This window comes from Rhodopseudomonas sp. AAP120 (genome assembly GCF_001295845.1).
GTDB lineage: Bacteria > Pseudomonadota > Alphaproteobacteria > Rhizobiales > Xanthobacteraceae > Rhodopseudomonas.
The window spans coordinates 1-110,567 of sequence record NZ_LJIC01000059.1; the positions used below are offsets into that span (position 1 = coordinate 1).

At 65.4% G+C, this 110,567-nt stretch carries 113 protein-coding genes, 1 pseudogene and 1 riboswitch; of the genes and pseudogenes, 61 read left to right on the forward strand and 53 right to left on the reverse strand.

Annotated features, from left to right (window positions below):
* A partial coding sequence (locus IP86_RS09945; RefSeq protein WP_502693995.1) for a tetratricopeptide repeat protein occupies positions 1-2,535 on the forward strand: 2,535 nt, incomplete at its 5' end.
* Between the two features lie 217 nt (positions 2,536-2,752).
* On the opposite strand, the gene fliP is transcribed toward IP86_RS09945, so the two are convergent.
* Together fliP and IP86_RS09955 are read right to left on the reverse strand one after the other, a co-directional pair.
* Entirely contained in the window at positions 2,753-3,520 is a 768-nt protein-coding gene (gene fliP / locus IP86_RS09950) for a flagellar type III secretion system pore protein FliP (protein WP_082363914.1), read from the reverse strand.
* A complete protein-coding gene (locus tag IP86_RS09955; protein ID WP_054162368.1) occupies positions 3,517-4,527 on the reverse strand; it encodes a flagellar biosynthetic protein FliO in 1,011 nt (336 codons plus the stop codon). Before IP86_RS09955 ends, fliP begins: the two co-directional genes overlap by 4 nt.
* Before the next feature lie 332 nt (positions 4,528-4,859).
* On the opposite strand from IP86_RS09955, the gene flgB reads away from it, so the two are divergent.
* The 6 genes from flgB (at position 4,860) to flhB (ending at position 8,444) form a co-directional block, all read left to right on the forward strand.
* Positions 4,860-5,270 (forward strand): flagellar basal body rod protein FlgB, encoded by a 411-nt coding sequence (gene flgB / locus IP86_RS09960; protein WP_054162456.1) that lies wholly within the window; start codon positions 4,860-4,862, stop codon positions 5,268-5,270.
* A gap of 22 nt (positions 5,271-5,292) precedes the next feature.
* Complete coding sequence (gene flgC / locus IP86_RS09965) at positions 5,293-5,718, forward strand: flagellar basal body rod protein FlgC (protein ID WP_054162369.1); 426 nt, start codon at positions 5,293-5,295, stop codon at positions 5,716-5,718.
* Between the two features lie 34 nt (positions 5,719-5,752).
* Positions 5,753-6,058, forward strand: a complete 306-nt coding sequence (gene fliE / locus IP86_RS09970; protein ID WP_054162370.1) for a flagellar hook-basal body complex protein FliE — start codon at positions 5,753-5,755, stop codon at positions 6,056-6,058.
* A gap of 139 nt (positions 6,059-6,197) precedes the next feature.
* Positions 6,198-6,461 (forward strand): flagellar biosynthesis protein FliQ, encoded by a 264-nt coding sequence (fliQ, locus tag IP86_RS09975; protein WP_054162371.1) that lies wholly within the window; start codon positions 6,198-6,200, stop codon positions 6,459-6,461.
* Between the two features lie 112 nt (positions 6,462-6,573).
* Positions 6,574-7,341 carry a flagellar biosynthetic protein FliR gene (fliR, locus tag IP86_RS09980; protein ID WP_054162372.1) on the forward strand — a complete coding sequence of 256 codons (768 nt, stop codon included), beginning with the start codon at positions 6,574-6,576 and terminating at the stop codon, positions 7,339-7,341.
* A gap of 26 nt (positions 7,342-7,367) precedes the next feature.
* Positions 7,368-8,444 carry a flagellar biosynthesis protein FlhB gene (gene flhB / locus IP86_RS09985; protein ID WP_054162373.1) on the forward strand — a complete coding sequence of 359 codons (1,077 nt, stop codon included), beginning with the start codon at positions 7,368-7,370 and terminating at the stop codon, positions 8,442-8,444.
* A gap of 51 nt (positions 8,445-8,495) precedes the next feature.
* Here the strand turns inward: flhB and IP86_RS09990 are convergent, their stop codons facing one another.
* Positions 8,496-9,743, reverse strand: coding sequence for an acyl-CoA dehydrogenase family protein (locus tag IP86_RS09990; protein WP_054162374.1), 1,248 nt, complete (start codon positions 9,741-9,743; stop codon positions 8,496-8,498).
* A gap of 245 nt (positions 9,744-9,988) precedes the next feature.
* On the opposite strand from IP86_RS09990, the pseudogene IP86_RS28010 reads away from it, so the two are divergent.
* From IP86_RS28010 to IP86_RS10010, 5 genes and pseudogenes are all read left to right on the forward strand, one after another.
* Positions 9,989-10,500 (forward strand): annotated as a pseudogene (locus IP86_RS28010) (AraC-like ligand-binding domain-containing protein); the annotation flags it as partial.
* Between the two features lie 36 nt (positions 10,501-10,536).
* Positions 10,537-10,941 carry a helix-turn-helix transcriptional regulator gene (locus IP86_RS29590; protein ID WP_283804776.1) on the forward strand — a complete coding sequence of 135 codons (405 nt, stop codon included), beginning with the start codon at positions 10,537-10,539 and terminating at the stop codon, positions 10,939-10,941.
* 292 nt (positions 10,942-11,233) lie between these two features.
* Entirely contained in the window at positions 11,234-13,777 is a 2,544-nt protein-coding gene (gene cckA / locus IP86_RS10000) for a cell cycle histidine kinase CckA (protein WP_156332461.1), read from the forward strand.
* Positions 13,778-14,198: 421 nt separating this feature from the next.
* Positions 14,199-15,188: a Tim44 domain-containing protein gene (locus IP86_RS10005; RefSeq protein WP_054162376.1), complete on the forward strand. Its 990-nt coding sequence runs from the start codon at positions 14,199-14,201 to the stop codon at positions 15,186-15,188.
* Between the two features lie 178 nt (positions 15,189-15,366).
* Entirely contained in the window at positions 15,367-16,077 is a 711-nt protein-coding gene (locus IP86_RS10010; protein ID WP_054162458.1) for a glutathione S-transferase, read from the forward strand.
* 292 nt (positions 16,078-16,369) lie between these two features.
* Here the strand turns inward: IP86_RS10010 and IP86_RS10015 are convergent, their stop codons facing one another.
* The 4 genes from IP86_RS10015 to IP86_RS10025 form a co-directional block, all read right to left on the reverse strand.
* Positions 16,370-16,729, reverse strand: coding sequence for a GFA family protein (locus IP86_RS10015; RefSeq protein WP_054162377.1), 360 nt, complete (start codon positions 16,727-16,729; stop codon positions 16,370-16,372).
* Between the two features lie 151 nt (positions 16,730-16,880).
* The gene (locus IP86_RS29050; protein ID WP_197279742.1) at positions 16,881-17,051 is read right to left on the reverse strand and encodes a hypothetical protein; all 171 of its coding nucleotides are present in this window, start codon (positions 17,049-17,051) and stop codon (positions 16,881-16,883) included.
* A gap of 220 nt (positions 17,052-17,271) precedes the next feature.
* Positions 17,272-17,778 (reverse strand): hypothetical protein, encoded by a 507-nt coding sequence (locus IP86_RS10020; RefSeq protein WP_054162378.1) that lies wholly within the window; start codon positions 17,776-17,778, stop codon positions 17,272-17,274.
* A gap of 212 nt (positions 17,779-17,990) precedes the next feature.
* The gene (locus tag IP86_RS10025) at positions 17,991-18,311 is read right to left on the reverse strand and encodes a Kazal-type serine protease inhibitor family protein (protein WP_054162379.1); all 321 of its coding nucleotides are present in this window, start codon (positions 18,309-18,311) and stop codon (positions 17,991-17,993) included.
* Between the two features lie 215 nt (positions 18,312-18,526).
* Here IP86_RS10025 and IP86_RS10030 point away from each other — a divergent pair, with 215 nt between their 5' ends.
* Positions 18,527-20,182, forward strand: coding sequence for a fumarate hydratase (locus tag IP86_RS10030; RefSeq protein WP_054162380.1), 1,656 nt, complete (start codon positions 18,527-18,529; stop codon positions 20,180-20,182).
* A gap of 280 nt (positions 20,183-20,462) precedes the next feature.
* Here the strand turns inward: IP86_RS10030 and IP86_RS10035 are convergent, their stop codons facing one another.
* Both IP86_RS10035 and IP86_RS10040 read right to left on the reverse strand, forming a co-directional pair.
* Positions 20,463-21,509 (reverse strand): DUF3616 domain-containing protein, encoded by a 1,047-nt coding sequence (locus IP86_RS10035; protein ID WP_082363917.1) that lies wholly within the window; start codon positions 21,507-21,509, stop codon positions 20,463-20,465.
* Between the two features lie 239 nt (positions 21,510-21,748).
* On the reverse strand, positions 21,749-22,045 hold the full coding sequence (locus IP86_RS10040; protein ID WP_054162382.1) for a hypothetical protein: 297 nt from the start codon (positions 22,043-22,045) through the stop codon (positions 21,749-21,751).
* Positions 22,046-22,348: 303 nt separating this feature from the next.
* Between IP86_RS10040 and IP86_RS10045 the strand changes: the two genes are divergently transcribed.
* The gene (locus tag IP86_RS10045) at positions 22,349-23,056 is read left to right on the forward strand and encodes an Ig-like domain-containing protein (RefSeq protein ID WP_054162383.1); all 708 of its coding nucleotides are present in this window, start codon (positions 22,349-22,351) and stop codon (positions 23,054-23,056) included.
* Positions 23,057-23,068: 12 nt separating this feature from the next.
* Here IP86_RS10045 and IP86_RS10050 read toward each other — a convergent pair whose 3' ends face one another.
* Positions 23,069-23,641 (reverse strand): inner membrane-spanning protein YciB, encoded by a 573-nt coding sequence (locus tag IP86_RS10050; RefSeq protein WP_054162384.1) that lies wholly within the window; start codon positions 23,639-23,641, stop codon positions 23,069-23,071.
* A gap of 453 nt (positions 23,642-24,094) precedes the next feature.
* Between IP86_RS10050 and IP86_RS10055 the strand changes: the two genes are divergently transcribed.
* The gene (locus IP86_RS10055; RefSeq protein ID WP_054162459.1) at positions 24,095-24,781 is read left to right on the forward strand and encodes an SET domain-containing protein; all 687 of its coding nucleotides are present in this window, start codon (positions 24,095-24,097) and stop codon (positions 24,779-24,781) included.
* Positions 24,782-25,014: 233 nt separating this feature from the next.
* On the opposite strand, the gene IP86_RS10060 is transcribed toward IP86_RS10055, so the two are convergent.
* Entirely contained in the window at positions 25,015-25,413 is a 399-nt protein-coding gene (locus tag IP86_RS10060; protein WP_054162385.1) for a hypothetical protein, read from the reverse strand.
* A 114-nt stretch (positions 25,414-25,527) separates the two neighbouring features.
* Between IP86_RS10060 and IP86_RS10065 the strand changes: the two genes are divergently transcribed.
* Positions 25,528-26,349 carry a helix-turn-helix transcriptional regulator gene (locus tag IP86_RS10065; protein ID WP_054162386.1) on the forward strand — a complete coding sequence of 274 codons (822 nt, stop codon included), beginning with the start codon at positions 25,528-25,530 and terminating at the stop codon, positions 26,347-26,349.
* Positions 26,350-26,421: 72 nt separating this feature from the next.
* Positions 26,422-27,087: a DsbA family oxidoreductase gene (locus tag IP86_RS10070; RefSeq protein WP_054162387.1), complete on the forward strand. Its 666-nt coding sequence runs from the start codon at positions 26,422-26,424 to the stop codon at positions 27,085-27,087.
* Here IP86_RS10070 and IP86_RS10075 read toward each other — a convergent pair whose 3' ends face one another.
* Entirely contained in the window at positions 27,088-28,257 is a 1,170-nt protein-coding gene (locus IP86_RS10075) for a GNAT family N-acetyltransferase (protein WP_082363919.1), read from the reverse strand. It lies immediately after the preceding gene.
* A 231-nt stretch (positions 28,258-28,488) separates the two neighbouring features.
* Here IP86_RS10075 and IP86_RS10080 point away from each other — a divergent pair, with 231 nt between their 5' ends.
* On the forward strand, positions 28,489-29,964 hold the full coding sequence (locus tag IP86_RS10080) for a caspase family protein (protein WP_054162388.1): 1,476 nt from the start codon (positions 28,489-28,491) through the stop codon (positions 29,962-29,964).
* A 32-nt stretch (positions 29,965-29,996) separates the two neighbouring features.
* Here the strand turns inward: IP86_RS10080 and IP86_RS10085 are convergent, their stop codons facing one another.
* Positions 29,997-30,236, reverse strand: coding sequence for a PilZ domain-containing protein (locus IP86_RS10085; protein ID WP_054162389.1), 240 nt, complete (start codon positions 30,234-30,236; stop codon positions 29,997-29,999).
* 282 nt (positions 30,237-30,518) lie between these two features.
* Positions 30,519-30,983, reverse strand: a complete 465-nt coding sequence (locus tag IP86_RS10090) for a PaaI family thioesterase (protein WP_054162390.1) — start codon at positions 30,981-30,983, stop codon at positions 30,519-30,521.
* A 317-nt stretch (positions 30,984-31,300) separates the two neighbouring features.
* Between IP86_RS10090 and IP86_RS10095 the strand changes: the two genes are divergently transcribed.
* Positions 31,301-31,582 (forward strand): hypothetical protein, encoded by a 282-nt coding sequence (locus IP86_RS10095; RefSeq protein ID WP_054162391.1) that lies wholly within the window; start codon positions 31,301-31,303, stop codon positions 31,580-31,582.
* 159 nt (positions 31,583-31,741) lie between these two features.
* Complete coding sequence (locus IP86_RS10100; RefSeq protein ID WP_054162392.1) at positions 31,742-32,428, forward strand: Crp/Fnr family transcriptional regulator; 687 nt, start codon at positions 31,742-31,744, stop codon at positions 32,426-32,428.
* A gap of 182 nt (positions 32,429-32,610) precedes the next feature.
* On the opposite strand, the gene IP86_RS29055 is transcribed toward IP86_RS10100, so the two are convergent.
* The 4 genes from IP86_RS29055 to IP86_RS10110 form a co-directional block, all read right to left on the reverse strand.
* Positions 32,611-32,748, reverse strand: a complete 138-nt coding sequence (locus IP86_RS29055; protein WP_197279750.1) for a hypothetical protein — start codon at positions 32,746-32,748, stop codon at positions 32,611-32,613.
* Positions 32,749-32,984: 236 nt separating this feature from the next.
* Positions 32,985-33,344, reverse strand: coding sequence for a hypothetical protein (locus IP86_RS28020; protein ID WP_082363921.1), 360 nt, complete (start codon positions 33,342-33,344; stop codon positions 32,985-32,987).
* Between the two features lie 503 nt (positions 33,345-33,847).
* Positions 33,848-33,991, reverse strand: a complete 144-nt coding sequence (locus tag IP86_RS29060) for a hypothetical protein (protein ID WP_197279744.1) — start codon at positions 33,989-33,991, stop codon at positions 33,848-33,850.
* 201 nt (positions 33,992-34,192) lie between these two features.
* Complete coding sequence (locus IP86_RS10110; RefSeq protein WP_082363923.1) at positions 34,193-34,591, reverse strand: response regulator; 399 nt, start codon at positions 34,589-34,591, stop codon at positions 34,193-34,195.
* Between the two features lie 171 nt (positions 34,592-34,762).
* On the opposite strand from IP86_RS10110, the gene IP86_RS10115 reads away from it, so the two are divergent.
* Positions 34,763-34,945: a hypothetical protein gene (locus IP86_RS10115; protein WP_054162394.1), complete on the forward strand. Its 183-nt coding sequence runs from the start codon at positions 34,763-34,765 to the stop codon at positions 34,943-34,945.
* A 25-nt stretch (positions 34,946-34,970) separates the two neighbouring features.
* Here the strand turns inward: IP86_RS10115 and IP86_RS10120 are convergent, their stop codons facing one another.
* From IP86_RS10120 to IP86_RS28625, 3 genes are all read right to left on the reverse strand, one after another.
* Complete coding sequence (locus IP86_RS10120; RefSeq protein ID WP_245290584.1) at positions 34,971-35,252, reverse strand: hypothetical protein; 282 nt, start codon at positions 35,250-35,252, stop codon at positions 34,971-34,973.
* 19 nt (positions 35,253-35,271) lie between these two features.
* Positions 35,272-35,520: a hypothetical protein gene (locus tag IP86_RS10125; RefSeq protein ID WP_054162396.1), complete on the reverse strand. Its 249-nt coding sequence runs from the start codon at positions 35,518-35,520 to the stop codon at positions 35,272-35,274.
* A gap of 277 nt (positions 35,521-35,797) precedes the next feature.
* The gene (locus IP86_RS28625; protein ID WP_156332456.1) at positions 35,798-36,121 is read right to left on the reverse strand and encodes a PIN domain-containing protein; all 324 of its coding nucleotides are present in this window, start codon (positions 36,119-36,121) and stop codon (positions 35,798-35,800) included.
* Positions 36,122-36,158: 37 nt separating this feature from the next.
* Here IP86_RS28625 and IP86_RS10130 point away from each other — a divergent pair, with 37 nt between their 5' ends.
* Positions 36,159-37,208 carry a P63C domain-containing protein gene (locus IP86_RS10130; protein ID WP_156332457.1) on the forward strand — a complete coding sequence of 350 codons (1,050 nt, stop codon included), beginning with the start codon at positions 36,159-36,161 and terminating at the stop codon, positions 37,206-37,208.
* A gap of 38 nt (positions 37,209-37,246) precedes the next feature.
* On the opposite strand, the gene IP86_RS29595 is transcribed toward IP86_RS10130, so the two are convergent.
* Complete coding sequence (locus tag IP86_RS29595) at positions 37,247-37,381, reverse strand: hypothetical protein (protein ID WP_283804775.1); 135 nt, start codon at positions 37,379-37,381, stop codon at positions 37,247-37,249.
* Positions 37,382-37,644: 263 nt separating this feature from the next.
* Here IP86_RS29595 and recA point away from each other — a divergent pair, with 263 nt between their 5' ends.
* The gene (gene recA, locus IP86_RS10135) at positions 37,645-38,739 is read left to right on the forward strand and encodes a recombinase RecA (RefSeq protein WP_054162398.1); all 1,095 of its coding nucleotides are present in this window, start codon (positions 37,645-37,647) and stop codon (positions 38,737-38,739) included.
* Positions 38,740-39,085: 346 nt separating this feature from the next.
* Here recA and gcvP read toward each other — a convergent pair whose 3' ends face one another.
* The 3 genes from gcvP to gcvT form a co-directional block, all read right to left on the reverse strand.
* Positions 39,086-41,980, reverse strand: coding sequence for an aminomethyl-transferring glycine dehydrogenase (gene gcvP / locus IP86_RS10140; RefSeq protein ID WP_054162399.1), 2,895 nt, complete (start codon positions 41,978-41,980; stop codon positions 39,086-39,088).
* A 137-nt stretch (positions 41,981-42,117) separates the two neighbouring features.
* Complete coding sequence (gene gcvH / locus IP86_RS10145) at positions 42,118-42,483, reverse strand: glycine cleavage system protein GcvH (RefSeq protein ID WP_054162400.1); 366 nt, start codon at positions 42,481-42,483, stop codon at positions 42,118-42,120.
* Between the two features lie 9 nt (positions 42,484-42,492).
* Positions 42,493-43,641, reverse strand: coding sequence for a glycine cleavage system aminomethyltransferase GcvT (gene gcvT / locus IP86_RS10150; protein WP_054162401.1), 1,149 nt, complete (start codon positions 43,639-43,641; stop codon positions 42,493-42,495).
* A gap of 134 nt (positions 43,642-43,775) precedes the next feature.
* Positions 43,776-43,882: riboswitch (glycine riboswitch) on the reverse strand.
* A 250-nt stretch (positions 43,883-44,132) separates the two neighbouring features.
* Here gcvT and alaS point away from each other — a divergent pair.
* Together alaS and IP86_RS10160 are read left to right on the forward strand one after the other, a co-directional pair.
* Positions 44,133-46,802 carry an alanine--tRNA ligase gene (gene alaS / locus IP86_RS10155; RefSeq protein WP_054162402.1) on the forward strand — a complete coding sequence of 890 codons (2,670 nt, stop codon included), beginning with the start codon at positions 44,133-44,135 and terminating at the stop codon, positions 46,800-46,802.
* A gap of 1 nt (position 46,803) precedes the next feature.
* Positions 46,804-47,634: a GNAT family N-acetyltransferase gene (locus tag IP86_RS10160; protein WP_054162403.1), complete on the forward strand. Its 831-nt coding sequence runs from the start codon at positions 46,804-46,806 to the stop codon at positions 47,632-47,634.
* A 174-nt stretch (positions 47,635-47,808) separates the two neighbouring features.
* Here the strand turns inward: IP86_RS10160 and IP86_RS10165 are convergent, their stop codons facing one another.
* Positions 47,809-49,770 (reverse strand): AI-2E family transporter, encoded by a 1,962-nt coding sequence (locus IP86_RS10165; RefSeq protein WP_054162404.1) that lies wholly within the window; start codon positions 49,768-49,770, stop codon positions 47,809-47,811.
* Between the two features lie 698 nt (positions 49,771-50,468).
* Between IP86_RS10165 and IP86_RS10170 the strand changes: the two genes are divergently transcribed.
* From IP86_RS10170 to IP86_RS10180, 3 genes are read left to right on the forward strand one after another with little or no spacing between them, the layout of a single operon-like run.
* Positions 50,469-52,571: a TonB-dependent siderophore receptor gene (locus IP86_RS10170; RefSeq protein WP_245290585.1), complete on the forward strand. Its 2,103-nt coding sequence runs from the start codon at positions 50,469-50,471 to the stop codon at positions 52,569-52,571.
* A 22-nt stretch (positions 52,572-52,593) separates the two neighbouring features.
* Positions 52,594-53,790, forward strand: a complete 1,197-nt coding sequence (locus IP86_RS10175; protein WP_245290586.1) for a PepSY-associated TM helix domain-containing protein — start codon at positions 52,594-52,596, stop codon at positions 53,788-53,790.
* Positions 53,787-53,978: a hypothetical protein gene (locus IP86_RS10180; protein WP_054162405.1), complete on the forward strand. Its 192-nt coding sequence runs from the start codon at positions 53,787-53,789 to the stop codon at positions 53,976-53,978. The genes IP86_RS10175 and IP86_RS10180 overlap by 4 nt, the downstream gene beginning before the upstream one ends.
* On the opposite strand, the gene IP86_RS10185 is transcribed toward IP86_RS10180, so the two are convergent.
* The 3 genes from IP86_RS10185 to IP86_RS10195 all read right to left on the reverse strand — a co-directional run bounded on the left by IP86_RS10185 (position 53,975) and on the right by IP86_RS10195 (position 58,578).
* Positions 53,975-55,753: a monovalent cation:proton antiporter-2 (CPA2) family protein gene (locus tag IP86_RS10185; protein ID WP_054162406.1), complete on the reverse strand. Its 1,779-nt coding sequence runs from the start codon at positions 55,751-55,753 to the stop codon at positions 53,975-53,977. The genes IP86_RS10180 and IP86_RS10185 overlap by 4 nt on opposite strands.
* A gap of 354 nt (positions 55,754-56,107) precedes the next feature.
* On the reverse strand, positions 56,108-56,638 hold the full coding sequence (locus IP86_RS10190) for a hypothetical protein (RefSeq protein ID WP_054162407.1): 531 nt from the start codon (positions 56,636-56,638) through the stop codon (positions 56,108-56,110).
* Between the two features lie 20 nt (positions 56,639-56,658).
* Positions 56,659-58,578: a TonB-dependent siderophore receptor gene (locus tag IP86_RS10195; RefSeq protein ID WP_245290587.1), complete on the reverse strand. Its 1,920-nt coding sequence runs from the start codon at positions 58,576-58,578 to the stop codon at positions 56,659-56,661.
* Between IP86_RS10195 and IP86_RS29340 the strand changes: the two genes are divergently transcribed.
* Positions 58,571-59,038 (forward strand): hypothetical protein, encoded by a 468-nt coding sequence (locus IP86_RS29340; protein WP_245290588.1) that lies wholly within the window; start codon positions 58,571-58,573, stop codon positions 59,036-59,038. The genes IP86_RS10195 and IP86_RS29340 overlap by 8 nt on opposite strands.
* Positions 59,039-59,108: 70 nt before the next feature.
* Here IP86_RS29340 and IP86_RS10200 read toward each other — a convergent pair whose 3' ends face one another.
* The 3 genes from IP86_RS10200 to IP86_RS10210 form a co-directional block, all read right to left on the reverse strand.
* Entirely contained in the window at positions 59,109-59,942 is an 834-nt protein-coding gene (locus IP86_RS10200; protein ID WP_054162409.1) for a helix-turn-helix transcriptional regulator, read from the reverse strand.
* Positions 59,943-60,186: 244 nt separating this feature from the next.
* Entirely contained in the window at positions 60,187-60,519 is a 333-nt protein-coding gene (locus IP86_RS10205) for a YnfA family protein (protein WP_054162410.1), read from the reverse strand.
* A gap of 131 nt (positions 60,520-60,650) precedes the next feature.
* On the reverse strand, positions 60,651-61,877 hold the full coding sequence (locus IP86_RS10210; RefSeq protein ID WP_054162411.1) for an NADP-dependent isocitrate dehydrogenase: 1,227 nt from the start codon (positions 61,875-61,877) through the stop codon (positions 60,651-60,653).
* 403 nt (positions 61,878-62,280) lie between these two features.
* Between IP86_RS10210 and IP86_RS10215 the strand changes: the two genes are divergently transcribed.
* The 4 genes from IP86_RS10215 to greA all read left to right on the forward strand — a co-directional run bounded on the left by IP86_RS10215 (position 62,281) and on the right by greA (position 64,673).
* Positions 62,281-63,477: a TrmJ/YjtD family RNA methyltransferase gene (locus IP86_RS10215; RefSeq protein ID WP_054162412.1), complete on the forward strand. Its 1,197-nt coding sequence runs from the start codon at positions 62,281-62,283 to the stop codon at positions 63,475-63,477.
* Positions 63,478-63,569: 92 nt separating this feature from the next.
* Positions 63,570-63,971 carry a DUF2147 domain-containing protein gene (locus IP86_RS10220; RefSeq protein WP_054162413.1) on the forward strand — a complete coding sequence of 134 codons (402 nt, stop codon included), beginning with the start codon at positions 63,570-63,572 and terminating at the stop codon, positions 63,969-63,971.
* 21 nt (positions 63,972-63,992) lie between these two features.
* On the forward strand, positions 63,993-64,181 hold the full coding sequence (locus IP86_RS28630; RefSeq protein ID WP_156332458.1) for a hypothetical protein: 189 nt from the start codon (positions 63,993-63,995) through the stop codon (positions 64,179-64,181).
* Between the two features lie 9 nt (positions 64,182-64,190).
* On the forward strand, positions 64,191-64,673 hold the full coding sequence (gene greA / locus IP86_RS10225) for a transcription elongation factor GreA (RefSeq protein ID WP_054162414.1): 483 nt from the start codon (positions 64,191-64,193) through the stop codon (positions 64,671-64,673).
* 43 nt (positions 64,674-64,716) lie between these two features.
* On the opposite strand, the gene IP86_RS29345 is transcribed toward greA, so the two are convergent.
* Positions 64,717-65,127 (reverse strand): Fic family protein, encoded by a 411-nt coding sequence (locus IP86_RS29345; RefSeq protein ID WP_245290589.1) that lies wholly within the window; start codon positions 65,125-65,127, stop codon positions 64,717-64,719.
* A gap of 312 nt (positions 65,128-65,439) precedes the next feature.
* Positions 65,440-65,682 (reverse strand): hypothetical protein, encoded by a 243-nt coding sequence (locus IP86_RS10235; RefSeq protein WP_054162464.1) that lies wholly within the window; start codon positions 65,680-65,682, stop codon positions 65,440-65,442.
* Between the two features lie 214 nt (positions 65,683-65,896).
* Between IP86_RS10235 and IP86_RS10240 the strand changes: the two genes are divergently transcribed.
* Both IP86_RS10240 and IP86_RS10245 read left to right on the forward strand, forming a co-directional pair.
* A complete protein-coding gene (locus IP86_RS10240; RefSeq protein ID WP_054162415.1) occupies positions 65,897-66,280 on the forward strand; it encodes a hypothetical protein in 384 nt (127 codons plus the stop codon).
* A gap of 624 nt (positions 66,281-66,904) precedes the next feature.
* A complete protein-coding gene (locus IP86_RS10245) occupies positions 66,905-67,732 on the forward strand; it encodes an isocitrate lyase/PEP mutase family protein (protein ID WP_054162416.1) in 828 nt (275 codons plus the stop codon).
* Positions 67,733-68,103: 371 nt separating this feature from the next.
* On the opposite strand, the gene IP86_RS10250 is transcribed toward IP86_RS10245, so the two are convergent.
* Positions 68,104-68,427, reverse strand: a complete 324-nt coding sequence (locus IP86_RS10250) for a DUF1476 domain-containing protein (RefSeq protein ID WP_054162417.1) — start codon at positions 68,425-68,427, stop codon at positions 68,104-68,106.
* Between the two features lie 302 nt (positions 68,428-68,729).
* Between IP86_RS10250 and purC the strand changes: the two genes are divergently transcribed.
* From purC to IP86_RS10280, 7 genes are all read left to right on the forward strand, one after another.
* A complete protein-coding gene (gene purC / locus IP86_RS10255; RefSeq protein ID WP_182915243.1) occupies positions 68,730-69,497 on the forward strand; it encodes a phosphoribosylaminoimidazolesuccinocarboxamide synthase in 768 nt (255 codons plus the stop codon).
* A gap of 304 nt (positions 69,498-69,801) precedes the next feature.
* Positions 69,802-70,047 carry a phosphoribosylformylglycinamidine synthase subunit PurS gene (gene purS / locus IP86_RS10260; protein WP_054162419.1) on the forward strand — a complete coding sequence of 82 codons (246 nt, stop codon included), beginning with the start codon at positions 69,802-69,804 and terminating at the stop codon, positions 70,045-70,047.
* Between the two features lie 72 nt (positions 70,048-70,119).
* Complete coding sequence (locus tag IP86_RS10265; RefSeq protein WP_054162420.1) at positions 70,120-70,374, forward strand: hypothetical protein; 255 nt, start codon at positions 70,120-70,122, stop codon at positions 70,372-70,374.
* Positions 70,371-71,069, forward strand: a complete 699-nt coding sequence (purQ, locus tag IP86_RS10270) for a phosphoribosylformylglycinamidine synthase subunit PurQ (protein WP_054162421.1) — start codon at positions 70,371-70,373, stop codon at positions 71,067-71,069. The genes IP86_RS10265 and purQ overlap by 4 nt, the downstream gene beginning before the upstream one ends.
* Positions 71,070-71,445: 376 nt before the next feature.
* On the forward strand, positions 71,446-71,532 hold the full coding sequence (locus IP86_RS28025) for a DUF2256 domain-containing protein (RefSeq protein ID WP_502693996.1): 87 nt from the start codon (positions 71,446-71,448) through the stop codon (positions 71,530-71,532).
* A 69-nt stretch (positions 71,533-71,601) separates the two neighbouring features.
* The gene (locus IP86_RS10275) at positions 71,602-71,958 is read left to right on the forward strand and encodes a hypothetical protein (RefSeq protein ID WP_054162422.1); all 357 of its coding nucleotides are present in this window, start codon (positions 71,602-71,604) and stop codon (positions 71,956-71,958) included.
* A gap of 44 nt (positions 71,959-72,002) precedes the next feature.
* Positions 72,003-72,740, forward strand: a complete 738-nt coding sequence (locus IP86_RS10280) for a tetratricopeptide repeat protein (protein WP_054162423.1) — start codon at positions 72,003-72,005, stop codon at positions 72,738-72,740.
* Positions 72,741-72,839: 99 nt separating this feature from the next.
* Here IP86_RS10280 and IP86_RS10285 read toward each other — a convergent pair whose 3' ends face one another.
* Positions 72,840-73,355 carry a PaaI family thioesterase gene (locus IP86_RS10285; protein WP_054162424.1) on the reverse strand — a complete coding sequence of 172 codons (516 nt, stop codon included), beginning with the start codon at positions 73,353-73,355 and terminating at the stop codon, positions 72,840-72,842.
* A 131-nt stretch (positions 73,356-73,486) separates the two neighbouring features.
* Here IP86_RS10285 and IP86_RS10290 point away from each other — a divergent pair, with 131 nt between their 5' ends.
* Complete coding sequence (locus IP86_RS10290) at positions 73,487-74,851, forward strand: TrpB-like pyridoxal phosphate-dependent enzyme (RefSeq protein ID WP_054162425.1); 1,365 nt, start codon at positions 73,487-73,489, stop codon at positions 74,849-74,851.
* 504 nt (positions 74,852-75,355) lie between these two features.
* Entirely contained in the window at positions 75,356-77,566 is a 2,211-nt protein-coding gene (gene purL, locus IP86_RS10295; RefSeq protein WP_054162426.1) for a phosphoribosylformylglycinamidine synthase subunit PurL, read from the forward strand.
* A gap of 464 nt (positions 77,567-78,030) precedes the next feature.
* Here the strand turns inward: purL and IP86_RS10300 are convergent, their stop codons facing one another.
* Positions 78,031-79,218, reverse strand: a complete 1,188-nt coding sequence (locus IP86_RS10300) for an acyltransferase family protein (protein ID WP_054162465.1) — start codon at positions 79,216-79,218, stop codon at positions 78,031-78,033.
* 84 nt (positions 79,219-79,302) lie between these two features.
* On the reverse strand, positions 79,303-79,665 hold the full coding sequence (locus tag IP86_RS10305) for a DUF427 domain-containing protein (protein ID WP_054162427.1): 363 nt from the start codon (positions 79,663-79,665) through the stop codon (positions 79,303-79,305).
* 176 nt (positions 79,666-79,841) lie between these two features.
* On the opposite strand from IP86_RS10305, the gene IP86_RS10310 reads away from it, so the two are divergent.
* Positions 79,842-80,078, forward strand: a complete 237-nt coding sequence (locus tag IP86_RS10310) for a BolA family protein (protein ID WP_054162428.1) — start codon at positions 79,842-79,844, stop codon at positions 80,076-80,078.
* A 166-nt stretch (positions 80,079-80,244) separates the two neighbouring features.
* The gene (locus tag IP86_RS10315) at positions 80,245-80,979 is read left to right on the forward strand and encodes a hypothetical protein (RefSeq protein WP_054162429.1); all 735 of its coding nucleotides are present in this window, start codon (positions 80,245-80,247) and stop codon (positions 80,977-80,979) included.
* A 344-nt stretch (positions 80,980-81,323) separates the two neighbouring features.
* Here IP86_RS10315 and egtD read toward each other — a convergent pair whose 3' ends face one another.
* Together egtD and egtB are read right to left on the reverse strand one after the other, a co-directional pair.
* Entirely contained in the window at positions 81,324-82,292 is a 969-nt protein-coding gene (egtD, locus tag IP86_RS10320; RefSeq protein ID WP_054162430.1) for an L-histidine N(alpha)-methyltransferase, read from the reverse strand.
* A 44-nt stretch (positions 82,293-82,336) separates the two neighbouring features.
* The gene (gene egtB / locus IP86_RS10325; RefSeq protein ID WP_054162431.1) at positions 82,337-83,590 is read right to left on the reverse strand and encodes an ergothioneine biosynthesis protein EgtB; all 1,254 of its coding nucleotides are present in this window, start codon (positions 83,588-83,590) and stop codon (positions 82,337-82,339) included.
* Positions 83,591-83,879: 289 nt separating this feature from the next.
* Here egtB and grxD point away from each other — a divergent pair, with 289 nt between their 5' ends.
* The 4 genes from grxD (at position 83,880) to IP86_RS10345 (ending at position 86,800) form a co-directional block, all read left to right on the forward strand.
* Entirely contained in the window at positions 83,880-84,206 is a 327-nt protein-coding gene (grxD, locus tag IP86_RS10330; RefSeq protein WP_054162432.1) for a Grx4 family monothiol glutaredoxin, read from the forward strand.
* Complete coding sequence (locus tag IP86_RS10335) at positions 84,203-84,745, forward strand: O-acetyl-ADP-ribose deacetylase (protein ID WP_054162433.1); 543 nt, start codon at positions 84,203-84,205, stop codon at positions 84,743-84,745. The genes grxD and IP86_RS10335 overlap by 4 nt, the downstream gene beginning before the upstream one ends.
* 47 nt (positions 84,746-84,792) lie before the next feature.
* Positions 84,793-86,073: a serine hydrolase domain-containing protein gene (locus tag IP86_RS10340; protein ID WP_197279745.1), complete on the forward strand. Its 1,281-nt coding sequence runs from the start codon at positions 84,793-84,795 to the stop codon at positions 86,071-86,073.
* Positions 86,074-86,503: 430 nt separating this feature from the next.
* Positions 86,504-86,800 carry a hypothetical protein gene (locus IP86_RS10345; RefSeq protein ID WP_054162434.1) on the forward strand — a complete coding sequence of 99 codons (297 nt, stop codon included), beginning with the start codon at positions 86,504-86,506 and terminating at the stop codon, positions 86,798-86,800.
* An 84-nt stretch (positions 86,801-86,884) separates the two neighbouring features.
* Here IP86_RS10345 and IP86_RS10350 read toward each other — a convergent pair whose 3' ends face one another.
* Together IP86_RS10350 and IP86_RS10355 are read right to left on the reverse strand one after the other, a co-directional pair.
* Positions 86,885-87,952 (reverse strand): threonine aldolase family protein, encoded by a 1,068-nt coding sequence (locus IP86_RS10350; RefSeq protein WP_054162435.1) that lies wholly within the window; start codon positions 87,950-87,952, stop codon positions 86,885-86,887.
* 58 nt (positions 87,953-88,010) lie between these two features.
* A complete protein-coding gene (locus tag IP86_RS10355) occupies positions 88,011-88,547 on the reverse strand; it encodes a TetR/AcrR family transcriptional regulator (protein WP_502693997.1) in 537 nt (178 codons plus the stop codon).
* Between the two features lie 151 nt (positions 88,548-88,698).
* Between IP86_RS10355 and IP86_RS10360 the strand changes: the two genes are divergently transcribed.
* Positions 88,699-89,703 (forward strand): saccharopine dehydrogenase, encoded by a 1,005-nt coding sequence (locus tag IP86_RS10360; protein WP_054162437.1) that lies wholly within the window; start codon positions 88,699-88,701, stop codon positions 89,701-89,703.
* Positions 89,704-89,968: 265 nt separating this feature from the next.
* Here IP86_RS10360 and rpsD read toward each other — a convergent pair whose 3' ends face one another.
* The 4 genes from rpsD to purB all read right to left on the reverse strand — a co-directional run bounded on the left by rpsD (position 89,969) and on the right by purB (position 94,157).
* Positions 89,969-90,586, reverse strand: coding sequence for a 30S ribosomal protein S4 (rpsD, locus tag IP86_RS10365; protein ID WP_054162438.1), 618 nt, complete (start codon positions 90,584-90,586; stop codon positions 89,969-89,971).
* Between the two features lie 245 nt (positions 90,587-90,831).
* A complete protein-coding gene (locus IP86_RS10370) occupies positions 90,832-91,614 on the reverse strand; it encodes a hypothetical protein (RefSeq protein ID WP_054162439.1) in 783 nt (260 codons plus the stop codon).
* A 173-nt stretch (positions 91,615-91,787) separates the two neighbouring features.
* Positions 91,788-92,585, reverse strand: a complete 798-nt coding sequence (murI, locus tag IP86_RS10375; RefSeq protein WP_054162440.1) for a glutamate racemase — start codon at positions 92,583-92,585, stop codon at positions 91,788-91,790.
* Positions 92,586-92,849: 264 nt separating this feature from the next.
* Complete coding sequence (gene purB / locus IP86_RS10380) at positions 92,850-94,157, reverse strand: adenylosuccinate lyase (RefSeq protein WP_054162441.1); 1,308 nt, start codon at positions 94,155-94,157, stop codon at positions 92,850-92,852.
* A gap of 159 nt (positions 94,158-94,316) precedes the next feature.
* On the opposite strand from purB, the gene IP86_RS10385 reads away from it, so the two are divergent.
* Both IP86_RS10385 and IP86_RS10390 read left to right on the forward strand, forming a co-directional pair.
* The gene (locus tag IP86_RS10385; protein ID WP_054162442.1) at positions 94,317-94,901 is read left to right on the forward strand and encodes a hypothetical protein; all 585 of its coding nucleotides are present in this window, start codon (positions 94,317-94,319) and stop codon (positions 94,899-94,901) included.
* 6 nt (positions 94,902-94,907) lie between these two features.
* Positions 94,908-95,309, forward strand: coding sequence for a hypothetical protein (locus IP86_RS10390; protein ID WP_156332460.1), 402 nt, complete (start codon positions 94,908-94,910; stop codon positions 95,307-95,309).
* A 1,318-nt stretch (positions 95,310-96,627) separates the two neighbouring features.
* Here the strand turns inward: IP86_RS10390 and rpe are convergent.
* The gene (gene rpe, locus IP86_RS10395) at positions 96,628-97,326 is read right to left on the reverse strand and encodes a ribulose-phosphate 3-epimerase (RefSeq protein ID WP_054162444.1); all 699 of its coding nucleotides are present in this window, start codon (positions 97,324-97,326) and stop codon (positions 96,628-96,630) included.
* Positions 97,327-97,628: 302 nt separating this feature from the next.
* Here rpe and IP86_RS10400 point away from each other — a divergent pair, with 302 nt between their 5' ends.
* Positions 97,629-98,405, forward strand: a complete 777-nt coding sequence (locus tag IP86_RS10400; protein ID WP_054162467.1) for an EF-hand domain-containing protein — start codon at positions 97,629-97,631, stop codon at positions 98,403-98,405.
* A gap of 170 nt (positions 98,406-98,575) precedes the next feature.
* Here the strand turns inward: IP86_RS10400 and IP86_RS10405 are convergent, their stop codons facing one another.
* The gene (locus IP86_RS10405; protein WP_054162445.1) at positions 98,576-99,577 is read right to left on the reverse strand and encodes a P1 family peptidase; all 1,002 of its coding nucleotides are present in this window, start codon (positions 99,575-99,577) and stop codon (positions 98,576-98,578) included.
* A gap of 143 nt (positions 99,578-99,720) precedes the next feature.
* On the opposite strand from IP86_RS10405, the gene IP86_RS10410 reads away from it, so the two are divergent.
* Positions 99,721-100,455, forward strand: a complete 735-nt coding sequence (locus IP86_RS10410; RefSeq protein WP_054162446.1) for a cytochrome c biogenesis CcdA family protein — start codon at positions 99,721-99,723, stop codon at positions 100,453-100,455.
* Positions 100,456-100,730: 275 nt separating this feature from the next.
* On the opposite strand, the gene IP86_RS10415 is transcribed toward IP86_RS10410, so the two are convergent.
* The 5 genes from IP86_RS10415 to IP86_RS10435 all read right to left on the reverse strand — a co-directional run bounded on the left by IP86_RS10415 (position 100,731) and on the right by IP86_RS10435 (position 105,974).
* A complete protein-coding gene (locus tag IP86_RS10415) occupies positions 100,731-101,843 on the reverse strand; it encodes a branched-chain amino acid ABC transporter substrate-binding protein (protein ID WP_054162447.1) in 1,113 nt (370 codons plus the stop codon).
* 161 nt (positions 101,844-102,004) lie between these two features.
* Positions 102,005-102,751, reverse strand: a complete 747-nt coding sequence (locus tag IP86_RS10420) for an ABC transporter ATP-binding protein (protein ID WP_054162448.1) — start codon at positions 102,749-102,751, stop codon at positions 102,005-102,007.
* Positions 102,752-102,887: 136 nt separating this feature from the next.
* On the reverse strand, positions 102,888-103,724 hold the full coding sequence (locus IP86_RS10425) for an ABC transporter ATP-binding protein (RefSeq protein WP_054162449.1): 837 nt from the start codon (positions 103,722-103,724) through the stop codon (positions 102,888-102,890).
* Positions 103,721-105,046, reverse strand: coding sequence for a high-affinity branched-chain amino acid ABC transporter permease LivM (gene livM / locus IP86_RS10430; RefSeq protein ID WP_054162450.1), 1,326 nt, complete (start codon positions 105,044-105,046; stop codon positions 103,721-103,723). Before livM ends, IP86_RS10425 begins: the two co-directional genes overlap by 4 nt.
* 10 nt (positions 105,047-105,056) lie before the next feature.
* The gene (locus IP86_RS10435) at positions 105,057-105,974 is read right to left on the reverse strand and encodes an ABC transporter permease subunit (RefSeq protein WP_054162451.1); all 918 of its coding nucleotides are present in this window, start codon (positions 105,972-105,974) and stop codon (positions 105,057-105,059) included.
* 369 nt (positions 105,975-106,343) lie between these two features.
* Between IP86_RS10435 and IP86_RS29065 the strand changes: the two genes are divergently transcribed.
* The 6 genes from IP86_RS29065 (at position 106,344) to IP86_RS10460 (ending at position 110,420) form a co-directional block, all read left to right on the forward strand.
* Positions 106,344-106,493, forward strand: a complete 150-nt coding sequence (locus tag IP86_RS29065; protein ID WP_197279748.1) for a hypothetical protein — start codon at positions 106,344-106,346, stop codon at positions 106,491-106,493.
* Positions 106,494-106,767: 274 nt separating this feature from the next.
* Positions 106,768-107,295 carry a hypothetical protein gene (locus IP86_RS10440; RefSeq protein ID WP_054162468.1) on the forward strand — a complete coding sequence of 176 codons (528 nt, stop codon included), beginning with the start codon at positions 106,768-106,770 and terminating at the stop codon, positions 107,293-107,295.
* Between the two features lie 173 nt (positions 107,296-107,468).
* Positions 107,469-107,933, forward strand: coding sequence for an SRPBCC family protein (locus IP86_RS10445; RefSeq protein ID WP_054162452.1), 465 nt, complete (start codon positions 107,469-107,471; stop codon positions 107,931-107,933).
* 199 nt (positions 107,934-108,132) lie between these two features.
* Complete coding sequence (locus IP86_RS10450; RefSeq protein WP_054162453.1) at positions 108,133-108,618, forward strand: (2Fe-2S)-binding protein; 486 nt, start codon at positions 108,133-108,135, stop codon at positions 108,616-108,618.
* Positions 108,619-108,671: 53 nt separating this feature from the next.
* Complete coding sequence (locus tag IP86_RS10455; RefSeq protein ID WP_054162454.1) at positions 108,672-109,478, forward strand: FAD binding domain-containing protein; 807 nt, start codon at positions 108,672-108,674, stop codon at positions 109,476-109,478.
* 33 nt (positions 109,479-109,511) lie between these two features.
* On the forward strand, positions 109,512-110,420 hold the full coding sequence (locus IP86_RS10460; protein WP_054162455.1) for an AAA family ATPase: 909 nt from the start codon (positions 109,512-109,514) through the stop codon (positions 110,418-110,420).
* Positions 110,421-110,567 lie beyond the last annotated feature (147 nt).

The window sequence follows — 110,567 nt, forward strand, 5'->3', positions numbered from 1 at the left end:
CCTGCGGCTGCGGCGATGGTGGCGGCAGCGGCCGCGCCCGTTGCCGCCGACAAGCCGAGTGCCGAGCCGCCCGCGGCGGCGCCCAATCCGGCGCTGTCCGGCGCGGCCCGCCCGGTCGAAGGGCGTCGTACCTCCGACGGGCTGCAGCTCGATTTCGCTTTTGCGGCGCCGACGCCGGCCGCACTGTTCAGGCGCGGCGAGGTGCTGTGGCTGGTGCTCGACAACACCGTGCCGTTCGATCTCGCCGCCATCCGCCGCGAAGGTGGCGGCATTGTCAGCGACGCCAGCCGCGTGCCGTTGCCGAACGGGCAGGCGATCCGCATCCGGCTCGACCGCCCGCAACTCGCCACGCTGAGCGACGAAGACGGCACCGGCAAATCATGGTCGATCACGCTGGCCGATTCCGGCCGCTCCGCGTCGCGGCCGCTGACCGCGGTGCGCAACATCGCCGATCCCAACCGCGCGACCGTCAGCATCGCGTTGAGCGGCCTCGGCCAGATGCATCGCCTGATCGACCCGGAAGCCGGTGACGCGCTGACGGTGGTGACCGCGCTGCCGCCGCCGCGCGGCTTCATCAAGCGGCAGACCTTCGTCGAATTCAATCTGCTGGAATCGCTGCACGGCGTGGTGATCGAACTGAAGTCCGACGACGTGACGGTCGAGACCGCAGTCGACGCGGTGGTGCTGACCCGGCCGGGCGGGCTGACGCTGTCGTCCGCCGAGCCGGCGGGGCAGGCGGGCACGCCGGCCGAGCGGCCGTTCTTCGACGTCACGCGATGGTCGAAGGATCAGGACGGGCGCTACCTGTCTGCGCTCGACGCACGGATCAACGCGCTCTCGACCGCGACCGGCGACGATGTTCTGCCGGCCCGGCTCGATCTGGCGCGGTTCTATATGGCCCGCGGCATGTATCAGGAGGCCAAGGGCGCGCTCGACCTGGCGTTGCTCGGAATGAAGTCGGGGCAGGAAGACGCCGCGACGATGATCGGTCACGCCGCCGCCACCGCGCTGATGGAGCGGCCCGAACAGACGTTGAAGGACATCGCCAATCCGGCGATCGCGTCGACCTACGACGCGCAGATGTGGAAGGGCGTCGCGCTGGCGCGACAGGGCAAATGGGCCGAGGCGCGCGAGAAACTGAAGTCGGTGCAGTTCGCCATCACGGCGCTGCCGCTCGACATCCAGCGCGAGGTTCTCGAGACCGCGATGCGCGCCTCGCTCGAAGTGCGCGATTACTCCGGCGCCGCCAAGATCAGCAGTGACTTCGATCTGGTCGGCGTGCCGCCGGCGATGGCGCCACAGGTGACGATGATGCGCGGCTGGCTCGACGAGGCGCTCGGCCGCGATCAGGACGCGCTGCGGCGTTACAAGGAGGCGATGGCTTCGCCGGACCGGCAGGCCGCCAGCGAAGCCAAGTTCCGCGATATCGTGTTGCGCAGCAAGCGTAACGAGCTGACGCCGGAAGAAGCCCTGCCGGAGCTCGAGCGGCTGTCGATGACGTGGCGCGGCGACGATCTCGAAGTCCGCACCCAGCAATTGCTGTCGAAGCTCTACGCCAACGCCGGCCGCTATCGTGAATCGCTTGCGGCCGCCCGTACCGCGACGCAGCTTGCGCCGAACTCCGAATATGCCCGCCAGGCCCAGGATGACAGCCGTGCGCTGTTCGCCCAGATGTATATCGGCAACAAGGGCGACGACATCCCGCCGATCGAGGCGCTGGCGACGTTCTACGAATTTCGCGAGCTGACGCCGATCGGCCGCCGTGGCGACGAGATGATCCGCCGGCTCGCCGATCGCCTCGTCGCGGTGGACCTGCTCGATCAGGCCAGCGAGCTGTTACAGTATCAGGTCGACAAGCGGCTCGAAGGCGCGGCCCGGGCGCAGGTCGCGGCGCGGCTGGCGATGGTCTATCTGATGAACCGCAAGCCGGACCGCGCGATCGCGGCGCTGCATTCGTCGCGCATCGCCGATCTCGCCGGCGAGCTGCGTCAGCAGCGGTTGCTGATCGAGGCGCGGGCGCAAAGCGATATCGGCCGCCACGATCTCGCGCTCGACATCATCACCAATATCGGCGGCCGCGAGGCGATCCGGCTGCGCTCCGACATCTATTGGGCTGCGCGACGCTGGCGCGAATCGTCGGAGCAGATTGAGCTCTATCTCGGCGATCGCTGGAAGGATTTCACGCCGCTGTCCGCCGACGAGAAGAGCGACGTGATCCGCGCCGTGGTCGGCTACGCGCTGGCCGAGGATGCGCTCGGGCTCGGCCGCTTCCGCGAGAAGTTCGCGCCGCTGATGACCGACGCGGCGGATCAGGCCGCCTTCGACATCGCCAGCAAGCCGACCTCCGGCGACAGCGCCGCCTTCGCGGCGATCGCCAAGATGGCGGCGAGCGTCGACACGCTGGAAGGCTTCCTGCGCGAGATGAAGCAGCGCTTCCCCGACGCCAGCGCTAGGGCCACGCCGCCCGGGGCCGACATGACATCGACCGGCTCGATCCCCGCCGAGAAGGTACGCGTCATCAAGATGGCGCGATAAATCTCGCCACGCCGGCCGCGGCGACTTCCGTGTCTGCAGTGCCTTCGTTCGTCATTCCGGGGCGCTAGCAAAGCGAGCGAACCCGGAGTCGCGAAGTTGCTGGCGGGGCCGAGATTCCGGGTTCGCTCCGCTTTGCTACGCGCCTCGGGATGACTCGCGGAGAGCGCAGAGCAAAAACGAGCGGCGCCAGCGATCCGATCTACCTGCCGCCGCCGAGCTACCCGCCGCCGCCGTAACTCTGCACCAGGCTTCCCGCAACCATCGACCAGCCGTCGACCAGCACGAAGAAGATCAGCTTGAACGGCAGTGACACCGTGACCGGCGGCAGCATCATCATGCCCATCGACATCAGTACCGAGGCGACGACGAGGTCGATGATCAGGAACGGCAGGAACAGCAGGAAGCCGATCTCGAAGGCGCGCTTCAATTCCGAGATCATGAAGGCCGGCATCAGGATGCGCAGCGACAGATCCTCCGGCGTCGCCGGCGGCTGTTCGCCGGAAAGGTCGAGGAACAGCTTGAGATCCTTTTCGCGCACGTTCTTCTGCATGAAGATGCGCAGCGGCCCGGAGGCACGGACCAGCGCGTCCTCGACGCTCATCTCGTTGGCGATCAACGGCTTGATGCCGTCGTCGTAGGATTTCTGCAGCGTCGGTCCCATCACGAAGGCGGTCAGAAACAGCGCCAGCGCGATGATCACCGCGTTGGGCGGCGCGGTCGCAGTGCCGAGCGCGGTGCGCAGCAGCGACAGCACCACGACGATACGCGTGAACGACGTCATCATGATCAGGATCGACGGCGCGATCGACAGCACCGTCAGCAGCGCGATCAGCTGGATGGCGCGTTCGGTGACGCCTGTGCCGCCGCCGGCGCCGAGATTGATGCTGACGTCCTGCGCGTGCGCCGGCATCGCCAGCGCAACAACGCTGGGGATCAGGACGGTGAGAAACTGAAAAACTCTACGCGGATGGTTCGGCCGGCTCACGAAGGCGTCTTCGGACGGCCCAGCAGCGACGCCATCTCGTCTTCGAGGCTTTCGAAACCGGACTTGGTCGCAGGAGCGGACGCAGCCGGAGGCTCAGGGCGCGGCTCGGGCGCCCGCGGCGCCGGACGGGCCGGCTCGGGAGCGGCGGCTTCGGGTTTGGCGTCCGGCGGGCGGCGCAGCGCGGCTTCGAGCCGGTTGGCCATCTCGGCGAGGTTCTGGTCGGCGGCCGACAGTGCAGCAGCGGACGAAGGCCCGGCTGCGGCCGGAGGAGCAGCGGGAGCAGGTGTGCTGGGCAGCGGCGGCGCGGCCGGCGGAGCAATCGGCGGGATGGGCCGCTCGGAGCGGACCGGCGCCTTGGGAAGTTCGGGCCGCGGCGCCCGCGGCATCACGGGATCCTGACGCGGGCGCGGGGAGGGCTCAATCCGCGGCTCGGGCCGGGCCTCGGCGCGGGGCTCGGGGCGCGGCTCCGGCCGGCCGATCGGCGGCAGCTCCGGGCGGACGATCGGCTCGGGGACAAGGCCGGCGAACGGATCGCTGGGCGGGAATTCGCTGGTCCGGCGCGGCGGCATGGGGGCCGGACCTGGGCGCCGGGGCTCGTCGGCAAAGGATGGCCGAGCCGGGCGCGGCGGCAAGTCGGGCAGCACCGGCTCCGGCGCTTCCTGCGCACCGTCCGCCTCCCAATCCGCCGGCCCGAGCCGGGGCTCGACGCTCGGCCCCGGGCGCGACGCTTCGCGGGCCGGGTTGGCGCGGACGATACTGGTCTCGATCACGATGTCGCTGGGGCCGCCGATCATCAGCAGATGCTCGACATTGTCGCGGCGGACCAGCACCAGCCGGCGCCGGCCGTCGACCGCGGCGGCATCGATCACGGCGAGGCGGGGCATCCGGCCGCTCTTGGTATGCGTGCCGAGGCGGTTGCCGGCGAAGCGGCGGACCAGCCAGGCGGCGGCGCCGATCATCGCCAGAACCGCCAGAAACGCAAAAAAGAACATCAATGGCTGCTGCATGCTCGATCCCCGGAGAAGCGCGTCGGTCTTGCCTCGATCGGTAGCGGCCCGGAACGGGTCGAGGCCCGGCGACGCGCGGCGCGCTCCTTAACCCCTTCTTAATAACCGCCGGCCGGAACTGCCATCCGATTTTTCTCATACGCCACGAATCATGGGGACCAAACCGTGCGATCGGCCGCATCCCGGCTCCTGCGCGGCCAGCGGCAACGCTTTCGTAACGAAGCGGCAAGCCTTTCGTAACCAATCTTAACCGGCCGTTAACCATCCACTCGGCAAATTCTGCCTACTCCCGGCGGACGCGCGACGCATCCGCGACCGGGATGGAGGCGGCGATGGCGATCAACGATCTTCCGATGCTGGCGGCGCTGCGCACCAAGATGCAATGGCATCAGGAGCGGCAGAAGGTGTTGGCCGAGAACGTCTCGAATTCGGACACCCCGAATTTCCGGCCGCGCGACCTGGTCGAGCCGAAATTCGATTCGGCCGGCCAGCTGACTGGCCCGACCGCGGGCGGGTCGCTGCCGATGATGATGACCAGTGCCTCGCATCTCAAGCCACCCGGCGGCACCACCACCTTCTCGGAGGATCGCCGGGTCGGATTCCAGACGCGGCCGGCCGGCAATGCGGTCAATCTCGAAGACCAGATGATGAAGGTCTCGGCCAACCAGATGGACTATGCGGCCGCGACCTCGCTCTACAGCCGCAGTCTCGGTCTGCTGAAGACCGCGATCGGCAAGCGCTGACACCAACCGGGGAGCCTGAGCCATGGCAGACGACGCTGGCGATTTCGCAAGGTCGATGGGCATCGCGACCTCCGGGCTGCGTGCGCAGGCCGGGCGGATGCGGGTGATCTCGGAAAACATCGCCAACGCCGATTCGACCGCGCAGACGCCGGGCGGCGATCCGTATCGCCGCAAAGTGCCGACCTTCACCTCGACGCTCGATCGCGCGCTCGACGCGCGCACCGTCGCGCTCGGCCGGGTCAAGCCCGACACATCGGCGTTCCAGCTCAAATACGAGCCGACCAATCCGGCCGCGGATGCGACCGGCAACGTCAAATACCCCAACGTCAATTCGGTGATCGAAATGACCGACATGCGCGCCGCGCAGCGGTCCTACGAAGCCAACCTCAACGTCATCAGCGCCACGCGCCGGATGATTCAGCGCACCCTCGACATCCTCAAGGCCTGACCGGACCTGAGCCAGCCTCTCCAGGAGACCACCGATGGCATCCCCGATTTCCGCAGCGAACGCCTATGCGAGCCTCGCCCGCCTCGCCAATCCGGCCGGCGCCGGCAAGCCGACCGACAGCGGCCCGTCGTTCGGCGCGCTGGTCAAGGACGCGATGAACAGCGTGCTCGATGCCGGCCGCAAGTCGGACGCGCAGACGGTGGCGATGGCCAACGGCAAGTCGAACATCATGGACGTGGTGACCGCGGTGGCCGAGACCGACGTCGCGGTGTCGACGCTGGTCTCGGTCCGCGACCGCGTCATCCAGTCCTACGAAGACATCCTGAAGATGCCGATCTGAGTCTCCAGGGGCGGCTCGAAGATTAGAAAACGCTCGTCATTGCGAGCGAAGCGAAGCAATCCAGGCGCAGTGCGCGGCGCTGGATTGCTTCGTCGCTCCGCTCCTCGCAATGACGAGGTGGCTACATGAAGGAAATCCCATGACCGGTCCCGAAACCCTCGACGTCGCCCGCGATGCGATCTGGACGATCGTCATCGTCTCGGGGCCGCTGATGGTGGTCGGCCTCGTGGTCGGCGTTGCGGTGTCGCTGGTGCAGGCGCTGACGCAGATCCAGGAGCAGACGCTGGTGTTCGTGCCGAAGATCATCGCGATCTTCATCACCTTGGTGCTGACGCTGCCGTTCATGGCCGACCAGATGCACGTCGAGATGCTGCGGATCTCGTCGCGAATCACCGGCGGTTGACGCATGATCCGGACCCGCGCCTCCGGCCGGTGCACCGCGTTCGCGGCGAGGTTCGTCGCGCCCGACGCGGGTGTCGCCCCGGAGGCGGATCGTCCCGACGCAGAACCCGGCCATGCGCATCGACGTCTCGTTCCTGCCCGCGCTCGGCGCCGCCTTCATGCTGGTGTTTGCCCGCGTCGGCGCGATGGTGATGCTGTTTCCGACGCTAGGCGAGACCAACATTCCCACCCGCGTCAAGCTGTCGATCGCGCTCGGCCTGACGCTGATCATCCTGCCGCTGCATCGCAACGCGTATCAGGTGGATATGTCGTCGCTGACACCGCTGCTGGTGCTGATGATCCAGGAGATCATCATCGGCATCGTGCTCGGCGCCACCGCGCGGGTGACGCTGGCGGCGCTGCAGGTGGCCGGCTCGGTGATCGCGCAGCAACTCGGTCTCGGCTTCGTCACCGCGATCGATCCGACGCAGGGCCAGCAAGGCCTGCTGATCGGCAATTTCCTCACCATTCTCGGCGTGACGATGCTGTTCGCCACCGACTCGCACCATCTGGTGATCGAGGCGCTCAGCGACAGCTACCGGATCTTCGCGCCCGGCGAATTGCTCAACAGCGGCGACGTCGCGGCGCTGGCGACGCGCGCATTTGCCGCGTCGTTCAAGATCGGCGTGCAGCTCGCGGCGCCGTTCCTGGTGTTTGGGCTGGTGTTCAACATCGGGCTCGGCATCCTCGCCCGGCTGATGCCGCAGATGCAGGTTTATTTCGTCGGCGTGCCGCTCTCGATCATGATCGGCTTCGTCATTCTCGCAGCGGTGCTCACCACCATGATGGGCACCTTCATCGGCTATTTCGGCGGCGTCATGCAGGACATGACGCTGCGCTGAGCCTTACCCTCGGGGAAGGCTGAGCGATGGCCGACGATAACGACGAAGAGAAACAACAAGAACCAACACAGAAGCGTCTCGACGACGCTCTCCAACGCGGCGATGTCGCCAAGAGCCAGGAGGTCAACACCTGGTTCGTGATCGCCGGCGGCACGCTGCTGCTGTCCAGCTTCTCGGGTTCGATCGGCGCCGGCGTCACCGGGCCGATGAAGACCGTGATCGAGAAATCGTGGATGCTCAAGGTCGACGGCGCCGGCCTGCTGGCGCTGACCAAGAGCCTGATGTACATGATGATCTCGGTGCTCGGCGTGCCGCTGTTTCTGCTGGCGCTGGTGGCGATCGGCAGCAATCTGATCCAGCATCGGCTGGTGTTCTCGACCGAAGGTCTGAAACCGAAGTTCAGCAAGCTGTCGCCGCTCGAGGGGGCCAAGCGGCTGTTCGGCAAGCAGGCGCTCGCCAACTTCCTCAAGGGGCTGTTCAAGGTGATCACGCTCGGCGTGATCATGGTGGCGGTGCTGTATCCGGAGCGCGATCGTCTCGACGCGCTGCTGCAGATGGACCCCGCGGCGCTGCTCGGCGTCACCGTGTCGCTGACGCTGAAATTGATGGGCGCCGTCGCCGCGGCGCTCGCCTTCGTCGCGGCCGGCGATTATTTCTTCCAGTATCGCACCTGGCACGAGCGGCAGAAGATGTCGCTGCAGGAGGTCAAGGAAGAGTTCAAGCAGTCGGAAGGCGACCCGCACATCAAGGGCCGCATCCGCCAGATCCGCTATCAGCGGATGAAGAAGCGGATGATGGCGGCGGTGCCGGGCGCCTCGGTGGTGATCACCAACCCGACCCACTTCTCGGTCGCGCTGAAATACGAGCGCGGCATGCAGGCGCCGATCTGCGTCGCCAAGGGCGTCGACGCGGTCGCGTTCAAGATCAGGGAAGTGGCCAAGGCGAACAACGTCCCGATCGTCGAGAACGTGCCGCTGGCGCGCGCGCTCTACGCCAGCGTCGAGGTCGACGCCGAAATTCCCGTCGAGCACTACAAGGCGGTCGCCGAAGTGATCGGCTATGTGATGAACCTGAAGCGCAATCTGTTCGGGCGACGGACCTGAGCCGGCCGGCTATCCGGAGGCGAGCTTTCCGGATAGCTGTTATGTCCGGCTCTAGTGAGCGCCGTAGGCCGCGAAGTGGGGGGCGTAGGACCCGTCCTTGATCAGGCGGTGCAGGTGGCGGCGCCGCGCCCCCATATTGCCGCCGTCGTACAGCGGGAAGCACATCGCGTCGTTCATCAATTCCGCCAGCGGATGCATGTCCGTGTAGCTGTCGACGCCAACCACCCGCATCGCATCGTAGACGACGCTGACGCAGGTTTCCGAGCAGAATACTTTGGTCATCACCGCGAGTTCCTGCTCCTGTCCGTGCGAGCGATCGAACTGCTGGCAGGCCTTCCAGGTGAGATAGCGACAGGCTTCGATCTTCATCTTCATGTCGGCCAGCATGTATCCGACGGTCGGATAGTCGATGATCGGGCACGGCCCGGAGCGGGCGTCCGCCTTGGCGAAAGCGAGCGTATGGTCGAAGGCGGCTCGCATCACGCCGACGCAGGCCGCGCCGATCAGCGCGGCCGTCCAGGCGAAGTTGGTGGAGACGATCTTGATGCCGTCGCCCGGCTTGCCGATGATATTGCTCGCCGGCACGCGAACATTCTCGAACTTCATCCGCGGTGAAACCGTGGCGCGATGTCCTGCGGTGTCCAGCAGACCGACGACCGAGACGCCGGCCGTGGTCCCGGGCACCATGATGACGGCGAGAGACTCCTGGGCGTTCTGCTGCGGATCGGTGCGGCACACCACGGCGTAGAGGTGGCAGTTCTTGCCGTCCCAGCCGGTTCCGTTGGTGGTGTAGTGCTTCTCGCCGTTGATGACCCATTCGTCGCCTTCGCGGATGGCGAAGGTCTTGACGCCGAAGCGCGGGTCGGCCGCATCGTAGTTGGCGCCTCCCGTCACCTCGGTGAATGCCAGCGCGGCCAGCCGCGTGCCGTCTTCGATAAAGTCCGGCAAGAACCGCTTTTTCTGCTCGTCGTTTCCGAAGAAGATGATCGGCTTCACGCCGAGGCCGATCCCCAACATCGCGCTGGGAACGTTGACGTCCACGGCGCAGAGCTCTTCGGCCGTCAGCGCGAAGTCGAGCGTCGGAACGTCGGTGCCGCCGACGTCCTTGGGAAACAGTCCTTTGACGAAGCCGGCCTCGGCCACCTTCTCGTGGAACGGCCGCAGCGAGTAGAACCGCTCATCCGGCTTTTGATAGTTGCGGATGGTGGGTCTCACGTCCTTCAGCACGGTGTTGGCGAAGGCCCGCGCGCCCTCCCGCAGTGCGATCTGCTGCTCACTCAGTCCGAATTCAATGCTCATATGACGCTCCGCAAGGTGATTAGCACCTCGCCAGCGAACATCCCGATGACCAGAGTGTCTTGGACGGCAGAGACAATTCGCTTGTCGGCCAGTGACAGACAACGTGTTTGTTGCGGTGCAATGGACGGTCCGCTGCTTCGTCTGCCTGCTCGCGTGGCAGATACTTCTCATTTTTTGCGCTTGATCGGGAAAATCGACGGACCTAGCCTTTTGTCGCGGACTTCGACGCAGAGGCGGAGTAGTGCATGCCTTTTTGGACAACCGCGGAGCTTCCTGCAGATCAGCAGTTCGGCTTCTGGCGCGAAGTGCTCTGCGAGGCCTATGTCGCGCTCAACCCAGTGCGGCCGCGCCGGGGTGGATTCTCCGGCAGCGTCTCCGCCACGATGGTCGCGGACATCAATGTCACGCGCCTGCTGACCGAGCAGCATATCGTTGATCGCGGACCGGCCGAGATCAGAAGGACGCCGCTCGAATACTACTTCGTCAACATGCAGGTCCAGGGTGAAGCCTTGGCCCGGCAGCGGGGCGCGAAGTCATCGTGCGGCCGCACGAATTCTACATCGTGGATTCGACCGAGCCCTACCATCTCGATCTTCGCGCGGCGCCCGAAATCTTCTCGTACCGGATACCCAAGCGCATCCTCGATCCGCTGTTGAAGAGTCCCGTCGATGCGACGGCGATCCGCGTCTCGCGCGAGACCCCGATGGGAGCCGTGGCAGTCGATTTTCTGCAGTCGGTGACGCAGCAGGCTTCGACGCTTCCTGTGTCCGGACACGAGGCCATGGCACGGATGATGGCCGAGCTGGTCGCTTTGTCGCTGGGCCGAAGCGCTACGGCTGAAGAGAGTGCAGGGGCGACGACACAGCGGGCGGTGTTTCTCTCGGTGCGCAGGTACATCGACGACAATCTGCACGATCCGGCTCTGTCGATCGCCAGCGTCTGCCGCCGGTTCAGGATCTCGCCGCGTAATCTGCATCGCGCATTCGAGGCGTCGGAGATGACGTTCGGTGAATTGGTTCGGGCCAAGCGTCTCGACCGCTCGGCGCGGGAGCTGTCACAGTTCCCGGAGCGTGCGGTGTCCAGCGTCGCCTTCAGCTGCGGCTTCAATGACGTCTCGTACTTCAATCGCTCGTTCCGGAAGCGGTTCGAAACGTCGCCGACCGAGTACCGCCGCCACAGCCGTCGCGCTCCTGATTAAGGGCGGCGTGGCGACATGAGATGGAGGTGAGTCGGCGCCTGCGCTGTCGCCGAGCAGCCCGCCGCCAAGGTCGGTCCCTCAGCTCGCCGGAGCGATCTGCACCGCCGCCGTGCTCGACACGACGGGCCGTTGCGCCTGGACCAATCCCGAGGGCGTTTTGCGCCGTTTTGCCGGCCTTGAAGCCGACTCGGACGTGTTTATCGACGGGATTCCCTTGCGCTTTCGCCTCCGATTCAGGCAGGTGAAAGCTGGCCGCCGCTGCGCCGGCAGCCAAGGGATCGGTTCGGTGACAATGACCATCAACGACCAGCAGCCTTCCTCCGCCGCGGAGCCGGCGCGCCGTAGCGGCAGCATCGCGCTGGTGCTGCTGGTGGCCGGCGCCATCATCGCCGCCGCGGTCGCTTTCATGACGCTCGGCCGCGCCGAGGCGCAGCCCTACATCCTCGGCCTGCTGGCGCTGCTGGCGATGGTCGGCCTGTTCATGCTGTTCGCCTTCGCGGCCGGCATTGCCGGCTTCGCCGATCACGCCGCCGCCGACCCGGTGCTGCGGGCGATTTCCGAGAGCGCGTTCGACGGCATCGCCGTGACCGACCCGCGCGGCCACGTCGTCTATGCCAATCCGGCGTATCTGGCGCTCACCGGTGCGACCTCGATGCAGGACGTCCGCCCGGTCGAGCGGGTGTTCATCGGCAATCCGGATGTCTCCGAGGCGGTATTCCGGCTGCTGAAGGCGTCGCGTGAGGGCAAGCGGCTGCAGGAGGAGGTTCGGGTCGCGGGGGCCGACGGCGCGGCAGGGCGCTGGATGCGGCTGCGCGTCCGCCCGCTGGGGACCGGCAAGCGCGAGGCGAAGCAGACGGTGTGGTCGATCGCCGACATCACGCGCGATCGCGAGCATCAGGAGGACGTGTTCCAGGAACTGCAGCACGCCATCGAATACCTCGACCACGCGCCCTGCGGCTTCTTCTCGGTCGATGCCGGCGGCAACCTCGTCTACGTCAACGCCACGCTGGCGAACTGGCTCGACCACGATCTCGCCGAGATCGGCTCGGGCGGCCTCAAGCTCGGCGACATCGTGTCGGGCGACGGCTCGGCGCTGCTCACCTCGATCGTGCCAGAACCCGGCGAAGTGAAGACCGAAGTCTTCGACATCGATCTAAAGATGCGTAGCGGCAAGACCATGCCGGTGCGGCTGTATCACAAGCTCGCCTTCGGCGCCGATGGCGTGCCGGGTGCGTCGCGCACGCTGGTGATCAGCCGCGCACGCGACGAGCGGCTGGATCCGCAGCGCGCCGCCGAGATCCGCTTCATGCGGTTCTTCGACCATACGCCGATGGCGATCGCGACGGTCGACAAGTCGGGCGCGGTGGTGCGCGCCAATGCCCGCTTCGCCAAGTTGGCGCAGAGCCTCGATCCGTCCGGCGGCGCCGCTAAATCGATCCTCGCGGCGGTCTCGACCCGCGACCGCGCCACGCTGGGCGCGGCGATCGAACAGGCTGCGCAGGGCCAGGCCGATATCGCGCCGGTCGAAGTGATGCTCCACGGCGCCAAGGAGCGCTGGGGCCAGTTCTTCGTCACCGCGGTCGCCGATGACGGCGACGCCGAAGCGGCGATCGTGTATCTGCTCGAAACCACCGAGCGGCGAGCGCTGGAGAACCAGGTCAACCAGGCGCAGAAGATGGATACCATCGGCCAACTCGCCGGCGGCATCGCGCACGATTTCAACAACGTGCTGTCCGCCATCATGATGGCCAACGATTTCCTGCTGAATGCCCACAAGCCGACCGACCCGTCGTTCCAGGACATCATGCAGATCAAGCAGAACGCCACCCGCGCCGCGACGCTGGTGCGGCAGCTGCTGGCGTTCTCGCGCAAACAAACCTTGCGCCCGCAGGTGCTCGATCTCGGCGAGGCGCTGACCGATATCGACCGATTGCTGAAGCGGCTGATCGGCGAGCGGATCACGCTGGAAATGCAGCACGGCCGCGACCTGTGGCGCACCAAGGCGGACGTCTCGCAGTTCGAGCAGGTGATCGTCAATCTCGCGGTCAACGCCCGCGACGCGATGCCGGACGGCGGCAAGCTGACGATCCGAACCTCGAACGTCGCTGCCGCCGACGTGGCGCAGCTCGCCCACAAGGGCATGCCGGCGGCCGACTACGTCCGGATCGAAGTCAGCGACACCGGCACGGGGATTCCGGCCGACATCGTCGACAAGATCTTCGAGCCGTTCTTCTCGACCAAGGAGGTCGGCAAGGGGACTGGCCTCGGCCTGTCGACCGTCTACGGCATCATCAAGCAGACCGGCGGCTTCGTCTATGTCGACAGCGAGGTCGGCAAGGGCACCACCTTCCACATCTTCCTGCCGCGCCATGAAGCCGTGGCGGAGCCGCAGGTGGCCGCGAGCGGCAGCGTCGCCGAGGTGGCAGCGGCGGCTGCAGCCGCCAAGCCGCGCGGCGACATGACCGGGCAGGGCACTATCCTGCTGGTCGAGGACGAGGAGGGGCTGCGCTCGCTCAATGCCCGCGGCCTGCGGTCGCGCGGCTACGAGGTGATCGAAGCCTCCAACGGCATCGAGGCGCTGGAGGAATTCGACGCCGTCAATGGCGCGGTCGACCTCGTGGTGTCCGACGTGGTGATGCCCGAGATGGACGGCCCGACGCTGCTGAAGGCGATGCGCGGACGCAACGCGGATCTGAAGATCATCTTCGTGTCCGGCTACGCCGAAGACGCGTTCGAAAAGAGCCTTCCCGAGAACGAGCAGTTCGCCTTCCTGGCCAAGCCATTCGCGCTGAGCGCACTGGTGGCGAAGGTGAAGGAAACGATGGCGCCGAACTAGACGGTGGCCGCGCGGTTCATTCGCGCGCACAAGCGCGGCCCGGCCCAGGCCAGAAAGCTCAGCCCTTCAGCGGCAGCGGGGTCGACGGCGTATCCATGAGACTCACGGGCAACTGACCTGAGGAGCGGTGCCGTCGTTGCGATCGGGTTGGTTCGCGAGTTGATGCATCGGTTCGCAAGCCGCTCCATTGCGGCTTGGTACTACGCCAGGCCGCATTCTCCGACTGCGGAGCGCGCCGTCGTTTGTGGTTGTTCGACTTCCTCGGAACGAATCGCAGCGCCGGTTCGACGGCTGGCCCCGCTCTCCCGCGACCGAGGGCCGCAGGGTTGCGACGGGGGCTGCGGCGTTGCGCATCCTTCACTTTTTCCCGCCGCTGCCCATTTTGGGGGAGCTTCCCCCTGACGGGGATAAAGGGAAACCAATGAACTTTTTGCATCGCACGCGTGGCGCCGTTGCCGCTCTGGCCGTGACCCTGTCGCTGGCCATGCCGCTGGCGCTCGCGCTGTCGTCGGCCGCGGAAGCGCGCATTGGCGGCGGCGGTAATTCCGGCTCGCGCGGCTCGCGCAGCTTCATGGCGCCGAAGTCGACGCCGACGGCGCCCGGCACCGCGCAGCCGTTCAACCGCACCATGAGCCAGCCGGGCAGCCCCGGCATGACCGCGCCGGCCGCCGGTGCCGCCGCCAAGGGTGGCTTCTTCAACCGGCCCGGCATGGGCATGCTCGGCGGTCTTGCCGCCGGCTTCCTCGGCGCCGGTCTGCTGGGCATGCTGTTCGGCGGCGGCTTCATGTCCGGCCTCGGCGGCTTCGCTTCGATCATCGGCCTGATCCTGCAGATCGCGCTGGTGGTGATCGTGGCGCGGCTGGCCTGGTCGTGGTGGCAGCGCCGCAACAATCCGCAGCCCGCGCAGGCCTATGCGTCGAACGCCGGTCCGACCGTCGGCCCGGGTCCGGAGCCGAGCTATCGCACCGGCTTCGGCTTCGGCGGCGGCAGCGCGCCGAACCAGCCGCCGCTCGAGATCAAGCCCGAGGACTACGAGGCGTTCGAGCGTCTGCTGAGCGACATTCAGGCGGCCTGGTCGAACGAAGACGTCGAGCGTCTCAACAAGCTGACGACGCCGGAAATGGCTTCGTACTTCGCCAAGGATCTGGAGGAGAACAAGGCCAACAACGACATCAACAAGGTGTCGGACGTCAAGCTGCTGCAGGGCGATCTCGCCGAGGCGTGGCGCGAAGGCGAGACCGATTACGCCACCGTGGCGATGCGGTTCTCGCTGGTCGACAAGACGCTGGAGCGTGGCACGAACCGGCTGGTCGCCGGCAGCGAAACGCCGATCGAGGTCACCGAAGTCTGGACCTTTGCGCGACGGTCCGGCTCCGACTGGGAGCTGTCGGCGATCCAGCAGACCAACTGAGTTCGTTTCCATCACGATGATCGGGCGCCGCGGATTTCCGCGGCGCTTTTCGTTTGGGCAGCGTGTTCCTGTGCTTGAACCGGAGCCGCACTGGCGCATTGGTCCGCTGGAGCAGATGATTGACGGCGACTGGCCGGCGCCGCAACGCTGTCGCCGTCTGCCGGAGCGAGGATCGCCGATGCGCTACGAGTTGTATTACTGGCCGACCATTCAGGGCCGCGGTGAGTTCGTCCGTCTGGCGTTGGAGGAAGCCGGCGCGACCTATGTCGATGTCGCCCGGCAGAGCAAGTCCGGCGTTTCCACGATGATGAAGATGATGCAGGCCAAGACCGGCACGCCGTCTTTCGCGCCGCCTTTCCTCAAGGCCGGCTCGCTGGTGATCGGACAAACCGCTAACATCCTGCTGTTCCTCGGCAGCCGCCACGGCCTCGCGCCGAAGACCGAGGCCGGTCGGCTGTGGGTCCACGAGCTGCAGCTCACCATTGCGGATCTCGTCCAGGAAGTGCACGACACGCACCATCCGATCGGCACCTCGCTCTACTACGAAGACCAGAAGAGCGCGGCGAAGCAGCGCGCCGCGGAATTTCGCAAGGAGCGCATCTCGAAATATTGCGGCTATTTCGAGCGGCTGATCGCCGGCAGCGGCGGCCCGTTCGTCACCGGCCGTAAGCTGACTTACGTGGACCTGTCGCTGTTCCAGATCGTTGAGGGCCTGCGCTACGCGTTTCCGAACCACATGAAGAAATTCCAGCGCAAGATTCCGGAGCTGATCGCGCTGCACGACCGCGTCGCAGCGCGCCCCAACGTCGCCGCCTATCTCGCTGGCGATCGCCGCATCCCGTTCAACGAAGACGGCATCTTCCGGCACTACAAGGCATTGGATAAGTAATCCACCGCATCGTTCCGCGGCCGCCATCAGACAGGCGAGAGCGCGCAGACCCGCTCTCTACGTGTCCCGGACAAGGAGCGACGCACCGCGGCGCTCCGCCGATCCGGGACCCCGGTGATATTGCGGCACTGCGGCGCTTGTAAGCGCGACAAACCGGCGCCCCGGATCTACGGCGCCTCACGCCGAGGGCGGCGTGAGGCGCCTTGTCCGGGGCACGATGACGCTGGCGATGGACGACAAGGTGCGCTCGCGCTCCGCAATGACGACCGCGCGGAGGGAACTCACATCGTCGCTACCTGCTCCTGCCATCCACCGGAGTCATCTTCAGGGCGGCGAGGTCGATGCCGTCGATGCAGGCGACGTTGAGGGCGATGACTTCGCTGCCGTCGGGCTTGCTACCGCGCGCGAATACTTCGACGCCGCACTCGGCGCAGAGCTGATGGCTGATCGCTCGCTGGTTGAACAGATACTCCTTCAGGCTGTCCTGCCCGGCGCGGAGCTGAAAACTGTGCGGCGGGAGGAAGGTGAAATGCAGGCCCCGCTTGGTGCAGATCGAGCAGTTGCAGGCCGTGACCATCGCCAGGTCGGTGGTGCATTCGAACCGCACCAGGCCGCAATGGCAGCCGCCGGTGCAGACTTTCAGTCCGCTCATGGTGTCGTCCCGCCTGTCGATTGTTTGCGTGGACCGTTCTACCAGAACGACGGCCGCTGGTGATAGCGGACGAATCGGGGGAACCAAGTTGCGGATATGAAAAGCCCCGCGCAAGGCGGGGCTGGTCATCGGCATTCGGAGGCGACCAGGCTCAGGCGAGCTGATCGACCCGTGTGCCTTGGCCGGGCGGCAGCGCCGCCTTGACCGGCTGCGTCGTCGTCGAATCGTCCTTGTCCTTCGGCGGGGGCGGCGGAGGCGGTGGGCTGGCCTCGACGGTCGGCTTCGAGACGGGCGTCGACGACACGCTCGAAATGCTACTCATCATCGATCCTCGTAGGTTTGCGAGTGTCACCGACAACTCCCGGCGAGATCGTGCGCCAGTTACAAATGGCTTCGATCGTGCCCGTCATCGGATGACGGCAGCATCGCGCCAGCCGGTGAACTTTGCGCGCAGCGGCGAGGTCGGATTTGCTTCAAATGCCGCGCTTGGGAGGCGGCGTTCGGCTCCTCCGCGGGCGGCGCGCAGACCGCGCCGCGCGTGCCTATTCGCTCTTGTCGCGCGACACCGCGATCGACGACTCGGTCTTGCCGCGGATGCAGCGCATGTCCAGCCGACGGTAGCGCGATTTGACGTCGTTGCCGCGCAGCAGGCCGACGCGGCCGAAGCAGCGTTTCACGCCGCGCAGCGTATCGGCCTTGGGGATCGTGAACACGATCGCCGACGCGCTCGCGATCAGCTCCTGAAATTCCGCCGATGGCTTGCGCGTCGAGGCGATGCCGAACACCTCGTTCTTCACCGTCCGACTTGGGCAGCCCAGCCGGAGCGATTTTGCCGCCGGATGCGACAGGTAGATCACGTTCGCCACGGTCTTGCCGATGCCGATCCCGTCGATCTGTGACTTGAGCTGTTGCGCGAGGTCGTCGCAGCGATCGGCGCGGGCGGGGGAGGCGGCGAGAAGAACCCCGAGAGCAACAGCCCCGGCAAAGCTACCCGTCTGGACAAGGCGGCCGCACGTTCGGCGCAACGAAGGATCCGACAGGGCAAGCATCGATGTTCCTCCGCACGGGCCGCGACCAGAGGACCTCATAGTGAAGCGCGCCTCGAATGCAAGCGGCGGTTTTCCGCCAGAAGGCACGCCGACCTCTGTCCTGATCGCCGTCTCGTTCGGGGGTCGATGGCCCGCACTGCCGCGGCAGGGCAGCAACGGTAGCCGCCCGCGCCCAGCCTGAACAAACGCCGCCCAGGCTGGGCCTGCGGTCGTTACTGCGGGACTAGGCGGCAGCGGCCGTTATGGGCCTTGGACACCATCGCGGCTTGGCGGAGGCAGTCGTTGGCGTACGTCTTGCCGTCGCAGCCGCACACTGGACGCAGAATACGCGGGCATACCTGGGGCACTCTCGCGCAGTGCCCCGTCGCCCCGATGAGACCGCAGGTTCCGACGTGGTGGTCGCAGAAGTGGCCAGGACCACAGAAGCCGCCCAGGAAGGGGCCGCAAAGCTGCGGAGCTGCCGCCTGGGCCGCGGCGGACGGCAGCGCCAGGATTGCAAGGGCAGCGAGTACGAAAAGCGATTTCGACTTCATCTGTGCCTCCTAGATGGACCGGCACGCACCGGGCTGGCTACGCACCGGTAGAAAAACACAACCATAGGTTACATCAATACGGGAACTTTTGCAATGTATGGCCGCAACGCGGAAGCATGTCTTTGCCAAATCCATCGCCGGTCCCGCACTTCCCATCGCGCAAAAACCGCTTAGAACGTTTCCATCGCTGCGCCGTCCGCAACACGAGAGCTCTCATGAACGCACCCACCCCCGTCCCGTCCGCCGCCACCCCCGTTCCGCCCTATAAGCACACGCCGCTGTTTCCGCTGGGGACGGACACCACGCCGTATCGCAAGATCAGCAGCGACGGCGTGCGGGTGGAGAAGGTGCTCGGCCGGGACATGCTGGTGGTCGAGCGCGAGGCGCTGCGGGCGCTGTCCGAGGCCGCGTTCGGCGACATCAATCATTATCTGCGTCCGGGCCATCTCGCGCAGCTGCGCAAGATCCTCGACGACAACGAGGCCAGCCCGAACGATAAGTTCGTGGCGCTCGATTTCCTGAAGAACGCCAACATCGCCGCCGGCGGGGTGTTGCCGATGTGCCAGGACACCGGCACGGCGATCATCATGGGCAAGAAGGGCTGCAACGTCATCACCGCGGGTGACGACGAGGCGGCGTTGAGCGAAGGCGCGCGCGACGCTTATCTGCGCCGCAACCTGCGCTATTCGCAGGTCGCGCCGCTGACCATGTATGAAGAGAAGAACACCGCCAACAACATGCCGGCGCAGTGCGAGATCTACGCCGAGGGCGATGACGCCTACAAGTTCCTGTTCATGGCCAAGGGCGGCGGCTCGGCCAACAAGAGCTTCCTGTTCCAGGCGACGCCGTCGGTGCTCACCAAGGATCGGCTGCTCGCCTTCTTGAAGGAAAAGGTGCTGACACTCGGCACCGCGGCGTGCCCGCCCTATCACCTTGCCATCGTGATCGGCGGCACCTCGGCCGAGCTGTGCATGAAGACGGTGAAGCTCGCCTCCGCGCGCTATCTCGACGCGCTGCCAACGCAGGGCTCGGCGGATGGCAATGCCTTCCGCGACCTGGAGATGGAGCAGGAAATCCACAAGATGACGCAAAGCCTGGGAGTGGGTGCGCAGTTCGGCGGCAAGTATTTCTGCCACGACGTCCGCGTCATCCGTCTGCCGCGCCACGGCGCGTCGCTGCCGATCGGACTCGGCGTGTCGTGCTCGGCCGACCGCCAGGTGCTCGGCAAGATCACCAAGGACGGCGTGTATCTCGAGGAACTCGAGCACAATCCGGCGCAGTATCTGCCGGAGGTCGAGCAGACGCTCGGTGGCGAGGTGGTGAAGATCGACCTCAACCAGCCGATGAAGGATGTCCTCGCGAAGCTGACGCAATATCCGACCAAGACCCGGCTGTCGCTGACCGGCACCATGATCGTGGCGCGCGACGCTGCTCATGCCAAGCTGCGCGAGCGCCTCGACAAGGGCGAGCCGCTGCCGGACTACTTCAAGAACCATCCGGTGTACTACGCCGGCCCGGCCAAGACCCCGGACGGATACGCCTCGGGTGCGTTCGGCCCGACGACCGCTGGGCGCATGGACTCGTTCGTCGATCAGTTCCAGGCGGCCGGCGGCTCGATGGTGATGGTCGCCAAGGGCAACCGCGCGCCGGCGGTGCGCGAAGCCTGCAAGAAATACGGCGGCTTCTATCTCGGCTCGATCGGCGGCGCGGCGGCGAACCTTGCCGAGCACTGCATCAAGAAGGTCGAAGTGCTGGAGTATCCCGAGCTCGGCATGGAGGCGATCTGGAAGATCGACGTGGTTGACTTCCCGGCCTTCATCATCGTCGACGACAAGGGCAACGACTTCTTCAAGGAGTTGAATTTGGGCTGAGGGTTCTCGACGCGAGCCGGTGGCGCGCACCGTTTCTGCGCGCCGGCCCGCACTCCGTCATTCCGGGGCGCTCACGAAGTGAGCGAACCCGGAACCCCGAGATTGGGGCGGACGGGTGGACAGCCTCATGGTGAGGAGGCGCGTAGCGCCGTCTCGAACCATGAGCCGCAGGCACTTGTGGCTCTCATCCTTCGAGACGCCCGGCTTCGCCGTGCTCCTCAGGTTGAGGACTCAGTACCTTTGGGCTGCTCGAATTGTTTCAATCAGACGATGAACCGCTCTAGCGCTTCAACACGTATTCCAGCGGGGAGCCGTTCTCCGGCCCGTCGAACATCACCAGCACCCGCAACGGACCGCTGTCGTCGTCCTGCAGCACCAGTAAGGTCTCGGCCTTCGCACCTTTGCCCGCGCTCGAGATGTCCAACTCGGCAAGCTTCTGTAGTTCGCCGTCATCGCCCCACAAGGAAATCGCGGGCTTGACCGCCTGGTCGTTGACGGGGCCGGACAGCACCAGCAGTCCGTTACGCACCTTGGCGAGATCGCGGATGCCGGTGTGCTTGCCGAGCTTGAGATGGTGCGACCTGGCGTGCAGCGGCTTGTCGTCGGTGAAGATCGCATCGCGGTCTACCGAGATGACGAAGGCGCGTTTGTCCAGGGACGGACCGCGCAGGCCGAAATAGATCCGGCCGTTGCGTACCGCCAGGCCTTCGATGTTGATGCCGCCTTCCTCGAGCGGCTTGTCGTATTTGCCGGCCGTCGGCGGCAGGGTCTTCAACACGCCGCGCAGCCGGCTCGTCGTTTCGAGACCTTTGACGTCTTCCTCGGAGACGAAGTCCGGCTGACGCGTGTGCTCGTCGACGGGATAGCGGAACAGCGTGTAACTCGCCGGGTTCTCGGCCTCCGGGTGATGACGCGGCCGGCCGTGCGAGCCGGTGACGTAGAAGTAGCCGTCATCGTACGCCGCGGCTTCGGCGTCCGGATCGCCGTCGATGTCTTCCGGCATCAGCCGGACCACGCGGGCAGGCCGCAGCGTGGTGCCGTCGATGGTGAAGGTCTGGGCGTATTTCTTGTCGTCATTGACGATCACGCAGGAGCTCAGCGGCGGCGAGGTCGGGGCGCATGCGGCGCCGCTGAGATTGATCCTGGCTTTTTTGGTCTTGGCGAAGTCCTCGCTGACGGTCCATTTCGGCTCCGGCTGCAACAAGTCGCGGGCCGCGGCCGGCTGGAAGGGACCGAGGAAAGCAATTCCGGCCAGGCCAAGCGTGGCCGAAGCGATCAGAGCGAGACGGGATCGGTCAAACATTCTGGGCGAAATAAGCGTGCTCATCACTGCCTCTCCGGAAGCTGAGCCGTCAAATCAGTCGATCAAATCGTCGGTTCGAAGTGATCGGCGCCTTGCTGCCGATCGCCGTCGCGGAATGAAGCAGGACGCGTAGTCAAATATGCGGAGCGAGCGTCAGTCTGTGAGTTGCGTCCGGCCTCTGTCAATAAAAACCACGCGACCGCGTCTGGCGCGCTCGCGTGGCGATAACGTTGCGCCTGCATCCGCGGGCGCCAAAGCCTTGATTAGGCCCGCTTTCCCGTGAACGGGAAGGAGCCCATCGGGCCGATGCCCATTTCGCCCGAGATGTCGTCGCCGCTCACCTTGCCGGTGTAGGTCAGCGTCAGCGGCATCGGGTTAGTGATGTCGAGCTTCCAAGTCACATCGTCGCCGTTCACGGTGCCGTCGAAGATCTCGCCCGAATCACCATCGGCGGATTGCGTGCCGGTCAGCGTGGCGCCGTCGGCTTTCAGCGTCAGGTCGGCCTGCCGCTCACCCATCGGCGTGCTCATGGTGATCTTCCAGTTTCCGTCGACTGCCATCTGTTTCTCCCTTGAGCCGGCCATGGGACACGGCCGGCGAACCTGCTTTAAAGCGTTTTCGCGCGAAGTGGAATTCGGCCCCGCCGAAGATAACGCGCGCCTTCAGAAAAATACCAACCCGCTTTCAGGATAATTCAGAACCGCGATCCCGCCAGTAGGGCAGGATGGCGCAGCATGATCCGCCGCCGCTCTGAACCCTCCGCGCTTCTACGGATACAGATACCAGTGGTGCAGGGTCGATCAGGTGATAGGATGTTGCTCGGAGGACGCCCCGAGGTTCACCGCAAATGGTGGAGACTCGACATGCGGATGTCATTCTGGCGAGCCCTGATCGGGGCTGCCGTGCTGGCCCTGGTTGCGCTACCGGGCGCGGCGCTCGCTCAATACGAAGTGCTCACCGAGCAGACCACGACTGTCCTGACGGCGACGGCGGACCCGGCCGTTCCGGGGCGCGTGAGTTTGCGCGCGGAGATCGGCACGGCTTTCGGCAGCGGTGTGCCTGAAGGCCGCATCACCTTCCTCGACATGGGCACGCTGCGGGTGCTGGGCTGGAGCAGCGTCGCGCAGCCGCAGATCACCATCGAGGGGCTGGCTCCGGGGAGGCACGTCCTCCGAGCGGATTACAGCGGCAGCGCCGTGCATCTGCCGCTGATCGTGTTGCCGAGCCATTCGGTCGAAGTTCCGATCGACATCCTGATGCAACCGCAACTGGTCTTGTCCTCGTCGAACGACCTGATTGCGCCGGGCGATGTCGTGACGCTCGCGGTGACAGTGAACGGCCCCGCCGGGGTGCCGACCGGGAGCGTGACGTTTCGCGATGGCGACGAGGTGATCGCCGCGCATGTGCGGCTCGATCACGCCGGCGCCGCGGCCTTCACAACCTCGGCGCTGCCGCCTGGCTACCGCAGCATCGTCGCCGCCTATGAGGGGGACGGGCGCTATGCGGCGGCGGCGACGCGGATCGAGCAGCGGGTGACGTCGCCCGTCGCATTCATCACGCCCCAGCTATGAGCGAAGCTTGGCCTATTCGGCCATCGAGACGGCCGCAGCCGCCTCGCCGCGGCGCCGGCTGCGGATCGCCAGCCGAAACACGAGATACTGCGTGGCGACCGCCGCCACTTTGACGGCGGGGGCAATGACCATCACGTAGAAGGTCCAGGTCTTGATATCGCCGGTCATCGCCGCGGCGATCACGCCGGCACCGAGCGCAATCATCAAGATGGCCCAGAAATATCCCGACACTCGTACGTAGTCCGGGATCGTCGTCGCCACCACGGGTGGCACGTAGCGCAGCATCCAATCCCGCCGCAGCATGATGGCGCCGACCGCGATGTGGCCGATGCTGGGCTTGATCAGAACGAACCGCGGGTCGTTGGTCAGCAGCGTCGCGCCGCCGAGCACGATCACCATCGCCAGGCTGGCATAAGCCATGACATCGAGCCGAAAGCCCTTGATGCGCGCGTAGGCGAACTGGCCGACGGCGCCGATCACCGCCACCACGGTGGCGAGGGCGACGTTGCCGGTCGAAAAATACAGCACCACGAAGATGATGGTGGAGAAGAAGTCGTTGCCGAGCTTGGAGAACACGGCCTTCATCGGATTTCCTCTCGGCCCTAGCCGCGCCACCGGCTGCGTTATGCCCGTGACCACGGCGAAATACTGCGCGCTGCGCTGGGTGAAGTAAACCGCGCGCGAGCGCGGGGAAGGTGCGCAACGCCTTCCGTCCGGCGGAAGTTCCATGGGCATTGCGGCGCTGCCGGGGCGGCCGGTGGCTGCCGGGGTGAGGCTAGAGCGATTCTCGGACCGGCGCCGCGCAAAATCGTTTCCATCTGTTTCGTCTGTCCCGCCGGGCGGCGCGCGGAACGGCTTTGGCGAGCTTCGCGGGGGGAGAAGCCCGCCGACATTCCCGGCACCGGCTTCGGCCAGAATTCTCCCGCTGACGGCGCCAAGCTGGGGAAGGCTGGTCCTTGGGGCAGGAAACCTCTGCCCATCGGGGCAGAAACGATCTAGAAGGCCCGCTTACATCCCTTTTTGCCAGTGCCGAACACCATGCCGAATCTGTCGAATAAGCCCTATCGCATCGGCCGCTCCAAGACGGGCCTCGGCCTGTTCGCCACCCAGCCGATCAAGAAGGGCAGCAAGATCATCCGCTATTTCGGGCCGATGCTCGACTGCAACAAGAAGAAGGACGACGCAGTCGAGAACAAGTATCTGTTCCAGATCAGCAAGCGCTGGACCGTGGACGGCTCGGTGCGCAAGAACGTCGCGCGCTACATCAACCACTCCTGCAAGCCGAACGCGGAGTCGGACGTCAGCGTCAAGAAGCGCAAGATCATCATCCGGGCGATCAAGAACATCGAGCCGGGCGAGGAGATCAACTACGACTACGGCACCGAGTACTTCAAAGAATATCTGAAGCCGATCGGCTGCAAATGCGACGCCTGCGAGAAGAAGCGCCAGAAGAAGGCCGCGGAGGCCCGCGCTGACAAGGCCAAGCAGAAGGCTGGCGGGAAGGCCGACAAGGCAAAGACCAAGGACAAAGCCAAGTCCAACGTTAAGGCCGCTCCGAAGGCCGCCAAGACGAAGGCAAGCAAGGTGAGCGCTGCCAAGGCCGCGACAAAGTCCAAGACTGCCAAGTCGGCAAAGGCCGGGGGCAAAGTCTCGAAGGCGAAGACAAAAGCGGCCAAGGCGAAATCCAAGACCGGCAAGACCAAGACCGGCAAGAACGCCGCGTAGTTCGGCCGGTCCACGCTCGAGACCTCTCAGCCAAAAAATCCTCCGTCATGCCCGGGATCGTCCTGGGCATCCACGCCTTACGCAGTTGCGACGTCAAAAAAATCGGATGGCCGGGTCAAGTCTCTCCCCGTCATTGCGAGGAGCGAAGCGACGAAGCAATCCAGCGTGGTAATTGACGCATGGATTGCTTCGCTTCGCTCGCAATGACGGAGCCGTTTGGCTCGCAATGATGGTTACGCCATCACCGCCGCCTCGCTCCGCCGCAGCCCGACGTACTGTAACTCCGCGAACACGCCGACCGTAATCGCCTGGATGGCCACGAACGCGATCCCGAGCGCATTCGGAGCGACCGCGCCGCTGAGCAGCAGGGCAACACTGGCGAGCGTCCACAGAGCGTTGCCGATGATCACCAGCAGCACCAGCGAGCGCTGCAGCGCGCCGCGGCTGCCGAGCCAGCCGACGAAGGCCGCGTAGGCGATCAGGAACAGGCCGGTTTCCAGCAGCAGCGCCTGCGGCAGCGCCAGCAGTGGCGCCAGCGCGCTCGCGCCGGTGACGAGCAGCAGCGCCATGGCGCCGCTGACCAGCGCGTCGGCCTGGAGCGCACGGCGGAGCAGCAAGGACGGATGGATCATGGTGGTCTCCTTCGGTTCGATGGGCGATGACCGGACGGTGCACGGGCCCGCTGCCGAAATCGATTACCTCGCAGGTCATGGAAGCGGTTCAGGCTGCGTGCTAGCTTTTCGGCCATGAACACGACGATTTCCTCGGCTCAGGCTTCGGCCGGCGCGCAGCCGGTCCGCATCGGTGATTACTTGCGGCAATGGCGGCAGCGCCGCCGGCTCAGCCAACTCGATCTCGCGCTCGACGCGGAGATTTCCGCACGGCACCTGTCCTTCCTCGAGACCGGCCGCGCAGCGCCGTCACGCGACATGGTGATGCGGCTCGCCGAGCGGCTCGACGTGCCGCTGCGCGAACGCAACGTGCTGCTGGTCGCCGCGGGCTTCGCACCGGCGTTTCCGCAGCGGACGCTGGACGATCCGGCGCTCGCCGCCGCGCGCGTCGCGGTCGATCAGGTTCTGAAAGCGCACGAGCCCAATCCGGCGCTGGCGGTCGACCGGCACTGGAACGTGGTTGCCGCCAACCGCATGGTGACGCCGATGCTCGACGGCGTCGCGCCGTGGCTGCTGGCGCCGCCGCTCAACGTGCTGCGGCTGTCGTTCCACCCGGACGGCCTTGCGGCGCGCACCGCCAATCTCGGCGAATGGTGTGCGCATCTGCTGGAGCGGCTGCACCGGCAATGCGAGGCGACGGCCGATCCCAAGCTGCTCGAACTGTATCAGGAGCTGAAAACCTATCCGGTGCCGGCGCGCACGGCGCCGATCGCGCCCGACGCGGTGGCGGTGCCGTTCCGGCTGCGGCTGGGCGACGACACGCTCAGCTTCATCTCGACCACCATGGTGTTCGGCACGCCGGTCGACGTCACGCTGTCCGAGATCGCGATCGAGACGTTTTTCCCCGCGGACGATGCCACCACGGCCAGGCTGCGCCGCATCGCTGCAGCCCTGTAGTGCCTTGCGGCTGCTTGCCGCACGCCCATCTGTATGGGAGGCTCGGGCAGGGAACAACACAAGGAGGCGCCGATGAGCGCGCTGAAGCCGCTGAAGATCGATGTCGTCTCCGACGTGGTTTGCCCGTGGTGCTATATCGGCAAGAAGCGGATCGAGCAGGCACTGGCGCTCGCGCCCGACGTGCCGGTCGACCTCACCTTCCGGCCGTTCTTCCTGAACCCGTCGGTGCCGCGCGAAGGCATCGAGCGCGATGAGTATCTGACACAGAAATTCGGCTCGCCGGAGCGCTATAAAGAGCTCGCCAGCCGTGTCGTCGATGCCGCCGCGCAGGAGGGGCTGGAGTATCATCCAGATCTCGTGAAGCGGCAGCCCAACACGATCGACTGCCACCGCCTGATCCACTGGGCCGACGCCATTGGCCAAGGCCCGGCGATGAAGCAGCGGCTGATGGAATTGTACTTCCGCGACGGGGGTGATCTCACCGATATCAATGTACTGGTAAAGGCCGCGGCCGAGATCGGACTCGATGCCGATGACGTGCGCGCCAAGCTGGCCACCGATGTCGATGTCGACCTGATCGCCGGTCAGGCCAACGAGGCGGCCGAAAAGGGCATCTCCGGCGTACCGACCTTCGTGTTCGCGCAGAAATACGCGGTGTCGGGCGCGCAGGATCCGGCGCAGCTCGCCAAGGCGATCCGTCACATTTCGGCAGAGATCAACGCGCAGGCGGCGGAATAATCAACGCTTCAACAGCTGCTTCGCCCGCTGGCGCAGCGCTTCGCGGCCGCGCAGCGCCAGCGTGATCGGCCCGAACAGCGGATCGCGCGGACGGAGTGGGATCAGCACGTCGCCGACCGCAAATCGGCCGCGCCAGATCGGGTCGATCATCGGGTGATCGGGCGCGGCGGTGGAGTCGACCAGCTTGATCGCCGGGTCGGCGCACAGATGCCGCGTCAGCTCCAGCGTCAGCAGCACGCCGGGCGATAAGCGCGCGTGTTGTTCGGCGATGCCGAGTTTGAAGAAGTAAGCGCGGTCGCCATGCCGCAGCACGATGCCGGCGGCGATCGCCTCGTCGCCCGCTCGGAGCTGTACGATCTCGCAGGCGCCGCGTGCGGCGAGGGCGACGGCCGCCTCGCGCAGCCGCGCCGCCAGCTCCGGCCGGTGCAGCAGCGCGGTGCCGCGGCGGCCCTTCCAGCCGCTGGCCTCCAGCGCCAGAAACACATCGTAGGCCCGGGCGACATCCTCCGGCGTCTGCGCCAGGCTGAAGCGCACCTCGCCATGATCGCCGAGCCGGCGCATCAGCCGGCGATACTCCTTGAGCCGCTTGCCGCCGAGCGCATCGCGCAGCAGCTCCTCGCTGTCGCGGGTCGCGTCGAGGCACGCGCGCGACCAGCCGCGTAGCAGCACCGGCTTCAGCCCTTCGGCCTGCGCAGCGCGGGACAGCATCTGCATCGCCTCGCCGTCGCGCGCGACGTCGCGCAGCAGCAGCGCCCGGGCGCCGGTTGCGCGCGCCTGCGCCAGCAATGACGTGGCGGCTTGCAGCCCATCCTCGCGGTCGAGCAGCGGCGTATCCAGCGAACGGAACGGATCGGCGGAGACCAGCACCGGCAGCGGCAGCCGGAAGGCATGCCAGCAGGACAGCACCGGCAGCAGGCCGGTGAGCTGGCCACTCGAATCGTATGCCATCAGCGCGTGCGTGACGCTGCGGCCGCGGTCGTCGCCATTCGCCGCCAGCGTCCATTCCGGCAGGTAGTAGCCGTTGGGCTCCACCACACGGCCGGCAAGGTCGCGCCAGGCCTGCGCATCGAGTGCGGTGATCGACGGCAGGAGATGGGGCACCGCGTTGTGCGACGCGCTGCGTGGTACCGGCGTTCCCTGTGAAATATCCACCACGTCGGCTTCCTGCATGTTCTGACGGCTTTGGCGGAGCCGCCGTGTCGCGCGGAAGGTACCGGACACAGTGTTCGATCGCGTAAGCGGCGGTTCTGATTTGCCCGATAATGTTAACCCAGTCTTACCCGCGCTGGTTGTTGGCGGCGCCGCGCACTGCTTGGGGCGTGGCGTCCAATTGCCACGGGCGTGAACCGCTTGGATGACCCGGCAGACCAAGCAGCGGGACGTCGAGCGGAAGGAGAGCCGATGGTGAGGGCGATGCTGTGGAACGCGGCTTTGGCTGCGGCGCTGATGCTGGGCGCGGAGGCCGCATGGGCCGAGAGCCGCGTTGCGCTGGTGGTCGGGCAATCGGCCTATCGGGCGGTGCCGGCGCTGCCCAATCCCGCCAACGATGCGAAAGCGGTCGAGAAGCTGCTCGGTGAAGCGGGCTTCGAGGTGACCGCCGCCAACGACCTGACCCAGACCGAGCTGCGCCAGTTGGTCGGCGACTTCGCCGCCAAGATCGCCGCCAAGGGGCCGGACACCGTGGCGCTGGTGTTTTACGCCGGCCACGGCATCCAGGTCGACGGCGAGAACTATCTGATCCCGGTCGATATCGACCCCAAGCGCGAAACCGATATTCCGCTGCAGGCGGTGCGACTAGACGACGTGCTCAACACGCTGACCTCGGTGCCTACCCGAAGCCGCATCATCATGCTGGATGCCTGCCGCAACAATCCGTTCCCCGAGATCCGCAAGACCACCGGCCAGGGGCTGGCACTGGTCGATACCAAGACCGGCTCGCCCGGCACTTTCGTATCGTTCTCGACGTCGCCCGGTGCCGAAGCCGAGGACGGCGGTGGTGCCAACAGCCCCTACACGACGGCGCTGCTGAAAGCCGGGCGGGAAAGCGGGCTGCAGATCGAGGACACCTTCAAGCGCGTGCGGCTGGCGGTCAACAAGGCCACCGAGGGCCGGCAGACGCCGTGGGACTCCTCGTCACTGGTCGACGATTTTCGCTTCTTCGGAGCGATAGAGGCTGCCGCGCAGCCCGCTGCGCAGCCCGAGAAGAAGCGCACGGTCGAGGAATGGCGCAGCCTGCTGAAAGGCAAGAAGGTCGAGGAAGCCAACGAACTGATCGTCGCGGACGGCTCGGTCGACGCCTATGAGGCGTTCGTCTCGCTGTTCGCCGAACCGCCGCTCGGCACCCAGGCGAAGCGCTGGCTGGATCGGCACAAGCGGATGCTGGCGTGGAACAAGGCCGTGCTGGCCAATACGGCGTCCGCCTACAAGGCGTTTCTCGATCAGTATCCCGACAGCGATCTGACCGTCACCGCCAGAAAGCTGGAGCTGCGGCTGCGCAACAAGCCGGAGGTCGCGGTCGCCGTTCCCGTGGCGACGTCGCTTAGTCCGACGCCCGTCGCGGCGCTGACGCCGGCCTCCGGCGCGACCTGTCCCTGCGGCACGCCGCCGGCGATCGAGAAGAAAGCCGAGAAAAAATCCGAGAAGCCGAAGCGTGCCGAGCGCGAGGAGACGCCGAAGCGGGCGGCATCCAAACCGTCGCGCGGGCGGGTGTACTACGAGGACGATGTCGACGACGTGGTGGTCGTGCGGCGTCCGCCCGATTACTACGATGCGCCGCGCGGCCCGACGATCTCGATCGGCGGCGGCTATCGCGGCGGCGGCATCGGGCCGCGCGGGCCGATCGGAGGAAATATCGGCGGGCGGGGCAGCCGTTACTAATCGGGCGTCCGCTGAGACGACCAGCCGATCGATTACTCGAAGGCGACACCGACGCGCTGGGCGCTACTCCAGATCGGCCGGCAGCGATGCATCACCCGGTCGCTCTCGATCACGAGCATGAAGTGCTCGGGCAAGCGCACCGGCCCCTCGACGTCGATCCGCGCGCCGCCGTCTGACAGGTTGCGCACCGTGCAGTCGAAGCCGCCGCCGTTGAAGGCAATCGTGCCGCGTTTGTAGACCCGCTGGCGGGGCGATCCTCGTCGCTCGATCATCGTTGTCTTCCATGGCCCCTGTGAGCCAGACCAGTTTCCCACAGGGAACTTAGGAAAAGTTTGATGCGATTGCGGGCGAAAAGCGGCGCCTATTCAGCTGATGTTTACCAACTCCGCAATCGTCGTTGCGATCGATTTTCAATCGCAGCAGCCTGTCCGCATCGTGAAATTGAGTTCCATTCGGAGATCAAAGGGTGAGGCGGAATGCGCGCTTATTGCGGTGCAAACCCGGACGTCGGCGTCGTCACGGCGGCAGAGACGACTCTCGCGAAGTAGTCGGCGTCACAGCATCGCGAACGCGCTCGCGACCATTGCCACCGGCTTGCGGTCGGTGGCGCTGAGCAGCGTCACGCGGCCGAAACTCATGGTGCGGCCGAGCCGGACCACGCGGGCCTCGGCGAGCACGTCGCTGGACGCCACGGCTTTGAGGAAATGGGTGGTTTGATCGACCGTAGTCATCGGCCGGAAGCCGCGGTTGGCCGCAAGGATCGCGAACACCATCGCGGTGTCGGCGAGGGCCATCAACGCCTGGCCGCAGACGATGCCGCCGCTGCGGCACAGTTTCTCGGAAAACCCCATCCGCAGCGTCGCGCCTGGCTGCCAATCCGCCGCAGCGCCGGGCGGCGGGTCGGTTTCGATCGCCTCGACCGACAGCCCGAGATCGAGCACCCACGGCGCAAACACTTCGCCGAGCGTGCGCCGCGCCTGGTCGAGGTCGAATTCAACCGCCTGCGAGTTTTCCGCCATGTCGTCTCTCCCTGTTCGCGTTTCCGGACGTTGCCGGCCGTGTCGATCGCACGGATCGCGTGTGATTTGCCGCATCGGAGCCGATTCTGTGCGGCTTGAAAACGCCACGGTCGATCCCTTAAGGTTCGGCCGGTTTGGTAGGGTGGCGTATGGGCAAGCGTTCGATACTCGTGTTCGGTGTCGTCGCCGCGGCGATTCTTCTCAATGGTTGTACCCGCTGCGGTCCGATCTGGGAGGATTGGATGCAGTCGCCAAAGTCTTGCAGGTCCGATCGCCTGTGACGGCGGCGTCAGCCTGCCGTAACAAGGGGAAGTGACATGAAGGTACTGCTTGGCGCAGCGGTGTTGGTTTGTTTGATGGGGCCGGTGGCGGCGATTGCCCAAGAGGCGCCGCACGTCAATCTTGTTCCCGAAATCCAGCACAAATCGCCTGAGGAAAAGGCCCAGGATGCGATCCGCGAAAAAGCTTATCGCGACTCGCTACGCAAGATTCCGGACGCGAAGGCCCCGAACGATCCTTGGGGCGATGTGCGTAGCAGTGAAACGACTCCGAAGACTGCGACTACGAAGTCGAAGAAGTCCGGACAGGCCACGAACTAATTTCAGCGGGTAACTGCGGCCAGCTTCGAATAGCGTGGTCAAAACGGCACAGATTTTTCTTGGAAATTGATGTTGATGGACCGTCGCGGCGAATGTTTCGCCGCGCGACTATCGACGCCTTGTGGGCGGAGGTCGTGTTTCGCGATTGCAGGATAACACGTGAATTCTCTCGATGTGGCGTTCGATCCAACGGCGTTTCTGAGCAGCGCGGGACCGGGCCGAACAATCCAGCAATTCCGCAAGCACCAGAGCATCTTTGCGCAAGGCGACAAAGCCGACAGCGTGCTTTACTTGCAGCAAGGTCGCATCAAGCTCGTGGTGATGTCGGAGCAGGGCAAGGAAGGCGTCGTCGCGATCCTCGACGCCGGACAGTTCTTCGGCGAGAGCGCGCTGATCGGACGGCGACGGTTATCGACCGCCGTCGCGCTCGAGGACTGCATCGTCACCACGCTGACCGGTCCGATGCTGATTACCACCATGCAGCGCGAACCCGGCATGTGCGAGTTCTTCATGACGCACCTGCTCAAGCGCAACTGCCGGGTGGAAGAGGATCTGATCGATCAGCTGTTCAATTCCAGCGAGAAGCGCTTGGCGCGGCTGTTACTTCTGCTCGCTGATTTCGGCGAAGGTGATACCGCGAAGTCGCTGCCGGTCGATATCAGTCAGGAGACGCTGGCCGAGATGATCGGGACGACGCGGTCGCGCGTCAGTCACTTCATGAACAAATTCCGCAAGCTCGGCTTCATCAACTACAACGGCCACATCGAAGTCTATCCGTCGCTGCGTAGTACCGTTTTGCCGGACAAGGCGCGGGTGCCGGAGGGCGACGTCCGCCGCTCCGACTAGCGCCGTCGCATTGTCGCCGGCCGGGGCTGTGATCCGGAATTAGCGCCGGTGGCGCGGAGCATGGCCGCGCTCAAACCGAACAGGCGTGCCAAGAGGCTCGAACGAGATCGCACGAGCGGAGAGGTCAGCGCCTGCCGGCCGCGTCCGCAATTTCCCCGGGCGCGAGGACAGCACGGCGAGCCTCAGCTCTTGTCGCCCAGCAGCTTGCCGTCGACGCGATTGACGAAGTGGACTTGGGTGCAAGCCGGACAGCGGATCAGTTCGAACGTGGTCGCTGTCGGAGGGGTGATTTCCTCAGCAACCCAGGCCTGAACCTTCATGGCAGTTCGCGGGCATTTGTAAATCACATGAGGCATCAGGGCCGGAGCTCTCCGGGAATTTTCTGGACCATTGCCGGCCCGACCCCTTCGCCTTTTGATCTAGATCAACAGTAGTAATATTCTACCCAAGAACTCTCGCGAATTCCATGGTCTTCTTAATCTGGTACATACGCACGGTAGCTGAATGCAGTGCGATGCCGCCTGCACGTTGCGGCGGCATCGCCAGATCGAGGGCCCTATTGCCGGGCGCAGCTGACGACGATGCTGCTGGAGGTCGGACCGCAACGAGCCGTCAGCACTCCGCGCTCGACCGTGATGGTGTCGCTGAAGCGGGCCGAGGAACTGCCGACGCACAGCGCCGACACCAGCGTTTCTCCGCTGTCGCAACTGGTCGGGCAGCCGTTGGAGACGCAACTCGTCGACGTCACGGTGCGGATGCTGGAGGCCGAGACGCCGTCCTTGCCGGGCGGGCCGGGAGGTCCGGCCGGGCCTTCGGGACCCTGCTCGCCGCGCGGGCCCGGGGACCCCTGACCCAGGTCGCATCCCCCCATCGCGACGGCCGCGGCCATCAGCACGATCAAAGTCCCGAGACGCATATGTCCACTCCCCTCTGACGATTGGCCCGCGCCCCCGCGAGAGCGGGGCGCACAACATCCGCTGTCCGACGGCGCCCGCACAGGTCGCCTCGGGCGAAGCAACGCTCCGGCGCTCGGGATCGTAGGTCGCAACCGGGACGCAAACGTTGCGATGGCGCAAGAGTATGGGCGAGGCGGGAAGCACGACCTTGGGACCACGCCCTCGTCATCTCGGTGGCGCTACCTTCAGCGCGCCTGTCGCCCGGAATCAAAGAGCCCCGAACGAGGCCATGTTCGGGGCTCCCGTCAGCGTCGGAACTCCCCACCTCTAGAAAGCTCGGCATTGACGGCGCGTAAGCTATCGAGCGAGCTCGGGGCCGCATTGCGTAGAATCAAATACCGCCATGTCTGCAGAGGGATACGAGCAATAGTGGTACCCGGCGCAAGGGCCGGCCGACTCCAGCGTTGCGAGCTGCGCGTCAGCGTTGCGACTACGCCTCGACGCGCAACGTGCTCGCCGCCGGCTAAGCCCCGCTGCGGTTGGTACGGTCGCGCTCACTCAGGTTGGCGATCAACTGCATCAGCACCCGCCGCCGCTCCTCGTCGTGGGTTTCCGACAGCAGCCGGCGATACAGTTTGAGATTTTCCTCGCGAACAAACTTGTCCAATGATGTCCCCGTTCGTTTCAGGCACTGACTCACGCCGCCGCCGGCATGAAACGACTGCGATGAAACCGAATGGTGGAAAAATACAGCGTCTGAGAATGGCTGTCGATCCGAGAGCCTCATAACGAAGTGCACGTGAATCAACGGACGTTGTAAGGAGAAGCCTTACATATTGAGGTTCACCGAGTGGATCGGTCGCCGTTCTCAAGCGCCGGGCGTTGCGCCTGGGGCGGCATTGTTCAGCAGCTGCGCGATCGCCGCCACCACCTGCGAAGGCGCGAACGGCTTGGTGATCAGCAGGCTGTTGGGGACGCCGCGAGACGCCCATTCGGCAGCGCTGTCGCCCGTCATGTAGACCACCGGAAAGCTCGGATCGGTCTCGCGGGCGATCCGGCCGACGTCCCATCCGTCCATGCGGTCGCGGCCGAGATTGATGTCGGTCAGCACAGCGCGGAATCGCTGCGGCTCCGCGAGCAGCTTCTGGGCTTGCTCGCCCGAAGAGGCCACTTCGACTTCGAAACCACCTTCTTCGAGGGCTTCTTGTACGACGCTCTGGATCATAGGTTCGTCTTCGACGACCAGGATCACGATCGAATTTTCCAAGACGAACCCCTGCCACAGGCGTCTACCAAAACAACAAGTCGCATGGGCTGTGAAAGTTCCATTTTGCGGCTGCGCAAGGGGCGTCCGCGCCGGTTGTGATTCCTAAGGCGGGGATGGTCCGCTCGCGCCGACGCGCTAAGCAGGGCCCGAGAAAAGCGCGGAGTTGTCGCTATGACGTGGTACGTGGACGCCATCCTGGTCGGGATCATTCTGCCTTGGATCATCGTGACCTATCGGCTGATCGCGGCCTTTCGCGCCGGTGTCGCAGAAGGGCTGATCGCCTGGGCGAAATGGGCGGTGCCGTGTATTCCGGCGATGCTGCTGGTGATGTGGGGCATCCAAAGTCTGCGCTAGCGAGCTCGCAGCGCCGCCCGCGAGCTCAGCTCGTCGCGTCGCCCCGATGAATCGACAGCATCATGCCGTTCTTGATCCGCCGGGCTTCGGTGAAAGCCCGCTGCACGCCGGGGTCGGCGGAGTCGGTCGAGAAGGTGATCAGCTTGTTGCAGTTCGGGCACTGCACCTGGACGCCTTCGCGGACGTTCCTGATCTTCTCGCGGAACGGCACGCGGCACTTGGTACACAGCACCCGGATCTTGTCCGGCGGCTTGGTCGGAGCGAGCTGCATGGTCATCCCGTAGTTCTGCGCGGCGACGGTTGACAAACGGTGAACAGCTCCGCGCTCAAGGCTCGGGGTGAGGGGTTGCCGCCGAACCGCCGATGTCGGGGAGCGGAGCGCTGCCGAGCCGGGAGGGGGCCTCCGAGATCCGCCAATGCGTCGGCCGCCGCGGCACGAACTCGTGGGTCTCGCAATGCACCCATCCGCCGATCACCCGGCGACACGGTTCCATCCGCCATTCCACGCGGCCGTCGACGATCACGGCCAACTCCAGCCGCACATCGAAATTCTCTGTGCCGATCGGATGCCACATTCGACTAAAGGTGCACTGTCCCAGACTCCCGGCATTGTCCCCGATCAATTACGAGCCGATTCGCCCCGGGTTTCACGCATTAATCGCGGCTTGCCGTGGGCAGGGCAGACATCGCGAGGTCGGCCACAAAGGATGTCGCCCGGTGCTGTCCTAGTTAGGACACGCGCAAAGGGAACTTAGGACAATTAAGTAGGAGGAACCCACCCCGGCGGGGGGGCATAGCTCTGCGGTCTAGTCGCAAGTGTCTTGCCGCTCGCATCCATGATGGTGGCGGGCATCAGATGCCGAGCAAGCCGACCTGCGGTAATGTTTGTCCCGGATTACAGACGTTTAAGAGCTCTCGTGCGTGTCCTCGGCGGCCTGAAGGCGTTCCTGCGAAGATTTGTTTAGCTGGAAGCCGGAAGCGAACCCGGCGGACGGCCGGAACGTGATCGCTGTCGGCGCTGATGCTGATCGCGCGATCGAAAAGGTTGTCGATCGCATCCTGCTTCCGCACACAAAAACGCCCCGCCAGCCGAAAGGCCGGAGGGGCGTTGTTGTTTCTGTGTGTCGATGACCATGCTTGCAGAATTAAGATTAATGCTTGCACATTTTTGTGCAAGCATTAATCTTAATTCTGCAAGCATAGGAGCCCCCCCGTGGCAAAGAAATCTGCTGATAAAGTCAAGGCCGCTCTCGCGCGAGCACAGATTTTGCCGCCAGAACGACGTGCCGAGATTGCGCGGCAAGCGGCAAAAGCTCGCTGGGGAGAGGGGAAGCAACCTCTGCTCGCAAAATATGGGGCGGCAGACCGCCCCCTAAAAATAGGCAGCATTGAAATCCCTTGTTACGTGCTGGCTGACGGTACGCGCGTCTTGGCACTCCGGGGGCTGTATGCCGGCATTGGCCTCTCACCCGGTGGTGGTAGGAGCGGCGAGCGCAAAATCGTTGATTTGATGGTCAGTTTAGCAATAAAGGGTATAGATATCAGGGGCTTAATCGCGCGCGTGGATTCGCCAATTCGGTTTACTCCGCCGCATGGTGGCCCGCCTGCTGATGGCTTCGAAGCAACGATCTTGCCCGATATCTGCGCGGTGCTGATAGATGCCCATCAGAAAGGAAAGCTCGGCAAGTATCGAGAGCATCTTGCTACGCGCGCGGCGATCCTCCAGCACGGTTTTGCGACTGTTGGAATCATCGCGCTCGTCGATGAAGCAACAGGCTATCAAGATTTTCGTCAGCGAGATGCGCTCGCAAAGATTCTGGAAAAGTTTGTTGCAAAGGAGTTGAGACCGTGGGTCAAGACATTCCCGGCGGAGTTCTACAAACAGATATATCGGCTCAATGGTTGGTCCTACACCGAGAATGCCGGTCGGCCGGGCGTGATAGGGCATTGGACAAATAACATCATTTACAAAAGGCTCGCACCCGGGGTCTGGGAAGAATTGAAACGCCTCACCCCCAAGACCCCAAGCGGCTCATACAAAAACAAGCTATTCCAGCGCTTAACCGAGGATGTTGGGCATCCGAAACTTCGTGAACACATGAGCGCGGTTTTGATGCTGATGAAATACTCTCCGCATTGGAAAGTGTTCATGGATCGGCTTGATCGAGAGTTTCCGCAGTGGGGTAAGAATTTCTTGCTGCCGTTCCCGGAGGATTACGCGCCTCCTGGTCTTCCGCCGCCGCCCAACTTCGTGGACAATTGAAAAGAAAGAGGCCGCCAACTAAGGCGGCCTCTTTCAGATCACGGTTTGCGCTTGCGTAGAATTTTATCCAGGGTGCGCTCCAGATCGATCCTGCGAATACGCGCGGCTTCGGCCTGTGACGGTAAGCCAAAAGTGTTCGCCATTCGCAGCCAGAATTCCTCGTCGGTCTCCATTCTGCGCTCCTATCATCCGGACTTAGGGACGAAGCTTCTAATACCCGATTCTTGCTTACACTCGGTGAGCCAATTTTGGAGGGACCCCAGTAAATAGGACACGCCACAATCCATCTTAGGACACTCTGGGTCAAATACGGACAGTGCCTGTCGCCCAAAAAGAACATATTGCGAACAGAGAACAAATAGCGTACATTGCATCTATCGATCATCGGACCTCGCGGTTTGTCCCCCCGGCGAATCCCGTTCATAAGGAGCATCACATGGCTTCCGCCCCCACTGCCCTGCGTATCGTCGAAGGTTCTTCCATGGACAAATCCAAGGCGCTGTCCGCCGCGCTGTCTCAGATCGAGCGCCAGTTCGGCAAGGGCTCGGTGATGAAGCTCGGCAAGAACGATCGCTCGATGGACATCGAGACGATCTCGTCCGGCTCGCTGGGGCTGGATATCGCGCTCGGCGTCGGCGGCCTGCCGAAAGGGCGCATCGTCGAGATCTACGGGCCGGAATCCTCGGGTAAGACCACGCTGGCGCTGCATTGCGTCGCCGAGGCGCAGAAGAAGGGCGGCATCTGCGCCTTCGTCGACGCCGAGCACGCGCTCGACCCGGTGTATGCCCGCAAGCTCGGCGTCAATGTCGACGAACTGCTGATTTCCCAGCCGGACCATGGCGAGCAGGCGCTCGAGATCGCCGATACGCTGGTGCGCTCCGGTGCCATCGACGTGCTGATCATCGACTCGGTGGCGGCGCTGGTGCCGCGCGCCGAGCTCGAAGGCGAGATGGGCGACGCGCTGCCCGGCCTGCAGGCCCGGCTGATGAGCCAGGCGCTGCGCAAGCTCACCGCCTCGATCAACAAGTCGAACACCATGGTGATCTTCATCAACCAGATCCGCATGAAGATCGGTGTGATGTACGGCTCGCCGGAAACCACCACGGGCGGCAATGCGCTGAAGTTCTACGCCTCCGTCCGCCTCGACATCCGCCGCATCGGTCAGATCAAGGAGCGCGACGAGGTCGTCGGCAACCAGACCCGCGTCAAGGTGGTGAAGAACAAGCTGGCGCCGCCGTTCAAGCAGGTCGAATTCGACATCATGTACGGCGAGGGCGTGTCCAAGATGGGCGAAATTCTCGACCTCGGCGTCAAGGCCGGCATCGTCGAGAAGTCCGGTGCGTGGTTCTCGCACGACAGCCAGCGGCTCGGTCAGGGGCGTGAGAACGCCAAGGCGTTCCTCAAGGCCAATCCGGATCTCACCGCCAAGATCGAAGCGGCGATCCGGCAGAATTCCGGCCTGATCGCCGAACAGATCCTCGCCGGCTCGCCCGAAAACGACGCCGAGGGCGAGGAGCCGGTCGACGAATAAAACGAGGCTGCGCCCCGACACGTGGCCATGATCGCCCGCGCAAGCGGGCGATGTCGTTTCCAGCGTGCGAGTTGGTGTGCATGCCGTGCCTTAACCGACGGCCGTCATCGCCCGCGAAAGCGGGCGACCCAGTATTCCAGCGCGCTCACTGCTTTATCACGCGACGCAGACGCGCGTTGACGTTACGCGTCACGTTAAGCGCTCTGCGATACTGGATCACCAGCATGCGCGGGTGATGACCACCTTGGTTGCGTCCCGCCAAAGCTACTCCGCTGGCGGCTGTTTGATGATCTCATGGCCTTTCCGCACGCGGCCACTGCGCCGTTCGACGGCCGCTTGTCCCCGTTTACTCCGCCGCCCGCGCGTAGTCCGCCGCCAGGGCGTAGTCTTCGATCGGTGGGCAGGAGCACACCAGGTTGCGGTCACCATAGACGTTGTCGACGCGGCCGACCGGGCTCCAGTATTTGTCGGTCCGCGAATGCGGCGCCGGGAAGCAGCCTTCGGTCCGCGGATAGGGCCGGGTCCACTCCGCCGAGGTGACGTCGTGCACGGTATGCGGCGCATGGCGCAGCGGCGATTGTTCGATCTTGAAACGGCCTTCCTCGACCTGCGCGATCTCGCGGCGGATCGCGATCATGGCGTCGCAGAACCGGTCGATCTCGGCCTTGGATTCCGATTCGGTCGGCTCGATCATCAGCGTGCCGGGGACCGGGAAGCTCATGGTCGGGGCGTGGAAGCCGTAGTCGATCAGCCGCTTGGCGATGTCGTCGACGGTGACGCCGCTGGTCGTCTTCAGCGGCCGCGGATCGACGATGCATTCGTGCGCGACGCGGCCGCGCAGGTTGCGATACAGCACCGGGAAGTGCGGCTGCAGCCGGTCGGCGATGTAGTTGGCGTTGAGGATCGCGATCTCGGTGGCGCGCTGCAGCCCGGCGCCGCCCATCATCAGGATGTAGATGTAGGAGATCGTCAGGATCGACGCCGAGCCGTACGGCGCGGCGGACACCGTGCCGCCGCCGTGCAGCACGCCGCTCGTCGGCTCGCCTTCGGCCGGATGACCGGGCAGGAACGGCGCCAGATGCGCCTTGACGCCGATCGGCCCCATGCCCGGGCCGCCGCCGCCGTGCGGAATGCAGAAGGTCTTGTGCAGATTGAGGTGGCTGACGTCGGCGCCATAGGCGCCGGGCCGGGCGAGGCCGACCTGGGCGTTGAGATTGGCGCCGTCGAGATACACCTGGCCGCCATGCTGGTGGACGATGTCGCAGATCTCGCGGATGTGCTCCTCGAACACGCCATGCGTCGACGGGTAGGTGATCATCACTGCGGCGAGATTGGCCGAATGAGCTTCGGCCTTGGCGCGCAGGTCCTCGACGTCGACGTCGCCGTGGCTGTTGCAGGCGACCACCACCACATCCATCCCGACCATTGCGGCCGACGCCGGATTGGTGCCGTGCGCCGAGGAGGGGATCAGGCAGATCTTGCGATGCGGCTCACCGCGCGACAAATGATAGCCGCGGATCGCCAGCAGCCCGGCATATTCGCCCTGCGCGCCAGAATTCGGCTGCAGCGACACCGCGTCATAGCCGGTGATCTCGGCCAGCCAGGCTTCGAGCCGCGCGAACATCGCGTGATAGCCTTCCGCCTGCGCGCGCGGCACGAACGGATGCAGGCTGCCGAATGCCGGCCAGGTCAGCGGCATCATCTCGGTGGTGGCGTTGAGCTTCATGGTGCAGGAGCCGAGCGGGATCATCGCGCGGTCGAGCGCGAGATCGCGGTCGCTCAGCTTGCGCATGTAGCGCAACAGCTCGGTCTCCGAGCGATAGTCCTGGAACGCGGCCTGCGTCATGAAATCGCTGGTGCGCTTCAGCGCTTCCGGCAGCGTATCGGACGCGTCACGCTCGATGTCCGCATAGCCGAGCGAGCCGCCGAACGCGCGCCACAGCGCCTCGATAGTCGCCGGCGTCGTGGTCTCATCAAGCGCGATGCCGAGCGACGTCGGGTTGATCCGCAGGTTGATCCTCTCGGCCTCGGCGCGCGCCACGATGGCGTCGCGCTGGTCGCCGACCTCGATGGTCAGCGTGTCGAAATAGGTGTCGTTCGCCGGCGCAAAGCCGAGCTGTTTCAGGCCGGCTGCCAGCGTCGCGGTGCGGCGGTGGACGCGTCGGGCGATCGCGGCGAGCCCGTCGGGACCGTGATACACCGCGTACATCGCGGCGATCACCGCCAGCAGCACCTGCGCGGTGCAGATGTTGGAGGTCGCCTTCTCGCGGCGGATGTGCTGCTCGCGGGTCTGCAGCGCCAGCCGATAAGCGGGCTGGCCGTGGCTGTCGATCGACAGGCCGACGATGCGCCCGGGCAGGCTGCGTTTCAGGCTGTCGCGGGCCGACATGTAGGCGGCGTGGGGGCCGCCATAGCCCATCGGCACGCCGAACCGCTGCGCCGAGCCGATTGCGATATCGGCGCCAAGTTCGCCCGGCGGCGTAATCAGGGTCAGCGCCAAGAGATCGGCGGCCATCACGGCGAGCGCACCCTTTTCGTGCAGCCTGGCGATGACGGCGCGAGGATCGCGCAGCGCGCCAGAGGAGCCCGGATATTGCAGCAGCGCACCGAATACTTCGGCGGCGTCCAGATCGGTCTCCGGATCGCCGACCAGGATGGTCCAGCCGAGCGGCTCGGCGCGGGTTCGCAGCACCGCCAGCGTCTGCGGATGGGTGTCGCGATCGACGAAGAAGGTTTTCGACTTCGCTGCCGAAGCGCGCTCCGCCAGCGCCATCGCTTCGGCAGCGGCGGTGGCCTCGTCGAGCAGCGAGGCGTTGGCGACGTCGAGCCCGGTGAGATCGCAGATCATGGTCTGGAAGTTGAACAGCGCTTCCAGCCGGCCCTGGCTGATCTCCGGCTGATACGGCGTGTAGGCCGTGTACCAGGCGGGATTCTCCAGGATATTGCGCTGGATCACGGTCGGCAGGATCGTGCCCGAATAGCCTTGGCCGATCAGTGAGGTGAATACTTGGTTCTGCGCCGCCAGCTCGCTCATATGCGCCAGCGCCTCGGTCTCCGACAGCGGTGCGCCGAGCGCCAGCGGCTCCTTGTTGCGGATCGCAAACGGCAGCGTCTCGGCCATCAGCTGCTCGAGGCTACCGGCGCCGACCGTGGACAGCATCTCGCCGATATCCTGCGGCGAGGGCCCGATATGCCGGCGCACGAAGTCATTGGCGGCGTCGATCGGTCGGCGATGCGGCATGCGAGGCTCCTGATCCAAAAAAGATGCTCACGCCGTCATTGCGAGGAGCGAAGCGACGAAGCAATCCAGAGGCGCAATGCTCGGGTCGCTGGATTGCTTCGCTTCGCTCGCAATGACGAGGAATAGTCAGCAACAACTCAGGCCGTGTGGGCCTTGTAGGCGGCGGCGTCCATCAGGCCGTCGAGTTCGCTCTTGTCGGCGATCTTCAGCTTGAAGAACCACGCGGCGCCGTCGGCGTCCGAATTCACCAATGCCGGCTCGGTGCCGAGCGTCTCGTTGACCTCGAGCACTTCGCCGGAGATCGGCGCGTAGACGTCCGAGGCCGCCTTGACCGACTCGACCACCGCGGCGGCCTCCGCTTTCTTGACGCTGCGGCCGACCTTCGGCAGTTCGACGAACACCACGTCGCCGAGCTGTTCCTGCGCGTAGTTGGTGATGCCGATGGTAGCGACGTCGCCTTCGATCTTCAGCCATTCGTGATCGGAGGTGTAGAGCGTGGTCATGCGGGGTCCTCAGCGCTTGTAGGTGTTCGGAACGAACGGCATGGCGGCGACGCGCAGCGGCAGGCGCTGGCCGCGCACCTCGGCGAAAACCTGGGTGTCGAGGCCGGCGTGCGGTCGCGTCAGGTAGCCCATCGCCACCGGGGCGTTCAGGCTCGGGCCGAAGCCGCCGGAGGTGACGCTGCCGATCGGTTCGGCCGAGTCGGCGCTGGCGAACAGCGGCGCACCTTCGCGCACCGGGGCGCGGCCCTCGGGCCGCAGGCCGACGCGGGTGCGCGACGTGCCGCCGTCGAGCTGCTGCAGGATCACCGAATCACCGAAGAAGCCGCCCGGGCGGGCGCCGCCGCTGCGCCGGCTTTTCTGGATCGACCAGATCAGCGCGCCTTCGACCGGCGTCGTCGCAGTGTCGATGTCGTGGCCGTAGAGGCAGAGCCCGGCTTCGAGCCGCAGGCTGTCGCGGGCGCCGAGCCCGATCGGCAGCACGTCCGGATCGGCCAGCAGCTGCTCGGCGAACCCTTCGGCGCCGTCCGCCGGCACCGAGATCTCAAACCCGTCCTCGCCGGTGTAGCCGGAGCGCGACACGATGCAAGGCAGGCCGGCCACAGTCAGCTCCGCCACATCCATAAACTTCAGCTTGGCGACATCTGCACAGAATTTCGCCAGCACGCTCTCGGCCTTCGGGCCCTGCAGCGCCAGCAGCGCGCGCTCGGGGAGGGCGGTGATGTCGCAAACGTCCGACAGATGCGCCCGCAGATGCGCCTCGTCCTCGGTCTTGCAAGCGGCGTTGACCACCAGGAACAGCCGGTCGCCCAGATTGGTGACCATCAGATCGTCGAGGATGCCGCCGGATTCATTGGTGAACTGCGCGTAGCGCTGGCGGCCGGGGGCGAGCGCCGCAATGTCCTGCGGCACCAGTCTTTCCAGCGCGTGCGCGGCGTCTTGGAGCTGGCCGGACTTCGCCCGCAGCTCGATCTGCCCCATATGCGAGACGTCGAACAGGCCGGCGGCGGCGCGGGTGTGGAGATGTTCTTTGAGGACGCCGGGCGCGTATTGCACCGGCATGTCGTAGCCGGCGAACGGCACCATCTTTCCGCCGCGCGCCAGATGCAGCGCGTGCAGCGGGGTTCGTTTCAAGGCAGCCGTATCTTCACGGGCCAGCATTTCCAGGCTCCCACGGTTCCCGAGACCGATTTCTCGTCACCATTCGAGCCCCATCTGTCGCTGTGCCTGAGAGCATTATCCCGTCGGCGGACCCGCCCCGGGGTGTACCCGGCAAGGTCTCTTTCCAGATGTCATCAAGTCGCGCGGTCCGTTTGCCTGAGAGTTTCCGGGGCGGTTGCTCCTTCGGCGCCGGCCCTCCCTTCACTGAAGGATTGGGCCGATCTCTCCCGACGCGACTTAGTCTCAACAGGTAGGACACAAACACGGCCGCAGCAAGGCTGTCAACGCAGTGCAGCGAGCTATCAACGGCTGTTCGCAACCGCCCCAGGTGGCACCGAGGTCAGTCCGCAGGTCAGTCCCCGGGGCGGGTGGCAAACAATTGAATCAGTGCCCACTTTCTGGACAGAGGGCGGCCCCGCGTCTAAAAGGCTGAACTCCGGAACGGTGGGTCCGGCGGGCATTTCGCGGGTATTCCGGGTGATTGGACGAACATGAGCGGCGTTAACGAAATCAGGTCTGCGTTTCTGAACTACTTCGCCAAGAACGGCCACGAGGCCGTCTCGTCGTCGCCGCTGGTGCCGCGCAACGACCCGACGCTCATGTTCACCAATGCGGGCATGGTGCAGTTCAAGAACGTCTTCACCGGTCTGGAGAAGCGCCCGTATCAGCGCGCCACCACCTCGCAGAAATGCGTCCGCGCCGGCGGCAAGCACAACGACCTCGACAATGTCGGCTACACCGCCCGGCACCTGACCTTCTTCGAAATGCTCGGCAACTTCTCGTTCGGCGATTACTTCAAGGAACGCGCGATCGAGCTCGCTTGGAATCTGATCACCAAGGATTTCGGCCTGAAGAAGGACAAGCTGCTCGTTACCGTGTACCACACCGACGACGAGGCGGCGGGTTACTGGAAGAAGATCGCCGGCTTCTCCGACGATCGCATCATCCGCATCCCGACGAGTGATAATTTCTGGGCGATGGGCGACACCGGTCCGTGCGGCCCGTGCTCGGAGATCTTCATCGATCGCGGCGAGCATATTTTCGGCGGCCCGCCCGGCTCGCCGGACGAGGACGGCGACCGCTTCCTCGAATTCTGGAACCTGGTGTTCATGCAGTACGACCAGGTGACGAAGGACGAGCGCGTGCCGCTGCCGCGTCCGTCGATCGACACCGGCATGGGCCTCGAGCGCATGGCGTCGATCCTGCAGGGGGTCGACAGCGTGTTCGAGACCGACCTGTTCCGCAATCTGATCGATGCGACGTCGTCGGCGCTCGGCCGCGGTCCGAGCGGCGACGATGCGGCGTCGTTCCGCGTCATCGCCGATCATCTGCGCTCGTCGTCGTTCCTGATCGCGGACGGCGTGCTGCCGTCGAACGAAGGCCGCGGCTACGTGCTGCGCCGGATCATGCGCCGCGCGATGCGCCACGCCCAGCTGCTCGGCGCCAAGGAGCCGCTGATGTGGCGGCTCGTGTGGGCGCTGGTGCGCGAGATGGGCCAGGCCTATCCCGAGCTGGTGCGCGCCGAGGCGATGATCGAAGAGACGATGCGGCTCGAAGAAACGCGCTTCCGCAAGACGCTGGAGCGCGGCCTGTCGATCCTCGACGAAAAGAGCGCGACCCTGAAGAAGGGTGACATGTTCGACGGCGAGACCGCGTTCACGCTGTACGACACCTATGGCTTCCCGCTCGACCTGACCCAGGATGCGCTGCGCAACCGCGGCATCAATGTCGATATCGCGTCCTTCACAGACGCGATGGACCGTCAGCGCGCCAAGGCGCGCGCGTCGTGGGCGGGCAGCGGCGAGGCGGCGACCGAGGCGGTGTGGTTCGGCCTGCGCGACAAGCACGGCGCCACCGAATTCCTCGGCTACGATACCGAGACGGCCGAGGGCGTCGTCACCGCACTGGTCAAGGACGGCAACGAGGTCGACGCGCTCAAGGCCGGTGATCAGGGAGCAATCGTGCTCAACCAGACGCCGTTCTACGCCGAGTCCGGCGGCCAGGTCGGTGACACCGGCGTGCTGATCGCCGATGGCGTGCGCTTCGTCGTCACCGATACGCTGAAGAAGGCCGGCGATCTGTTCGTGCATTTCGGCACGGTCGAGCAGGGCGCGATTGCGCTCGGCGACGCTCTGGCGCTCGAGGTCGATCACGCCCGCCGTTCGGCGATCCGCGCCAATCACTCGGCGACGCATCTGCTGCACGAGGCGCTGCGGCAGGTGCTCGGCGATCACATCGCGCAGAAGGGCTCGATGGTGGCGCCCGACCGGCTGCGCTTCGACTTCGTGCACCAGAAGCCGATCACGCCGGACGAGCTGCGCCAGGTCGAGGACATCGCCAACGACATCGTGCTGGAGAACGACGAAGTCGTGACCCGGCTGATGGCGGTCGACGACGCCCGCGAGGCCGGCGCCCGCGCGCTGTTCGGCGAGAAATACGGCGACGAGGTCCGTGTCGTGTCGATGGGCAAGGCTGCGCGCGAGCATGGGAGCAACGCGCTCGGCTGGTCGGTCGAACTCTGCGGCGGCACCCATGTGAAGCGCACCGGCGATATCGGGTTGGTGTCGATCACCGGCGAAAGCGCGGTCGCCTCCGGCGTCCGCCGCATCGAGGCGCTGACCGGCAAGCAGGCGCGGCAGGCGCTGAACAATCTGCGCAACGATCTGCGCGTCGTCTCGGCCGAGCTGAATGCCTCGCTGGGCGACGTCACCTCGCGCGCCAGCGCGATCGTGCAGGAGCGCAAGAAGCTCGAGCGCGAACTTGCCGAGGCGCGCAAGAAGCTGGCGATGGGCGGCGGCGCTGCGGCCGGTGGCGGCGGCAGCGACGTGCGCGACATCGGCGGCGTCAAGCTGATGGCGCGCTCGGTCGAGGGCATCGAGATCAAGGATCTCAAGAGCCTGGTCGATCAGGGCAAGAAGCAGATCGGCTCCGGCGTGATCGCGCTGATCGCCAAGAGCGAGGACGGCAAAGGCTCGGTCGTGGTCGGCGTCACGCCCGACCTGGTCGCGCGGTTCTCCGCGGTCGATCTGGTGCGCAAGGCGTCCGAAGTGCTCGGCGGCAAGGGCGGCGGCGGCAAGCCCGACATGGCGCAGGCCGGCGGCCCCGACGGCAGCAAGGCCGACGCCGCGCTGGAAGCGATCGCCGCCGCGATCGGCGGATAGCATGAACGACACAGTGGCGTGGCGGGTCGAACAGGCCTGCCTCGATGCCTGGCCGGCGCTGCGGAGCGCGATGCGCGGCGACTGGCTGCTGCGATTCGGAGAGGGCGTCTCCCGCCGCGCCAACTCGGTCAACCCGCTGCACGACCGCGCCACGTCGATTGCCGAGCACCTTGATAGTTTCGCGGCGCTGTATCGACACCACGGCCAGCCGCTGATCGTGCGCGTGCCGACGCTGCTCGCCGGCGCCGCGCAGATCGAGCGCGAACTCGATCAGCACGGTTTCGGCCGCGAAGGCGAGACCTGCACGCTGCTGCGGGATTTCGGCGGCGAGCGGTTCGTCGAGCATGCGTCCGCGGCGGCTGCGCGCGCCGTCGATGCGTCTGATCGAGGTAAGCCTGCAGCTGATCCATCCGTTGCCGCGCCCGACATCACCATCGTCCCGCGCGCCGATGCTGACTGGCTCGCCGCGATCGCGCGGCTGCAGGCACAGACGCCGTCGCATGCGGCGGTGTATGCCCGGGTGGTCGCCGCGATTGCCTTGCCGACCGGCTTCGCCGCGCTTCGCAAAGACGGCCGCATCGTCGCCACCGCCTATGGCGTGCTGCACGGCGACCTGCTGGTGATCGAGTCGGTCGTGGTCGACGAAGCGTTGCGCGGGCAAGGTCTCGGCCGCCGCCTGATGCATGCACTGTTCGCTTGGGCCGTTAGCCACGGCGCCAAAGCCTCCTGCCTGCAAGTCGTCGCCGACAACACCGCCGGCCGCGCCCTCTACGCCAGCCTCGGCTTCGACCAGGAACTCTACCGCTACCACTACCGCCGCGCTTCCAACTAACAACCTCTCCCCGGGTCATTCCGGGGCACGCAGCGAAGCTGCGTGAACCCGGAATCTCGAGGTTGTGACGAAGACCTGCTCAACACCTGCGAGATTCCGGATCGCCGCTGCGCGGCGTCCGGAATGACGGTGCTTGGGGCGAGCGAGCTGACGACGCGGACGGGCTGCGCCGCCTCACACCGCCACGCTGGACAGCGGCTGCTCAACTGTCTGCGGCGGCGGGGCGGCGGTGGCTTCGTCGAGGCAGTAGGCGACGGCATCGCGTAGGCTGGTGACGATCGTGTCTGCCTGAACGGAGCCCTGGCCGTCGGGGGTCGTCGCGCCCGTCGCCGATAGCAGCGCCACCATGATCTTCGCCCGCGGCGCCTTGCGGCGCAGGCGGCGTACCGCGTAGCGGATATGCGTGCTGTTCGGGACTTCCAGATACGTCAGGCACACCAGCGCGACGTCCGAGGTGTCGAGGCCGAAGATGTTCTTGGTCGCCAGCGCGCCGGGCGGCTCGGCCCGGGCGCCGAGGCCGTGCACGCGGCACAGATGCGACAGCATCAACGCCGCGGCTTCGTCGAGCTCGCTGCGGCCGCCGATACACAGCACCGGCGCTGCGCTCTGCCAGTGCGGCTCCAACTCGGCCGGAGTCAGCGTCGGCAGCCCATCATGAGCATGCGCCGTGGGCGTTTCGTCCACAGCCGCGGCTGCTTCGGCGTCTTCGGTAGTCTCTTCGCCGTCCGCCTCCTGCTCGACCTCGTCGGTGAGATCCTCTGTGAACTCCAGCACCGTGTCCTTGATCCGCGCCAGCCGCACCGCGTCGAGCGCACCGCGTTCGAGATCCGCCTGAGCCAGCTGCAGGCCCTTCATCGCGACGTCGTCGTAGTAGGACGACAGCGAGCGCTCCTTCAGAAATTGCTCGGCCTTCTCGGCGGCCTCGGTCGGGTCGCCGGCCAGCATCCGCTGATAGAAGATCTCCGGCGGCGACAGCGCCGGCCGGTCGCCGAACATCACGTCGAGAAACGCCAGCCGCTCGACGTGGCGGCCGAGCACGACCAGGCACACCGTCAGCGGCGTCGCCAGCACCAGGCCGATCGGTCCCCACAGCGCGGTCCAGAACGTCGCCGAAATCACCACCGCCACCGGCGACAGGCCGGTGGTGCGGCCGTACACCCAGGGTTCGACCACATGGGCGATCGCCGGCTCGATGACGAAGAACAACACGGCCGTCCAGATCAGCATCGACCAGCCCGGATCCACCGCCACCGCCAGCGTCAGCGGAAACGCCGCCGCGATGATCGAGCCGATATACGGCACGAAGCGCAGCACCGCGGCGAGGATGCCCCACAGCGCGGGGCTCGGCACGCCGATGATCCACAGGCCGGCGCCGATCAGCACACCAAAGAAGGAATTGAGCAGCAACTGATTGAGGAACAGCCGGCTCAGCCGGCCCGCCGCATCGTCCAGCGCCGCGGTGGTGCGCTGCAGATCGTGTGTGCCGGCGAGGCGGATCAGCCGATTCCGCAGATCTTCCTTCTGCAGCAGAATGAAGATCACGAAGATCACGATGATGCCGGTCATCGCCAGCGGCGAGATCAGCGGCGCGATCAGCGAGCGCAGATTGGCCAGCGTCCCCGGATCGGGCTGCAACACCTCGACCGGGACGGGCGCAACCGGACGGCCGGATGAGGTCGTCGGCGATGCATTGTTCAGCGACGGCGCCGCGTTGTTCGGCCTGTTCAGTTCCTTGCTGAGATCCTGCAGCATGCCCTCGGCGCGCTCCAGCGTCGAGGAGCCGCCGGTGACGCCGCGCAGCGAGGTGATCTTGCCCTGGATCGTGGACTGATACTGCGGCAGGTCGCTGGCGAGCCGCGACAGCTGCGTGGCGATCAGGCTGCCCAGCGCGAAGATCACCGCAAACGCGAGCAGCACCGAGACGATCGCCGCCACGGCCCGCGGCACCCGGATCGCCTGCAGCAGATTGACCGGCCGCGCCAGCACGAAGCTGAGCAGGATCGCCAGCGCCACCGGCACGAATACCTCGCGCCCGACATACAGCGCCGAAATGATGATCACCGCCAGGATCGTGACGGCGCAGGCGCCGACCAGGCCGGCGACGTCTTCCAGGCTTTGAGCTTTCCCCAGCTTCATCCGTTCGACGCCTTCGATGACGTTGATGATCGGACGATGCGCCGACCCCGCAGCCAGCCGCCTCGAACCAGACAGCAGGCCGCACCGATCGATAAGTAAGCTCGTGAAACTCAGTTCCGTGCCTCGCCCGCGCCCGGGCGATGCCGCTGCCTCTCCGCGAGTCATTCCGGGCGCGCAGCGCAATTGCGTGAACCGGAATACCGGAATTGTTACGAGGACCGTGCCGCCGATAGCGAAATTGCCGGGGCCGATAGCACGCCTCCGGTCATTCCGGTGCGCTCGCGCGGCCCGCGAAGCCGCACTCCGTTCGCCGCTAAATCAATGACTTCCGCACCGATTCAAACGCCGTCGATGGCTTGCTCGTTCGGGTTGTTAGATCCGATCTAAGTCTGAAGGTAGAGGTATTCCATTCCCACTCGGGTTCCGGGCATACGGAACTCTGGATATACCCCGTTGAGTAGGTCGACACGTCGACCTGGTGGGGGCGGCCTATGACAACAACACGCCATGCGATGACGCGTGCTGCGATTTCCTGTGCCGCAGGCACGATGATTGTCGTCCTGATGGACGTCTCTCCCGCCTTGCCACAAGGCACCGCAACGCCGCTTCCATCCGTCACCGTTGACGCGCCGCAGCAGGCACGTCGAGCGACGTCCGCCTCGCGCGGTCGTAGCAGTTCGTCGACGTTGCGGCGCATCGTGCGCGCACGCCAGCCGTCCAACCAGCTGCCGCAAGCTACGCGCGCGGCGACTGCTGCGCGCGAGACTGCCTGGGGACATGTCGACGGCATTGTCGCGACCCGCAGCGGCACCGGCACCAAGACCGATACGCCGTTGATCGAGACGCCGCAGTCGATATCCGTCGTGACGCAGGATCAGATCCAGGCGCAGGCGTTCCAGAGCGCGGGGCAGGCGGTCCGGTATCTGCCGGGAGTGCGCAGCGAAGTCACCGGCGCCGATGCTCGCTTCGATGCGGTATATATTAGAGGCTTCCTCGGTGATCAGTATCTCGACGGCTTGCGGCTGCTGAATTTCGGGATCTACAACTACACCATCGTCGAGCCGTTCAATCTGGAGCGGATCGAAGTGTTGCGCGGTCCAGCCTCGATTCTGTACGGGCAGGCGTCACCCGGCGGCATCGTCAATATGGTCAGCAAACGACCGAGCTTCGAGCCCTATCACGAGATGTTCGTGTCGACCGGCACGCGCGGCCGGATTCAGAGTGGCGTCGATCTCAGCGGCCCGCTGGACAGTAACAAGGAGCTTGCCTATCGGCTGACCGCGTCCGGCTTCGATGTCGGCAGCCAGGTCGACTACCAGGGCTATCAGCGCGTCTCGATCGCACCGTCCTTGACCTGGCGGCCGACCAACGACACCACGCTCACCGTCCTCGGCACCTATCAGCGCGATCCGAAGGCCGGCTTCTACAACCAGATTTCGCCCTACGGCATCGGCACGATCTTCCCCTATAAGGGGCAGACGATCCCGACCAGCTTCTTCTCCGGTGAACCCGGTTTCGATCACACCTCGCGCAGCTACGGTTCGATCGGCTATTTGCTGGAGCACAATGTCGGAGCGGGACTGACGCTGCGCCAGAACCTGCGCTACATGGACAGCGACACCGACGTTGCGGTGACATCGCCGAATTTTTCGACCGATCCGACCAAGCTGACGCGCGGTGCCTATACCACGCAGGAGTACATCAAGTCGTTCTCCGTCGATACGCAGGCCGAGGGCAGATTCCGGATCGGATCTTTCGAGCACACCACGCTGTTCGGCATCGATTATCGCAACGCCTCCGATAAGGCTTACAACGGCACCGGAACGGCGACGACGATCAATGCCTTCGCGCCCGTCTACGGCACCATTCCGGTCGTCAACCCGGTCTCCGCGAACGGCCAGAACGTCCAACAGCTCGGCGTCTACGCGCAGGATCAGATCAAGTTCGACAACTGGGTTGCACTGCTCGGCATTCGCCGCGATCAGGCGGACTCGCAGACAAAGAATCTGTTCACCGGCATCCAGACCAGCGATAAGTCCGACGCCGCCATCACTAAGCGCGGCGCGTTGCTTTACAAATTCGACAACGGCGTATCGCCCTATGTGCAATATACCGAGTCGTTCCAACCCACGGTCGGAACCGACTTCTTCGGCAATTCCTTCGTCCCCACCCGGGGGCAGCAATACGAAGGCGGCATCAAATATCAGCCGAATCCGAAGGCGCTCTACACGCTGGCCTATTTCGATCTGACCCAGCAGAATGTGCTGACGTCTGATCCTGACCCGACGCATGTCGGCAAGAACGTGCAGACCGGCGAGATCCGCTCGCGCGGCGTCGAGGTCGAGGCCAAGGCCGAAGTGAACGCCAACCTCACCGCGCTGGCGTCCTACACCTATCTGGATCTCACCGTCACCAAGTCCAACAATGCGGCGCAGCTCGGCAAGCGTCCGATTGGCATGCCCACCCATTCCGCGAGCGCCTGGGCGGACTATACCTTCCACAGCGGCCCGCTGGACGGCTTCGGCGTCGCGGGCGGCGTGCGCTACATCGGAGAGAGCGCCGGCACCATCTCGAACTATCTGCCGAACTCCACGACGCCGTTCAACGTGCCGGCGGTGACGCTGGTCGACGCGGCGATCCACTACGACCTGAGCGCGCTCGGCAAGCAGTTCACCGGGATGAAGCTGTCGGTCAACGCCACCAATCTGTTCGACAAAGTCTATGTCGGCATCTGCCAGGATTTCGGCTGCTATTACGGCCTGCGTCGCGAAGTGATCGCGACCCTGCGCTATCGGTGGTGAACCAGGCGTGAGGACCGGAGCGGTGAGGCGGGCTACCCTGCTGAAATGGCTGTGGATACACAAATGGAGCAGCCTGATCTGCACCGTGTTTCTGCTGCTGATCTGCGTCACCGGGCTGCCGCTGGTCTTTGAAGACGAAATCGCCGATCTGTTCGACGACGCGCTCCCTTACGCTGCCATGCCGTCGGACGCGGCCCGCGTCGATCTCGATCGGCTGATCGCGAAAAGCCGGGCCGCCTATCCGGACCAGACTGTGATGTTCGCGGTCGTCGGCGACGACGAGCCGAAAGTCGTGGTGTCGCTGGCGCCGTCGTGGGCGGCGTTTCAGGCCGACCGGCGGTCCATGCGTCAGATCCGGTTCGACGCGCGCACGGGAGACGTGCTCAAGAACGGGGCGCCCCTCGATGGGCGAGCAGCGTCGGTCATGAACGTGGTGCGGCAGCTCCACGTGGATCTGTTCGCGGGACTGCCGGGAGAACTGTTTCTGGGCGCGATGGGGCTGCTGTTCGTCGTCGCGATCGTCTCAGGCGCGGTGGTCTACGGCCCCTTCATGCGGCGACTGGAGTTCGCCACGATCCGGTCGGGGCGCTCGCGTCGGCTGAAATGGCTCGATCTGCACAATCTGCTCGGTGTCGTTCCGCTGGTGTGGCTGCTGGTGGTCGGTGTCACCGGCGTGATCAACGAACTGTCGAAGCCGATGTTCTCGTTGTGGCAAATGACGGAGGTGCGGGCCATGCTTGCTTCGTTCGCGGGATCGCCGATCCCGGCACAGCCGTCATCGCCCCGCGCCGCGCTCGAGGTCGCAGAAGCCGCAACGCCGGGGATGACTCCGGTCAGTGTCACATTTCCAGGATCGCCGTTCGGTTCGCCCTATCACTACATCGTCTGGACCAAGGGGCACGACCCGCTGACCTCACGGTTGTTCAAGCCGGTGCTGGTCGATGCGCGTAACGGCAAGCTGGCGGCGGTCGTGCAGATGCCGTGGTATCTGACCGCGCTACAGGTCTCGCGCCCATTGCATTTTGGTGATTACGGCGGGATGCCGCTGAAGATCATCTGGGCGCTGCTCGATTGCGTCACCATCGTGATACTCGGCAGCGGCTTGTATCTCTGGTGGGCGCGTCGCGGCGACTTCGCCGGCGCGGCCGGGATTGGTCCCGCCGCCGGCACAGCGGCCGCCGGCAGAGCGAATGTGCTGTCGCCGGGGCCCACCGAATGAGAGCGCAAACGCTGTTACGGATTTGGCGCTGGCCGCTCGCGCTCGCGGCTCTGATCGCGGCGGGGCTCGCGGCTGCGTTTCTCGGCAACGATGCGATCTGGCGGTCGTTGTCCTGGGCGGCGCTTGCCGTCCCGCTGATCACTATCGTGATCGCGCTGTCGCGTGGCGGCTTCGGCCGCGCCCGTTAATCCACTGCCGCCACACCCTCACGCACCTGCTTCTTCCGGGTATCGCGTTCGTCGTGGATGATGGCGATCACCTTGCCGACCGGGGTGCCGAGGGTCTGCAGCACCGTGGAGGCGATTTCGAAGCTGGCTTCGAGGACTTCGCGGACGACGTCGGTAGCCCCGAGCTTGAACAGCCGGCGGGCGTGGTCGGCGTCACGGGCGCGGACGATCACCGGCAGATCCGGGCGCTCGGCGCGGGCGGCGGCGACGACGTGCTCGGCCGCGACCGCGTCGTGCATCGTCACCACCAGCGCCGGCGCTTCGGCGAGACCGCATTTGCGCAGGAAGGCGCGCTGCGTGGCGTCGCCATAGACCAGATTTTGGCCGGCGCGCCGCGCTCGCGCCACCGCCTCGGGATCGATCTCGATGCCGATGAACGGCTTGTCCTGCTTCTTCAGGATGTCGCCGAGAATGCGGCCGACGCGGCCGTAGCCGACGATGATGATGCGGCCCTCTTCGGCCGGGCCGGGGTCGGCATGGCCGTCGGCCAGGGCGGTGGCATTGCGCACCCGCGAGCTGGCTTTGCGGGACAGCCGCGCCAGATATGGCGTCAGCATCATCGTGCCGGACGATACCAGCAGCATGAACTGCTCGACCTCGTGAGTGACGAGCCCGCTCGAACTGGCGAGGCCGAGCACCAGGAAGGCGAATTCGCCGCCGCCGGCGAGCAGCAGGCTGGCCTCCGCCACCACCGGCCGGGACAGGCCGAAGGCGCGCGTCAGGCCGGCGATCAGCACGGCTTTCAGCGCCACCATGCCGAACACCGAAGCTGCCACCATGGCCGGATAGCGCGCGACTTCGGCGACATCGATCCGCATCCCGACCGAGATGAAGAACAGGCCGAGCAGCATGCCCTTGAACGGCTCGATATCGACCTCGACCTGGCGGCGGAATTCGGTTTCGGCCAGCACCAGGCCGGCGAGGAACGCGCCGAGCGCCATCGACAGGCCGGCGACGTGAGTAAGCAGCGAGGTGCCGACGACGACGAACAGGATGGTGGCCATGAACAGTTCGCGGTTGCGGGTATGCGCCACCAGCCGGAACAGCCGGCGCAGCACGAGCCGGCCGAAGCCGACGATCAGCAGGATCGCCGCGACCGCCTGGATCAGCGCCATCGCCAGGCCGAACCACACCGAGGTCGTCGCGCCGGCCGCCTGCGCGGCGTCGCCGTGCGTCTGGCCCAGCACCACGATCAGAAACAGGATCGGCACCACGGCGAGATCCTGCGCCAGCAGCACCGCGAAGATGGCGCGGCCGGTCTGCGTCGCCAGCCGCTTCTGCTCGGCGAGCAGCTGCAGCACGATCGCGGTCGACGACAGCGCCAGGCAGGCGCCGATCACCAGGCTGGCCTCGACCGTGTTGCCGAACCCGATGGCGATGCCGGCGATCGCCGCAGTGGTCAGCACCACCTGCAGCATGCCGAGCCCGAACACCAGCCGGCGCATCGTCCACAGCCGGTCGAACGACAATTCGAGCCCGATGGTGAACAGCAGGAAGGCGACGCCGAGTTCGGCGAGCCGGTCGACCGCATCCTGCGACGTAATCGTGATCGCCTGCAGCCAGGGTACGCCGTCGCCGATGCGGCCGAGGCTGTAGGGGCCGAGCACGAGGCCGGCGACCAGGAAGCCGAGCACCGGGCTGATGCGCAGCCGCGCCATCAGCGGAATCACCACGCCGGCGGTCCCGAGAAACACCAGGGCTTCACGGTAGACGCCGATATCGCTTGCAGTTGTCATTTTGATTCCAGATCACGCGTCCGGCAGCCCCGCGCGGGTCTCGATCAAACTCCGGCCCGGCTGCGTCAAAACACCGCAATGCCCCGTCCCGCGTCGGCGGCCGGATCTTGCTCGGCGCGGAGCCCGCACGCGACGCGGCGATGAGTCGAAGCGCGGGTGGCACCTCGCGTCGTCATGTCGAAGATCGGTCGATATGGAACATAGCACGCCGCTGATTTCGACCATCGTCGAAGGCCTGGTGCTGGCGTTTATTTTCGACGGTGTGGCACAGCGGCTCCGCGTTCGATGCCGCGTGCGAGGGAGCGGCATCCCGAGTTGAAGCAAGGCGCTACGCGGGGCGATACGCGCGCGTCATCACCGTGACAGCAGCTTCAACGTGCCGTTACGATAGATCGGCCCCTGTGCCTTGCCGCCGGTGACCACGTTGGTCTGATATTGCTGGCTGACGCCGTCGAGGGCCGTCGACAGTTCGGCACGAAAGGTCGCGAAGCCGGCCGAATCGATCTGCTTCGGCACTTCACCTTTCGCGAACAGCCGCTGCTTGGCCTCGTCGGGAGCCTGCGCGCGGACCCCGCCGCTCACCGTGAGGTCGACGATCAAGCGGTCGCCCCGCCACCGGGCGGAGCCGCTGGCTCCAAGTTCGGCGTCGTCGAGCAGCAGCGATCCGGCGACCAGATAGTCGCCGCTCGGCACCGCGGTGAAGCCGAGGCGCAAGGTGCCGGTCTCGCCGTCCTCCGACTGCCACGCCCAGCGATGCTCGCCGCGATAGGTGACGGCGGTCTGCGTCAGCTCGGGCCGCAGCTCTTGCGCCGAAGCGGGGCAGGGCGTCGTTGCCGCCCAAACCGCAACGATCGCGGCGCGGGCCACATAGGTCATGAAGCGCATCGTGTCGTCTCCTGAAAGGCTCACCAGCGGTAGCGAAGGCTGGCGATGACCGAGCGGTCGAAGCCGGCGTTGCAACTCGTGGCCGAGCAGCTCACGTAGTACTGCTTGTTGGTGAGGTTGGTGGCGTTGACGGCGAGCCGCATTCCCTTGAGGTCGCGGTGAAGCTGGCCGAGATCGTAGTGAAGCCGGGCATCGAACAGCACGTAGGACGGCACGCCGATGGTATTGGCAGAATCCGCGAAGCTCTCGCCCACGTAGCGCGTGCCGAGGCCGGCGCCGAAGCCGGCCAGCGGGCCGCTCTGGAACGTGTAGTCGCCCCACAGCGACGCGGTGTCGGCCGGCAGCCCGGTCGGACGATTGCCGAGCTCGGCGGCACTGTTGCTCTTGGTTACGGTCAGTTCAGCGTGGGTGTAGGAGGCCACCAGATTGAGGCCGGCGATCGGGTTGGCCACGCCCTGAAGCTCGAAGCCGCGCGAGCGCACCTCGCCGATCTGAAGACGGTTGAGCGAATTGTTCGCATCGATCGTCTGCACGTTCTCTTGATAGAGATCGAACACCGACATGGTGACGAAGCTGGTCGCTCCGGACGGCTGGAACTTGACGCCGATTTCCGCCTGTCGCCCGGTCGTCGGCTTGTAGGGCTGGCCGTAGAAATCGGTCCCGAGCACCGGGCTGAACGAGGTCGAGTAGCCGATATAGGGCGCGAGGCCGATGTCGCTGAGATAGACGAGCCCGGCCCGATAGGTGGATGCCTTGTCGTCCTGCGTGGCGGTCGAGCCCTTCAGCCGATTGTCCGTGGCGGTGTTCGACCGGTCCTGCCGCCCGCCGAAGCTCAGCACCCAATGGCGATCGAATTTGATCTGCTGCTGGCCGTAGATTCCGACCTGGTCGGAGGTCTGCCAGGTCGAGGCCATCGGCGTGGTCGCCGCGCCGATCGGCTGATTGTAGACCGGGTTGAAGATATCGATCGACGGAGCGCGGCCGCTGTTGAGGTAGTAATCCTCGGTCGAACGACGGTAGTCGACGCCGGCCAGCGACACGAACTGCGCCGAGCCCATCCACCAGTCGGCTTGAATCTGATTGTCGGACGCGTAGGTGTCGCCGACGATGCGGAATTGATACAGCGCGCGATTGAGCGTCCGCTGGTCGGCCGCGAGACTCATGCCCGACGCGGTGTTGGTCAAAAGGTCGACATGGCCGTAGCGGAAATTGGACCGCATCGTGAAGGTGTCGTCGAGACGATGTTCGAACAGATATCCGGCTGAATACTGCGTGCGATCGTTGTCGAGGCCGGGCTGGTCGAGGAACTGGTTACGCGGCAGCTGCCCGTTCCTGTTGGGAAGCAGCGTGCCCTGGATCGGGATGTAGGGGCGCGGCGGCCCGAATTTTTCGTGGCTGTAGTCGGTCAGGATCGTCAGCGTCGTGTCGATGTTCGGCCGCCAGGTGAGCGCCGGTGCGATGAACACCTTGTCGTCCGGGACCGCCTTGAACTGGGTGTTGCTGTCGCGCGCTAGTCCGGTCAGCCGGTAGAGAAACTGGCCGTCCTTGTCGATCGGCCCGCTGAGATCGAACTGCCCCTGCAGCCGGTCGAAGCTGCCGCCTTGCAGCATCACTTCGTGGAAAGGCTTGTCGAGCGGACGCTTGGTGATGAGATTGACTAGGCCGCCTGGCGAGTTCTGGCCGTACAGCACCGAGCTCGGCCCGCGCAGAACCTCGACGCGTTCGAGACCGTAAGGTTCGGTCTTCGGCCATGCCTGGGCGGTGGTGCCGCGCAGGCCGTCGCGCAGGATTCCGCTGCTGCTGGCATCGAAGCCGCGAATGCTGAACGTGTCGAAACGCTGCGAGATCGCTGGTGTGGTCGCCACGACACCCGCGGAGTAGCGCAAGGCGTCGGTCACCGACTGAACGTTCTGCGCGTCCATCTGCTGACGATTGATCACCGAGATCGACTGCGGCGTTTCGATCAGCGGTGTGTTGGTCTTGGTCCCCGTCGTGCTGGCCCGGGCGACGAAGCCGGACGCATCCGCGCCACGTGCGGAGGTCGCCCGCGAGGTCGGGCGGGGGAGCGCTGCGGGAGCGGCGGTCACGGTCGGCCGGGTGGCCCTCCGCTTCGGCCTGCTCTGCTTCGGGGCGCTGACGACCACGGCAGGCAGCGCGTTCACGGCCGGGGAGGCGGGCGCAACTGCCGCCGCCTGGGCCCGTGCATCGTCGGTCGCCGCGCCGATCAGCAGCAATGCACTCATCGGCAGCGACGCGGCGTATCTGCGGTTGCGCCGCGCCGCTCGCTGGCGTGAAGCAATTAGTTCGGCAGGACGCGGCTGTGTGGTCATCGTGATATTCCTCCAGGACGCGGCACAGAAGCGTCACTGCGAGGAATGCGACAAGCCGTCGGACTTTTGATTTCCGGACGAATTCTTACGATTACAAACGTTCTACGTCGTCGGCGGGGTGAGGCGGTCGCGGAGTGGAATTACAGCAGATCGCGCGGAGAAATTCCGAAGCGCTTTCGGAACACCGCCGAGAAGTAAGCGGGTGTGTAGCCGACGCGATGCGCGGCCTCCGATACGTTGGTGGCGCCGCTCGACAGCAGCCGATACGCTTCGTTCAAACGTGCGTCCTGCAGGAAGTCGTTCACGGTGGTGCCGAATGCCGCCTGGAATCCATCCGTCAGCTTGCGGGTGTTCAGTCCCACCGCCGCCGCCAGGGCCGGCAAATTCGGCGGAGCCCCGAGCCGTTCCAGGAGGATGGCGCGGGCTTTCTTCAAGCGCTCGACATCGCCGAGCGAGGGCCGCAGTGTCTCGATCGCCGAGTTGGCGTCGACCGCGTCGTAGGCCAAAGCGAGGATCTCGATCGCCTTTGCGGACAGGAACAGATCCCGCGCCGCGCCCACGAAGGGGCACACCTCGAGCTGTGAGCACAGCGCCTGCAGCGCACGCGGCGCCTCGATGTGGTGAAGGCTCGGGCGATCGGTGCAGAACAGCGGCGTCAGCGGATCGCGTTCGGCCTCGCCGCCCGGTGAAAAGGCGGCCTTGACCATCACGTAGTGCAACGGCTCGTCGGCCGTCACCATCTGGCGACCGGAGGCATCGGCCGGCGAACGGATCACGCACACCGTGGGACCGGCGATGCTGAACTCACTGACGCAGCCATCGATCCGCGCCCGCATCGCGCCGCGTAGGATGACCACCACCTTGGTGCCGTGATGCAGCTGTTCGTCGACCCAATCGCCATCGGGCTGCTGCAGAACGCCGCTGGCCAGATCGAGCTGCGAGATCGCGCCCGTCCACCTGTGCTCCAATGTCATGCTTCCGCCGTCGAACACCGCTGGTGACAAGGAGCAACACTATGTCACCGAAGCCTGGCAACGGCACCGGGGCGACGCGAGGCGAAGTCGAGAAAAGCTCGAAGGTGGCCGAGGCGAAATGGCGCTGGTGGCATTTGCCGTTCACGCCGACGCGCGCGTCACGGCCGATCATCGCTTCGGCAGCCTTGCGAACGCGGGATGCGACCGGCGCCGCGAGCCTCCGCAGCTGTTCAGCCGGATCGGCTTACGCCGGCAGCGAGCGCGGCGCGAACAGGATCACGCTCATGCCGACCAGGCAGATCGCGGCGCCGATCATGTCCCAACTGTCCGGCCGATGCCCCTCCATCGCCCAGCCCCACAGCAGCGCGCTGGCGATGTAGATGCCGCCATAGGCCGCGTAGGCGCGCCCGGCCAGCGGACTGTCGACCAGCGTCAGCAGATAGGCGAACAGAGCCAGCGCCATCATGCCCGGGATCAGCCACAACGCCGACTTGTCCAGCCGCAGCCACGCCCAGAACGCAAAACACCCGGCGATCTCCATCACCGCGGCGGCACAAAAGGTGAGGAGGGAGGTCATGGGGAGCCTTCGAACGATGGGGCGAAGTGTTGCGCAGCATAAGGCGCGAAGCGCCGAGAGAGCAGCCAAGCCGGCAAAGAAAAAGGCGCGGAGGGCATCCGCGCCTTTCCGATTCTACGATGTCGGCCCTATCAGGCGGCCTTGGTCTCGCTCATCGCCTTGTTGAGGTTCTGCGCGACCTTGTCGAGGAAGCCTTCGGTCGACAGCCAGCGCTGGTCGGCGCCGACCAGGAGCGCAAGGTCCTTGGTCATCGCACCGGCTTCGACGGTCTCGACGCAGACCTTCTCGAGCAGGTCGGCGAAGCGGGCCAGCTCTTCGTTGCTGTCGAGCTTGGCGCGATGCGCGAGGCCGCGGGTCCAGGCGAAGATCGAGGCGATCGAATTGGTCGAGGTCGCCTTGCCCTTCTGGTGCTCGCGATAGTGGCGGGTGACAGTGCCGTGGGCGGCTTCGGCTTCCACCGTCTTGCCGTCCGGCGTCATCAGCACCGAGGTCATCAGGCCGAGCGAGCCGTAGCCCTGCGCCACGGTGTCGGACTGCACGTCGCCGTCGTAGTTCTTACAGGCCCAGACATAGCCGCCCGACCACTTCAGCGCGGAGGCGACCATGTCGTCGATCAGGCGGTGCTCGTAGGTCAGGCCCTTGGCGTCGTATTCGGTCTTGAACTCGGCGTCGAAGATCTCCTGGAAGATGTCCTTGAAGCGACCATCATAGACTTTCATGATGGTGTTCTTGGTCGACAGGTAGACCGGGTAGTTCCGCATCAGGCCGTAGTTCAGCGACGCGCGGGCGAAGTCCTTGATCGACTCGTCGAGGTTGTACATCGACATCGCGACGCCGGCGCCGGGTGCCTTGAACACTTCGCGCTCGATCACCTGGCCGTCCTCGCCGACGAACTTCATCGTCAGCGTGCCCGGGCCGGGGAACTTGATGTCGGTCGCGCGATACTGGTCGCCGTAAGCGTGGCGGCCGATCACGATCGGCTTGGTCCAGCCCGGCACCAGCCGCGGCACGTTCTTGCAGATGATCGGTTCGCGGAAGATCACGCCGCCGAGGATGTTGCGGATCGTGCCGTTCGGCGACTTCCACATGTTCTTGAGGCCGAACTCCTTCACCCGCGCTTCGTCCGGGGTGATGGTGGCGCACTTCACGCCGACGCCGACCTGCTTGATGGCGTTCGCCGCATCGATGGTGACCTGGTCGTCGGTCGCGTCGCGGTGCTCCATTCCAAGGTCGAAATACATCAGTTCCACGTCGAGGAACGGCGTGATCAGCTTGTCCTTGATCATCTGCCAAATGATGCGGGTCATCTCGTCGCCGTCGAGTTCGACGACGGGATTTTTCACCTTGATTTTCGCCATGCGGGATCGGGCCTTCTTTGCGACAGCTGGGGCGGGATTGGGCTTGAGCCGCGCCCGCTATAGCACTGCGCGGCGCGCGCTGGAAAGCCGAATGGGCGGGCAATTGCGCACGATTCGCAACGTTCCGGCGCATGGCGGGGACGCGCGCGCGCCGACTGTCCGCCGGGCCACATTGCGGCCCTTGCTCATGCGACGGATGAGCCGGAACCTCATGTTCTTAACGAATCGTCAAAACTCTTGGTAAACGTATTATTTCGCTTGAGAAAACGCGCCAGCCTTGGCACCAGCAGGGGCGCGAAACGGCGCCTGCGCGGTCGCCTTGTTCAAGCTCCGCTATAATCTCAACGCAGCTCTGGCCGCCGACCTCGTGCGACACCGGGGCGCTATTCCGAAAGCTCGTCCGATGGCCGGTTCAGGCACCGACAAATCCAAGCCCGCAACGGACCTCGCCGGACCTGTTGTCATTCTGGTTGAACCGCAGCTCGGCGAGAACATCGGGATGTGCGCGCGGGCGATGGGTAATTTCGGCCTGAAGCGTTTACGTCTGGTAAAGCCGCGCGACGGCTGGCCCAACATCGCAGCGACGCGCGCCTCGGCCGGCGCCGACCACATCCTGAATGCGGTGGAACTGTTCGACAGCGTCGAGGCCGCGGTGGCCGATTGCGCGCTGCTGTTCGCCACCACCGCACGCGCCCATGACCAGGCCAAGCCGGTGCGCGCGCCCGAGGCGGCCGCGCAGGAGATCGTCGCCGCGACCGCGTCCGGCGTCACCGCCGGCATCCTGTTCGGCCGCGAGCGTCACGGCCTCGAGAACCACGAGGTCGCGCTCGCCAACCGCATCGTCACTTTCCCGGTCAACCCGGCCTTCGCCTCGCTGAACCTGGCGCAGGCGGTGCTGCTGATGGGCTATGAATGGTTCAAGCACGCCACCGGCGGCGCATTGCCGTTCGACATGCCCGAGCGCTCCGAGCCGGCGTCGCAGCACCAGATGCAGGCGTTCTTCGACAATCTGGTCGCCGAGCTCGACCGCGTCGAGTTCCTCCGCCCGCCGGAGAAGCGCGACACCATGCTGGTCAATCTGCGCAACATCTTCACCCGCATGGATCCGACCAAGCAGGACATCCACACACTGCACGGCGCCATCATGGCGATCGCCGAGGGCCGCAAGGGCCCAGCCAAGGGCGGCGTGCTCGACGGCGAGCAGGCCACACGGTTGCGCGCGCTCTTGGCCGAGCGCGCGGCCGGCGCCGCTGATCCCGACGGCGGCTCGCTGCGCGGCCTGGCGCGGCTGCTCCGCCGCAACCCGACCGACGCCGAGCGCCTCTTATGGGAGAAGCTGCGCAGCGACCGCCGCTTCGCCGGCAACTTCAAGCGCCAGACCCCGGTCGGCCGCCACATCCCGGATTTCGTCTCCTTCACCCGCCGCCTGGTGATCGAGCTGATCCACCCGGACGAAGGCGACGCCGTCGCGGCGGACAGGGCCGCGCGCAAAACCTGGCTGGAAGAGCGCGACTACCGCGTGGTGTGGGTGACGGCCGACGAGGTGAATGCAGACATCGGCGCGGTGCTGGGGCGGATCGAGGCGGTGCTGGCGGGGTAGGGCGGCCGCGCGCGGCGCCGATTGACTTGGCCGGCGCTGCGCGATGGACTGCGACCTAGCGGCGAAACGGCCGCAGCTGACGGAGGAGATTTATGCGACATTCCACTCCACGCCGCATCGCCAGCGGCTTCGCCGCGCTCGCGGCCGTGCTCGTCGCCGGATCGATCGGAAGTGCCCGCGCCGACGAAGTCGCCGGCACCTGGCTGCGCGACACCGGCGCGTCGAAGGTGAAGTTCGCGCCCTGCGGTGGCGCGCTGTGCGGCACGCTGGTGTGGATCAAGCCGGGCGTCGAGACGCCGGCGAAGGTCGGCCAGAAGGTGTTCTTCGACATGAAGCCGACCGGCGCCAACGCCTGGAGCGGCAGCGCCTTCAATCCGGAAGACGGCAAGACCTACAGCGGCAAGATGAGCCTCGCCGGCGGCACCCTGACCACCCAGGGCTGCGCGATGGGTGGCATGATCTGCAAATCGTCGACCTGGACTCGGAGCAACTGAGCGGCGCTTGGAGCGACCGATATGAAAAGCAGAGCAATTGACGCAGCGGCGAACCGTTCGCGTGAAGCCGCGTTGCAGCTTGAGCTGCTCGAGAAGGACATCCGGCGCGGCGTGTCCGCGCTGGAGCGAGGGGATTTTGTCGAAATCGATGACGAAGGCCTCGATACTCTGCTCGATGAGTTGGTGTCTCTGCCCGCGCCTAAAAGATAGAGTGTTGAATTGAGCGTCGCCTTCACCAAGGAAGACAGTGCCGCGACCGCATCGGAAACGATGCTGCCCGACCGGCCGATTTCGGAGCATCCCAATCTCGTCACCGCCGCCGGCCTCGCCGCGCTGGAAGCGCAGCTCGCCGAGGCGCGCGCCGGCGTCGAGGCCGCCGCCGCCATCGCCGACGTCAACGAACGCCGCCAGGCCGAAGCGATCCCGGCGCGCGACCTGCGCTACTTCGACATCCGCGTCCGCAGCGCGCAGCTGATGCCCGAGCCGGACAGTAACGACGTCGTTGCATTCGGCAGCACCGTCACCTTCCGCCGCCCCGACGGCCGCGTCCAAACCTACCGCATCGTCGGCGAAGACGAAGCCGACCCCAAGCAGGGCACGATCTCATTCGCATCGCCGGTGGCAAGGCTGCTGATGGGGAAGGAAGTCGGCGACGTGGTGGGGAAGGGCGCGCAGGAGCTGGAGGTGGTGGAGATTGCTTAGTCCAGGCTGCGAGCCCGTCGATCCGCTGTGGGTGGCTTGAAGTTCAAGTCGCGCCGCGCGAGATCTTTTGTTGCTGATAACGCGCTTGTACCTCGGGCTGGGAAGTCTTGCCAAGAACGACGTTGGCGTCCTTCAAACCACCTGCGAGACCGGGAACTTCGATCACCGTATCTGCCATCCTCTCGTAGGCGACCGGTTCAACTACGAAGGGCTTTAAATAGTCGTCGAGCAGCCCCTTGCCCGGCTTCGCCAATTCTTTGGTCAGGGCGAGAAGATAGGCGGACTTGTCGGTTTTGGCCCAGTCGATGCTGAACCCCGCGCGTTGGGCGAGAACTGCGTGAACCACCATGATGGTCCGGCCATTGCCGTCCAGGAAAGGATGGCCGTATGCGAGATATCCCATCACTTCGACGGGCTTCGCCGCCATGAAGGCACGATCCTGTCCGTGGCTCAATGCGTAGTCGACTGCGGGTCGAATGTCGTGAGGGTGAGCGAACAGAACGCCCCCCCTTGCTCACCGCAATCTCGGGCGCTGTGTTGGTGCGGTCGTGCCCCGCCCAAGGATAGATAGCCTCGAACAGGATGCGATGGATATCGAGTACGTCCTGATAGTTGATATATTCGATCGCCGAGAGCCGGGCAAAAGCTTCGGAAAGCCCACTGGTGAAAGAGGAATGTTCGAGCCGACGAACGATCGCGAGATCCTTCTCTTTTTCGAAGTTGCGGAGGTAGCCTTCCGCTTCGAAATCGCCGAAAGGATCGAACGTCACTTTTTGGATTCGCTCAGATAACGCGCCTGCAACTGCACGAGGTCTCTGCGACTCAAATGCCCGGCCCGCTGCAGAGCCAGCAGAGTCTGCTCGATGTCGTCGAAAACGATGTCGTCGCCGGCGAGCCGGGTGATGTGATGCGCGAGTTCGTCTGACGCTGTGCCCAAGTAGCGTACCTGGTGTTGCCTGGCCATCTCATCGATCAGAGCGGCGGTTGCGCGTCGAGGGCGGGACAGCATGATCTCCTCGCCCGCCAATATAGCTGCCAACCGATTGAAAATCTATGGACAGAGGCCGCTTCGCTGGCCTGCAGGCTACGGGCATCAACGGGGTGCGCGGCCGATCCGTGGTGAATCCATCCTTCTAAGACGTCTGCATCTTCGCGCAGGACATTTCATCCTGGCTCAATTCGGCGCTGCTACGCTCGCGCCTTTGTGGGTGCGAGGATGTGTCATGTTGTTAGCGAAGTATTGTTGGTTTGCCGCCGTGGCGGCTGTGTTGATGACGGCACCGGCTGCGGCGCAGACGGCGCCCGGAGGCGCGGACGGGCAGGGCGCGCCGGTGCGGGTTCAGACCTCGATCTCCTTCTTCGTAGCCGGCAGCGGCACGGAGGACGAGCTGCCGCAGAAACTCGATCAGGCGCGCAAGACCGTCTATCTCCTGGCGACGCGGGAGTGCGAGCTGCTGCGCAGCACGATCGCCAAGGACTGCAGGCTGGAGTCGGTCAACAGCAACGTCCGCCAGGCCGAAGGCCGGTCGCCGCAGCTGCAGCAGCCGAGCGGCTACAGCGTCAGCGGGACGATCGGATCGGTGATCACTCTGAAGGCGTTGCCCTAACGGGCGCGGCGCGGGCCGCGCTTCGTTAACGTTTCGCATGTTGGGCTGCCGGCCCCAGCGGACACGCTTCCCAGCTGTTGTGGTGGTCGCGGCATCGTCGCGCGACATCCAGACACGCGCGCGGGGAGCATCCCGATTCGCTGCGATTCGTCGCCGCTTTGTTCCGCCTGCGTTCGGAACGTTAACGTCGGCGGAGGGAGCTGTCGCAGGACGGGACGCTGCGGACGAAGGCGACGCGGCTCGCGCCGCAGCGTCAGACTGCGCCGGCCGGGCGTCTCGTCGGGTCGTCCATTAACGTCTGGCCGGTTGTGACATTGTCGGGCGCGAATGCGCGCGCCCAGAGCTTGTGGCCATCGCGGCGACGGCCCCCGAGATGCAGTCCCTGCCGTCCTGCAGATCCCGATTCGCGGTGATTCGTCGGTGGTTTGTTCCGCCCGCGTTCTGAACGTTAACGTGGGCACGACGCAGCGTCACAAGCTGGCACAGAACGCCGCGTCGCAGGCCGGCCACGGTCACTGACCTGGGCGATGTCACGTTGGCCCGCTACCGATCGTCCTGCTCGCAGGGCGGATGCGGCATCGCCCGGCCATGCTAGCCTGAGCAAAAATCAGGGAGAGACCGCCGATGACCACCACCGCGCAGAAGCGCGCCGCGTTTCGCCAGCTGCATCAATCGGGCTGCTTCGTGCTGCCCAACCCGTGGGACATCGGCTCGGCGCGGATGCTGCAGCATCTCGGCTTCAAGGCGCTGGCCTCGACCAGCTCCGGCTTCGCCTGGTCGATCGGCCGCGCCGATAATCAGGTCGCCTGTGACGACGTGCTGGCGCATCTGACGGCGCTGTGCGCCACCACCGATCTGCCGGTCAACGCCGATTTCGAGAGCGGCTTTGCCGACGATCCGGACGGCGTCGCCGCCAATGTCACCCGCGCGGTGGCGACCGGCATCGCCGGCCTGTCGATCGAGAACGCCACCGGCGACAAAGCGCGCCCGCTCTACGACGACGCGCTCGGCGTCGCCCGCATCAAGGCGGCCCGCGCCGCGATCGACGCCACCGGCGAAGACGTGCTGCTGGTCGCGCGCTGCGAAGGTTTTCTGTGGGGCGAGCGCGATCTGTCGAAGACGGCCGCGCGGCTGGTGGCATTCGCCGGCGCCGGCGCCGACTGCCTTTACGCGCCGGGCATCTCGACCGAGGCGGAGATCACCACGCTGGTCCAGGCCGTCGCGCCGAAGCCGCTCAACGTGCTGACCGTGCAGCCGGCCACAATGACCGTCGCCAAACTCGCCGCCCTCGGCGTCCGCCGCATCAGCGTCGGCGGCGCACTCGCCCGCGCCGCGTGGGGCGGCTTCCTGAATGCCGCGCGCGAGATCGCCGAGCAGGGGACGTTCACGGCGCTGGCGGGGGCGGCGAAGGGCGCGGAGTTGAATGGGGTGTTTGGGGAAAGAAGTGACTAGAGCCTTTTGAGAAGGCGCGTTTAGAGCCGAATTAGCACCTCCGACATGACTCCCTGCCTATTGATTTCCCAGATATCACGGATGCGCGGTCAAGCTGCACATAATCTCCGACGCCGGAATACAATTTAATAATCGAAGGGTGGTTTGCGTTTGATACCATTACTGTTGCGCCGCGCGAGCTGGCGCGCACTAAACAGTCACGAAGACGTATCTGATCGTTCCAAGAAAAGAACTTCATTTTCACGGCGCCGCGCACGGACGTCGATCCCCGATTCGCCCGCGCAACAAAAATGCCCGGGACCAGCCCGGGCATTTCCAACTCTGCGGCCAAAGCAAAAGGCACGCGCCGCGGTCGCCCGCGGCGGTCCGCCTTACTTCCCGGCCTTGATCTCCAGCACCGCCTGGGCGAGGAACTCGCCGAGCTTGAGGCGGATTTCCTGCTCGGTGACCGAGATGCCCTTGTCGCCGAGGTCCTTGGTGACCTTGCGGACGACGTCGGCGTCGCCGGCCTCCTCGAGGTCGGCCACCACGACTTCCTTGGCATAGGCCGCGGCGGCATCGCCGGACAGGCCGAGCTTTTCGGCGACCCAGAGGCCGAGCAGCTTGGAGCGGCGGGCTTCCGCCTTGAACTTCAGTTCTTCGTCGAGCGCGAACTTCTTCTCGAATCCTTCCTCGCGCTTGTCGAACGTGCTCATTGTCTGGGTTCCGATCTGTGAGCCGGCCGCGGGAACGGGCCGGTTTGCGGTGGGCGGTTTCGATGCCTAGATATCCAGAGCGGAACGACAAGACAACTGCCAACAAGGACGCAGCCGGACGGGTAAAACTTAGGCGCACCCGGCCGGATCGATTGTGCCGGACCGGCCAATCAGCTAGGTTGCGGCAAGGCTAGGTTCTTGTTCTGTTTCCGGTTCCGGCCTTCACGGCAGCTCCGCCGTGGGTCTCAATCCTCTGACGGAGCCACCCATCCATGGATTTCAACAAAACACGGTACATCCCCATGAGCCGGCGACGTCGCATTTATGAAGGCAAGGCCAAGGTGCTGTATGAAGGTCCGGAACCCGGAACCCTGATTCAGCACTTCAAGGACGACGCTACCGCTTTCAACGCCAAGAAGCATCAGGTGATCGAGGGCAAGGGCGTCCTCAACAACCGGATCTCGGAGTACCTGTTTCAGCACCTCAACGACATCGGGGTGCCGACCCACTTCATCCGCCGCCTCAACATGCGCGAGCAGCTGATCCGCGAAGTCGAGATCGTGCCGCTCGAGGTGGTGGTGCGCAACGTCGCGGCCGGTTCGCTGTCGCAGCGGCTCGGGATCGAAGAGGGCACCCAGCTGCCGCGCTCGATCATCGAGTTCTACTACAAGAACGACCAGCTCAACGACCCGATGGTCTCGGAAGAGCACATCACCGCGTTCGGCTGGGCGACGCCGCAGGAGATCGACGACATCATGGCGCTGGCGATCCGCGTCAATGATTTCCTCACCGGGCTGTTTCTCGGCATCGGCATCCGCCTGGTCGACTTCAAGATGGAATGCGGCCGGCTGTTCGAGAACGACATGATGCGGATCATCGTCGCCGACGAGATCTCGCCGGATAGCTGCCGGCTGTGGGACATCAAGTCGAACGAGAAGCTCGACAAGGACCGCTTCCGCCGCGACCTCGGCGGCCTCCTTGAGGCCTACACCGAAGTCGCCAAGCGCCTCGGCATCCTGATGGAAAACGAGCGCCCGGTCGGATCGGGCCCGGTGCTGGTGAAGGGCTGAAGCGACACGCGCGGTCCGCTGGTCGCGTGGCCCATGGTTCGAGACGCGTCGCTTCCGCGACGCTCCTTACCATGAGGATGTGTCTGGGGCCGGCGCCACACCGCCGACCTCATCCTGAGGAGCCCGGCGCAGCCGGGCGTCTCGAAGGATGGCAGACAAAAGTGACGTCATTCCGGGGCGCGCGCGGCGCGAACCCGGAGTCCAGAAGTTATAGACCGATCGAGATTCCGGGTTCGCGCGCAAGGTGCGCGCGCCCCGGAATGACGGAGAGGGCGGAGGCTCTATCCGACACGACGAGGGGACCATGAAGGCACGAGTGACTGTAACCTTGAAGAACGGCATCCTCGATCCGCAGGGCAAGGCGATCGAAGGCGCGCTGAAGTCGCTCGGCGTCGCCGGCATCGCCAGCGTCCGCCAGGGCAAGGTGTTCGACATCGAGCTCGCCGCCGATGCTGACAAAGCGAAAGCCGAAGCCGCGCTGAAAGACGCCGCCGACAAGCTGCTGGCCAACACCGTGATTGAGAATTATCGCGTCGAGGTGCTGGGCTGATAACCCTCTCCCGTTGTGGAGAGGCCGGCGGGCGAAGCTCGTCGGGTGAGGGGTTTTGATGAGGGCATTGCGATGGCTGAAGTCACTCCCGAACTGATGTACGAAGTCCTCAAGGCCGTGCAGGCGCGGCTCGCGCAGGTCGATGGCAAGGTCGACGAACTGAAGCAGGACGTGCAGGCGTTGCGCTTCTCGCACAACGGGCTCCGTCAGGAGATGGTCGGCATTCACACCGAACTCGGCAGCATTCACGCCACGCTGGTCCGCCACGAACAGCGGCTCGACCGCATCGAACATCGTCTCGAACTGAACGAAGCACCTAGCCTATGAAATCCGCCGTTCTCGTCTTCCCCGGTATCAATCGCGAGCGCGACATGGCGCGCGCGCTGAAGCTCGTCTCCGGCACCGATGCCGCGATGGTGTGGCATGCCGACACCGAACTGCCGAAGGGCACCGACCTCATCGTGGTGCCGGGCGGCTTCTCCTACGGCGATTATCTGCGCTGCGGTGCGATCGCGGCGCGGGCGCCGGTGATGGACGCGGTGCGCAAGTTCGCAGGCAGCGGCGGCCTCGTGCTCGGCGTCTGCAACGGCTTCCAGATCCTCTGCGAATCCGGCCTGCTGCCCGGCGTGCTGATGCGCAATGCGCGGCTGAAATTCATCTGCCGCGACGTGCATCTGCGCGTCGAGCGCGCCGATAGTCCGTTCACCCGCGGCTACACCGCCGGCCAAGTGATCAAGGTGCCGGTGGCGCATGGCGAGGGCAATTACGAAGCCGACGAAGAGACCGTGAAGCGTCTCGAAGGCGACGGCCGCGTGCTGTATCGCTACTGCTCGCCCGAGGGCGAGATCGGCGAGAGCCACAACATCAACGGCGCCGCGGCGTCGATCGCCGGCATCGTCAACGAACGCGGCAACGTCCTCGGCATGATGCCGCATCCGGAAAACCACGTCGAACCGATCATGGGCTCGACCGACGGGCGTGGCCTGTTCGAAGGCCTCGCGGCGCATCTGAAGGCGGCGTAGTTTTGTAACGAGCGCGCGTGGCTTCGCATTCCGCGTCATTGCCGGGCTCGACCCGGCAATCCATCTTCTTCGAAATAACAGTGTGTCGCGCGCGTGGCGATAGATGCGCCGATCTGGTCGCTGCATCCCAGTCTTTCGTTCGTCATTCCGGGGCGCTCACGTAGTGAGCGAGCCCGGAATCCATAACCACTGTGCTGGTGGTTGAAAGCTGGCGTCGCCCGCCCGTGACTACCCGCGAGTCCAGGGGATATGGATTCCGGGCTCGCGCTGCGCGCGCCCCGGAATGACGGGGAGAGGGCCGTTGTAACGGCGTGCAACCCTTTGCCGCGTACGTCCTCCGACGCCCATCCCACTCCGTCGGACCCCAATGCCCCGGATGCGAGTCAAATCCGATCTGCCTCACAAGACCTGCGTGGCGTGCGGGCGGCCGTTTGCGTGGCGCACGAAGTGGGCGCGGGATTAGATCGCCGCGTAGTATCTCGTCCTCGATGCCGACGCTTACGAGTGGGTCGAACTGCCGAGCGTGCAAGGCATGGCGCAATTCGCCGAGGGAGGTTTGCTGGCGTCGGAGCCCGCCGCAGCATCGGGCGCTTATATCGATCGGATGTCGAACCTGTGCGGAAGTTACCGCAACGAAGTAAAGGTCAAATCCGGACCGAAAGCATGCACGTTCAACATCCTCCATGGGGCTTTCCTGATCCGCAATGCGCCGCATTTGCGCGGGAACCCGCGCAGGGCGATGCCGTATCGCACGCTCGCCGGCTTCGACGACGCCCGCAAGGCGGTCATCACGGCGGAAGCCGATGCGTTGCTCGACGGCTTGCCGACGCAGTCACGCGCTCGCGCCCTTGGTTCATGGGCGCATCATGATTTTAACATAACCCCGTGATTACGACCGGATCGATCGGGTTGGTCCGGCCGTTTGGAGGTCCGATGCCATTTGCTGTCATCGTTGTTCTGCTCGACGTCATGCTCGTGTATCACGCCTCGAGGACGGGCCGTTTGCAGCCGTGGGCGTTCATCATCCTGATGATTCCGGTTGCCGGCGCGGTGGCCTATGTGCTGGTCGAGCTGCTGCCGGAAATTCTCGGCGGCCCGCAGGCGGGGCGCGCGGGCCGACGCGTCATCAATCGGCTCGATCCCGAGAAAGAATATCGCAACTTATCGGATCGGCTCGCGGCCACCGACACGATCGCCAACCGTGCGGCGCTGGCAAACGAGTGCCTCGCGCTCGGGCGCTTCGAAGAGGCGGAGCAGCACTACACGCATCTGATGGCGCTGCCGCATGGCGACGATCCCGCTTATGCGATCGGCAAGGCGAAGGCCGAGTTCGGCTTGAAGCGGCCGGCCGATGCGGTGGCGACGCTTGACGCGATGCGCGAGGCCGCGCCGGACTACGAATCGGCCGAGGGGCATCTGCTCTATGCGCGCGCGCTCGCCGAGGCGGGGCGAACCGACGAGGCGCTGCAGGAATTCGAGGCGGTGTCGCAATATTTTCCCGGCGCCGAGGCGCGCGTGCGGCATGGCCTGCTGCTGGAAGATCTCGGCCGGGCGCCCGAAGCCAAGGCGATCTTCATGGAGCTGCTGATCCAGATGAAGCGCGCGCCGAAATTCGCCCGCAAGGTGCAGGCCGAGTGGATCACCATCGCCGAAAAGCGGGTTGCCAATTAGCTCGCCGGGCAGTTCACCGATGAGTTGAACGGCGCGTGCCGCGTCGCTCGCGAGCAACGCGGCCGGCGGGTGGCGGTCGATCGGGGACGGGATCGCCGCTCAATGACTATCCGCCACCTCGGTCGCCGGCACCTTGCGCTTCACGCGCTTGATGGTGCCTGAGAAGGTGAACAGCGGCCGGTCGCCGCTCTTCAGCATGCCGCGGACGAAGATCAGCGACTTGCCGGCGCGGGTGACTTCGCCGGTGGCTTCGATCAGTTCGCCTTCGAATGCCGCGTCGAGAAATTCGGCGCCGAACGCCACGGTGACGCCGGGGCCTTCCAGCTCGCGAGTCGCGATCGCGAACAGGCAATAATCGGCGAAGGTCATGAAGCAGCCGCCGTGCACGGCCTTCATGCCGTTGAGGTGCTTCTTCTCCACCCGGAAGGCGCAGCGCACGTGGCCATCGTCGTCGATGCGGTGCCAGAACGGGCCGTTGTGCGACTCGAAGGTGTCGCGCGTCCAGGTTCGCCAGCCGGCGAATTCGCCCTCGGTGGCGACGGTCAGATCGGGGCGGTGGGACGGCGGAGCGGCTTGCTGCACGGCGGAATTATCCTTTGGTCGAGGTCTCTCCATAAATCCGATGCCGCGCTGCAATGCAAATGCCGTGCGCGGTCGGGCGCGGCGAATTGACCCTGCGCAAACGGGGCGCGTCCTGCCCCAGTATAGGTTGCCGGCCGCCGCGCGGCCGCCTCAGGGAGAACAGAATGAGCGACCAGATCAAGTACGTGCTGGACGAGGAGAACATCCCGACGTCCTGGTACAACCTCAATGCCGACTTCCCGACGCCGATGCCGCCGGTGCTGCATCCCGGCACGCATCAGCCGGTCGGCCCGAGCGATCTGGAGCCGCTGTTTCCGATGGAGCTGATCCTCCAGGAAGTCGCGACCGAGCGTTACATCGACATTCCCGAGCCGGTGCGCGACGTGTTCCGGATGTGGCGGCCGGCGCCGCTGATCCGCGCGCGCCGTCTCGAGCAGGCGCTGGATACGCCGGCCAAGATCTACTTCAAATACGAAGGCGTTTCGCCCGCCGGTTCGCACAAGCCGAACACCGCCGTGCCGCAGGCCTGGTACAACAAGCAGGCCGGCATCAAGAAGCTGTCGACAGAAACCGGCGCCGGGCAGTGGGGTTCGTCGCTGGCGTTTGCCGGCTCGCTGTTCGGGCTCGACGTGCTGGTCTTCCAGGTCCGCGTCTCGTTCGATCAGAAGCCGTATCGCCGCGCGCTGATGGAGACCTACGGCGCGCGCTGCATCGCCTCGCCGTCGACGGAAACCGAATCCGGCCGCGCGATCCTCGCCAAGACGCCGAACAGCCCGGGCTCGCTCGGCATCGCGATCTCCGAAGCGGTCGAGATCGCCGCCAAGAATCCGGACGTCAAATACGCGCTCGGCTCGGTGCTCAATCACGTCATGCTGCACCAGACCATTATCGGCCAGGAAGCCATCAAGCAGTTCGAGCTGGCGGGCGACGATCCGGATGTGGTGATCGGCTGCGCCGGCGGCGGCTCAAATTTCGCCGGCCTGGCGTTTCCGTTCCTCGGCCTGCAGCTGCGCGGCGGCCGCAAGCGGCGCATCATCGCCGTCGAGCCGGCGGCGTGCCCGACGCTGACGCGCGGCACCTACGCCTATGATTTCGGCGACACCGCGCATCTCACTCCGCTGGTGAAGATGCACACGCTCGGCTCGACCTTCATGCCGCCGGGCTTCCATGCCGGCGGCCTGCGCTACCACGGCATGAGCGGGATGGTGTCGCACGCCTACGAACTCGGCCTGATCGAAGCCCGCGCCTATCAGCAGGTCGGCTGTTTCGAAGCCGGCGTGCAGTTCGCCCGCACCGAAGGCATCGTGCCGGCGCCGGAATCGACGCACGCGGTGCGCTGCGCGATCGACGAGGCGCTGCGCTGCAAGGCCGAGGGCAAGGCGGAAACCATCCTGTTCAACCTCTCCGGCCACGGCCATTTCGACATGCAGGCCTACATCAACTACTTCGAAGGCAAGCTGGTCGATCAGGACTACGACGAAGCGGATCTCGCCACGGCGCTGGCGGGATTGCCGGCGGTGGCGGCCTAAACCAACGCGCCCCGGACGCTGCGCAGCGCGCCGCCCTTGCGGCGTGGTGCGCTGCAGATCCGGAGCCCCGGTTTCTGGCGCGTGAACCGGGATCCCGGGTCTGCGAAGCAGCGCTATGCGCTGCATCGCGCCCGGGACACGGCTCGCGAGGAGCGAAGATTCGGATCCAGAGGCGGCATGGCCTTCGCCGGCGAGTCGTCGGCAAGATTGCCGGCAGTCGCGGCGTCAACCTCGCGTGCCCCGGACGCTGCGCAGCGCGCCGCCCTTGCGGCGTGGTGCGCTGCAGATCCGGGGCCCCGGTTTCTGGCGCGTGAACTAAGGTCCCGGTTTCCGGCGCATGAACCGGGATCCCGGGTCTGCGAAGCAGCGCTACGCGCTGCATCGCGCCCGGGACACGGGAACGGGCCGTGAATCCGGCCAAAAAGGCCTTTCCCCACCGGGCCGATCTTTCTACATAACAGCGGTCCGCGCTGGCCCCTCCGGCGCGCCGAGGAATGCTGCCCTATGTCCGCTCCCGAGCCGAAGATCACCCCGGAATTGATCGCCAGCCATGGCCTGAAGCCGGACGAATATCAGCGCATTCTCGATCTGATCGGGCGCGAGCCGACCTTCACCGAGCTCGGCATCTTCTCGGCGATGTGGAACGAGCACTGCTCGTACAAGTCGTCGCGCATCCACCTCAAGGGGCTGCCCACCAAGGCGCCGTGGGTGCTGCAGGGGCCGGGCGAAAACGCCGGCGTGATCGACATCGGCGATAACCAGGCGGTGGTCTTCAAGATGGAGAGCCACAACCACCCGAGCTATATCGAGCCTTATCAGGGCGCCACCACCGGCGTCGGCGGCATCCTGCGCGACGTCTTCACCATGGGGGCGCGCCCGATCGCCTGCCTCAATGCGTTGAGCTTCGGCGATCCGAAGCATCCCAAGACGCGGCACCTCGTCGGCGGCGTCGTCGCCGGCGTCGGCGGCTACGGCAATTCGTTCGGCGTGCCCACCGTCGGCGGACAGACCCGGTTCCACACCCGCTACGACGGCAACATCCTGGTCAACGCCATGGCGGTCGGCCTCGCCGACGCTGACAAGATCTTCCTGGCCGCAGCCAGCGGCGTCGGCATGCCGATCGTCTATCTCGGCTCCAAGACCGGCCGCGACGGCATGGGCGGCGCCACCATGGCGTCGGCCGAGTTCGACGAGGGCTCGGAGGAGAAGCGCCCGACCGTGCAGGTTGGCGATCCGTTCGCCGAGAAGCTGCTGCTCGAGGCCTGCCTGGAGATCATGGCCAAGGACTGCGTGATCGCGATTCAGGACATGGGCGCTGCGGGTCTGACCTGTTCGGCGGTCGAGATGGGCGCCAAAGGCGACCTCGGCGTCGAGCTCGATCTCGACGCGGTGCCGACCCGCGAGACCGGCATGACCGCCTACGAGATGATGCTCTCCGAAAGCCAGGAGCGCATGCTGATGGTGCTCAAGCCGGAGAAGGAAAAGGAAGCCGAGGAGATCTTCAAGAAGTGGGGCCTCGATTTCGCGATCGTCGGCTACACCACGCCGACCAAGCGCTTCGTGGTCAAGCATGGCGGCCAGGTGAAGGCCGATTTGCCGATCAAGGAGCTCGGCGACGAGGCGCCGCTGTATGACCGCCCGTGGGTCGAGAGCCCGAAGCTGCCGGTGATCCACGCCCGCGACATCAACGCGCCGATGGGCGCCGCCGAGGCTCTGGAGAAGCTGCTGGCGACGCCGGACCTGTGCAGCAAGCGCTGGGTGTGGGAGCAGTACGACCACGTCATCGGCGGCAACACGCTGCAGCGCCCCGGCGGCGACGCCGCGGTGGTGCGGATCGAGGACGGCCCCAAGGGCCTCGCGCTCACCGTCGACGTCACGCCGCGTTATTGCGAGGCCGATCCGTTCGAGGGCGGCAAGCAGGCGGTGGCCGAAGCCTATCGCAACATCACCGCGGTCGGCGGCAAGCCGCTGGCGATCACCGACAACCTGAACTTCGGCAATCCCGAGCGGCCCGAGATCATGGGCCAGCTGGTCGGCTGTTTGCGCGGCATCTCCGAAGCCTGCATCGCGCTGGATTCGCCGATCGTCTCCGGCAACGTCTCGCTCTACAACGAGACCTCTGGCCGCGGCATCCTGCCGACGCCGTCGATCGGCGGCGTCGGCGTGCTCGATGATTTCACCAAATCGGCGACGCTCGCCTTCAAGGCCGAAGGCGAGGCGATCCTGCTGATCGGCGAGACCAAGGGCTGGCTCGGCCAGTCGGTGTACCTGCGCGACATCTGCGGCCGCGAAGAGGGCGCGCCGCCGCCGGTGGACTTGGCCTGCGAAAAGCGCCACGGCGACGTCGTCCGCGGCATGATCCACGCCGGCACCGCGACCGCTGTGCATGACGTCTCAGACGGCGGCTTGCTGGTCGCGCTCGCCGAGATGGCGATCAGCGGCAACATCGGCGCCGCGCTCGACGCCCCGCCGGCCGAGATCGTGTCGCACGCCTGGTGGTTCGGCGAGGACCAGGGCCGCTACATCGTCACCGTGAAACAGGACGACCTGCTCACCACGCTGTCGAAGCTGAAAACCATCGGCGTCCCCTGCGTCCAGATCGGCACCACCGCCGGCCCCACGCTGAAGATCGAAGGCGAGCGCACCGTGGATATCAAGGCGCTGCGCCACGCCCACGAGCATTGGCTGCCGGACTACATGGCGGGGAAGGCGTAACGGTCGTAACGACCCTCTCCACCGTCATTGCGAGGAGCACCCGGATCGGCGCTCCGCGCCGTCCGGGCACAGGCTCCGCGACGAAGCAATCCAGCGCGGTGCACTGCGTTGGATTGCTTCGCGGAGCCTGTCATCGGGCGGCGCTTCGCGCCGACCCGTTGGCTCGCAATGACGCAGCGTGGGCTGTCCGGTCATTTCGTGGGGCTCGTGTAGCGAGCGAACCCGGAATTTCTCCCGCGCATCAGCCGCGAACCAACCCTCTCGTTCGTCATTCCGGGATGCGCGCTCTTGCGCGCAGGCCCGGAATCCATAGCCCCTGCGGTCGCGGCGCAGCACGGCGGGGCCTCGTTGTGCCTAAGTAACTAACCGCGGTGGTTATGGATTCCGGGCTCGCGCCAAGAGGCGCGCCCCGGAATGACAAAAGAGAGGGTGTGCGTAGCGGAGCCGCGGGCCCGCGACGCCCTCTACAACACCCGATACGATCCCGGGATCTTCCGCAGCACCGCCGTGGTCGCCCAGCTCAGCATCAGCCCCAACACAAACACCGTGCTGGCCTTGGCGATCGCCGGCCATTCGAGATCATACAGTGCGTATTGCAGCCAGAGCATATATGCGTAGTGCACCAGGAAGATGCCGTAAGCGTCGTGCTGCAGCGGGTCGAGGATGCTCCAGCCGGCGCGCTGGAAGCGCAAGAAGTAGGCCAGGATCGCGAAGATCACGGTGACGCTGAACGCCGCGAAGGCGAGGCCGTAGCCGGCTTCGTACCACATCGGCAGATCCGGCGGATTGTCGAGGATTCCGCGCTTGATGCCGATGAAGCCCCACATCGCCGCATAGGGCAGCACCGCCAGCATCGCCCAGATGTACCACAGCTTCGCCAGCCGGCCGCCGGCACTGATCACGCCGCGCTCCGGATGGCAGGCGCCGATCCCTGCGCCCATGAAGAAATACACCGCATAGAGCAGGACGCGGCTTTCCTGCACCGAGAACGGGCCGATTTCGAACCATTGGTTCGGACCGAAATACACCCGCGCCGGCACGTAAACGGCGGCCGTGATCGCGAAGGTCGCGAGGATGTACACGAACGGCCGCTGATAGCCGAGATAGGCGAGGCGGTTGAGCGGGTCGAGCGTGTGGCGCGAGATCCGGTACATCGTGCCGCCGATGAAGGTGTAGATGAACAGCACCCACAGAAACCACAGCGGACCGCTCGGCCACGGACCGACCGTGATCATGTTGCGGTAGAAGTCGGCGAAGCTCAGCACCGGGTCGGCGCGCAGCGCAATCGCGTAGTAGGCGATCGGGATCACCGTGAAGGCTCCGATCACGAACGGGATGCCGAGCCGGATCAGCCGGTCGCGCGTCAGCGTGCCGATCTTCGGCCGGTGATCGAGGCTCGGCCACAGAAACAGCCCCGACAGCATGAAGAACATCGCCATGAAGAAGCTGTCGGTGGCGAGCACGACGCAGTCGAAGCCGATCCACGACGACGGGTCGGTGTGGCCGTAATGCGTGTAGGGGATCACCGAATGGTGGATCAGCACCAGGATGGTCAGGAAGGTGCGGGCGCGGTCGAGCGACAGGTCGCGCACCCGAACGGCGGCCGGCGCGGCCGCGGCGACGTCGTCCCGAGCGGGATAGGTTGTGGTCACGGTCGATCTCTCGTCCATCCGCGGGCCGACAATGTCCGCGAATTGCCGCCCGGGCAAGATTGAAACGGCGTCGAACTTTCGGCTTTACGCCGGCAATTCCTCGATTTTGACTTTGTCTGGATAGAACGCCAGGAAGCCCGCGATCTCGGTCATGGCCGGAAACGGCTCCTCGTAGCTCCAGATCGCATTCGCCAGCGTGGCGCCGCCGGCGGCGATGCTGAAATAGCTGGCGTCGCCCTTGTAAGGGCAATGCGTGGTGCGCTCGGTCTTGGCGAGCAGCGCCATGTTGGTGTCGGCGCGCGGAATGTAGTGCACCGGCGGGTAGCTCGCTTCCTTCAGGGTCAGGGCCTGATCGGTCTCGGCGATCACCTGGCCGTCGACAGTAATGCGGATCCGTTTTGGATTGCGCGTGATCGTGATCGGATGGTCGGGGCCGGGAATTCTCATGGCTTTCCTCGCGCTGGGCAGATCGTGCTGGCAGGGGCGCCATGCGCCGCGAGCCTCAACTAGATGTGCGACCTCTGCGGGCTTTGAAAGGGCCGCGCTGCAATATAGTATCGCACAGCTAAGGCAAGGCCGCCGGGCAGACCACCCGGAATCGATCAATTTTCGGAGGACTGTGAATGCCGATGGATGCCCGCGACATCGAGGCCATGATCAAGGCCGCGATTCCCGACGCGGAAGTGACGATTCGCGACTTGGCCGGCGATGGCGACCATTACGCCGCGACGGTGATTTCCGAATCGTTCCGGGGCAAGTCGCGCGTGCAGCAGCACCAGATCGTCTATGCGTCGCTGCGCGGCCAGATGGGCGGCGTCCTGCACGCGCTGGCGCTGCAGACCGGCGTGCCGGAGGGCTGACGCGCCGTCCTGCTGGAATGCGCCCGCCGATCGCTGCGCTGCATGCGGCGGTGTGCGGCCAGATCACATTGGCCCCGGCCTCTCTTCGCCGGAGCCGCCCGCGGCGTCCCGACTTTAACGAAGGCTTTACGGCCGCGCGGCACCGTCGCTGCGTCGGGGGGCTCTCTTGTCGAAGTGGCGGGATGAAAAGGCGAAGGTCAACGCGCAGGCGCTGGCGCGGTTGACCAAACGGTTGCCGGCGGCGTTTCCACAGGCCGTCCTGGTCCGGGCGCGGAGCTGCGCCTGGACGCCTTCGACGCTTCGGGTCGCGATCGATGGTTATTGGCGCACGCATCCGCTGCGGGCCGACCGGCTCGCCCGGGCGCTCGCCGCGCGCAGCGGCGCGCCGGATGGATGGCGCTGGCAACTCGGCGGCGATCCGGAGTCGGGCCTGCCGGCCAGCTTCCGCGCGCCGCCGGCGCCATATCGCGAAAAGGCTCACGCCAAAGGCCCGGGCTTCTGCTGCGTCTGCGGCCAGCCGGTGTATCGGTTCGGTTGGCACGCCGACCTGTGGGACGCCGGCGCCAACAAGAACGCGACCTGGCACAGCGCCTGCGTCACCGCCTGGCAGTTCTGGAACGCGCCGAGCGCCCAGGCCAAGCTGCTGCGCAAGCTGCAGGGACGGCGCTGCCGTGAGACCAACCGGCGTTTGCTCAAGACGTCGGAGGTGGACCACCAGGTCCCGCTATTCCAGGTCTGGAAGCAGCACCGCGAGCTGCCGTGGCCGCAATTGCTCGGCTATTGGGGCCTGCCGAACCTGCAGGTGATCAACCGCGAAGTCCACGCCGCCAAATGCGCCGATGAGGCGAGGGGACGCAGCGCGGCGCGAGCCGTGGCCTCAACAGAGGCCGCGTCCGCGTAGTATCTCACGCTCTCTGGAAAGGCAGCAAACCAAGTGCTTCAAAACACGCGCCCGTGGCGATAAGGCTCGAGTTACTTATCAGCCGCGTCATCAGCTCACTGCCCGCGTCGCCCTCACCCCAACCCTCTCCCGCAAGCGGGAGAGGGAGCCGGCTGCCGATGCGGTGAGGCAGCGGACGAACGCAGTGGCCGCTCTGATTAGATCGAAGGGTAGGGCTGGATCACGGCGCCCGCCGCGCCGGCAGCACGCCCCCTCTCCCGCTTGCGGGAGAGGTTGGGGTGAGGGCGACGCGAGCACTAAATTGCCTCTAGAGAACGTTCGTACTCGAGAGAACCCGGCGACGCTCAGTTCGCCTGCAGCGCGTGCACCGAGAACAGCCCGTCCGCATCGGTCCAGCTCTGCTGCAACGACCACCCGGCCTGTTCGGCCAGCGCGCGGAAGCGGTCGAGGCTGTATTTGTAGCTGTTCTCGGTGTGAATGGTCTCGCCCGCCTTGAAGGCGATGCGCTCGCCGAGGATGCGGACGGTCTGGTCGCAGCGGCTGACGAGATGCATCTCGATGCGGTGCTGATCGCGATTGTAGATCGCGCGATGCGCAAAGGCGCGCAGGTCGAAGTCGCCGCCGAGTTCGCGGTTGATGCGCGCCAGCACGTTGAGGTTGAACTCGGCGGTGACGCCGGCCGCATCGTCATAAGCGGGCACCAGCAGGCTCTCGTCCTTCTCCAGGTCGACGCCGACGATCAGCCGCGCGTTGTGGCCGAGGATCTCGCGGAAGGTGCCGAGCAGATGCGCGGCTTCGTGCGGTTCGAAATTGCCGATGGTTGAGCCGGGAAAGAAGCCGACCTTGGGCAGATCGCGGACCGCGTCCGGCAGCGCGAACGGCGCGGTGAAGTCCGCCGCCACCGGATACACCGACAGTTCGGGAAAATCGGCGCACAGCTCCTCGGCCTGCGCGGCGATGAAGTCGCCGGAAATATCCACCGGCACATAGGCGGCGATGTCACGCGCCTCGAGCAGCAGTCGGATCTTGGTGGTGGCGCCGGCGCCGAATTCGACCAGCGCGGCGTTCCACGGAATCAATGCGGCGATCTCGCCGGCACGGGCGCGCAGGATGCCGAGCTCGGTGCGGGTCGGGTAGTATTCGGGCAGCCTGGTGATCGCGACGAACAATTCAGAGCCGAGATCGTCGTAGAAGTATTTCGGCGGCAGCGATTTCTGCGGCTGCGACAGGCCATCCAGCACGTCGGTGGCGAAGCTCTGCGTCTGCGGATCGAGCTGATGCGCTCGGGCTTGCACGGCGACGTGCATGTTCATGGGCGATCTCCCGGATGCGCGCGGCGCGCGTTGTGATCAGGACGTCAGACGTCGTAGTCGGCGAGCCGCAGTCCGGTGAACTGCCAGCGATGGTGCGGATAGAAGAAATTGCGATAGGTCAGGCTGCTGTGGCCCTGCGGCGTGACGCAGGACGAACCGCGCAGCACCAGCTGGTTGACCATGAACTTGCCGTTGTACTCGCCGAGCGCGCCCTCGATCGCCTTGTAGCCGGGGTAGGGCGCATAGGCGCTGCGCGTCCACTGCCAGACGATGCCGAACGCATCGGCAAGTTGGCCGGCGCGCGCGGCGACTTCCCACTCGGTCTCGGTCGGCAGATGCTTGCCGCTCCAGCGCGCGAAGGCGTCGGCCTCGTAGTAACTGACATGGCAGACCGGCGCGTCGGGATCAATCGGCTGCAGGCCGCCGAGCGTCATGATCTTCCACTCGCCATCGACCTGCCGCCAATGGCCCGGCGCTTCCCAGCCCTCGCGCTCGGCGCAGGCGAAGCCGTCCATCAGCCACAGCGTCGGCGTGCGATAGCCGCCATCGGCCATGAAGGCGAGCCATTCGGCGTTGGTGACGAGGTGGCGGGACAGGGTCACCGGCCCGACCAGCGCGCGGTGGACGGGCTTCTCGTTGTCGAAATGGAAGCTGTCGCCGGCATGGCCGATCGCATGGATGCCTTCCGGCAGATCGACCAGTGCGTCGCCGCCGCGATCTGCGGCGGGCAGCCGCCAGGCCGGATCGTAAGCCGGCGGGATCGGATTCTGGGCGAAGGCGTGCAGGATGTCGGTCAGCAGCAGCTCCTGGTGCTGCTGTTCGTGATTGAGACCGACTTCCACCAGCGGCTCCAGCTGCCGCAACTTTGCCTCATCGGTGTCGGCGAACAGCGCCAGCATCGCGTCGTCGACATAGCGGCGATAGGCGGCAACGTCCTCGATCCCCGGCCGGGTCAACAGCCCGCGCGCCGCGCGGGTGTGCCGCGGCCCCGCCGAAACGTAGTAGGAATTGAAAAGAAACGCATAATCGGGATGGAAGACCTGGTAGCCGGGCTGGTGCGGGCCGAGCAGGAACTGCTCGAAGAACCAGGTCGTATGCGCCCGGTGCCATTTCGCCGGGCTGGCGTCCGGCATCGACTGCACCACCTGATCCTCGGCGCTGAGCGGCGCAGCCCGCCGTTCGGTCTCGTCGCGCACCGCCCGGTAGGCGTCCGCCAGCCGGGAGGCGAGGGCGCGGGTCGTCGTGGTGGATTCGGGAGAAACGGCTACTGAAACAGCGGCGGAGGAGAAATTCGACACGAGCGACTCCGATTTGGGAGAAAACGCTGCTTCCGAGAAGCGGTTCCGAGACTCGCCAAATAGGTGTTTCGGGCCGGAATGGAAGGCAGGAGCAGCCCGCTTCTCCGTCCCTCCGCAACACTGCGGGGACGTTCGCCAATCCGAACGATGCCGGAATGTTGAGGCAAATCAGACCGTCAGCACGGCTGACTGGCATTTTACTTGGGCTGCGAATGATTTTCGCGCTACATATATGACAGACCGACCCGGCCGCTGGTGGTCAGCCGGCCGCGCCGCAAAAGGATCCGCCATGAGCATCGAGCAATTCATCGACAACGAAGTGAAGGCCAACGACGTCGTGCTGTTCATGAAGGGCACGCCGCAGTTTCCGCAGTGCGGCTTCTCGGGTCAGGTGGTGCAGATCCTCGATCACATCGGCGTCCCCTATAAGGGCCACAACGTGCTCGAATCGGCCGAGCTGCGCGACGGCATCAAGCAGTTCTCGAACTGGCCGACGATCCCGCAGCTCTACGTGAAGGGCGAATTCGTCGGCGGCTGCGACATCGTCCGCGAGATGTTCCAGGCCGGCGAGCTGCAGAAGCTGTTCGCCGACAAGGGCATCAAGGTCGCGGCCTGAGCCGTTTCGCACGCTCGAGCGGCGCGGCGACCCTCGAGGTCGTCGTCGCCGACATCACGACGCTCGCACTTGATGCGATCGTCAACGCCGCCAACAGCTCGCTGCTGGGCGGCGGCGGGGTGGACGGCGCGATTCATCGCGCCGCGGGCCCGCAACTCCTGGCCGAGTGCCGCAGCCTCGGCGGCTGCGCCACCGGCGATGCCAAGATCACCCACGGTTATCGGCTGCCGGCCCGGCATGTGATTCATGCCGTCGGACCAGTGTGGCATGGCGGCGGTTCCGGCGAGGACACCGCGCTGGCTTCCTGCTACCGCCGGGCACTCGAACTGTGTCAGCAGCACGATCTCGCCTCGGTCGCCTTCCCGGCGATTTCCACCGGCGTCTATGGTTTCCCACCCGAGCGCGCCGCGCCGATCGCGGTGCGAACTTGCATCGATACGCTCACGGCCATGCCCGTGGTTACACGAGTGGTGTTCTGCTGCTTCTCGGAACCGGGCGCAGCGCTGCATCGGGCTGCGCTGACGGCGGCTCTTGATTAGTTGACCGCGGCCGCTACCATCCTCCCGTGATAACGAGGGAGGACTTGATGATCTTGCGCCGCGTCGCGCGTCTACTGACAACCGGAGCGCTCGCCGCGCTGATCGCCTCGCCCGCTTTCGCGGAAGGCAGTTTCGATCCGCCGCCGACCGCGCAGTTCTCGCAGGAGAAGCTCGGCCGCATCGACGCGTTCTTCGGCAAGATCATCGAGGAGGGCAAGATCCCCGGCGCCGTTGTGTACATCGAGCGCCACGGCAAGCCGGTGTATAGTAAGTATTTCGGCGTGCGGGATGTCGCCACCAAGGCGCCGATGACCGACGACACCATCTTCCGGCTGGCCTCGCTGACCAAGCCGTTCACCGCGGTGGCGGTGATGACGCTGGTGCAGGACGGCAAGATCAAGCTCGATGATCCGGTGTCGAAATACATTCCCGCCTTCGCCGATGTGAAGGTTGGCGTCCAGAAGACCAAAGAGGGCGGCGAGAAGGTTCTCGATTTCGAGCCGGTCAAGCGGCCGATCAAGATCAGCGACCTGCTGCTGCACACCTCCGGCATCACCTACGGCTTCTACGGCGACAGCCTGGTGCGCAAGGCGATCGCCGCCGCCAAGATCTACGATGGCGATCCCAGCAACGCCGAATTCGCCGAGCGCATCGCCAAGGTGCCGCTGCAGGAACAACCCGGCACGCTGTGGGACTACGGCAACTCCTATGAGGTGCTCGGCCGGGTCATCGAGGTCGCCTCCGGCAAATCGTTCTACGAATATCAGAAGGAGAAGCTGTTCGATCCGCTCGGGATGAAGGACACGCGCTACTACCTGCCCGAGGAACAGCAGAAGGCGCGGATGGCGCAGCCGATGCCGAACGACGCCGACTTCCGGGTCGGACGGCCGAGCCGGCCGGACATCGTCAAGAAGTGGGAATCCGGCGGCGGCGGCCTGACCTCGACGCCGCACGACGTCATCCGCTTCGTCCGGATGCTGCTCCACAAGGGCGAACTCGACGGCAAGCGCTATCTCAGCGAAGCGACCTTCAAGGACATGACCACCGATCACATCGGCCCGTCCTCCGGTGTCGCCCGTGATTACTTCTACTTCCCCGGCGACGGTTTCGGCTACGGCTACGGCCTCGCTGTCCGCACCGATGCCGGCAATGCCAAGCCGCCGCCGCCCGGTTCGCTCGGCGAACTGAAATGGGACGGCGCCAGCGGCTGCTACTTCATCGTCGATCCGAAGCTCGACATGTTCGTCGTGCTGATGGAACAAACCCCCTCGCAGCGCCAGCCGGTGCAGCGGGAACTGAAGAAGCTGGTTTACGAAGCGCTGGAGTGATCGTGACGTAAGGTCGTAGCCTATCGTCCGTTTACGCCCGTGACCTCTCTTTTGTCATTCCGGGGCGCGCGACGCGCGGAGCCGGAATGACGGCAGGCCATCGCATTTGAAAACAGGCTGATGCTGGAGGACCACCCTCCCCTGGAGAGGGAGGGTCGCTCGCGTAGCGAGCGGGGCGGGGTGGCGAAGAGTTTATCCGCAGTGCCCGCGGCTCACCCCACCCCGCCGCCCATCCCGCTGCGCGGGCTGGACGCCGCCCCTCCCCCTCCAGGGGAGGGTGAGGGAACGCTTCTGCGGTTGCTCCCGGCAGAGACGCGGCGTGCCCGGCAATATCGAACCTCGGCGCTGGAACTTCCCTCGCATCATTGTGTTCCGAATTGACGCTGCGGCGAATTGCAGCCACCGTCCGCGCGCAAACGAAAGGAATCACATGACCTACAAGCAGCCTGGCCGTCAGGGCCTCGTCTCGCGCGTTCTTGCCGCGGTGGTACTGACCAGCATCTATGCGTTCAGCCTGGTCGGCGCGACCGCGCTGATCACCGGCGTGTCGACCACCTCGGCGTCCGCCCAGCGTGGCGACTGGGGGCGCGGCCGCGGTCGTGGCTATCGCGGTGGCCGTGGCTACGGCCGGGGTTATGGCCGCGGCCGTGGCTATGGCGGCCCGGTGCGTGGCCGCGGTCGTGGCGCTTGCGTCGTCAACGCCGCCGGCGTGCGGATCTGCCTGTAAGGCCGTCGGGCCACGCGCCTGATCGATGAAGTTGCGATGGCCGGGCTCGTCCCGGCCATTTGCGTTTGGGCGCGGCCAGCGAGCTCATGCTTTCCGCAGGATCTCCCGCACCAGTCCCAGCGTCTCGTCGATCATCGCGGCGCTGACGTCGAGGTGGGTGCAGGCGCGGATGCGGCCGTCCATCATCGCCAGCAGGACGCCGTGGGCGCGGAGCCGGGTCACCAGCTCGGCGCCGGGAATGCCCGCGCCGTCCGGCCGGAAGAACACCAGATTGGTCTGCGGCTCCTGCACCTCCACGCCGGCGAGCTGCGCCAGCCCGGCGGCGAGCGCCCGCGCGTGGGCGTGATCCTCGGCGAGCCGCTCGACGTGATGATCGAGCGCATAATCGCACGCTGCCGCGATCACGCCGGACTGCCGCATCGATCCGCCGAGCCGCTGCTTCCAGCGCCAGACCTCGTCGATGAAGGCGCGTGAACCGGCGAGCGCTGCGCCGACCGGGGCGCCGAGCCCTTTGCTGAAATCGATCCACGCCGAATCCCAGCCCGCCACCATGTCGCGCGCCGCGATGCCGGTGGCCACCACCGCGTTCATCAGCCGGGCGCCGTCCATATGGGTGGCGAGGCCGACCGCCTTGCCGGCGGCAGCGACGGCGTCGAGTGTTTGCTGCGGCCAGATCGTGCCGCCGCCGATATTGGCGGTCTGCTCGACGCTGACCATGGTCTGCGGCGGCTCGTAGCGTGAACGCGGATGCAGCGCGGCGCGGAACGCCGCCAGCGAGAACTGGCCGCCGTCGCCGTCCAGCGGCGTGATCTGGAAGCCGCCGAGCGCCGCATGCGCGCCGCCCTCGCGCGACAGGATGTGAGCGCTACGATGCGCGATGATCTCGTCGCCCGGCCGGCAAGTCGCCAGCGTCGCGGTGACGTTGCACATCGTGCCGGACGGCAGGAACACCGCGGCCTCCTTGCCAAGCAGCGCCGCGACGCGCTCCTGCAGCGCATTGGTGGTCGGATCGTCGCCGGTCTGCTCGTCGCCGACCTCCGCCCGCGCCATCGCCTCGCGCATCGCCGGCGTCGGCCGCGTCTGCGTGTCGGAGAGGAGGTTGATGCGAACCGGCGGCGCGTGCGGATCGGGTGGGGGCGGGATGTAGGACATGGCGGCAAGTTAGAGCATTTCGGACACCGATAGAACCCGAACAGCTTTGGCTCTGTTTTCAGGCCGGTTGCTGCAGGCCGCCGCGGATCAGCGCCGCAAACGCCGCGGCGGCGTCGGTCTCGCGGCATTGGCCGCGCACCATCGCGGCCGACAGCGCCTCGCCGGCGCCGATCAGCCCGACGCAGCGCCGGACCAGTTCGGCGCGCGGCAGCGCTGTATGCGGCTTCAACGCGGTCGCGAACAGCTGGACGTAGCCATCGAGCAGCTGCTGATACACGGCTTCCTTCTCCTGGCTGCCCGCCAGCGCCGCGCCGATCGCCTGCCACTCGCCGCTGGTCTCCGCCGAGCAATGCACATAGGCCGACGCCAGCAGCTGAGCGGTCTCCTCGAGGCTGCGGTGACCGGTCGCCAACGCCGCACGCAGCGCATCGGCGTGCTCGGCGTCGATCGATTTGTACAGCTCGATCAGCAGCCCCGATCGCGTACCGAAGTGATCATAGGCAATCGGCTTGGAGACGCCCGCGCGCTCGGCGAGATAGCCGAGCGTCAGCCGGTCGGCGCCTTCGTCGCGCACGATCTGCAACGCGGTGTCCATCAGCTGCCGTCGCCGCTGCGCTTTCGGCAGCCGGCCGCCCGGTTCCGCAAGCGGCGGCACACCGGCGTTTCCGGTTCTCGCCATGAAACCTACCTTTGGTAGCTTTGTTATATTACGGATGGTAGGTTAGGCAGAACGAGGGAGTGCTGCAATGTCGAACGATCCGATTCTCCTGATCGGCGGAGCCGGCCATGTCGGCCGCTGGACCGCGCGATCGCTGCGCGCCGCGCATCCCGACCTGCCGCTGCTGATCGGCGGCCGGGATCGCGCGCGGGCCGAACAGGCGGCCGCCGACCTGCACGCCGAGGCGGTGGTGATCGACGACACTGTCGCCGACCTCGGCCTGGGGCATCGCCGCGTCAGCGCCATCGCGACGCTGTTCACCGACCAGCGCCTGACCGCGCTGCAACTCGCCCAGGCGCGCGGCGTGCCGCATCTGTCGATCTCGCCGGGGATCGTCGAGCTCGGTCCGGAAGTCGCCGCCTACATGCACCGGCCGCAGGCCGCGCCGGTGGTGCTGGGCACGGAATGGATGGTTGGCGGCACGACGGTGCCGACGCTCGCCTTCGCCAAAGCATTCGGCCGCATCGACGACATCTCAATCGGCGCATTGCTCGACGAGCAGGATGCGTTCGGCCCGGCCGCGGAGGCCGATCTGGAGCGGCAGACCCGGACCTTGCCGGTCGCCTTGGCTCGGCAAGGCGGCGCTTACGTCTGGCGGGCCGGCGACGATCTTAAGACCAGTTTCCGCGCTGTGGACGGCACGAAAATGGAGGCGTCGGCGTTCTCGCCCAACGACGTGCTCGGCCTCGCCACCGCGACCGGCGCGCCCAACGTTCGCTTCAGCCTTGCCGTCGGCGTCAGCTCCAGCCGCCGGCGCGGCGAGCCGCTGTCGACCGAGATCATCATCGAATTGACTGGTACGGACCACGCCGGCCGGCCGCTGCGCCGCCGCCACGCCATCCTCCATCCCGCCGGCCAGATGCCGCTGACCGGCCTCGGCACCGCGCTTGTGCTGGAGCGCCTGCTCGGCCTCGACGGCCGTCCCGCGACGCCGGCGGGCTTGTACTTCCCGTATCAGCTGATCGGGCCGGACACGTACTTTAAGCGGCTCGCTCAGGCCGGCGGGGAGGTGATGGAGTTGGAGGCTGTGTGATGGCGAGCGGTGGGCGTCGCCGGCAACCTTAAGGCTCGTGCCCCGGACGCAGCGCAGCGCGCCGCTATTGCGGCGTGGTGCGCTGCAGATCCGGGGCCCCGGTTTTTTGCTTTCGCAACGAGTAACCGGGGTCCCGGATCTGCGAAGCGGCACTGCGCGCCGCATCGCGTCCGGGACACGGAGCACAAACAAAAAGGCCCCGGCGAACCGGGGCCTCGATGCATCGGACTGAGCAGCAATCAGTACGAAGAAAGCAGTGTCGCGCTTAGCGCGAATAGAATTCGACGATCAGATGCGGCTCCATCTGCACCGCGAACGGCACGTCGGACAGCGCCGGGATGCGGGCGAACTTCGCGGTCATCTTATTGTGGTCGACTTCGATGTAGTCGGGCACGTCGCGCTCGGCGAGCTGGCTGGCTTCCAGCACGATCGCGAGCTGCTTCGAGGATTCCTTGACCTCGATCACGTCGCCGACGCGCACCTTGTAGCTCGAGATGTTGACGCGCTTGCCGTTGACCTTGATGTGGCCGTGATTGATGAACTGGCGCGCCGCGAAGATCGTCGAGACGAACTTGGCGCGGTACACGACCGAGTCGAGACGGCGCTCCAAGAGGCCGATCAGGTTCTCGCCCGAATCGCCCTTGAGGCGGGTCGCCTCGACGTAGATGGCGTGGAACTGGCGCTCGGAAATGTTGGCGTAGTAGCCCTTCAGCTTCTGCTTGGCGCGCAGCTGCACGCCGAAGTCGGACAGCTTGCCCTTGCGGCGCTGGCCGTGCTGGCCGGGGCCGTATTCGCGGCGGTTGACCGGGCTCTTCGGGCGGCCCCAGATGTTCTGGCCCATCCGGCGGTCGATTTTATACTTGGCTTCACTGCGCTTTGTCATCGCGTCCTCGGTTGTTCACAGCCATCGCGACCGCGATGGCGTTTTTCAGGCTTGCATGAGGAAACGCGCCCTCCTGTGCGGCCGGAGAACCAGCCGCCGACAGATCCGGCCCCAAAGCAGGTAAGGGGAGGACCACGGGTCGCGAAACGCAACGCGGGCCGAAAGGCCCGCGTTGTGGGCGGGGTTCTAGGGAGAATCCGGCCGGATGTCAATTCGGCGACAGGGCGGCAGGACCGCCCGCCGCGTCAGGCGCCGATCGCCCGGACCGGCGGCAGATCGGTCGCCGGATCGTAGAGTGCCTGCAATTCGCTGGCTAAAGTGGTGTTCAGCACCTGTTCGAGCCGGGTCATCGCCCGGGCGATCGGCGCGGCGTCGATCAGCCGGTGGTCGAAGCGGATCACCATGTCGAAGCGGCCGTCGTCGTGTAGCCGGCCATAGCTCAGCATGTAGGGGCCGGGGCTGATCGGATAGAGGTCGCCGGCGCCGAGCGCCGAGACCGAGGACAATCCGACGCTGCCGAAGAAATTGGCGCGCTGCCGGGCCAGCGCCATGCCGCCCCACCACACCATCCGGCGCAGCGGCCAGGGCAGCGCGCTGATCCGCAGCAGCTTGCGGAACATCGGCACTTCGCAGATCGGCGCGGTTTGCGCCTCGCGGATCAGCGCATCGACGCAGCGCAGCGACAGCTCGTCGGCGCCGACCACCTTCTGCATCAGCACGCAGTCCTCGCCCTCGACCCTGCGGGCGATCGCGATCATCGCGACGCTGCGCGGCAGCTCGTAGAGGTGCGGGAACGGAAAATCGACCACCAGCGTCCGCAGCATCGGCTGCTCGCGCGCCACCAGCGCCCAGGCTTTGGCGATGATTGCCGCGAAGCCGGGCGGCGCGGTCAGCCGGCCGCGCGCCAGCGCCAGCGGCGTCAGGTTCAGCGAGCGCTGATAGGTGATCAGCGGCACGCCCTGCGACGCGCGCATCAGATCGGCAATCAGCCGGCGCCGCAGCGTGAGGATTCGGATCTTGCCGCGCACGTCGGACTAGGGCGCCGGAGTGGCCAGCGGCTTGGTCGTGGCGACCACCGGTTGCTGCTGCGCGATCGCGGAACCGGCCGTCATCGTGACGACCTGTGCGATCAGGAACCTGTTGGTCATGGTGATCCTCCCTGCCTGCGAAAGTAGCAGCGCCGGAGGTTCTCGGAAAGTACTCAGGCCGGGACGTGGCCGCCGAAATAGGGGGTGAGGGCGCTGGCAAGCCGGTGCGACTGTCCGGAAGTGAACACTATGGTGGCGCCTGGTTCATGTTGATGACTGGCGCTGCCGGCGCCGAGCAGGCTGACGACGCGGCGGGCGATCGCCGGCGCCGGGTCGATCCAGTCCACCGGCCAGGGCGCCAGCCGGACCAGCCGGTCCAGCAGCAGCGGATAGTGGGTGCAGGCCAGCACGATAGTATCGGTCCGGCTGTCCGGCCCGTCGCCGGCCACGAAACAGGGGGCGATCTCGGCCGCGATCGCGTCGTCAGCCACTGGAGTACCGCCAAGCGCAGCTTCGGCCAGCGCCGCCAGATGCACCGATCCGACCAGCTTGACCTCGCAGCCCTGGGCGAAATCGCGGATCAGCGCGCGGGTATATTCGCGCTTCACGGTGCCGCTGGTGCCGAGCACCGAGACGCGCTTGGTCCTGGAGGCCGCACAGGCCGGCTTGATCGCCGGCACGGTGCCGACGAACGGCACCCGATAGGCGGCGCGCAGATGCGCCAGCATCAGGGTCGAGGCGGTATTGCAGGCGATCACCACGAGATCGGGCTGGTGCGCTTCAATCAGCTCGCCGATCAGCGGCACCACCCGGCCGATGATCGCTTCCTCGCTGTGCTGCCCGTAGGGAAAGAACGCATCGTCCGCCGCATAGACGTAGCGCGCATCCGGCCGCGCCTTGACGATTTCGCGCAGCACCGTCAGCCCGCCGAGGCCGGAATCGAAGACCAGAATGTTCGGATGCCCAGACACGCGGCAAGTCTATCGCAGCTTGGTTAGTTTTCGGTTGTTTTTCCCGCGACGCTGCGTTGCAACGAGCACGGGAGCGGTGGCCGAAGTCTCTCCCCGTCATTCCGGGGCGCGCGCAGCGCGAACCCGGAATCCATAACCCCTGCGCTCTCGACTGATGGAGGCGCCGGCCACGCTCTGCGCTGACCGGAGTCCAGGGGCTATGGATTCCGGGCTCGCCGCTGTGCGGCGCCCCGTAATGACGAACGAGAGGTCTCGACGCCGCGCTCAGCTCTCGCCGAACACCCGCTTGAAGATCGTGTCGACGTGCTTGAGGTGATAGCCGAGGTCGAACTGTTCTTCGATTTCGGCGTCGGTCATGTACTTCTGCATGTCCGGATCGGCCTTCAGCAGCGTCAGGAAGTCGCCTTCGCCGCGCCACACCGGCATGGCGTTGCGCTGCACCAGCTTGTAGCTCTCTTCGCGCGAGCAGCCCTTTTGCGTCAGTGCGGTGAGCAGGCGCTGCGAGTGGATCAGGCCGCCGAGCCTGTCGAGATTCCTGGTCATGTTGTCCGGATACACCACCAGCTTCTCGATCACGCCGGCGAGGCGGTTGAGCGCGAAGTCGAGCGTCACGGTAGAGTCCGGCGCGATCATGCGCTCGGCCGACGAGTGCGAGATATCGCGTTCGTGCCACAGCACGACATTCTCCATCGCCGGATTGACGTAGCCGCGGACCATGCGGGCGAGGCCGGTGAGGTTTTCGGTCAGCACCGGGTTGCGCTTGTGCGGCATCGAGGACGAGCCCTTTTGCCCGGCCGAGAAGTACTCCTCAGCCTCGAGCACTTCGGTGCGCTGCAGATGGCGGATCTCGGTGGCGAGCCGCTCCATCGACGAGGCGATGACGCCGAGCACCGCGAAGTACATCGCGTGGCGGTCGCGCGGGATCACCTGCGTCGACACCGGCTCGACGGTCAGGCCCATCGATTTGGCGACGTGCTCTTCGACCCGCGGATCGATATGCGCAAAGGTGCCGACCGAGCCGGAGATCGCGCAGGTCGCGACTTCCTTGCGGGCGGCGATCAGGCGCTCCTTGGCGCGCGAGAATTCCGCATAGGCGTAGGCCATCTTCAGGCCGAACGTCACCGGCTCGGCGTGGATGCCGTGCGAGCGGCCGATCGACGGCGTCATCTTGTGCTCGAAGGCGCGCTTTTTCAAAGCGGCCAGCACCTTGTCGAGATCGGCCAGCAGGATGTCGGCGGCGCGGACGAGCTGGACGTTGAAGCAGGTGTCGAGCACGTCCGACGACGTCATGCCCTGATGCACGAAGCGCGACAGCGGCCCGACGAATTCGGCCAGATGCGTCAGGAAGGCGATGACGTCGTGCTTCACCTCGCGCTCGATCTCGTCGATCCGCGCGACGTCGAACGCCGCCTCCTTGCCCTTGGCCCAGATCGTCTCCGCCGCTTCCTTCGGAATCACCCCGAGCGCCGCCTGGGCGTCCGAGGCGTGCGCCTCGATCTCGAACCAGATTTTGAAGCGGGTCAGCGGCTCCCAAATGGCAGCCATTTCCGGACGGGTATAGCGCGGGATCATTGTGGTCTCGTGATGTGCAGGGGGATTAAGGCCGCGCTTTAGCAGACGCGGGGCGGGGAGGCTACAGCCCCCTACAAAATATGCAACTTGACAAAAGAAAATATTCCTAAGAATATAGTCAAGAGTTCGGAGGTTAATGGATCATGGAGTGGATAAATCATGAGGCCGATTGAGATTGGACAAACGCTCTATGAAATTGCGGTTCTCAACACCGCCCTGCGGAGCATCAAGTGTCAGCTTGAGCGTCGGAATACCTGGGCGCCATCAAAGAAGTATGGCTACAACGAGGATCAGCCCCGCGATTGGCATGGGAGGTGGACGATACTTGCGCAACTCAATGATGCGCAGGTGCTTTCCGATGCGTCTCCTGATCCCATCATACCTTGGGCCGACTATGCGGAAGGCCATCATTGGGTGCAGGAAGCAATCACCAGAAATCCGAAGTACACGTTCTCGTCCGAAGCTCTGGAGGTCTTCAAAAACGAAACCACCGGTCCGCTAAAAGTTCCGGAAAGCAATTACTATGATCGGATGCATAGGGAGAATAATAAGGGAGTGGAAGAGGAATTGGACCGCTTCCTAAAAGAGAATAAAATTGAGCCATCGAAGATGACTTCAGACGAGGCGAAGGCATTCGTTAATCGCGTAAAAGCGTCGAGAGATCCTCGAATTCGCGCGTTCAATATGCGACTTTGGCTCCGAGAAAGCATGTATTGGTTGCGTCGGGGCCGGCTGAGAGAGTGAAAGCCATTGGATTCAACTGACGAGACAGCGCAGGACCGAGCTTGGACACAAGTTTACCGCCGGCTGGTCGATCATTTCGGCCAGCACGGGCTCGAGGATTGCTGTGGGCGCGGAGATTTCTGGGTGGTTGCAGACAATTATAGCTGGCCTAGCAACAAAGTCCTTCTGTTCAATCTCGAACTGCTGACGGTCGCCAACATCCAGGCGGTCCAGGCGATGCTGGTGGATCAGCCGCCTTGGACAGTTGCCCTGGTCGTCGACGTCGTCGGCAAAGAGACCGAGTGGCCCTCGATGGGCGTCACCGTGCGCCAGCACGAGATCATCGACGGCCTGCTGCGCAAATATCTGCCCGAGAAGTTCAGGTTCTTGAAAATTCCGGGCAGTCGCCCTGGCACAGGATACGACTGACGCCCCGACGTGCTGCTTGATAATATTCCTATGATGATTATAGTCCGTTTTATCCTGTCCGTGAGGGCGCTTTCGCGAGGCGTCGGTCGGCGGGATAGATCGGCGGGCTGGGAAATCAGCCCGGATCGACGGTCCGGCGAAGCTGACTTTGGTCAGCGAAGTCGGGCGGATGCGGCGTCCGCGCGGTGTGTCTCGCAAACACATCTCCCGGGCGGCGTCGGGTCCCCGTCCGGCTCCACTAGGAGAGCCTGTGACTTGTTAGTTCGCTGGACGCGGGACAGGCGAAGGCGGCGAAATCCGCCGGATCAAGCGGTGCGGAGTGCATCGCGCCTGTCCCCGGAAGCACGGGCCCGAAGCCGAGCAGACGCCGCGGTGGGCGCGCCGGAAGGCGTTGCGCGAGGGTCCATAAAGCCATCGCGACAATTACCACCTTAGCGCCAACCGGCGCGCCCCCACACCTCGCTGTGAAGCGACGGGCGCAAAGCTCGGGCTCGATGGAGCCGCGAGAGCGAAGAGGCGTGGCTGTCTGACATTGTGATCAGCATGGACGTAGCCCGGATGAGCGCAGCGACATCCGGGAGGCAGCCTCAGCCCCGCTACTTGCTGTTACGAACTTTCACTGAGGCACGTCCGAATGCATCGCTTTAAGGGTAGTTTCTTGCCCGTCTTCGCGGGATTATTTGCGGGTGGTGTGAAATGGAAATCCAATCCACCGCCTGATTGTGGTGCCAGCTCAAGAGGGGCGCGCTTCCCGTTTGCAGAATAACCGACCGTCAGAAGGACGCCTTCTGGATAGATCGTTGGCGTTGGTGGAACTGACGTAGTGGTGACAGTTTTTTGACCATGGCTATCTCTTGGTGGAGGGAGGCTGGCTGCTGCTTGGAGCGGGGCCGATCGAATGGTGGGGCTTGCTGGCCTGACAGATGAATAGTCTAGAATGCCATCGCGCTTTTGTTTGGAAATAGGTACCCCAGAGTATTTCTCCAAAACGTCTATGGCCCAGTCGCGGATTTGTCGACGAGGCCCGCGCTCGTCTTCAGGGCTATTTATTATCCCGATCGCAATTTCCATGGCTTTCGGCTTGTTCTGAAGTTCCGCGACGAGGGTAGCGCCCAACGCGCCAATCACGGCAGTAATTATGCTGGTCAGGATGATCGTGGAGTGTCGATAGGGTTCTGATTTATTCTCCGAACTCATCTCAGGCATTAGAAATTGCTCTAAGTCAGTTTTGCTAGTATCCTCATCCTTCTGATTACTGAAAACGTCGTGGCCTAGAAGCAATGATCTGTATCAATACTTCCGTCGGCCGACGGTGGCCTTAAACCACTTCCCCCCGCGCGCTCATCGCCGCGTTCCTAATCCCCGCAATATTCGCCTTGTACGCGTCCAGCGTCCCGCCCTTGAACACCGCGCTGCCCGCGACCAGTGCATTAGCGCCAGCGGCAGCTAGTTCACCCGCGACCTTTTCGCTCACCCCGCCATCGACCTCGATGTCGATCGGCCGGCCGGCAACCATCGCGCGGATCGCTTTGATCTTCTCGACCGCGCTCGGGATGAACGCCTGGCCGCCGAAGCCGGGATTGACCGACATCACCAGGACGAGGTCGATGTCGTCGAGCACGTATTCGAGCACGCTGGGATGCGTGCCGGGGTTGAGCGAGACGCCGGCCTTCTTGCCGAGGGCGCGGATCGCCTGCAGCGAGCGGTGCAGATGCGGGCCGGCTTCGGCGTGGACGGTGATGTGGTCGCAGCCGGCCTTGGCGAAGGCTTCGAGATAAGGATCGCACGGCGCGATCATCAGATGCGCGTCGAAGATCTTGTTGGTGTGCGGCCGCATCGCCTTGATGACGTCGGGGCCGTAGGAAATATTCGGCACGAAATGGCCGTCCATCACGTCGAGATGGATCCAGTCGGCGCCGGCCTGATCGACCGCGCGGACCTCTTCGCCGAGCTTGGAGAAATCCGACGCCAGGATCGACGGCGCGATGGCGAGAGGACGGGGCGCGAACTGGGACATGGCGGCTTCCTGGACGTTTCCTGAACGGTCCCGGCGCAGCGGCGCGCGGCCGAGCGGCGAGGGGCCGATTCGCTAACACGCGCGCCAACGCCTCGCAATGCGCAGCCGCATGGCGCGCCGCGCGTGGTGTGCTCGGCAGGTTCTGCCGGTGCGGCAGATTTTTCCCCGGCCGCGGTGCCGCAGCGCGGCGAAAACCTCAGTGTTTCCAATCGGCAGCGCGCTGGCACGGCGGTTGCTCATGATTGCGCAGGGACGCGGATGAGTAGTTGCAGCCGCAGCGCGGCGCTGAACGGAGTGTGGTCATGATTCCTGCCCTTGGCGCCCTCGGCGCGCTGTCCGGATTGCTCAGCTCCCTGAGCTCGTCGTCGAAGACCAACGCATCCTCGAAGACGACCAGCCTGACCAATCCGTTCGAGACCACGAGTTCGAACGCGAGTTCGAGCAGCAACTCGCTGCTCGGCTCCACCAGCCTGAGCGGTTCGTCGTCGTCGGGCATGCTGTCGCCCGAGACCATGCAGGCGCTGCTGTCGGCGCAGCAGAGCCAGTCGGCCGATCCGACGACCACCAAGGACAAGAGCCGCGACGCCGCGCTGAAGGATCTGTTCGCGCAGCTCGACGGCAACGGTGACGGCACGATCAGCAAGGCGGAATTCGAGGACAAGCTCGGCGCCGGCGGCACCAATGTGGCCAACGCCGACAAGGTGTTCGCCAAGCTCGATACCGACGGCAACGGTTCGGTCAGCATGGGCGAATTGAAGTCCGCGCTGAAGGGCAAGGGTCATCATCATGGCAGCGGCGCCGGCGCCTCGGGTTCGGCTTCGGGTTCGGCGTCAGGCTCGGGCTCGAATGCGGCCGATGCGCTCACCGGCGCCAGCAGCACCAGCGTCACAAATTCGGACGGCAGCGTCACCACCTCGATCACCTATCCGGACGGCTCCAAGGTGAGCACGACGTCGGCGGCGACCAACAGCGCCTCCAGCAACGCCACGTCGAAGTACAACTTCATCGAACAGCTGATCCAGCGCCAGGCCAACCAGATCCAGGCGGGCGCGAGCGGCACGGTCTCGATCAGCGCGTAGTCTCAGCGCGAAATAACCGAGGTCTCCGACCTCGGGAAGCGTCATTGCCGGGCTTGAACCCGGCAATCCATCTTCCTTCGCATGACGTGTTAGATCGCGCGCCGCGCGATGGATCCGCGGGTCGAGCCCGCGGATCACGACATCGGAAGGCGCAGCGCCGTTGCCTCACATCATCGCTTCGCGCCGAACCGATCGCGCCACGCCGGCTGCGCGCCGTCGAACGGCAGCCGCGTGGCCTCAAAGACGCCGCGGGCGATCGCGCGGGCGACGGTGTTGGCGGCGATCGCGCCGAGTTCGGTCAGGCCGGCGAGCGGATCGACCGGCTTCTTCCCGGTCGCCGCAGCGAACACCACGTCGCCGTCGAGCGGCGCGTGCACCGGATAGATCGCGCGGGCGAAGCCGGTCTGCGCCAGCATCGCCAGCCGCTTCACCTGCGTCTTGGTCAGCACCGCGTCGGTGACGACCGCGACCAGCGTGGTGTTCTCCGCAGTCGCCGCGGCGGCGCCCTTGAGCTGAATTTTCAGATGCTCCGGCCCGAATGGAGTCGGCATGCCGTGGCCGCCGAATTCGCCGTCCTGTTCGAACGGCGCCGACCAGAACCACGGCCCGTCGCCGATGGTGACGCTGCCGATCGCGTTCACCGCCGCGATCGCGCCGACCGTGATGCCGCCGGGCGTCATCGCCGACGCCGAGCCGAGGCCGCCTTTGTAGTTCGCGGTGGTGGCGCCGAGGCCTGCGCCGACGCTGCCGAGCGTGAAGTCCTCGCTCGCGGCCTGCGCGGCGGCGTAGCCGAGATCGCGATACGGGGAGAATTGGCCCCACGCCTTGTCGCCGCCATTGAGCATGTCGAAGATCACGCCGCCGGGCACGATCGGGATCGTCGCGGTGCCGATCGCAAAGCCGCGGCCCTGCTCGGCGAGCCAGGCCTGCACGCCGCCGCCCGCATCGAGCCCGAACGCCGAGCCGCCCGACAGCGTGAAGCCATCGACCTGTTCGACGGTATTCACCGGCTCGAGCAGTACGCCGTCGCGAATGCCCGGTCCGCCGCCGCGCACGTCGATCGAGGCGACGGCCGGCTGGTCGAACAGAATGGCGGTGACGCCGGAGGCGAGCTTGGCGTCGTCGGCATGGCCGACGCGAATGCCGGCGACATCGGTGATCAGGTTCTTCAAGGCGGGTCCGTGGATCTGGCGGGGTGAGGGCGGCATTGTCGGCCTAAACACTTGGTCGAGGCAACCCTCACGCGGCGATCACAAGGCGCGGAACGTTGACGCATCGCCTTGCGCGGCGCGAGCGTGCCGGTGCATGTAGCCGCATGATCCACGACGTTTCCATTCCCGCGGCGCTGATCGCCGGCCTCGTCAGCTTCCTCTCCCCCTGCGTGCTGCCGCTGGTGCCGCCCTATCTGATCTATCTGACCGGCGCGACCATCGAGCACGTTGCAGCCGACGAGTCCGAGCGCACCTCCAAGCGTGCGGTGATGATCTCCGCCGCGATGTTCGTGCTCGGTTTCTCGACCGTGTTCGTCGCGCTCGGCGCCAGCGCCAGCCTGGTCGGCGGGCTGATCCGCGCCTGGTCGGGCGAGCTCGCGATCGTCGCCGGCATCGTCATCATCCTGATGGGCCTGCACTTCCTCGGCCTGACCCGAATCAACATCCTGATGCGCGAGGGCCGGCTGCCGATCCCCAAGCCGGTCGGGCTGTGGGGCGCTTACGTGATGGGCCTCGCCTTCGCGTTCGGCTGGACGCCGTGCATCGGCCCGATCCTGGCCGCCATCCTGTCGGTCGCCGCCGCCGAAGCCACGGTGGCGAAGGGGGCCGGCCTGTTGGCGATCTATTCGCTCGGCCTCGGCGTCCCCTTCCTGCTCGCCGCGCTGATGGTCGAACAGTTCTCCGGCCTGTTCGCGCGGATGAAAAAGCACCTCGCCACGGTCGAACGCGCCATGGGCGTGCTGATGGTCCTGACAGGAATCGGCTTTTTGACGGGAGCGATCAGCGACGTCAGCATATGGCTGCTGAACACGTTCCCGGCGCTGGGGAATATCGGGTAGTTGGCGTGGCGGTAGTTCGGGTCGTGTTTGTCCGCAGCACTAACCCCACCGTAAAACGTTATCCTCCGCGAAAGCGGAGGATCCAGTATTCTAGAGCGTTGCTGTTATCAGCAGCGCTCTGAATACTGGGCCGCCCGGTCAAGCCGGGCGGTGACGGCTTTTCAACGGTGTTTCGTCATTGCGAGCGTAGCGAAGCAATCCAGAGCAGCGAGCACTGTTTGGATTGCTTCGTCGCTTCGCTTCGCTCGCAATGACGATCGAAAGCGAAGCGGGCCTCACGTCCCCTTGCCGATCTCCGCGTAGTTGCCCTTGGCGTCCCATTTGTAGACGACGTAGTCGATCGCCTTGATGTCGCCCTTGGCGTCGAAGGCGAGTTTGCCGAGGACGGTGTCCCATTCGCCGGCCTTGATGGCGGCGATCACCTTCTTCGGGTCGGTGGTCTTGGCCTTTTCGACGGCCTGCGACCAGATCTGGAACGCCGCGTAGGTGTACAGCGTGTAGCCTTCCGGATCGATGCCCTTGCCCTTGAACTTCTCGACGATCGCCTGCGCGGTCGGCTTGTTGCGCGGGTCGGGGCCAAAGGTGAACAGCGTGCCTTCGGCGAGCGGGCCGGTGATCGAGGCGAATTCCTTGTCGTTCATCGCGTCGCCGGCCATCATCACGGTCTTGAGGCCCTGGTCGCGCATCTGGCGCAGGATCAGGCCGGCTTCCTGGTGATAGCCGCCGATGTAGACCAGATCGATGTTGTCGCGCTTCAGCCGCGACACGATCGAGTTAAAATCCTTGTCGCCCTTGTTGTAGGACTCGAACATCTTCTCGGTGAAGCCGGCCTTGTTCAGCGCCTTCTTGGTCTCGTCGGCGAGACCCTTGCCGTAGGTGGTCTTGTCGTTCAGGATCGCGACGTTCTTGCCCTGATAGTTCTTCAGGATGTAGTCGGCGGCGACCAGGCCCTGCTGATCGTCGCGGCCGCAGACGCGCAGCACGTTCCACAGCTTGCGCTCGGTGAACAGCGGGTTGGTCGAGGCCGGGGTGATCTGCAGCGTATTGCCGTCCGCATAGGCTTCCGACGCCGGGATCGACGACGACGAACAGAAGTGCCCGGCGACGAACGGGATTCCGTCGCCGGCGATCTTCTCGGCGATCGAGCGCGCCTGCTTCGGGTCGCAGCCGTCGTCGCCGGTCTGCAGCTTGAGCTGCTTGCCGAGCACGCCGCCGGCGGCGTTGAGGTCGGCGACGGCCTGGTCGGCGCCGTTCTTCAGCTGCCGGCCGAACGCCGACTCGCCGCCGGTCATCGGACCGGCGACCGCGACCGTGATGTCCTGCGCCAGCGCCGTCGTCGACAGCGCCAGCGACGCGCCGAATGCCAAACCGAGAAGCTTGAGTTTCATGGAGTGATCCCTGCGATGAGCCTGCAATTGATCGGCCGCGTCCGAACGGTTCGCAGACGCGGCGTTCGCGGCATTGTTGGCAGATTTTGATGGCAAGTCACCGACAAAATGCCGCATCGCTCGCGCCGCGCTGGCACATTCTGCCGCAGGCGGTAATGCGGTCAGACCTTGCGGCCGCCTTCGAGATACGCGGCGCGCACTTCGGGCCGAGCCAGCAATTCGGCGCCGCTGCCGCTCATGGTGATCAGGCCGTTGACCAGCACGTAGCCGCGATGCGCCAGCTTCAGCGCGTGGTTGGCGTTCTGCTCGACGATCAGCACGGTCAGGCCGTCCTGCCGGTTGAGAGTGCGGATCGCGTCAAAAATCTGCCGGGTGATCAGCGGCGCGAGGCCGAGCGAAGGCTCGTCGAGCAGCAACAGCCGCGGCCGGCTCATCAGCGCGCGGCCGATCGCCAGCATCTGCTGCTCGCCGCCGCTGAGCGTGCCGCCGCGCTGGGCGAAGCGCTCGCGTAGCCGCGGGAACAGCGTCAGCACGCGCTCGAGCATCTCGGCGCGCTGCGCCTCGGTGCTGTCGCCGGCGTCGGCGCCCATCTGAAGATTTTCGGCCACGCTCATGCGCGGGAAGATGCGGCGGCCCTCGGGCGACTGCGCGATGCTCATTCGCGCGATGTGATGCGTCGGCAGCTGCGTGATGTCGACGCCGTCGAAGGTGATGCGGCCGGCCTTGGCGCGCGGCTTGCCGAAGATCGACATCATCAGCGTCGACTTGCCGGCCCCGTTGGCGCCGATCAGCGCCACGATCTCGCCGGGCTTGATGTCGAGATCGACGCCCTTCAGCGCCTCGATCTTGCCGTAGGCGGCGCGAAGGTTTTCGATGCGGAGGAGGGGCGTGGAGGATGACGAGGTCATGACGCGGCCTCGTTGAACTCTACGCCAGCCACGATCGTCATTGCGAGCGAAGCGAAGCAATCCAGCGCAGTGCACCGAGCTGGATTGCTTCGTCGCTGCGCTCCTCGCAATGACGAGAGCATATGTTGTGACGACCTCACAGCCCGAGCTCCTGCTCGACGGCTTCGACTTCTTCGTCCTCGACGCCCAAGTAAGCCGCGATGACGCGCTGGTCGTCGCGGATCTGCGCGGGTGTGCCGCCCGCGATCTTGACGCCGTAGTCGAGGACGACGATGGCATCGGAGATGTCCATCACCACGCTCATGTCGTGTTCGATCAGCAGAATCGACGTGCCGCCCGCGCGGATCTTGCGCAGCAGGTCGCTGAGCTCCGCGCTCTCGCGCGCGTTGAGGCCGGCGGCGGGTTCGTCCAGGCACAGCAGCACCGGCTCGGTGCACATCGCCCGCGCGATTTCCAGCCGGCGCTGATCGCCATAGGGCAGGTTGCCGGCGGCATCGTCGGCGCGGCCGCGCAGCCCGATCTGATCGAGCCAGTACGTCGCGCGGTCGATCGCCTGCTGCTCCGCCGCGCGCCACGACGGCGTGCCGAACAGGCCGAGCAGCGTGAAGCCGGAGGCTCGCAGCAGCGCGTTGTGTTGCGCCACCATCAGGTTTTCCAGCGCGGTCATGCCGGGAAACAGCCGGATGTTCTGGAAGGTGCGGGCCACCTTGGCGATCTTGGTGATGCGGAAGTCGTTGAGCTTGTCGAGCCGGTGCGTCGCGCCGTCCTGATGCGTCAGCGCGATCTCGCCGGCGCTCGGCTTGTAGAAGCCGGTGATGCAGTTGAACACGGTGGTCTTGCCGGCGCCGTTCGGGCCGATCAGCGCGGTGATCTTGCCGCGCTGAGCGGTGAACGACAGTTCGTTGACGGCGATAATGCCGCCGAACCGCATGGTCAGGCCATCGACGCGGAGGATGTCACGATCCGTGCTCATCCGTGGCCCTCCTTGACGAGGTCGGACGAGATCGCCTGCTTGTGCTGCAGATACACGGTCGGGGCGCGATGGCCGATCAGGCCGCGCGGGCGCCACACCATCAGGAACACCATCGACAGGCCGAACACCAGCATGCGGAACTGATCGAGGCCGCGGAACAGTTCGAAGCCGCCGATCAGCGTCAGCGCCGCCAGGGCGACGCCGAGCTGCGAGCCCATGCCGCCGAGCACGACGATCGCCAGCACCAGCGCCGATTCCTGGAAGGTGAAGGACTCCGGCGAGATGAAGCCCTGTCGGGTGGCGAAGAACGCGCCGGCAAAGCCGCCGAACATCGCGCCGGTGGCGAACGCGGTGAGCTTGGTCGTCGTGGTGTTGATGCCGAGCGCGCGGCAGGCGACTTCGTCCTCGCGTAGCGCCTCCCAGGCACGGCCGATCGGCAGCCGGCGCAGCCGGATCGTCGCCCAGTTGGTGATCAGCGCCAGTGCCAGGATCAAATAGAACAGGAACACCAGCCGCTGCGACGGCGAGAACGGCACGCCCAACATCGCCGCGAGGCCGTTCTCGCCCGGCGTCAGCGGGATGCCGAACACGGTGGGGCGCGGAATGCCGCTGATGCCGTTCGGTCCGCCGGTGAGGCTCTGCCAGTTGATGATGACCAGGCGGATGATCTCGCCGAACGCCAGCGTGACGATGGCGAGATAATCGCCGCGCAGCCGCAGCACCGGGAAACCGAGCAGCACGCCCCAGAACGCCGCGAGGATGCCGGCGAGCGGCAGGCAGACCCAGAACGACAGGTCGAAATTGGTGGCGAGCAGCGCGTAGGAGTAGGCGCCGACCGCGTAGAACGCGACGTAGCCGAGGTCGAGCAGGCCGGCGAGGCCGACCACGATATTGAGGCCCCAGCCGAGCATCACGTAAGTGAGCACCAGGATGCCGAGGTCGAGAATGTAGCGTTGGTCGTAGAAGATCACCGGCACCAGCACCGTGAAGATCAGCAGCGCCGGCGCCACGACACGGCCGGCGAGGCCGAGTGTCTTGCGCGCCGCTTCCGGCATCTTCGGCGTCTCGACCGGTCCCCACCAGCGCCGCAGCAACTCGACCACGATCGCGCCGACGAACACCGCTGCGACCATCCCGGCGAGTTCTTCGAACCGCGTCCAGTAGATCAGGCCACCTTCCGGACCGGCTTCGGTCCGCACGCCGATCATCAGCGAAAACAAAACCAGCGCCACAAGGGCGCTGATCAGGGCTTTCTTCAGAATGAATCCCGCGCCGGCTTTGGCGGCGGCAGGGGCGGCGACGGCGTGCGCGAGTTTGGCCACGTCGAACCGCTCAGACTTTTTCGACTTCGGGGCGGCCGAGCAGGCCGGTCGGCATGAAGATCAGCACGACGATCAGGATCGAGAACGCAGCGACATCCTTGTACTCGACCGAGAAATACGCCGACCAGAACGTTTCGATCAGTCCGATCAACAGGCCGCCAAGCATCGCGCCGGGCAGCGAGCCGATGCCGCCGAGCACGGCGGCGGTGAACGCCTTGATGCCGGCGACGAAGCCCATGAAGAAGTCGACCAAGCCGTAATACAGCAGGTACATCATGCCCGCGACCGAGGCGAGCGCGGCGCCGATCACGAAGGTCATGGAGATGGTGCGGTCGACATCGACGCCGAGCAGCGACGCCATGGTCTGGTCCTGTTCGCAGGCGCGCATGTCGCGGCCCAGCCGCGTCTTCGCCACCAGCCAGGTGAAGATCGCCAGCAGCACGATGGTGGTGACGACGACCAGGATCTGGACGTTGGATAGCCGCACCACGAAGCCGTCGGCGCTTTCGTGCAGCGTGTAGCCGCCGGTGATGATCGGCGGCACCGGCTTGACGCGGGCGCCCTGCGACACCTGGGCGAAGTTCATCAGCACGAACGACATGCCGATCGCCGACAGCATCGGGGCGAGGCGGAAGGAATGCCGCAGCGGCCGGTAGGCGATCCGCTCGACGGTCCAGCCGTACAGCGCGGTGATCGCCATCGACACCAGCAGCACCACCAGCAGGATCAGCGGCACGAAGGTGAGGCCGAAGGAGACCAGGATCAGGAAGCTGATCAGGGCGATGAAGCCGCCGATCATGAAGATGTCGCCATGGGCGAAATTGATCATGCCGACGATGCCGTACACCATGGTGTAGCCGATCGCGATCAGACCGTAGATCGAACCGAGGACGAGGCCGTTGATGAGCTGCTGGGCGAAATAGTCCATGCGCTGCCGTTTGTCAGACGATCGAGGCCGACGTCCGGAAGGAGACGTCCGTAGTGATCCGGTTCTCGCGGCGCGCAGACAAGGCACGGAGCACCCGCTCGCGCTGGAGACACGATGCGGCGAGAGCCCCGGCAGCCGGCACGTCGCTTCGCTTACCAATTTTGTAACAGTGCGAAGCGTTTACGGCAACAGCGCGGGATTACGACCTTCTTCCCTGTGGACGATCGCCGCAGATCCCGGTTCCGCGACACAGCATCGCCGCGCAAATGCCCAGCAAAGATCACTCCGCCGAAAGGTTGTTCCGGCAACGGCCGCGTCGGACGCGCGTTGTTTGTCCGGCTGATCGCAACAGCCGAAGGAGAACTCATCATGTCGAATCAGAACCAGCCCAATCCGACGCCGAGTCAGAAGCCCGGCCAGCAGCAGCAGGGCGGCGGATCGCGTCCGGGTCAGCAGCAACAGGATCCGGGTCGGCAGGGCAATCCGCAGCAAGGCCAGCACGGCCAGCGCGACCGCTAACACAGCGCAGAGAGACTCTCTCCAGGAGTCGGGAGATCCCGCCGCAAGGCGGGATTTTTCTTTGCAGTGGCGCCGGCCCCAAAGCGCCGCAGCAAAGCGCGCCCTCGGCAAGATCCGTGCCGTGAGCAGGCGCCGGATTGCCGTTACGCACCAAATTCACAGGGTTAACAGAAATTAAGGTTAACAAAGCGTTTCCGTTGTCGGATGGCGTTAACCGGGATTAGCTCGGAATCAACTGCTTTCGATGCGAAAGCTGCCGGCAGCGGGAACCACGATGGCGAAATGGCGGATAAGCTCTGCGAACGGCGTGCTGATCGCGGCGTATTTCATCCCCAGCTGGGTGATCATCGCCTTCAAGATCATCGTCTCGCCGATCCACGGTCTCTATGACCGGCCGAATATTGCGGTGGCGATCTTCCTCAGCGATCACTTCCATCTCGCCGCGCTCGCCACCGTGCGGGCGGCCTGGCTGCTGGCGCTCGCCAAACTGACGGTCGCGGCGTTCTTCGCCTTGTTTCTCGCGCTGCTGACGCGGCCGGCGATCCGCCAGTCCGGCGGCTGCGACGAGGCGCTGGGGATCGCGCTGTCGCTCGGCAGCATCATCAGCTTCGCCAGCATGGTGATGGCGTCCCAGGCCGGCGAGATGGAAGCAATGCGGCTGCACGCGACCGAACTGCTGCTACTGCTCGGCACCGCGATCGTCCTGCTGGTTGAGCGGCCGGCCGCGGTCGTCACCCAGGTTGAGCAGCCCGCCAAGCCCACGCTGATGACGAACTATCCGCACGCGGCGCAGAATTCCTGATCCTGCCCTAACGCAGCCGCGGCTGCCGCCTTATATCGCAATGCGCAAAGCTTTTATGCGTTGTCCGTAACAACTTGCGGCAGGGCTCTGCTTTTGCTTTTGCAAATTGCGTGCTTTATTCGGCCGGCAACGCCGCCGATCAAGGCGGCAGACTGATTGCGGGAGGACGATCCATGGCCATGACGATGAACGGCGAAGTCCAGCTGGACGCGCCGAAAGATCTGGTGTGGACCAAGCTCAACGATCCTGAAGTCTTGAAGCAGTGCATCCCCGGCTGCGAGGAGCTGGAGAAGACCGAGGATCAGGAGGGCTTTCGCGCGGTTGCGAAGTTGAAGGTCGGGCCGGTGTCGGCACGCTTCAAAGGCCGCGTCACGCTCAGCGATCTCGATCCGCCGAACGGCTACAAGATCACCGGAGAAGGCGAGGGTGGCGTCGCCGGCTTCGCCAAGGGCGGCGCGACCGTCGGGCTGTCCGAGAAGGACGGCGGCACGCTACTGTCCTACGACGTCGAGGCCCATATCGGCGGCAAGCTGGCGCAGCTCGGCCAGCGCCTCATCAACGGGTCGGCCAAGAAGCTGGCCGACGAGTTCTTCGCCAACTTCTCCAAGGCCGTGCAGAACGGCAACGGCGGCGCCTAGCGGGATCGCCCCTCATGGTCGGGCGGCGACCGATCACGCTGTCGTTATCACGGCGCTGCTACCAGTCCGGCGTGCCTCCGTTGTTCCGATCGGAGGTTGCCGATCCGGACCGAGCCCCCTAAGATATCTTCAAGAAACACAACTAAAGCGCGAACAGGCTGCCGTGCAATGCGGTGGTGCGCAACCAACGAGAGGGCCGATGGCCAAGATTTCCCTGATCGTGAACGGCAATCCGGTAACCGCCAATGTCGATCCGCGCACCCTGCTGGTGCAGTTTCTGCGCGAGAATCTGCGGCTCACTGGCACCCATGTCGGTTGCGACACCTCGCAGTGCGGCGCCTGCGTCGTGCATCTCGACGGCAAGGCAGTGAAGTCCTGCACCACGCTGGCAGTGATGGCCGATGGCCACGAAGTCACGACGATCGAGGGGCTGGCCGCCGACGGCGCGCCGCTGCATCCGATGCAGGAAGCGTTCCGCGAGAATCACGGCCTGCAGTGCGGCTTCTGTACCCCGGGCATGATCATGACGGCGGTCGATTTGGTGCACCGCAAGGGCCATGATCTGTCCGACGAGACGATCCGCGAGGAGCTGGAAGGCAATCTGTGCCGCTGCACCGGCTATCAGAACATCGTGGTGTCGATTGCCGCCGGCGCCAAGGCGATGGCCAATTCCGATCGCGCCTGAGCGCGCGCAACAACACGGCTGCTGGCCAGGGTCGAGGAAGCTAGGGAAGCTCGATGTACGAATTCAAATATCACCGCCCCGGGACGGTCCGTCAGGCTGCGAACCTGCTGATCAAGAATGAGGACGCCAAGCTGATCGCCGGTGGCCACACGCTGCTGCCGGTGATGAAGCAGCGCCTCGCGGCGCCGCCGCATCTGGTCGACCTGTCGCACATCGAGGGTCTCAACGGCATCGAGATCAAGGGCCGTTCGCTGGTGATCGGCGCGACGGCGAAGCACGCCGAAGTCGCCAATTCGGCAATCGTCGGCGAGGCGATCCCGGCGCTGGCCGAATTGGCGTCGCTGATCGGCGACCCGGCGGTGCGCCACAAGGGAACGATCGGCGGTTCGCTCGCCAACAACGATCCGACTGCGGACTATCCGGCCGCGGTGATGGCGCTCGGCGCCACCATCGTCACCAACAAGCGCAAGCTGAAGCCCGAGGAGTTCTTCCAGGGCCTGTTCACCACCGCACTGGAGCCGGACGAGATCATCGTCAAGGTGCAGTTTCCGCTGCCGAAGAAGGCCGCCTACGTCAAATTCCGCAACCAGGCGTCGCGCTACGCGCTGGTCGGTGTGTTCGTCGCGCGGCGCCCGTCGGATGTCGCGGTCGCTGTCACCGGCGCGGGATCCGAAGGTGTGTTCCGGGTGCCGGCGTTCGAAGAGGCGCTGAAGGCGCGGTTCAATTCGAAGTCGCTCGACGGCATTCACGTCCCGCACGACAATCTCAACAGCGATCTGCACGGCAGCGCCGAATATCGCGCGCATCTGATCGGCGTGCTGGCGAAGCGCGCGGTCGATGCCGCCAACGGCAAGGCGTAACCTTGCGATCGGATCGCGCATGAGCGTCGCCCAATGAGCGTCACGGCGCCTCCAAGTTCGGTCGACGCGACGCTGGCTCTCTTGACCGGCCGCGGTTATTTCGCCGAGCGCTCGCTGGCGACGGTGCTGTTCCTGGCGCTGCGGATGAATCGTCCGCTGTTCCTCGAAGGCGAGGCCGGCGTCGGCAAGACCGAGATCGCCAAGGTGCTGTCGTCGACGCTGGGGCGGCGCCTCATCCGTCTGCAATGCTACGAAGGGCTCGACGTCGCCTCCGCGGTCTATGAGTGGAACTCATCGGCGCAGATGATCGCGATCCGGCTGGCGGAAGCCGCCGGCGACACCGATCGGGGCCAGCTCTCCAGCGACATCTTCTCCGAGCACTATCTGATCAAGCGGCCGCTGCTGCAGGCGCTCGAGCCCGACGTTGCCGGTCCGCCGGTGCTGCTGATCGACGAGCTCGACCGCGCCGACGAGGCATTCGAAGCCTATCTGCTCGAAGTGCTCAGCGACTTCCAGGTGACGATTCCGGAGTTCGGCACCATTAAGGCGCCGGCGCCGCCGATCGTGATCGTCACCTCCAACCGCACCCGCGAGATCCACGACGCGCTGAAGCGGCGCTGTCTGTATCACTGGGTCGACTATCCCAACGCCCAGCGCGAGCTCGCAATCGTCAAGTCGCGCGTGCCGGGGATCTCGGAAAAGCTGTCCGCGCAGGTCGTCAGCTTCGTCCAGGCGCTGCGCGAGCAGGATTTCTACAAATCCCCCGGCGTCGCCGAGACGATCGACTGGGCCACCGCCCTGACCGAACTCGACGCCCGCGCGCTCACCGCCGAAGTCGTCGGCGACACGCTCGGCGCGCTGCTGAAGTATCAGGACGACATCACGCGGATGCAGGGCGACGCACTGGCCAAGCTGGTGAAGGACGCGACCAGCGAGAGCTAGACGGACGCTTTGCAGTGGTTAGGTGGCTCGGTCTCCGCAGCACCGGCAGCGCGCCCCCTCTCCCGCTTGCGGGAGAGGGTTGGGGTGAGGGAGCCCCAGGCACCGTGCTCGCGTCGCCCTCACCCCAGCCCTCTCCCGCAAGCGGGA

Coding starts and splice junctions, on each gene's coding strand:
- IP86_RS10165 (WP_054162404.1), bottom strand. CDS start 49,770: ATGAAGCTGGGGAAAGCTCAAAGCCTGGAAGACGTCGCCGGCCTGGTC.
- IP86_RS10025 (WP_054162379.1), bottom strand. CDS start 18,311: ATGAAGTCGAAATCGCTTTTCGTACTCGCTGCCCTTGCAATCCTGGCG.
- IP86_RS28025 (WP_502693996.1), top strand. CDS start 71,446: ATGCGAGTCAAATCCGATCTGCCTCACAAGACCTGCGTGGCGTGCGGG.
- rpe (WP_054162444.1), bottom strand. CDS start 97,326: ATGTCCCAGTTCGCGCCCCGTCCTCTCGCCATCGCGCCGTCGATCCTG.
- IP86_RS10190 (WP_054162407.1), bottom strand. CDS start 56,638: ATGCGCTTCATGACCTATGTGGCCCGCGCCGCGATCGTTGCGGTTTGG.
- purS (WP_054162419.1), top strand. CDS start 69,802: ATGAAGGCACGAGTGACTGTAACCTTGAAGAACGGCATCCTCGATCCG.
- IP86_RS10280 (WP_054162423.1), top strand. CDS start 72,003: ATGCCATTTGCTGTCATCGTTGTTCTGCTCGACGTCATGCTCGTGTAT.
- IP86_RS10115 (WP_054162394.1), top strand. CDS start 34,763: ATGACGTGGTACGTGGACGCCATCCTGGTCGGGATCATTCTGCCTTGG.
- IP86_RS10125 (WP_054162396.1), bottom strand. CDS start 35,520: ATGTGGCATCCGATCGGCACAGAGAATTTCGATGTGCGGCTGGAGTTG.
- IP86_RS10290 (WP_054162425.1), top strand. CDS start 73,487: ATGAGCGACCAGATCAAGTACGTGCTGGACGAGGAGAACATCCCGACG.
- IP86_RS10095 (WP_054162391.1), top strand. CDS start 31,301: ATGAAGGTACTGCTTGGCGCAGCGGTGTTGGTTTGTTTGATGGGGCCG.
- IP86_RS10205 (WP_054162410.1), bottom strand. CDS start 60,519: ATGACCTCCCTCCTCACCTTTTGTGCCGCCGCGGTGATGGAGATCGCC.
- IP86_RS10065 (WP_054162386.1), top strand. CDS start 25,528: ATGAACACGACGATTTCCTCGGCTCAGGCTTCGGCCGGCGCGCAGCCG.
- IP86_RS10200 (WP_054162409.1), bottom strand. CDS start 59,942: ATGACATTGGAGCACAGGTGGACGGGCGCGATCTCGCAGCTCGATCTG.
- IP86_RS10310 (WP_054162428.1), top strand. CDS start 79,842: ATGCCGATGGATGCCCGCGACATCGAGGCCATGATCAAGGCCGCGATT.
- IP86_RS10035 (WP_082363917.1), bottom strand. CDS start 21,509: ATGAGCACGCTTATTTCGCCCAGAATGTTTGACCGATCCCGTCTCGCT.
- IP86_RS10020 (WP_054162378.1), bottom strand. CDS start 17,778: ATGCTTGCCCTGTCGGATCCTTCGTTGCGCCGAACGTGCGGCCGCCTT.
- IP86_RS10425 (WP_054162449.1), bottom strand. CDS start 103,724: ATGAGCACGGATCGTGACATCCTCCGCGTCGATGGCCTGACCATGCGG.
- IP86_RS29050 (WP_197279742.1), bottom strand. CDS start 17,051: ATGAGTAGCATTTCGAGCGTGTCGTCGACGCCCGTCTCGAAGCCGACC.
- gcvT (WP_054162401.1), bottom strand. CDS start 43,641: ATGCTGGCCCGTGAAGATACGGCTGCCTTGAAACGAACCCCGCTGCAC.
- fliQ (WP_054162371.1), top strand. CDS start 6,198: ATGACCGGTCCCGAAACCCTCGACGTCGCCCGCGATGCGATCTGGACG.
- gcvH (WP_054162400.1), bottom strand. CDS start 42,483: ATGACCACGCTCTACACCTCCGATCACGAATGGCTGAAGATCGAAGGC.
- IP86_RS10455 (WP_054162454.1), top strand. CDS start 108,672: ATGTACGAATTCAAATATCACCGCCCCGGGACGGTCCGTCAGGCTGCG.
- flhB (WP_054162373.1), top strand. CDS start 7,368: ATGGCCGACGATAACGACGAAGAGAAACAACAAGAACCAACACAGAAG.
- IP86_RS10285 (WP_054162424.1), bottom strand. CDS start 73,355: ATGGAGAGACCTCGACCAAAGGATAATTCCGCCGTGCAGCAAGCCGCT.
- IP86_RS10180 (WP_054162405.1), top strand. CDS start 53,787: ATGAGAGCGCAAACGCTGTTACGGATTTGGCGCTGGCCGCTCGCGCTC.
- IP86_RS10275 (WP_054162422.1), top strand. CDS start 71,602: ATGGCGCAATTCGCCGAGGGAGGTTTGCTGGCGTCGGAGCCCGCCGCA.
- purC (WP_182915243.1), top strand. CDS start 68,730: ATGAGCCGGCGACGTCGCATTTATGAAGGCAAGGCCAAGGTGCTGTAT.
- IP86_RS10440 (WP_054162468.1), top strand. CDS start 106,768: ATGGCGAAATGGCGGATAAGCTCTGCGAACGGCGTGCTGATCGCGGCG.
- IP86_RS10090 (WP_054162390.1), bottom strand. CDS start 30,983: ATGGCGGAAAACTCGCAGGCGGTTGAATTCGACCTCGACCAGGCGCGG.
- IP86_RS28630 (WP_156332458.1), top strand. CDS start 63,993: ATGAAAAGCAGAGCAATTGACGCAGCGGCGAACCGTTCGCGTGAAGCC.
- IP86_RS10460 (WP_054162455.1), top strand. CDS start 109,512: ATGAGCGTCACGGCGCCTCCAAGTTCGGTCGACGCGACGCTGGCTCTC.
- purQ (WP_054162421.1), top strand. CDS start 70,371: ATGAAATCCGCCGTTCTCGTCTTCCCCGGTATCAATCGCGAGCGCGAC.
- IP86_RS29065 (WP_197279748.1), top strand. CDS start 106,344: ATGTCGAATCAGAACCAGCCCAATCCGACGCCGAGTCAGAAGCCCGGC.
- purL (WP_054162426.1), top strand. CDS start 75,356: ATGTCCGCTCCCGAGCCGAAGATCACCCCGGAATTGATCGCCAGCCAT.
- gcvP (WP_054162399.1), bottom strand. CDS start 41,980: ATGCCGCATCGCCGACCGATCGACGCCGCCAATGACTTCGTGCGCCGG.
- IP86_RS28020 (WP_082363921.1), bottom strand. CDS start 33,344: ATGCGTCTCGGGACTTTGATCGTGCTGATGGCCGCGGCCGTCGCGATG.
- fliR (WP_054162372.1), top strand. CDS start 6,574: ATGCGCATCGACGTCTCGTTCCTGCCCGCGCTCGGCGCCGCCTTCATG.
- IP86_RS09990 (WP_054162374.1), bottom strand. CDS start 9,743: ATGAGCATTGAATTCGGACTGAGTGAGCAGCAGATCGCACTGCGGGAG.
- IP86_RS10235 (WP_054162464.1), bottom strand. CDS start 65,682: ATGCTGTCCCGCCCTCGACGCGCAACCGCCGCTCTGATCGATGAGATG.
- IP86_RS10450 (WP_054162453.1), top strand. CDS start 108,133: ATGGCCAAGATTTCCCTGATCGTGAACGGCAATCCGGTAACCGCCAAT.
- IP86_RS10085 (WP_054162389.1), bottom strand. CDS start 30,236: ATGATCGAGCGACGAGGATCGCCCCGCCAGCGGGTCTACAAACGCGGC.
- IP86_RS29590 (WP_283804776.1), top strand. CDS start 10,537: ATGGCCGAGCTGGTCGCTTTGTCGCTGGGCCGAAGCGCTACGGCTGAA.
- IP86_RS10420 (WP_054162448.1), bottom strand. CDS start 102,751: ATGACCTCGTCATCCTCCACGCCCCTCCTCCGCATCGAAAACCTTCGC.
- IP86_RS10240 (WP_054162415.1), top strand. CDS start 65,897: ATGTTGTTAGCGAAGTATTGTTGGTTTGCCGCCGTGGCGGCTGTGTTG.
- IP86_RS29055 (WP_197279750.1), bottom strand. CDS start 32,748: ATGAAGGTTCAGGCCTGGGTTGCTGAGGAAATCACCCCTCCGACAGCG.
- IP86_RS09955 (WP_054162368.1), bottom strand. CDS start 4,527: ATGCAGCAGCCATTGATGTTCTTTTTTGCGTTTCTGGCGGTTCTGGCG.
- recA (WP_054162398.1), top strand. CDS start 37,645: ATGGCTTCCGCCCCCACTGCCCTGCGTATCGTCGAAGGTTCTTCCATG.
- IP86_RS10010 (WP_054162458.1), top strand. CDS start 15,367: ATGCGCTACGAGTTGTATTACTGGCCGACCATTCAGGGCCGCGGTGAG.
- IP86_RS10160 (WP_054162403.1), top strand. CDS start 46,804: ATGAACGACACAGTGGCGTGGCGGGTCGAACAGGCCTGCCTCGATGCC.
- IP86_RS10060 (WP_054162385.1), bottom strand. CDS start 25,413: ATGATCCATCCGTCCTTGCTGCTCCGCCGTGCGCTCCAGGCCGACGCG.
- IP86_RS10080 (WP_054162388.1), top strand. CDS start 28,489: ATGGTGAGGGCGATGCTGTGGAACGCGGCTTTGGCTGCGGCGCTGATG.
- alaS (WP_054162402.1), top strand. CDS start 44,133: ATGAGCGGCGTTAACGAAATCAGGTCTGCGTTTCTGAACTACTTCGCC.
- IP86_RS10045 (WP_054162383.1), top strand. CDS start 22,349: ATGCGGATGTCATTCTGGCGAGCCCTGATCGGGGCTGCCGTGCTGGCC.
- cckA (WP_156332461.1), top strand. CDS start 11,234: ATGACCATCAACGACCAGCAGCCTTCCTCCGCCGCGGAGCCGGCGCGC.
- IP86_RS10355 (WP_502693997.1), bottom strand. CDS start 88,547: ATGGACACCGCGTTGCAGATCGTGCGCGACGAAGGCGCCGACCGGCTG.
- IP86_RS10410 (WP_054162446.1), top strand. CDS start 99,721: ATGATCCACGACGTTTCCATTCCCGCGGCGCTGATCGCCGGCCTCGTC.
- IP86_RS10185 (WP_054162406.1), bottom strand. CDS start 55,753: ATGACAACTGCAAGCGATATCGGCGTCTACCGTGAAGCCCTGGTGTTT.
- IP86_RS10350 (WP_054162435.1), bottom strand. CDS start 87,952: ATGTCCTACATCCCGCCCCCACCCGATCCGCACGCGCCGCCGGTTCGC.
- IP86_RS10215 (WP_054162412.1), top strand. CDS start 62,281: ATGGCCGGTTCAGGCACCGACAAATCCAAGCCCGCAACGGACCTCGCC.
- purB (WP_054162441.1), bottom strand. CDS start 94,157: ATGATCCCGCGCTATACCCGTCCGGAAATGGCTGCCATTTGGGAGCCG.
- IP86_RS10030 (WP_054162380.1), top strand. CDS start 18,527: ATGAACGCACCCACCCCCGTCCCGTCCGCCGCCACCCCCGTTCCGCCC.
- IP86_RS10360 (WP_054162437.1), top strand. CDS start 88,699: ATGTCGAACGATCCGATTCTCCTGATCGGCGGAGCCGGCCATGTCGGC.
- IP86_RS10435 (WP_054162451.1), bottom strand. CDS start 105,974: ATGGACTATTTCGCCCAGCAGCTCATCAACGGCCTCGTCCTCGGTTCG.
- rpsD (WP_054162438.1), bottom strand. CDS start 90,586: ATGACAAAGCGCAGTGAAGCCAAGTATAAAATCGACCGCCGGATGGGC.
- IP86_RS10070 (WP_054162387.1), top strand. CDS start 26,422: ATGAGCGCGCTGAAGCCGCTGAAGATCGATGTCGTCTCCGACGTGGTT.
- grxD (WP_054162432.1), top strand. CDS start 83,880: ATGAGCATCGAGCAATTCATCGACAACGAAGTGAAGGCCAACGACGTC.
- IP86_RS10055 (WP_054162459.1), top strand. CDS start 24,095: ATGCCGAATCTGTCGAATAAGCCCTATCGCATCGGCCGCTCCAAGACG.
- IP86_RS10040 (WP_054162382.1), bottom strand. CDS start 22,045: ATGGCAGTCGACGGAAACTGGAAGATCACCATGAGCACGCCGATGGGT.
- IP86_RS10075 (WP_082363919.1), bottom strand. CDS start 28,257: ATGCAGGAAGCCGACGTGGTGGATATTTCACAGGGAACGCCGGTACCA.
- IP86_RS10015 (WP_054162377.1), bottom strand. CDS start 16,729: ATGAGCGGACTGAAAGTCTGCACCGGCGGCTGCCATTGCGGCCTGGTG.
- IP86_RS10445 (WP_054162452.1), top strand. CDS start 107,469: ATGGCCATGACGATGAACGGCGAAGTCCAGCTGGACGCGCCGAAAGAT.
- IP86_RS10005 (WP_054162376.1), top strand. CDS start 14,199: ATGAACTTTTTGCATCGCACGCGTGGCGCCGTTGCCGCTCTGGCCGTG.
- IP86_RS10210 (WP_054162411.1), bottom strand. CDS start 61,877: ATGGCGAAAATCAAGGTGAAAAATCCCGTCGTCGAACTCGACGGCGAC.
- IP86_RS10415 (WP_054162447.1), bottom strand. CDS start 101,843: ATGAAACTCAAGCTTCTCGGTTTGGCATTCGGCGCGTCGCTGGCGCTG.
- IP86_RS29595 (WP_283804775.1), bottom strand. CDS start 37,381: ATGGAGACCGACGAGGAATTCTGGCTGCGAATGGCGAACACTTTTGGC.
- egtD (WP_054162430.1), bottom strand. CDS start 82,292: ATGAACATGCACGTCGCCGTGCAAGCCCGAGCGCATCAGCTCGATCCG.
- IP86_RS10400 (WP_054162467.1), top strand. CDS start 97,629: ATGATTCCTGCCCTTGGCGCCCTCGGCGCGCTGTCCGGATTGCTCAGC.
- IP86_RS10245 (WP_054162416.1), top strand. CDS start 66,905: ATGACCACCACCGCGCAGAAGCGCGCCGCGTTTCGCCAGCTGCATCAA.
- IP86_RS10265 (WP_054162420.1), top strand. CDS start 70,120: ATGGCTGAAGTCACTCCCGAACTGATGTACGAAGTCCTCAAGGCCGTG.
- fliE (WP_054162370.1), top strand. CDS start 5,753: ATGGCATCCCCGATTTCCGCAGCGAACGCCTATGCGAGCCTCGCCCGC.
- flgB (WP_054162456.1), top strand. CDS start 4,860: ATGGCGATCAACGATCTTCCGATGCTGGCGGCGCTGCGCACCAAGATG.
- IP86_RS10250 (WP_054162417.1), bottom strand. CDS start 68,427: ATGAGCACGTTCGACAAGCGCGAGGAAGGATTCGAGAAGAAGTTCGCG.
- flgC (WP_054162369.1), top strand. CDS start 5,293: ATGGCAGACGACGCTGGCGATTTCGCAAGGTCGATGGGCATCGCGACC.
- IP86_RS10340 (WP_197279745.1), top strand. CDS start 84,793: ATGATCTTGCGCCGCGTCGCGCGTCTACTGACAACCGGAGCGCTCGCC.
- IP86_RS10305 (WP_054162427.1), bottom strand. CDS start 79,665: ATGAGAATTCCCGGCCCCGACCATCCGATCACGATCACGCGCAATCCA.
- IP86_RS10345 (WP_054162434.1), top strand. CDS start 86,504: ATGACCTACAAGCAGCCTGGCCGTCAGGGCCTCGTCTCGCGCGTTCTT.
- IP86_RS10050 (WP_054162384.1), bottom strand. CDS start 23,641: ATGAAGGCCGTGTTCTCCAAGCTCGGCAACGACTTCTTCTCCACCATC.
- IP86_RS10385 (WP_054162442.1), top strand. CDS start 94,317: ATGAGGCCGATTGAGATTGGACAAACGCTCTATGAAATTGCGGTTCTC.
- IP86_RS10220 (WP_054162413.1), top strand. CDS start 63,570: ATGCGACATTCCACTCCACGCCGCATCGCCAGCGGCTTCGCCGCGCTC.